This window comes from Parenemella sanctibonifatiensis, from assembly GCF_002250565.1.
Taxonomy (GTDB): Bacteria; Actinomycetota; Actinomycetes; order Propionibacteriales; family Propionibacteriaceae; genus Parenemella; species Parenemella sanctibonifatiensis.
This window is the reverse complement of sequence record NZ_NMVJ01000010.1, coordinates 115344-225853: the sequence shown is the minus strand read 5'-3', so window position 1 is coordinate 225853 and position 110510 is coordinate 115344. Positions and strand designations below refer to the sequence as shown.

Here is a 110510-nt window from a genome sequence, read left to right as displayed (position 1 = left end):
ACGAACTCGACCCGGGTGTCGTTGAGACTGGTGGTCGCCATGATCGCCGGATAGTGCGTGGCGGCGATGTTCTCGTACGGGCTGTAGCTCTTCATGTACGCATACACCTCGGCATCGTGCAGCGGGTCGCCCCATTCCTCCCATTCGCCCACCGTCAGCGGCAGGCTCGGGTCCAGGATCGTCGTGAGCGCGTCCACGAAGGGCACCCCGGCCAACACCACCCGGAATCGCTCCGGCGCGAGGTTGGTGATCGCCCCCATCAGCAGACCACCGGCGCTGCGGCCCTCGGCGGCCAACCGGTCCGCCGCCACCCAGCCGGACTCGACGAGGGCGTTGGCGCAGGCGACGAAGTCGCTGAAGCTGTTCTTCTTACGGTCCAACTTGCCGCCCTCATACCAAGCCCGGCCCAGCTCGCCGCCGCCGCGGACGTGGGCGATGGCGTAGACGACACCGCGGTCCAGCAGCGAGAGCCGACTGGCGGAGAAGTCCGGATCCACCGACACCTCATAGGCGCCGTAGCCGTAGAGGAAGCCCGGGTTGCGGCCGTCCGGGGTCAGATCGGCGCGGGCGACCAGCGAGATCGGGATCTGCGTGCCGTCCTCGGCGGTGGCCCAGAGGCGACGTTCGACGTAGTGGCCGGGGTCGTAGCCGGGCACGGGGGTCTGTCGCAGCACGGTTGACTCGCCGGTGGCCAGGTCGACCTCGCACACGGTCGGCGGCACCACCAGGCTGGTGAGCTCATACCGGATCCGGGTCGCGGCCGGCTCCCGGTTTTCGTCGAGCTCGATGGTGTTGAGTTCGCCGTCGGCGCCGATGTCCCAGGTCGCGTCAGTCCGCCATCCTTCCTCCCCCGCGGGGATGATGCGTACGCCAGCCAGGCCACCGGACCGCAACGTCAGCGCAAGGGCGGAGTCGAAGTGGTCGACGGTGTCGAAACGTTCGCCCGGTTCGGGGACCAGCAGTGTCTCCCAATGCTCCGGGGTGGAGGTGCCCCACGGAGCCCGGGCCAGTTCGAAGCCTTCGTGGCGCAGGTTGTGGACGACCAGTAGCTCGTCGCCGGCGACCTCGAGGCGATACTCGAGGCCGTCGCGGCGTTCGGCCACCATGACCGGCTCGGCGTGCGGGGTGGCCAAGTCGAGCACCCACCACTGCGCGGTGGTGGTGGAACCGGACATCACCGTCAGCCAGCGGCCGTCACGGGAGGTCTGGAAGCCGAGCGAGAAGCGTTCGTCGTCCTCGCGCAGCACCAGCGTGTCGGTGTCGGCGGGCTGTCCGATCGTGTGGCGCCAGATCTGGTTGTGTCGCCAGGCATCGTCGACGCGGGTGTAGAACACCACCGAGGCGTCCTGGCTGAAGGCCAGCCCGTAGCCGACGTTGGTGACGACGTCATCGACGGTCTCACCGGTGGCCGGGTCGGTGACGACGACGTCGAAACGTTCGTCGCCGGCGACGTCAAGGGCGTACGCCAGCCGGCTGTGGTCGACCGAGGTGGCGATGCCGCCGAGGCTGAAGAACGCCTGCCCCTCGGCGAGCGCCGGGCAGTCGAGGATGACCTGTTCGCCGGGCAGCAGTTCGCCGGGCACCAGCTGCGGCAGCTGGTCGGGATCGGTGACCGGCAGCCGGGACATGGTCGGATATTGCTGCCCCTCGGCGGTGCGCGTCAGATACCAGTAGTCGCCGTCCTTGACCGGCACCGACAGGTCGGTCTCCTGGGTGTGCCGCTTGATCTCGGTGAAGATCGCCTCGCGGACCGGCTCCAGATGGGCAGTGACCGCATCGGCGTACGCATTCTCGGCCTCGAGGTGGGCGATCACAACCGGATTGTCCTTGTCGCGCAGCCATTCGTATGGGTCGATGACGGTGTCGCCGTGGTGGCTGCGGGTGGTCTCGCGGCGCTCCGGCCGGGGCGGCTGTACAGGCTGAGGCATGGTGCTCAGGCTAGCCGCCCGACCCTGCGGCGGCTCAGGCCGTGGCGTCCCAAGCCGCCAGCAACTCTGCCTCCACCGAGCCCGGCTCCGGCGGTTGGTTGGTGCGGTTGGCGGTGGGGTTCTGGCCGGTGCCGTCGGGAGTGCTGGTGAAGTGGACCGACTCCTTGTCCCGGATCAGGTGGACCGTCCGGGTGCCGCTGGACCAGGTCCCCCGCATCGCGGTGAACGCGGCGGTGAGGTCAGTCCCGCGATCGACGGTGAGCTGGATCGACTCTGGGCCCAGCTGGATCATCCGGGTGCGGGCCTTGATCGCCTGTTCGATCCCGGGCCCGACCTCGGCCAGCTGCTCCGGCGCCATGATCGAGGCCCGAAAGCGGTGGTCATTGGCGGTGCAGTAAACGGTGATGAGGAGGTCAATGTCGGGCGGGTTCAGCCAGCGCCGGCAGGCGTCGAGCTCGTGGGACTCGAAGTTGACCTCTCCGTCGGCAATCCGGGTCCGTCCCTGGTCGGCGTACGGCAGCACGGCGCGGACCGCAGCGGCAATCTCGGGCGAGGGCGTGGTGGTGAAGTGGCCAGTCTCGGCCGACAGCACCAGGCCGATGCTGTTGCGGGCGCCGATGGCTTCGGTGCCCCGGGCCACGGCCTCCGGATCGGGCAGGGTCACGGTCTTTCCGTCGAGAATGCCGCTCAGCCCCGCCTCACGCAGCGTCAGGAAGGTACGCCCGATCTGGCGCAGGTCTTCGGTGCTGTTGGCCAGGGTCTCGTTGCCGGCGCCGTCGCGGACGACGTAGCGGGTCACGCTCTGGCCCGCGATCGCCGCACTCGCCTCGGCCGCGAATTCGCCGACGTCGTCCACCTCATAGACATAGGTGGTCATCGGGTCGGCGCCGGTGCTCAGGTTGTATTCGACCCAGCGGCCGGTCACGCCGAGCGGCAGCGGCGCGGCGGCCAGCTGCCAATGCAGCTCATCGTTGTCCGGTGCGGTCCCGGTCGCGAGTCCGGCGCGGCCGCCGTCGACCGGCCACGTCATCCGGACCCGCCAGATCTTGAAGCCGTCGGCCTGATCGGCGTACGCCCGATAGTCACCGAGGAAGCGCTTCGCCGTGTCGATCGAGTCGACAGAGACGATCAGCAGGATGCCGTTCTGGGTCCCGAACAGCGTCTCCTTGATCGGTTCGTGGGTCACCTCGGTGACGCCGGGCTGCTCCTGCGCCCACGCGACCACCTCGTTGGACCGATCGAAGATCGAGCACCCTGACGTGAGCAGCGTGACGAGACCAACGACTGCAGCCAGCACCTTGCGCATGGTGTTCCCTTTCCGAGGCGCGATCCCGTGGATCGCGGGACTTCGTCGCTGCGATGCTCCGGGCAGCCGCACCGGTTCCGGGACAACGTAGTCGGTGCGCCCACCGGCAGCCTCAGCCGCGCCGGAAGCCACCTTCGCTGTTGATCACCTCGCCGACGATCCACCGCGCATCATCGGTGGCCAGCCAGGCGATCAGGCGGGCGGGATCATCGGGCTTCCCGACCCGGCCCTGCGGGAACTGAGACCGCACCCAATCCAGGGCCTCCTGCGGTCGGTCACGGGTGTCGTCATCGAGATAACCAGTGTTGACGGGGCCAGGGTTGACCGTGTTGAGGCCGATACCGCGCTCGATCAGCCACGCCGCCACGGACGCTGTCATCCCGGCCAGGGCGGCCTTGGAGGTGGCGTACGCGATCTCGTCGGGCATCGGACCGAGGCCCTGCCCCGAGGTGAACCAGACCGCCCGACCCCCGGGGCGGCCGTCGTGCTGGGCGGCGAAGGCCTGAGTCAGCAGCAGTGTGGACCGCGCGTTGACCTGCCAGTGCCCGTCGAGCATCGCCGGCGTCATCACCGCCAGGTGGCCGTCGCCGCCGCTGCGGGCGTGGTTGCAGACAAGGATGTCGACGTGGCCGACGGCCTCGGTCGCGGCGGCCATCAGGCGGGCCGGCTCGTCGGCGTCGGCCAGGTCACCGGACTCGACGACCACCCGTGCGTCCGAGTGGAGGCGGTCGCGGAGCTCGGCGGTGACCGCGTCCGCATCGTCGGCGCCCCACGGCTGGTCGGCGTCGTGGGCGGGGTAGCCATGGACCACCAGGGATGCGCCGAGGTCGGCCAGCCGCCGTGAGATGGCATGGCCGATGCCACGCCGGCGGCTGACGCCGGTCACCAGGGCGACTCGTCCGGTCAGGGGCAGTTCAGGCATGGGGCCAGTGAAGCACCAGGGTCTGACTCGTGGCCCAAGAGGCAGGTCACAGCAGCTCGGCGTAGACCTCGAGCAGGTCCTCGGCGACCCGCCGCCAAGTGTGGTGTTCGGCCCAGGCCCGGGCCCGCTGTCCCAACCCGCGGCGCCGGGTCTCGTCAGCGAGCAGCGCCGCCACGGTGCCGGCCCACGCCGCCGGGTCGCGGTCGGCGAGCACGATTCCCGCGTCGCCGATTGCTTCGGCCACCCCGCCTGCTCCCTGCCACGCGATCGCAGGAACGCCGCTGGCGGCTGATTCGAGCGCCACCAGCCCGAAGGTCTCCGACCACGACGGCAGCAGGAAGACCGCGGCGCCGCGCATCAGGATGGCGAGTTCTGCTCGGGACTGGGAGCCGGCGAAGGTGACCTGCTGGCGTACGCCCAACGTCTCGGCCAAGGCAGTCAGCTCGGCGGTGTACGCGGCGAAGTCCGCAGAAGCGGCGCCAGCCAACACCAAGTCGGGCCGGGGCTGCGGCAGCAACGCCAATGTCTGCAGAGCCAGATCCGGCGCCTTCAACGGCTGCAGCCTCGCGGCGAACAACAGGTAGGGCGGTCGGTCGGGGCGCTCGCCCGGAGCCAACGGCCGGAAGGCATCGGTGTCGACACCAGGCCGCACCACCCGGAGTCGGTCGGCGGCGACGTCATACCGCGCCCGCACAGTGCTCGCCTCCGCCTCGGAGACGGTGACGACCAGGTCAGACCCGTCGGCCACGGTCCGCTCCCCCACGATCCGGCGTGGTGACTCGGCGGGTTCGCCGGCGGCCAAGCTGCCCGAGCCGGCGGGCGCGGCGACCGAATGGAAGGACTGGACGTGCGGCACCCCCGCGCCCCGCCCCACCGGCAACGCCGCCACCCCGGAGAACCAGTGGTGGGAATGCAGCACATCGGGCCGTTGCCGGTCCACGAAGGCGGCCAGCTGCTCCCGGAACGGCTCGATGGTGTCATCGGTCTCCGCCTTCGTCAGCGGGGTCGGCGGCCCGGCCGGCAGCCGGTGCAGGCGTACGCCCGGTGCCACATCCTCAACGTCCGGCGGGTCGGGCTCAGAGCGGCGCGTCAGCAGATCGACCTCGACGCCGCGCTCGGCCAGGGCGAGAGCCTGATGCACCTCGACCACGTTCATCCCGCCCGCGTCGGCTTGCCCCGGCGAGGCCAGCGGTGAGGTGTGCAAGGAGACGTAGGCAATGCGCAGCCCCGTCGACGGCAAATGGGGGCGCGGCATGCCGCCATGGTAGGGCCTGCACGCCGTCGGTTGGTGCGGTCCCGCGGGTCAGTGCGCGTCGCGTGACGCAGTGTCCGAGGTCCGGCGCATCAGCAGCCAGGCCGCCCCCAGCCACAGCAACCAACCGATGGCCTCGACAGCCCAATCGACGCCGCCGGCATCGGCGATCGACTGCAGGAAGAAGACCCGCAGGCTGTTGAGCGCACCGTGCGTGATGACAGCCGCCCAGACCGACCCGGTACGCCTTCGCAGCGCCAGCAGGAACGGCGCCCAGGAGGCGATCGAGGCCAGATAGGCGAGGCCGGCCTGCCAACCACCACCGGCAGTGACGATCGGCAACGCCGGCAGGTGCCACATCACCCAGGCGAGCGACCCGGCCAGCGCCGCCGTCCAGAACGGCCATGATGCGGTCCGACTGGCCAACCAACCGCGCCACCCGAATTCCTCACCGATCGCGAAGACCGACTGGAGCAGGAGCAGGGGTAGCACGGCGATGGCGGCCGTCAGGATCGGGTCGCTGCCGCGGATCTGCCAGCCGAGCGTCAGCCCGAGCAGGAACTGCAGGGCGGACACCACCGCGACAGCGGCCAGACCCCAGCCCACGCCACGCCAGGACCATCTCAGCGCCAGGGCCGCGGACAGGCGTCCCGGCCGCAGCACGGCCCAGAAGATCAGCGCGATCAGCGTCGGCGTCAGCTGCGCCAGCGGGACGATCACGCCGGCGTACTCGATCGACAGCACGCCCAGCAGCACCGGGCTGGCGACCACGGCGCACAGGGCGGTGGCAGCGAGGACGTAACCGATGACCTCAGGTGGCCGCGCGGATCCGGCGTGGAGATCGACTCGGATGGGTGTGGTGGGATCGGACACGATCGGGCCCCTCTGCTGCGCCTCTACACTGTACAAATTATCTGTACGGTGTACATACTATGCTGGGTGGCGACCGGGGTCAAGAGAGGAGTCAGGCATGAAGCGGGGCCCACGAGGCAATCTTGACGCCGAGCGAATCAAGGCGGCCACCCACCGGCTCCTCACCGACCGCGGCACCCCGGCGGCCGTGTCACTGCGGATGATCGCCGCCGACCTGGGGGTCGCACCGAACGCGCTCTACACCTACTTCCGCGACCTCGGGGAGCTGTGGCACACCCTTGCCGACGAGGCGCTCGGACGCCTGTCGCCACTCGACCTGTTGCCCGCGGACTGCCCCCGCTGCGCCATCCGTACGCTGGCCGACCGCGCCCGCGAGCTGTTCGCCGAGCCCGGCATCATCGCGCTGCTGCACCACCAGCCGGTGCTGGGTCACCACTCCTTCGAGCTGAGCGAGACCCTCATGACCCTGTGCCGGGGCGGTCGGATCGACCCACGCGACGGACACGACCTGATCATGGGCTGGTTCTACGGCAGCGCGGCGCTGGTGGCCGAGGGCTGGGAGGCGGGCACGGACCAGCTCCGTGCACAGTCCGTCGACGCCGACCGGTTTCCCCTCATCCATGGGCGTTCGGACGCCAACATCGGCGCCCAGATCGGCGCCATCCTCGACGGCATCGGCCTCACCTGCCGCTGCCGTGCGCAGGACTGAAGGACTCAGCCGCCGGTGAAGCTGAGCACCATCCCCAAGACGGCGCACACAATGCCGAGGCTCGCAGCGGTGGTCAGCAGTCGGCGGGCCAGCGGTTCCCGGAACCCCTTGGTGAGGCCGACGATCAGCGAGCCGACGAAGGTGATGACAGCCAGCGCGCCGGCGATGACAATGCCCCACAGCAGCGGCGTCATCGCAGGCCTCCCGTCATGGCAAAGGAGACGCCGATGACCGCGCACACGCCGGCCGCCACCGCGGCGACCGTGCCCAAGGTTGCCGACAGGTCGCCGCTGGTGACCAGCGAGACCAAGAAACAGAGGACGGCGACCGCGCCGACCACGGAGATACTGATGGTTTGAATTCGAAGAATCGGTGATGCAGCAGAACCGTTGCTCATGGCTGCAGTCTGGCGGGTCAGGGGCTCAGGCACCACCTTGCGTGCAAAGAGCCCGCTGCCGCTCCCGCGGTCAGCGCATCACCGACTGCGGCTGGTGCCGCATCTCGAAGGGCTGGTACGCCGGTCCGGGGTCGGTGTCGAGTCGGCCGTAGGCATCGACATCCACCCGCTCGCCGTCCATGACGAGCTTGCTGCGCAACGTGCCTTCCTTGACGAAGCCGGCCGCGCGCGCCACGGCACCGGAAGCGGCGTTGTTGACCCGGTGCTCCAGTTCGAGCCGCTCCAGCCCGCCCTCGGTCAGCGCCCACTCCGCGACCGTTGCGGCGGCCCGCCCCATCCAGCCGCGGCCGCGGCAGTAGGCGTGCATCCAGTACCAGAACCAGCCACTGCGGTTGACCGCGTCGACGTCGACGCACACCAGTCCGATGATCCGATTCTCCTCGACCACCGCCCACGGCCACCTGGCCGCGTCGTCCAGCAGCGCACTGACATAGAGCTCGGCATCGTGGAGGCTCCGCACGTCACCCTGCCTGGCCATGTCCCGATCAGATCCGAATGCGGCCAGGACGCCCGGCGCGTCACCCAGCCGCAACGGCCGCAGGTGGACCTCGCCGACGTTGTCCCCCGTCACAGTGGTCTCACTCGTCATTGCGCCCCATGCCCTCCCCTTCGACAGCATCTGAGGTGGACTATAGCCAGCCGATCGCCTCGCTCGGCCTCGCCCCAGCGAGCCCGCTCACGTCGAGTCGCGCACCAAGGCCTCGATCGCCTGCACCGCTTCCTCACGTTGGGCCTGGCTCATCGGGTCCGCCGCCAGCGCCTCGTGCAGCCACAGGCCATCGGCCGCCAGCCGCGCCAAGGTCAGCGCCCTAGTGCGCTCGCCGCCAGCCTGGTCGCCGTCGGGCAACCAGGCCTGATAGATCGGCCGCCACACCGCCTGCGACTCCGGCGTCGGCTCGAGCGCCAGGCGTACGTGGGCACGCTGCGGCGGCTGGGCGCAGGCCCGGACGTACGCCAGCAGCCGCTGCTCGGCGACGTGCTGGTGGATGGCCAGCACCAGGGCTTCACGGGACTCGAAGTGATAGATCACCCCACCCCGGGTGAGGTCGGATTCAGCTGCCACCGCATCGAAGGTGAGCGCGGTCATGCCATCGCGGTCGATGATCCGGATGGCCGCCTCGAGGATCCGGGACCGGTTGCTGGGACGCATGCTGCTCCTGTCAGTGGGCCACTTCGGCGAGGGTGGATTCCGTCCGGGGACCGTGGGCGCGCAGCATCCAGCCCGTGATCGCCGATCCCGCCACCAGCAGCGCGGCGATGCCGAGAGCGATGACGCGATAGCTGAGATCGAAGGCGGCGCCGGCGGCGCGCAACAGGACCGGGTCGCCGGCAGCGACGTGGGCCGCGGCCGCCATGGATTCGGCCGCCTCGGCAGGTGACCCGGCCGGCACAATCACGGTAGCGCTGTAGATCGTGGTCATCAGCGTTCCCACCAGCGCGATCGCGACCAGGCTCCCGAACTCGTAGGACACCTCCTCCAGCGACGAGGCCATGCCGGCGCGCTGGCGCACGACGTTGCCCACGATGGCCGTGGAGGCCACGGCGAAGACCAGACCAACGCCCGCGCCGAGGATCACCAACCCGACCACGAAGGGCCCGATCGAACCGCTGACCGACAGCCCGGCGACCAGCGCGCCCACCGCAGCCAGTGCCATCCCGCCCGAGACCGGGATCCGCAGCCCGGTGACGTGCAGCGCCGCACCGCCGAGCAGAGCGGTGGGCAGTGAACCGATGGCGACCGCCGCCATCAACAACCCCGATTCCAGCGGGGTGAAGCCGGCGACCAGCTGGAACCGCTGGGTGGTGATCAGCTGTACGCCAGCGACGGCAAACATCACCAGCGCGGCGGCCGTGATCCCGGAACTGAACGCCGCGTTGCCGAAGACCGAGAAGTCCAGCAGCGGGTCGTCCAACCGACGCTGCCGGCGTACGAACAACACCGCCCCCGCCACGCACAGCAGCAGTGCCACCGCAACGAGCCACCACGCCGGTTGGGGCTTGGCGATCTCCTTGATCACCAACACCAACCCCACCAGCGCAGCCATCGCCAACACCGAGGAGGACAGGTCCCAGCGGCGGCTCGAGTCCGCGTCGTTCGGCGGCAACACGAAGGGAACGGCGGCCAGCGACAGCAGCACCACCGGCACGTTGACCAAGAAAACCGAACCCCACCAGAAGGCCGACAGCAGCACACCACTGAGCACCGGCCCCAGGGCCATGCCCAGCACCGAGATCGACCCCCACACCGCGATCGCCAGGTTGCGTTCTCGGGCATCAGGGAAGCCGATCCGAATCAGCGCCAACGTGGCCGGCATCATCGCGGCGGCTCCCACGGCCAGCATGGCGCGGGCCGCGATCAACACCGCCGGCGTGGGTGCGAAGGCAGCGACGATCGAGGCGACGCCGAACGTCACCAGACCGATGACGAACATCCGCCGGTGCCCGGCCCGGTCCCCCAGCGTGCCGGCACCGAGCAGCAGCCCGGCCATCACCAGCGGGTAGGCGTTGATGATCCACAGGCTCTCGGTCGGCGACGCACCCAGCTCCTCGGTGAGGGTGGGCAGCGCGGTGTAGAGGATCGAGTTGTCGAGGGTGATGAGCAGCAGCCCCAGGGACACCGCCCCCAGCAGCAGCCAGCGACGGTCGTGCACCACGGCTCCTTCCGACGGGCAAGGGATGAGGAAACTATACTAACAGGTTTGTATAGTAACTAACCCTCCGCCGACCCCGGGTTCCTGCCGAGGATGCCGACCAGCACGACCATCACGACCAGTTCCACCATGGTCTGGGTGACGACCACCAGCGGCACCGACCCGAGCGCGGGCGGCATTGCCAGGGCCAGCGGCAGGACCACCAGCGAGTTGCGGGTGACACCACTGAACACGGCCGCACGCCGCCCTGGGACGTCCAGCTTCACCAGCCGCCCCGCAGCCAACCCCAGGACCGCCATCACCATCGCGAAGACCACGAAGGCCGGCACCGTCCGCAGCACCTCCAGTCGCGCCCCGACCGCGCCGATCTGGGAGGCCACCACGACGGTCAGGGTGGCCATCATCAACGGCACCATCGACACCTGGAGTGCCGATTCCAGCCGGCCTCCCCAGGTGACCCGGGGGATCACCAGCTGCAGCAGCCCCGCGGCCAGCAACGGGACCAGGATCACCACCACGAAGGCCATCAGGAACGGCCCCCACGCGATCGCATCAGCCGCCGCGCCGCCACCCAACAGCCGCAGTTGGAGTGGCAGCAACACCATCTGGGCCAGCATCAGCAACGGCGTCGCAGCCAACAGCCCTTCCCGGTCCCCACCGGCCAACCCGGTGAAGACGATCACGTAGTCGACGCACGGCGCCAACAACACCAGCAGTACGCCGGTGACCAGAGCGACGTCATCGGCCACCAGCCGCGACACGGCGTACGCCACCAGCGGCGCGACGACAAAGTTGAGACCCAGCAGCACCGCCAGGAAGCGGCCGTTGCGCCAGGCTGTGGCGATCCGTGCGAATGGGATGCCGACGAAGGTGACCAGCAACAGCAACGCCAGGGTCGGCGTGATGACAACGGCGGCCGGGCGGGCGACGCTCGGCAGGCCCAGCCCGAGGCCGGCGCCGAGGGCCAGCGCGGTCAGGCACAGGGCGACCTGGTGTCGCTCCATCCACTCCGCCGCACGTTCCATCCGTTGCGCTGCACCCGCCACGCCTCCCATCGTGGCAGCTACTGCTCCTCAGGGCGGCGCAGTTCGATCAGGTGCCGGCCTCGGCCTCAGCCACCAACTCATCGAAGTCGCGCATCTGCTCACCGTGACATGCCGGGGGGCCGGTCGGTCACGAGGACAGCACTCGCCAGGCGTCCATCGAGTCCCGCCCGAACCGCCACGGACGCACGTGCAGCCTTGACGGCAGTTCGTCGGGTAGGCACACCGTGACGGACTCGATCCGGCCGTGGCGGCCGGATCGAGCATGGATCCAGCCCTGTTCGAAGTCCCACAGGTCGTCGCGGCGGCCGTACTGCCGCGGCGCCCCGAAGCGGATGTCGCTGCGCCGCGGCTCGGCGGGCATGCCGTCCAGCAGGGCCGGCAGCGCGCCGCCGGCGCCGTCCAGGTCCACCGCGACCACGACGCCGCCGCGCTCGCGCACCGTCACCCCGGCGATCCCCCGGACGTGGTCGACGAGGGGGTCGTCGGAGCCTCGGCCCAACACGTCGAGGAAGGCGGTGACCTCACCCGAGCGCCACCGGAAGAATCTGCTGGCGATGCTGGTGCCGCGCCGACGCGCAACGAGGTCGATGCGCGGGCCGGGGAGGTCGTCAGGTGCCGACCGGACCAGTACCTCGCCGCCGGGCAACAGGTGCAGGTCGTCGCCGTCGTAGCTGTCCACAGGATCCCCGAGCAGGGCACGCACCTCGTCATGATTCTGGGACCAACCGGTGACATCGGCGAGGTCAGCCGCCGGCAGTTCCAGCCCGAGGATGCGGCCGTCACCGATGTGCAGGCACGCGCCCCGCTCGTGCACCAGGAGCCGCCGCGACGATGCAGAACTGGACATCCATCGCTCGCGACGACCACCCAGCACCGACTCGGCTGCCCGATGGCGGGGCCCAGCCTCGGGCTCGCCCAGCAGCGCGAGCGTCTCGCCGAGCGGCCCGGTCGGCACCGGCGCGGCCGGGGCCGAGGTGAGGTGGAGACCGGCCAGGCCAGCCGGGCCGAACTCGAGCCGAACCCGTGCCGAGCCTGCGGCGTACAGATCCGGCCCGACGGGCTCACCGAGGATGCGTCGAGCCTCGGACCGGTCGCTGCCAAGCCCGAGCCCGCCGATGAGGGCCTCGGGTCGGGGGTGGGCACCCGCCCCCGTCAGGGCGACTGTGGCCGAGACCATGCGCCCATCGGCCATGGTCACCCGGACGGCGTCGGTGAGGGAACGGGCGACCGCGACAGCGGCCGCAGACTCGGGCAGCCCGAGGGCGGCGACGTACCACCACAGCTCCCCTTCCCAGCGACGACCGAGCAAGTGAAACGGCAGCGGATGCCAGCGCCGAGGTCGGAATGACCCTCCCGCAGGCGCGTGGAGCAGCAGGTCCTCGTGATCGCCCCGCCAACACTCCTGCATGAATGGCCACAGCGCTTCGGGATCGGCCATCGCCTGGGCGTACTGGTGAGGCATCAGCGCGAAGAGCGCGTCGGCCGACCCGTGTCCGACCTGGCGATCCACGCCGACCCAGGCAGTGCCGGTGGTGACCTCCACCCCGATGCTGGGACGGGCCACCACCTGGACGAAGACCGGCTCGGCACGCCGACCATCCCTGGGCTGATCGCTGGTGGGGTTCTCGTGTTCGGCCATCACGCCTCGGTGGTACGCGCGGCCAGAATCTGCTCCCGCAGGATGTCGGCGTGGCCGCTGTGCTGGGCAAGTTCCCGCAGGACGTGGAGGTACATCCAGCGCAGCGGCAGTGGGCCGCGGCGATTGCCCGGCATGGTGGCGTCCAGGTCGAGGCCGCGGGCCGCCTCCCTGGACTGGTCGACGGCGTGGGACAGGGCTGCCGTCACCGAGGCGATGGTGTCGTCCGGGGTGAGGTCGAACGACTCCGACGCGTCCTCCGGCAGACCGAGCTCGACCCGATTCGCGCCCGTCAGCGCCTCTTCGAACCACACCCGTTCCACGAAGGCAGCGTGCTTCACCAGCCCCAGCAGCGTCGTCTTCGATGGCACCAGAGATCGCCTGGCCTCGTCCTCGGTGAGACCGTCGAGCACCGACAGCAACATCGTGCGGTGCACCTCGACGAAGGCCGGCAACTGGTCCTCGATCGGATCCCAGAAATGTTCTCCGTCGTAGGGGTCGTGGTGGGCACCACTGTCGTTGTGCATGAGATCCTCCCGCTCCACCGGAGCATGGGACACCCCGAGGTGCCCAGCCTACGGCGTACTGGCTGGTGCGATCCTGCCTACGCTGCCACCGCCCCCGGGACCGGCCGATGCCCGCGGCCGCCACGGTCTGGCGCACGAAGCGGATAGGGTGACTGATTGGTCCGGCGAAAGGGGTATGACCCCTGCGTGAGGGAGCACCCGATGTCAGTCGGCTACGAACTCGACCACGTTCGATCCCGCTGCTGGTGCTGGCAGTTTCGGCGGCTCTCACGGTGCCTTCTGCGACGCCAGCGGACTGTTGGTGTACTTCACTGTCGCCATCTCGATCCTGGGCCTGTGACCCAATGCACCCGTGCCGTGAACGTCTGCTGGCGCGTTAGTCTGGCGCGGTGTCCTCACCCATCACTCCTGACCAGGTGCGGTGCAATCGTGGCGTGAGCCGCTGGTACTGGATCTGCATGGGCATCGTCGCCGTCGTCGGGCTGATCGGCATCGTCGGGTCTGGCGAGCCGGTGCTCGGGGTGTTCGTCCTGCCGCTGACCGGTGCCATCTTTGCCGTGATCCCGCTCTGGCTGCCTCGTCTCACCTTCCATCCCCAGCAGCTGGAGCTGCACACCCGACGACGCACCGTCGCGTACGCCTCCGTCGCCGCGGTGAAGTTCGAGGGTCCGAGCAAGGCCGGCATCTGGGCAGCGCTAGTGGGTCGACAGGGGCGGGCCCTCACGCGGATGAGCATCGACGAATCCCTGATCGCGCCCTCCACCGCGGAGCAATGGGAGGCCCTGAGTCATCTCGTGAGCTTGTCCGCGACCAACAGCCCCTACGGGGGGGTTCGGTGCCGCCCGTCGCCGGTGACACGCTCACCGCGCAGCAGGCTCTGCCGGTCCTCAATGCCCAGGTGCAGTGGTGCCGCGCCGGCAACCGCCCCGGCCACCGCGACGCGCCGATGCGTCAGTTGCTGGACAAGACGATCACACTGCGAGTCCCCGGACCGGGACGATATGCCGCTCCGCAGGGCTGACCCTCGACCCCGCCGGTTCGATACTGGAGCCATGGATCAACCGCGCCGCATCATCCATCCCCATGTAGGGCTCGACGATGCCCGTTTCGGCATGACGCCCGAGGGTCGCGGCAACATCAACGTCCTGTTTCCCGAGCAGGGATTTCTCATCACGGGGTTTCGCAAACGAGTGCCCGAGCGCGCCTACGTAGCGGTGTTCCCGCAGGAGAAGCTGGCGGAGTTCGAGACTTGGCTCGAGGTGTGAGTCCGGCGCCGATCAGGGGCGGCGGAAATCGCGTACGTCGGCGCTGCTGTGAAACCCAGCTGCCCGATAGGTCGCCACTGCGGCAGTGTTGAAGGCAGGCGTTGCCACCAGTGCGCTCGAGCAGCCCATCTCCTGCAGCGCTGCAGCAGCGCCGAGCGTGATGGCCGCTCCGTGGCGCTGGCCGCGGTGCTCACGGTGCACTCCCAACGGTTCGATCAACCCGGGACGCCCCTCCCCTGCGGACCATACCGTCGTCGTCGCAACGCCGACGCCGTGGCGGTCATACCCGATCAGGCATCGCGCCTGCCGATAGGCGTGGCCGGCCGCCATCTCGCGCCACCGATCGACGGTGAAGGACGACCCGGGAAAGGCCGCGGCGTGGATCCTCACCCGTTCCTCGGCCTGGTCAGGCCCGACCTGCTCAACCCGCAAGGCTGTTGGCTCCACCGGCTGGCGCAAGTCGCGCACCAGTGGCGTCCACGGATCGACCAGGGCCCAGCCGCGGTCCTTGAGCATGTGGCGCAGCGCGGGTCCGTACCGGGCCTCGACGATGCCGCGCCCAGCCGGGAGCACGTCACCCAGCTCCCCGGTGAAGTCGTCGACGATACGGCTGGCGACCTGGTCATCGTCAGCGGCGCTCGGCGCGATCGCCATCCGGATCAGCTCGGATTCGTCCAGGAACCCCACCGCAACGATCTCGTCGTCTCGGCACCAGATCCGCAGCGCCGCTGCCAGGCCGGTGGCCCCGAAACGTTGATACCAGCCCAGATCGCCCGGATGCACCTGGACCGGGAGGCCATCACGCTGCCACGACTCCACCGCGTCGATGATGCGCGGCAACTCAGCCACGGTCGGAGTGCTCATCGTGATCATTCCCCCGACCCTAGGCAGTGGGAGCTTGGGCCGCACCCGAACTTCGGGCGTCCACAGGACACCCGCCGACGCACGCCGCGCACAACCGGTGCGTTGCCGCGACAGCGCGGGCGCCGTCATCAACGTCAGCACACACTCCTCACCGGAGTGGCGCCCTCGCCTTCACGCCTGAAGGTAGGCGTCGGCGAACTCGGCGGTGGGCTGGGTAGGTTGGATGACGTCGAGCAGGACTGCATCGGGGCCGACGATCATGAAGTGACGCTGGCCGAAGTCCTCGGTGCGAAGCTCGAGGACCGGAGTCAGGCCGGCTGCCATGAATCGCGCGTGGACGGCATCGACATCGTCCACCTCGAGGTTCAGGATCACCCCTCGCGGCGCCGCACGATGGAGCTCCGGGATGGTCTCGTGGTCGCCGGCGACCAGACCCAGTTCGAAGGAACCCAGACGCAGGCTGACATACCAATCGGAGTCATAGGTGGTCTCGAAGCCGATGAAGTCGCGGTAGAAGGCAGCAGCGGCGGCCACGCCCTGACTCATGAGGACGGGATAGAAGCTGGTGGTGGCCATGGCATCTCCTTACATACAATGTGTACGTAACACGATACATACAGTCCGTACGTAAAGGAAGAGGGATGGCTCGAGCCACCGCGGCCGCCGCCGCACGAACCGCCCAGCAGGTCTTGGCCGCCGCCAGCGAACTCTTCGGCGACCACGGTTACGCCGGGGTGTCCTTGGGCGACGTCGCACGACGAGCCCGCGTGACGCGAGGCGCGGTCTATCACCACTTCGGAGACAAGGCAGGCCTGTTCGGCGCTGTCGCTACCGCGCTCCAGACTCAAGTCGCCGCTGCTGTGGTCAGCGCAGCCGAGGGGGCTGGCGCCGATCCCACCCACCAACTCATCGCTGGGTCGCACGCCTTCCTGGACGCCATCACCACTGGTTCGGCGGCGCGGATCCTGCTGGTCGACGGGCCCGCCGTGATCGGATGGGAACAGTGGCGGCGGTTGGACTCGGAGAACTCGGCAGCCCACCTGCGGGAGGCTCTAGCGGCCGTCGGAGTCAATGAGGAACTGCTGGACGCCACCACCGCGCTGTTGTCGGGAGCCATGAACGAAGCGGCGCTTTGGATTGCCCAAAACCCCACCGAACCGGTTCGGAGTCAAGCCCATCGGGTCCTCGATCAGTTGCTGCAGGCGTTTTTGCCCGATGCCTGAGTCGACCGGCCGTCGATGGTCATCCCTTGGCCGGAGGCTCCCCGCCCAGCCCGAGCTGGCTCGCGTACACCCGGAATCGGCGCTGGGTGACTCGGATGGGCGGATTTGCCGCGAGCGACACGAGCCGCTCGGCGTGGGCATCGACCGTGAAGTTCGGCGCATCCCAGGGGACCAGTGCGAGGTAGGTCACCAGCGCCTCCGCATCGGCGAACTCCATCGTCCCCCGCCAGTCATCCGTGACCTCGACGCGCAGGCCCGCTGCCGCCAGGTCCGTGGCGAAGTGCCGCGAGGTCACCTTCGGATACACCACTGGCTCGTCGAACCAGCTGTGGATCTCCTCGGCGTCACGACCGTCGACCTGCTGCGTCAGGAATCGTCCGCCGGGAGCCAGCACCCTGGCGATCTCGCCGGCATCGATCGCCTCATGTCGCGACATCACGAGGTCAAAGTGACCGTCGGGAAAGGGCATCGGCTCCCCTTGCTCGGCGTCGTACCACGCGACCTGCACACCACGTGCGGCCAGCGTGTCCCGTGCCACTCCGAGGTTGGGTTCCCATCCCTCGGTCGCCACGACCTGCCGGTCATCGGCGTCGATCTGGTCGAGGAGCCGCATCAGCCGTTCACCACCGCCGGTCCCCATGTCGAGGATCCGTCGCGCCTGCGCCATCGCCGAGCGACAGTCCGCCTCGAAGTCCCACCACGGGTCATCCGAGGTCAGCCGATCGCCGAGCCTGGCGAAGTCCCAGCCGACCATCGTCGACCGGGCGTACGCCTCGCGCAGGGTTGCCACCAGGGCCTCGTCAGTCCGCCCGCTCATGTCACTCCCGTGTGTCGCGGTGACCCCCACCCCGACTGTCCGATTCCGCCTGGCCACCAGTTCAATGGAGGCATGCCACACTACATCATCTACTTCAACCAGCAGTGGGTCGGCGACCACCCCGAAGAGTGGTTCCGCGAGCGCGGGCCGCTGGCCAACGGCGTGGTGGCGGAGATCGAGGCAGCCATCAGCGTTGGGACACGTCACCGCAAGCCAAGCAGTGTCACGAGGAGATCCGCGACCTCGTCGGCAGTCCGCTCACCTGAGTCGACCTCCACACGGCATCTGACCAAGCGGCAAAGCTGTCACGGCGATGCTGCACGTCCGCCCAGGTCGGTTCGCCGGCATGCGCGAGGCCGCGATCCCGGTGGGCGACCCGCCACTCGTGCTCCGGCGCATCGCTGATCTCCAGGAACACGAGTCGATACGTGACTCATTGCCCGCCGCCGCAGCATGCCAGGTCTGCCGTGCCTGTTCGCTGTCGTTGACCGCATCCACGAAGACAGTTCGTCCCCCGGTCACGCGATCTTCAGCGGGTGATCGATGCGACCTTCTCGCCCGCAGAGTTGTCGACGCTCACGCAGATCGGCCTCAGTGAATTCCGGATGGGTGAGATCTCGATCGAATGATGCTTCACGCATCGACCTTCCACGGGTCCACCAGTTCTACGCCGGTGTGCCGGAAGTCCTTCACATTGCGCGTAGCGCAGGTTGCTCCGTGCGCCAGGCAGATCGCGGCGATCTGCGCGTCGGCGGTACTGATCGGAGTTCCCGCCTTTTCTCGAGCCACGAGCACGTCGGCGTAACGTTCGGCCGCCACGTCGTCGAACGGCAGCACAGCACGGCCGCCCCGGTACGGCGCGAGCGCAGTGTCGATGCGTCTGGTCAGTTCATCTCTGCGCCGACCATCCGGCAGACGTCGCACACCCGCCAACAGTTCCGCGAGCGTCACGGCCGCAATCGCGACGTCACCCTCCAGGGACGCGAGCCAGTCCACCACGTGTGGCTCAGGCAACGGTCGAAAGATCTCCGAAATCACGTTCGTGTCGAGAATGATCACTCGAAGTCCACCGCCCGTGCGACGTCATCGCGCACAGGCATCGACAGCTCTTCGACTCCGCCGACATCCTGCGCGGCCGCCAGCAGAGCGATGCCGATGTGCGGCCTGCGTGCAGCCTTGGTCAGGATGGCACGAACCTCGGCTTCCATGGACCGACCATGCTCTTTCGCCTGCGCGGCGAGCTGCTGTTTCACGGCATCGTCGAGACCGCGAACGATGATGGATGACATCGGCGACCACCTCCTCTGATATCAATCATGCTAGCATCGTGATGCAACGTTGCCAGAGGCGAGGACCGTCCAGTTTCGACCATCGCCCCGCCCCCTCATGACGAGGCGACCGGGGCGATGCTCGGATCAACGATCGAGAGCGTTGATCACACGTTGAACCGAAACTCCACCGGGTTGCGTCACGGATAGGCCTCTCCGTCGCGTATCGAGAGCATGTAAGTTGGTGAGCATGTGCGCCACCAATCTGTGGGCGATCAACGGCGCAGCCTTCACTTCGGAGTTCCAGCGATTCACTGAGGACAGGCTGGGCATGCCGCCCGTGCAGACCACCATGCGCATAGCCTCCGGTCGAGTCCGAGGCTCGTCCGTGGTGTTCACTCTGACCAGCCGGATGTGTGACTGCGAAAGTCTCATCGGGCGTCGCAACGACGCGCCGGTCCACGGTGAGATCGAAGCCGACGCGTGGCTCGGGTGGTTGCGTGACATGCCGGACCACGTCGCGAACGTCTCGTGTGTCGCTGTGCTCCGAGCCTGGAGCCCCGGGGACGACGATGTGGTGCCCTCCCGAGCTCGAGGCATCGGCATCGGAGAACTCAGCGAAGACGTTCTGCGCGATGTCCGCGACGACAACCTGCTGACGATCGACTACCCGCGGGTGGTCTGAACGCAAACTGCCCGGAGCTTCCGCTACACGTTGAAGCGGAACTCCACCACGTCCCCGTCGGCCATGACGTAGTCCTTGCCTTCGAGGCGTACCTTGCCTGCCGCTTTGGCGGCCTGCTCCGCGCCGGCCGCGACCAGGTCGTCGAAGGAGATGACCTCGGCCTTGATGAAGCCCTTCCCGAAATCGGTGTGGATAACACCGGCGTACGCCGACACAGTCCGCGTTACGGCCTTACCGAGACACTGCTGCGCCGCCGCGCGCAGCAGTGCTCGCCATCAGCAACGCTGGACCGAGCACAGAAGCGCTGAGCTGGGCGTGCTGACAACGCCGTACATCATCGCCGCGACAAGCAGTCCAGATGTCGACGCACCAGCATCCGTGCCCGTGCGAGCGGCATCCGCTGAGGTTCCGCGGCTCGTGCGACGGCGATGCCGTCGAGAACAGCGAGGAGATGAGCCGCCTCGTCTACCGGATCGAGCGTGGGGTACAGATCTGCGATGACAGCCGCGAGATGCTCCTCGGTTCGGGACCACGCCACGGCGAAGGCATCGGCCACGGGCCCGGGCCGCGTCGCCTTCGCCGCGTACCAGAGCCACACGGTGGACGCCGTCGTATCGTCCCCGGTCCCCTCCGGTGGCGGTGACGCGTTCGCCAGGAGCTCGCAGACGGCAACGAATGCCGCGAACGTTCCGTCCTCGACGAGAGCTCGGTGGGCGAGGGCATCAGCGCGTGCCGTGAACTGTTCCGTGACGCGCTCAGACGACGCGACGAGCAGTGCATTCTTCGTCGCGTAATGATGCTGAACCGCGCCGATGGAGAGCCCGGCCTCCGACGCCACCTTGCGCACCGACAACCCATCCAAGCCATCCCGCACGAGGACGCGCACCGCCGCATCCACCACGAGCTGGGCGCCGGCTGCCTGCGCACGTCGAACACGTCGACGATCGCCGCTAGCATTTACCATACGACCGTATTCTAGAGGAGGCCCGTATGAAGCGGTACCGCGTCGGCGCGATGGCCTGGGTGCTCAGCGCACTGGTGATCCCGATTCAGTTGTTCGTGGCGCTGGGCTGGCCAAATCGCTACTCGCTCTCGCGCAACACCATCAGCGATCTCGGTGTGACCACCTGCGGGGAGTACTCCGAATTCGGTCAACAGATACGTCAGGTGTGCTCGCCGGAACACGCGGTCTTCAACATCGGCATGGTCGCTTCCGGGGCTCTGGTCCTGCTCGGCGCGGTTATGCTTCATGGATACTGGGCTCGGCTCGCCGGCCGGGCCGGGACCATCCTGATGGCGATCGCCGGAGCCTCGGTCATCGGCGTCGGCCTTCTCCCCTGGGACGTGTCGCCCGCAGCCCACGACGGCTTCGCCCTGCTTCAAGCCGCCGCGCAGTGGATCGCCATGGCGCTCATCGCCGTCGCCGCCGGGCCGGGCAGATTCCGGAAGGTCACGGCCGCGGTCGTGGTCCTCTCCATCGCAAGCTTCATCATGTTCGTCGCAGCACTGGATGGGTACGAGATGCCTTGGATCGGGCTCGGCGGTGCCGAGCGGCTCTCCTTCGACTCGCTGACGCTCTGGACCGCGCTGACCGGCGTTGCGCTAGTGAGGGCTCACAAGCCGTCCGGTCAGTTGCGGGAGCGGGCCTCTCTGCGACCGGCCGATTGACCCCCATCGAGTTCGAGACCATGATGACCACACCAGCCATTCAGGCTGAGTGACCCAACCTGTCACCTATCCGTGCAGCGGTCCCACTGGTCAGCGAACGAAGGAGTGGCCATCGCCGCGAACTCCTACACGTTGGAGCGGATCTCAACCGGATTTCGTTATGGACAGGCATCCGCCTGTCCGGTCGGACGAGGTGAAATGGAAAGCGTGGCATCCGGATTGGCGAACTCAGCGAAGACGTTCTTCGCGATGTCCGCGACGACAACCTGCTGACGATCGACGACCCGCGGTGGTCTGAACGCAAACTGCCCGGAGCTTCCGCTACACGTTGAAGCGGAACTCCACCCCATTCCGACACCGAGCAATCTCTTCCGCCACTGTCGTTGTGCGGGCCAGCACTGATGAGCCGCGCCTTCGCGCACCGGCGGTCAGACAACGGTGTGAGCGGACTCGTCGCCCTCCGTTCGAGCGCACACCATGAGCAGGTTCCCGTCAGGATCCCGGAACTGGACGAAGGCCACGCTCCCGATGTCGACGACGTCCGAGGCGAGTTCGGCCCCGAGATCGCGCAAATGCGCCACGACTGCGCCGAGGTCGTGGCGAGGGCGACCGGGTCATCGCCGCCGAGGATCTCGACGGTTCGCTCAGCACCGTCCGCCAGCTCGACGAGGACCGAGACGCGCGGGTTCCAGTAATCGGCATCCTGAACGACGACGACCCGGCAGGGATGGTCGTCGGGAAGGACGAGGTGCTCGACGGCGAGCATCGCGAGGTTCTTCGCGCGGCGCAGGCTCTCGGGCAGAGCGGCCCATCTGCGCACAGCTTCCGACGTCTCTGCAGTCAATGCGTCTTCCTCGTCGGATGCCCAGCCCGGCGGACGCTCGGTGGCACCGAGGATCCCGGCGAGCCGCTCCGCGGAGGCGGCCATCCGCTCGCACTCGGGCATGGGGATCTGACCGGCGATCTTGTCGAGGACGTTCTGCTCAGGCCTGCTCACGATGGTTCCTTCCCTCCACGGCCAGCCTAGGCCGGAAGACGTCTGCTGTGAATGGGAGGCTGGTCGATGGCGGACGATCACGCGGTGGTGGGCCGGGTCGGCGATGACCCGGCTGCCCTGGCGAGAGCGATCGTGCGGCACCCTGGCAGCCAGTCCTCGCGAAGCTCTTCGGGGTGCTTGGACAGGCAATAGAAATCCCGTGAGTCTCGGACCCTCGGCGCTGTCGGTGGGGCTAGCTCATCATGAGAATCATCCTGCCCTGATGACGGCCGGCGCAGCGCCCCGGGCTGCACACCCGCGACACGTTCGCACCATCCCCGTTCCTCTGGCGCAGGCATGCCAAGATCGTGATATGGCCGACCTGCTGCACGAAGCCTGCTCCCGACTGGACGTCGCGCCCGCGCGCGCCCTCGTGCAGGGCGGACAGAAGCAGGTACATGTCGTGACACACCCCGACGGCACCGAGAGCGTGCTCAAACTAATCGACCTCGGTATGGCTGCGGACCCGGCGGCGCTCGAGCGCGCTCGGCGCGAGGTCGACCTGCTCAAGAGCGTCAACCACCCCAACGTCGTCGCCGTCAGCTCGGACCTCCAGCTGCTCGGCGACCCGCCCGTGGCGGTGTTCTGGCTCGAGGAGCTTCTCGACGGCACCGACCTGCGCCACGGCGGATCGGGGTGGCCTTCGGAGCATCTTCTCGCGCTGGGACGGGACGTGGCGGCCGGGCTCGGCGCGCTGCACGAGAAAAAAGTCATCCACCGCGACCTCAGCCCTGGCAACGTCCAGCGGCTCGCGTCCGGGAAGTTCGTGGTGATGGACCCGGGCTTCGCGAAGCACACCCTCCGGAGCGGGCTGACCGTGGGCGGCCAACCTGGCACCCGCGGCTTCATGACGCCTGAGCACCTCCAGGCGTACTCCGGCTCTCCCACGGCCGCGTCCGACGTCTTCGGGTGCTGCGCCCTCGTCTACCTCGCGGCCACCGGCTATCCGCCCGTCCCCTACAAGGGCGACGATTTCGAGTACCTCCAGCGCCTGCGGACCGCGCAGCACATACCTCTACAGGACGCGCGCCCGGACCTTCCCGACGGCCTGGTCGCCGTCGTAGAGCGGGGGCTCCACCCCCAGCCAGCACGCCGGTACCGCAACGGCGACGCGCTGCAGCGCGCGTTCGAGGCGGCATGATGGGAGTCTTTCTCGGCGACACGGCCCGCAACACCCTGGTCAGGTGGGCCTCGAGCGCCATACGAGGCGGGTACGCGACCGGCGCATACCTGTCGCCCTTCACCTCCCCGCGGCTAGCCAACGGCTTCAAGCGCTCAGCGCAGAACACGTCCGAACTGATCCGAGAAGCCGGCGGCGAGTTCTGGTTCGACCCCATGACGTATGCGCTGAGCATGCCCCGCGCTGGCGACTTCCGGCACTACGACACATGGGACCTCTGGGGCGGCCCACGAGGCGACGTGTCGTCGCGCCCTGCCATGCGTGATCACATCGACCGGGTCTATGCGATTCAGAGGGAGCTCTCCAGCCCGCTCCTCGCCTCCGCCTTGCTGGTTTCCTACCCCGACACGCCCGCGAGCCAGCGTGCGCTCGAGTTCAGCCAGGAGGCCATGGACGCAGAGCCCGCCGCATGGCTCACCGTTGCCGGCGACCAGCAGTTCTGGGGCGCAGGCGCGGAGCTCGACGCCCACGTCGGTGCGCTAGACCAGTTGGAGCCGGCCGGCTGGTTGCTCGTCGTGACGCGGTCCGACAACGCGATGCCTCCCGGCACTACCGCCGAAGAGGTGTACGGCCTGATGCGCACGACCTTCGCCCTCAGCCAGGATCGCCCTGTGCGCGTCGCATTCGGCGACATCGCGGCGCTGCCCGCCGTGGCTGCCGGAGCGGAGGCGGTCGGGACCGGCTGGGACATCCGCCAGCGCATCTGCGCTTACCAGGACTTCGAGGAGCGCGAAGGCGACCAGAACGGCGGCGGCTGGTACCAGCGCCCGACGCTCGGCGGGCTCATGGGCGGGCTGTCGAACCGCGAGTACTCCGTGCTGTCCTCGGAGAACCAAGCGCTGGCAGCGCGGCTGACACCCGGCTCCATTGGCCCCAAACCGGAACAGGCGTTCCAGCATCACGCCTCGATCCTTACGACGATCGTCGACGAGCTGAACGGATTGAGTGGCCGAGACCGGATCGCCGCCTTGCGACGCCGCTACACGGAGGCTCGTCCGGAGTGGCAGGAAGTGAAGCGAATCACTGGCGCGCCGATCGGACCCGACCGGTGGATCAAGCCATTCCTTGACGGACTCGACTTCTTCGCCGCGTCAGAGGGCTGGAGCTGAGGACGCCGTTGCAGCGTACAGGTGCTCGAAGCCCCAGAGGCGCTTCGCCGGTGCGGGACGCCTCGCACGCGGCCTGACGACCCATCCAGAGGACGAATAGAGCCCCGCTCCGTCTTGAGCGACGCGCTCCGCGGCGCGACGCACTGCCACCGGACCGACATCCCCCAGGAGCACAACGTAGTTATCTGCCCACGAGCGATACGCGCGGCCCTGGAGGACCGCCTTCTGCCAGTCCTTCACCTTCGCTTCCAGGGCGAACACGGATCCTCGCGGAACCAGCACGGGATTCACCCTGTGCGCGCCGCCTGGGGTCTTCTCTATTGCACCCGCGCTCTGAAGACGGTTCAGCACCGGCTCGAGAGCCGCGGGCGACCATCCAACTCGTCGAGCGATCGTCGCCGACGACAGCGCCTGTCCCGGGTGCAGCACCGCCAGCACCGAGCAGTCGGCCTCGGCGAGAAGCGGCTGGATGCCCGCAGCGCCGCGCGCTTGAAGCCAGTCCCGCCCCCCGGCCAGAGCGATGAAGTCAGGCAGGCCCAACGGACTGGGCATCTCGGGTATGAGCAACACCTCGCCAGTGGTGCCGGGGAGCGAAGCCGCGGCAGGTTCAGCGAGGTCGTGCAAGGTTAGCTCGGCCTGGGGTTCGAACCTTCGTCCGCCAAGAGACGAGATCGGAGCCACGACTGTCACATTGTGCACGGCCATGACCTCCCACTTCATTGAATCAAGCTACGTACGGCAGAGCGCTCTGCTTCCACCAATGGCAAGCGTGCGCGTCCGACTCGATCATCCTCAAGACGACAGACATCACATGATCCGCTTGCGGCTTCCACCCGTAATTCAGATGTTCTATGAGTGCCGGAACTCCACCGCGTCCCCGTCAAGTGCCGCGTATGCGGCGCGCATCTCGGCTGTCACGTCAATCCCTGCGTTCTCGATCTGTCTCAGCGTCGGCTGTCGCCCGTGCGTGTGGGCACTGTAACGAGACACTGCTTCGACGTCGTTCGCCCTGACCTCACGCGCGAAGACCAACTCGAAGGTCTGGGCCTCGAAGACGAGGAAGACCGCAGTGTCGAAGTCGAAGCTGCGAAATGGGCTGAACTTGCCAGCCTTGCCAGCAGTCCACCCACCCATCGCCTTGACCTGAATCCTTCGGCCGCCGGGATCGGTGACGTCATGTGACTTCGTTGAGTTCGGCTCGAGTACTCCTCCACGAGCCGCGACAACGACCTGTTCGGCTATGTCTCCCAGAGGCTTGTTGTTAGTGCGCACCAAGCCTCGCTGGCGAAGCTCCACGACTACGCTTGCTTCGACTTGAAGCAGCTCCCGTACGCGGAGCCTCGACACGTCGGGCAGCATTAAGCTACTTCTTCCCGCCGGACGTTAGTCCCGTCCGGAACTCCACCACGTCCCCGTCGGCCATGACGTAGTCCTTGCCTTCGAGGCGTACCTTGCCTGCCGCTTTGGCGGCCTGCTCCGAGCCGGCCGCGACCAGGTCGTCGAAGGAGATGACCTCGGCCTTGATGAACCCCTTCTCGAAGTCGGTGTGGATCACGCCGGCGGCCTGCGGTGCGGTCCAGCCCTTGCGGATGGTCCACGCACGGGATTCCTTCGGACCAGCGGTCAGGTAGGACTGCAGACCCAGCGTTTCGTAGCCAACCCGTGCCAGCACGTCCAGGCCGGGCTCCTCCACGCCGGCGTCGGCGAGGAACTCCGCCGCTTCCTCTGGCTCCATCTCGGCCAGCTCAGCCTCAAACTTCGCGTCCAGGAAGATGGCCTCTGCGGGCGCCACGACCTCCCGCATCCGCTGCTTCAGGTCCTCGTCGGCCAACTCATCGGCGTCACAGTTGAACACGTAGATGAAGGGCTTGGCAGTCAGCAGAAACAGGTCTCGCAGCGGTTCCAAGTCCAAGCCCGCAGCGTGGATGGTGGTGCCCGACTCAAGCACCTCGATCGCCTTCTGCCAGGCCTCCAGCTGGGGCTGCTTGTCCTTCTTGATCCGCGCTTCCTTCTCCAGCCGAGGCAGCGCCTTCTCCAAGGTCTGCAGATCAGCGAGGATCAGCTCGGTCGTGATGGTGGAAATGTCACTGCCGGGATCGACCTTGCCGTCGACATGGATGACGTCGCCGTCCTCGAAGACCCGGGTCACCTGGCAGATCGCGTCCGCCTCCCGGATGTGGGACAGGAACGCGTTGCCCATCCCTTCGCCCTGGCTGGCGCCCTTGACGATGCCGGCGATGTCGACGAAGGACACCGTCGCGGGGATGATCTTCTCCGAGGAGTACAGCTTCGCCAGCACCGGCAGTCGCTCATCCGGTACGCCAACGATCCCCACATTGGGCTCGATGGTCGCGAACGGATAGTTCGCCGCCAAGACTTCATTGCGCGTCAGCGCGTTGAACATCGTCGACTTGCCCGCGTTGGGGAGTCCCACAATTCCGATCGTCAGTGCCACGAGAGCCAACCCTACCGGGGACTGGCCAGATCCGGAGCCTTCACGACTGACCGGGCATCGACCCCGGGTTCAGGCACCCAGCAGGTAGGCCTCCAGCACAGCTGCGAGGTCGGCGAGGTCCTGCACGCCTGCCAACTCCCGTGCCGAGTGCATTCCCAGCAGCGGCACGCCCACGTCAACGGTCTGCAGGCCCAGCCGGGCCGCGGTGATCGGTCCGATGGTGGACCCGCACGGGATGGTGTTGCGGGACACGAAGGCCTGAGTTTCGACTTCGGCTTCCTCGCACGCCTTGTACCAAATCGCCGCGCTGAGCGCGTCGCTGGCGTAGCGCTGGTTGGCGTTGAGCTTGAGCAGCGGCCCCTTGGTCAGCAACGGCTGATTCCACGGGTCGTGCTTCTCGGGATGGTTGGGGTTGATCGCGTGTCCGGCATCAGCCGACACGCAGCTGGACCGCGAGATCATCGCCGGGAACTGGTGGGCCTCCGCCCCGATGCTGTGCCAGATCCGGCGCAGCGCGTCCTCCAGAATCGGACCGGCAGCACCGCTGCGGCTGCCAGACCCGACCTCTTCGTGGTCGAACGCTGCCAATACGACAATGTCGTCGGCATCCTCGGCCGCCAGCAACGCCGTCAGCCCGGCATGGACGCTGGACAGGTTGTCCATCCGGGTCGAGGCGAAGAACTGCTCTTCAGCACCGATCACCGCCGGCGGCTGGGTGTCGTAGGTGAAGATGTCATAGCCCAGCAGCTCGTCCTGGCCGATCTCGGCGGCGTCACACAACATCTCGAGCACGTCGGTCTCAGGGCTGTCCACCGCCAGGATCGGTTGCAGGTGCTGCTGCCGGTCCAGCTGTACGCCCTCGGCCAGCGACCGGTCCAAGTGGATCGCGACGTTGGGGATGCGGGCTATCGGGCCGGTCTTGACCAGTCGGGTCTCCTCTCGGGTCACCAACCGGCCGGCAAAGCCCAGATCGCGATCGGTCCAGGTGTGCACGATCGGGCCGCCATAGACCTCGACACCCGCCTGCTGCCAACCAACCGCTGTGATGTCGGGGTTGGGCTTGAGCTTGAAAGCCGGCGAGTCGGTGTGCGAGCCGATGATCCGGGCACTGGAGTCACCGCCGGCACCTTCGGGGATCCGCCACGCGATGACGGCGCCCTCACGGATGAAGTAGTAGCCGCCGGCGGCGAGCTCGGGCCAATCCGTCAGCTCGTCGAGTCGCTGGAAGCCTGCCTTCGCCAGCCGTTCGCCGACCTCGCGGGCAGCGTGATAGGAGGTCGGCGCAGCCTGGACGAACTGGGCCAAGTCGTCGACATGGGCGCGTGCATCAGCCATGGGGCCATCCAACCACGTCCTTGTCCGGCAGCAGACACACCTGGACCGCGTGATAGAGGTCCGCCTTACCGGGCCGGATCGTCGCGGCCGGCTGATTCTGCGGATCGAGTTCGTGATGCCAAGAGCCGTCCTCGAGGTCACGGTGATGGTCGTCGACGAACTGCCACCATTCCTGGACCTGCGCCGCCACCGGAAGGTCGAGCCCCTCGCGTACGGTGGCGGCCGCGAGCGCCTCGGCGGCGACCCAGTGCAAGCGCTGCCGGATCAGCGGCGTCCCGTCCCAGTCGACGGTGTAGATGAAGCCCGGTCGCCCGTCGACGGCCCAGCCGTCAGCACAGGCACGCTCAAACAATGCCCTCGACGCCTGGACCAGGCCTGGATCGGGCTGCTCGGCGTCGAGACGGTGAGCCAGCTGGAGTAGGAGCCGGGACCATTCAAACCCGTGGCCGGGCGTGGCGCCGTAAGGGTGGAAGGGGTCGTCCTTGCGTTCGGCGTTGTGATCCAGCAGTGGCTGCCACTGGGTGTCGAAATGCTCAACGATGCGGTCATCGTGCGCCAACGCCGCGTCCAGCACAGGCTCGGCGATCCGCTGGCCGTGGTCGAGCCAGCGTCGATCCCCGGTGACCGCGGCAGCAGCCATCAGCGCCTCCAGCATGTGCATGGCGGCGTTGGCTCCTCGATAGGCCACCGGCGTACGCCACTCGCGGTCCCAACGTTCGACCAGGTCACCGTCGGCGAGGAACTTTTCCTCGACTGTGGCCAGTGCCTCATCCAACAGGCCCCGGGCGCCGAAGCCCGCGGTGGTCGCGGTCGCCGCACCGAGGATGACGAAGGCGTGGGCGTAGGCCCACTTGCTGTCGTCGCTGATGCCCTCGGACTCCCCGAGCAGGGTGAACCAGCCGCCGTGCTCGGCGTCGCGGAACGGTCCGCGCAGGCTCGCAAGCCCGTGCTCGACCATCTCGTCGGCGCCCGCGAACCCTTCCAGGTGAGCCAGGGCGTAAACGTGGGTGAGGCGACCGGCAACATACAGCGGCCGGTCATGGCCAGGAGTGGGACGCCCGTGATCATCCAGCCAACCAAAGCCGCCCTGCGGCAGCTTGGCCGCCAAACCGAACTGCCACAACCGCCGCGCCTCCTCCTGGCGCCAATCCGGGCCGACCATCAGCCGATCCCCCGCAGTCGCTTCTCCTCGGACACATCACTGAACAGGTCCTCATCACTGGGCTTGCGCGACGGACGCAGCTCGGCGGCCTCCGGCAACTCGCGCCCGACCAGGGACACCGAAGCGCCGGCATCCTCGAGCAGCTCGGCTGAGGTCAACTCCCGCGGCAGATCCTCCAGCGCCTTCGGCTCCGGGAGATCCTGCCCGCTGCCCTGCATGTCCCGGAAGCTGCGTGCCGTCACCAGCACGCGGGACTCGTAGGACCCAACGAACTGGTTGTAGCTCTTCACCGCAGTCCCCAACGAGCGGCCGACCTTGTCGAGATGGCCACCCATGGTGCCGAGCCGCTTGCACAACTCGGCGCCCAGCTGGGAGATCTCGGCCGCGCGTTCGGCCAACTCAGCCTGACGCCAACTCATCGCCACCGCACGCAGCAGCGGGATCAGGATGGCCGGGGTGGCCAACATCACGTTGCGTTGGTTGGCGTACTGGTGCAGGTCGGGTCGCTGCTCCAGCGCCGCCGCGAGAGCCGCCTCACTGGGCAGGAAGAGCACCACGAACTCGGCCGTCTCGGCCTCCAAGGAGCCGTAGTCCTTGCCCGAAAGCTGGTCGACGTGGGTCTTGAGCAGCTGCCCGTAGCGGCTCAGATGCTCGCGCGCGACGGCCTCGTCGCTCGCCTCGCCGGCCTCGAGCAAGGAGTTGATCGGTGCCTTCGAGTCGACGAAGATCGCGCGCCCCTCCCCCAGCGCGACCCGCATGTCGGGGCGCAGCCGACCGTCGGCGGTTTCGACGGAATGCTGGGTGGTGAAGTGGCAGTGCTCGATCATGCCCGACATCTCGGCGGCCTGCTTGAGCTGCAACTCGCCCCACGAGCCGCGTACCTGCGGCTTGCGCAGGGCATTGCTCAGCGCACGGGTTTCCTTGCGCAGCTGCTCCCCGCTGGTCTGCACCTGAGTGACCTGGCTGCGCAGCTCGGCCGCCATGGCGACGCGCTCCTTCTCCATCTGCTCGAGACGCTCGTTGTACTTGCGCAACGTCTCCTGCATCGGCGCCATCATCTGCTCGGTCGCCTTCAGGCGCTGCTCGGCGGCAGCCTCAGCCTTGACGCTCTGCTGCTCCAAGGTCTGGTCCGAGAGCTCCTTGAACTGGGCCACCAACCGCTCCCGGTCCTCCTTCACCTCGGCCAGTCGCTGCTCGACAGCAGCGGCATGGGTCGTGGCGCGGGTCGCCTCGGACTGCGCCACGACGAGCTCGCGGCGTACCTGCTCGGTCTCGATGCGGGCCTCGGACACCTGACCACGCGCGCGCTCGGTCTCGGCCTGGGCCTGGGACACGGCGGCGCGAGCATCGGCGGCCTCGGCTCGCGAGGCCGCGGCATCGCTGCGCTGCCGGTCCACTTCCTGCGCCATCCGCGCGGTCTCGGCCTGCGCAGTGGCCTGCGTCGCCGCACTGTCCGCACGTCGCAGACGCGCCATCACGACGGCGCCACCGACGCCCCCGATCACCACTCCGACCAGCAGGCCGATCCAAAGGAACTCCATGACTCCCACTGTGGTGCACGGGTCCGACAAAAGGTCGGCGCAACGCCTGCCTGACCCTCGATTGTCCCCCGCTGGCCGCGAAAAACTCAGTTCGTGGGAGGAGTGACGTCGCGTTTCTTGAGATCCTTGCGCAGCTCGGGCGGCAGCGAGAACATCAGCGATTCCTCGGTCAACGTCTCCTCACGTCCCTGCGGGAACCCGCGCTCAGTGAGGTACTCGCGCACGCCCTCGACCAGGTGCTCCGGCACCGAGGCCCCAGAGGTGATGCCGACGTGGTTGACACCCTCCAGCCAAGCCGGATCGATCTCGCTGGCGTTGTCGACCCGGTACGCCGTCTTGGCGCCGGCCTCCAGCGCCACCTCGACCAGGCGTACGGAGTTGGACGAGTTCGCCGACCCGACCACGATCATCAGGTCGCAGCCCTGCGCGATCTGCTTCACGGCGACCTGACGGTTCTGGGTGGCATAGCAGATGTCGTCCGAGGGCGGATCCATCAGCAGTGGGAACTTCTCCCGCAGCCGCCGGACGGTCTCCATCGTCTCGTCAACGCTCAACGTGGTCTGGGACAGCCAGGCCACCTTGGAGGGGTCCTTGACCTCGACGTGCTCCACGTCGGCGGGGCTCTCGACCAGGGTGGTGCGGTCCGGCGCCTCGCCTGCGGTGCCCTCTACCTCTTCGTGGCCGCTGTGACCGACCAGCAGGATCTCGACGTCATCCTTGGCGAACCGCTTCGCCTCGCTGTGGACCTTGGTCACCAGCGGGCAGGTCGCATCAATGGTGCGCAGATTGCGGTCGACGGCCTCCTGGCGTACGGCCGGCGACACTCCGTGGGCGGAGAAGATCACCATCGAGCCCTCGGGCACCTCGTCGAGCTCCTGGACGAAGATCGCGCCGCGTTCGGTGAGGTCTTCCACCACATGTCGGTTGTGGACGATCTCCTTGCGCACATAGATCGGCGCGCCGTAGTGGTCCAGTGCCTTCTCGACTGTCACCACCGCGCGATCGACGCCGGCGCAATATCCTCGCGGGGCCGCAATCGTGACGCTGCGGTCAGGGCGGATGCTCTGGTCAGTCATGCCGCCCAGTCTAGGTGGTGCAAGGATGGCGGGGTGCATGTGAGTGTTGCTGACATCGAACGGGCTCGTGAGCACCTGGCCGGGGTGGTCTCGACCACCCCACTGCTGCCCAACCCGCGGCTGAGTGCTCGCGCCGGCGCCCGGGTCTTCGTCAAGCGGGAGGACCTGCAGCCGGTCCGCAGCTACAAGCTGCGGGGGGCGTACAACTTCATGTCCCAGCTCAGCCCCGAACAACGCGCCGCCGGCGTCGTCACGGCCAGTGCGGGCAATCACGGCCAGGGGGTGGCGTACGCCTGCCGCGAACTCAACATCCATGGCCGGATCTATGTGCCGGCGACCACCCCGTTGCAGAAGCGGGAGCGGATGCGGGCAATCGGTGGTGACCATGTCGAACTGGTGGTGTACGGCGCCAACTACGACGAAGCGGCAGCTGCCGGCGGCGAGGCGACCTCAGCGGGCGCGATCTTCGTGCCGGCCTTCGACCACCCCCGCACCGTCGCCGGGCAGGGAACGGTGGCCCCCGAAATCTGTGACCAGCTCGGCGCGGCTCCCGACGTACTGGTGGTGCCGGTGGGCGGTGGGGGCCTGTTGGCCGGGTGCCTGCTCTGGTTTGCCGAGCACGCCCCCGACACCCGCATCGTCGGCGTGGAACCTGCCGGCGCCGCCAGCCTCGCTGCAGCCCTGGAAGCGGGCCGCCCGGACCCCCTGCCCGATCTGGACAGTTTTGTCGACGGGGCGGCAGTCCGGACCGTCGGCCACCTGCCCTACGACATCATCAGCAGCCATCCGGTGGAGCTGACCCGGGAGCCGGAGGGACAGATCTGCAGCGAGATGCTGGAGATGTATCAGGTCGACGGCATCATCGCCGAACCGGCGGGCGCCCTCGCGGCCTCGGCGGTCGGCCACAGCCTCCAGGTTGAGCCGGACCAGACCGTCGTGGTGCTGGTGTCGGGCGGAAACAACGACGTCTCCCGGTACGCCGAAGTCGTGGAGCGCTCCCTCATCTTCGCCGGCCTCAAGCACTACTTCCTCGTCAGCTTCCCGCAGGAGCCGGGTGCGCTGCGCCGCTTCCTCGACGAGGTGCTGGGGCCCGACGACGACATCGCCCATTTCGAGTACGTCAAGCGTTCCAACCGTGACGAAGGACCTGCCCTGGTCGGCATCGAGATCAGCCGCCCCGAGGATCTGGCCGGCCTGATCGCCCGGATGGACGCCTCCCCGATCCGTTGCGAGAAGATCCTGCCCGACTCGCCGTTCTATCGGATGCTGGTGTGAGCGGGCGCCAAGGGCGTACGCCGCTGTCGGAGCGCGTGGCTCGCAGACTCGAGGGACGCATCGTCGGCGGCGACCATCCCGTCGGCTCCAAGCTGCCCTCAGAAACGGTCCTGGCAGCCGAATACGGCGTGGGCCGCAGTTCGATGCGCGAGGCGATCAGGATCCTCGCCACCGAGGGCTACCTGCGACCCCAGCACGGGCGGGGTGTGTTCGTCATCTCCACCCGGCCCACCGTCGGCGGCGTCGATCTGGCCCTGACTGGCGGCTACACCGTCACGGACCTGTTCGAGGCGCGGATCGCGATCGAGGGGGCTGCGGCTGAGCTCGCCGCCAAGCGTCGGACCGACCACCATTGCGAGTTCCTGGAGTCGATCCTGTCGGCGGCAGCTAACCCGAACACCTCGACCGAGGACTTCATCTCCCTGGACGGGCAATTCCACCACGAGATCGCTCAAGCGAGCGGCAACCCCTTGCTGGTGCGGATCTGGGAGTCGATCGCCGACCAGTTCACCGAGTACTCCAGGAAAGTGATCGGCTTGGAGGGCCGCCGCGAGCGCGCGCACGCCGACCACGTGGCGATCGCCCGGGCGGTGATCGAGGGCGACCGGGATGCCGCTCGGGCGCGGGCCGTGGACCACGTCGTGGCGGTCCAACAGGAGCTCACGCGCCTGCGGCAATGACGACTCACACGACCAGATCGGCCGCCAACACCATCAGCAAGGCCACCACCGACAGCAGCGACTGCGCCAACGTGTAGGTCTTCAGGGTGCCGCGGGTGGACAGTCCGAACAGGCTGCGCAGCATCCAGAAGGCGTTGTCGCTGAACTGGCCACCGAAGGCGCCACCTGCGCCGGCGGCGAGCACCACCAGCACCGGCGACAGCCCCGACGGCTCCACCAGCGGGGCGATGATGCCGATGGCCGTGATGCCGGCGACGGTCTGCCCGCCGAGCGCGGTGCGCATCACCGCGGCCACGAACCACACCACCACCAGCGGCAGGATGGATGTCGCCTCGAACAGGGTCGCCAAGACGTCGCGCATCCCCGTGCCGGCGATGATCTGACCCAGCGCACCCGCCACTGCCGTGACGATCAGGATCGTGCCGCCGGTCTCCAGTGCGCGGTTGACCGCGTCCTCCTGGTCGGCCAGCCCCCGCCGCGCCACGCAGATCACCAACGCAACGAGTGCACCGATCAGTAGGGCCATCACGGGGTCGCCGAGCAGGCCCACGACCGGGCTGGTCCAGCCCAGCATGGGAGCCACGATTCCGAGGATCACCAAGATCAGCGCGGTGGCAATCGGCGCCACGGCCAGCAGCAGCGGTGGCAGATTCTGTTCGGCTTCCTCGTCATCGTCCGGAGCATCGTCAATAAGGTCGTCCTCGTCCTGGGCAACGTTCCACCAGCCCAGCTTTTCGATGATGAAGAGATAGAGGAACGTGCTCAGCACGACCGCCGGGATCGCCAACAGGAAGCCGGGGACGAGCATCGCAGACACCGACAAACCCATCGCGCCGAGGTAGGCAAGCATCGCCGCGCCCGGAATCACCAAAGCGTTGCCGACCGCCAGGCCCATCGCCACTGGGCCAGCCAATGACGCCATCGGTCGATTCGTACGCCGCGCCACCCGCCGGGCGATCGGTGCAACCAGCACGAGCAGCACGTCGAAGTAGATCGACGGGGTGATCGTGGCGAGAGTGAGGCTGAAGGCGTACGGGGAGCCGCGGCGCCCGAAGACGCGCAGGATGGCTTGCACGATGCGCTGGATCGCGCCATAACTCGACATCAGGAAGCCCATCACCACGCCCATCGTGATGAGCAGGCCGACCTCGGCCATCAGGCCGCCGAAGCCCTCATTGAGCCCGGCCACGAGATCAGCGGGCGTGAAACCGGTGACCAATCCGAGATAGATCGCGCCGATCAGCAGCGAAATCGCAGGATTGAGACGAAACCGCACGATGAGCACGGCGATCGCAACGAACGTCACGACGAAGTGAACGATGAGCCACGGTGTTGACACCACTGTCCCCTACTCGGATCGACCACCCGCCCGGTGCGGGTAACTTGTCTGAGGAGTGTACGCCCCGCAACTGCCGTTTTGGCAAGTTTTCTGCGCCGGTGTCGCTACACTCATCAGACCTGTTGCCTCGGAGAGGATCCCCCTGATGAAGATCACCACGATCGAGACCTTCCTGCTGAAGGCACCGCTGGGTTCCGAGCGTTTCTGGTCCTCCCAGGCTGCCTTCCCCGAGCGCACCAGCCTGTTGGTGCGCCTCACCGCCGACAACGGACTGGTCGGTTGGGGCGAGGGTGGCCAGTACGGGCCAGGCGAGCCAGTGCAGACGGCGATCGAATCCGTGCTCGGACCGGTGCTGCTTGCGATGCCCGATGCCTCCCCCGCAGTGGTCTGGGAACGGCTCTACACCCACAGTCGCGACTTCGGGCAGAAGGGCACCTACGTCGAAGCCATCAGCGCCATCGACATTGCCCTGTGGGACCTGCTGGGCCAGGAGCTGGGAGCGCCGGTGTCGACCCTCATCGGCGGCCGGTTCCGGGAGCGGATCCGCGCCTACGGCACCGGCGGCTACTACCGCTTCGAGGAGTTCGACGCAGCACGGGATCTACCGGCCCTGCGGGAGACCGTACGCGAGTACGCCGGCTCGGGCTTCACGATGCTGAAGCTGAAGGTCGGGCTGCTGCCGGTAGCCCAGGATGCTGCGCGGGTGCACGCGGTACGTGAGGAGCTGGGCGACGGGTTCACGCTCATGGTGGATGCCAACCATGCGTACAACGCGGCAAGCGCGATCAGCATGGGACACGCGCTCGAGGAAGCCGACGCCGCCTTCTTCGAGGAGCCCGTCCCGCCGGAGGATCTCAGCGGCTACCAGCGGGTCCGGGCAGCGCTACGTATCCCGATCGCTGGCGGCGAAGCGGAGTTCACCCGGTACGGCTTCCGAGAACTCATCGCCCGGGAGTGCATCGACATCGCCCAACCGGACGTCTGCGTGAGCGGCGGCATCACGGAGGTGCAGCGCATCGCTGCCCTCACCAGCGCGGCCAACCTGCGGCTGATCCCCCACGTGTGGGGTTCGGGCATCGCATTGGCGGCCGGCCTCCATGTGTGTGCCGCGTTGCCGCTGGCACCGCACACCCACGTGCCGATTCCGCTCCAGAACGAACCGGTGATCGAATTCGATCGCACGCTCAATCCGCTCCGCGACGACCTGCTCCTCACTCCGTTCGGCGTCGACGACGAGGGCTGCGTTGCGGTCCCGACCGCCCCGGGGCTCGGGATCGACATCGATCTGGATGTCTTGGAGCGCTATCAGGTCGGCTGAGCCCGCCTTGGTGGTCGCCAGCGAGCCGGCCTAGACCTGGACGCGACTGATCGGCAGGCCCGAATCGGCGCCGAAGTCCAGCCCGGACGGCGGCCGACCGGCGGCGACCAGTTCGGACCCGACAGCGGCAATCATGGCACCGTTGTCGGTGCACAGGCCCGGTCGCGGCCGGCGTACCTGGATGCCAGCCGATGCGGCCCGGTCAGCCATCAACTCCCGCAGTCGTGAGTTGGCAGCGACCCCGCCGCCCAGCACCACCGTGTCCACGCCGTACTCCTGGCAGGCGTCGATCGTCTTGGCGGTGAGGACGTCGCACACAGCTTCCTGGAAGCTGGCTGCCACATCGGCGACCGGGAACTCCTCGCCCTCGAGCTCTCGGGTCTCGACCCAGCGCGCCACCGAGGTCTTGAGGCCGGAGAAGGAGAAGTTGAAGCGGTGCTTGTCCTGGTCCCTGGCCCCGGTCAGACCTCGCGGGAATCGGATGGCGCGGCGGTCCCCCTCGGCAGCGGCTCGGTCGATCACGGGACCGCCCGGATAGGCCAACCCCAGCAGCCGCGCCACCTTGTCGTAGGCCTCCCCCGCGGCGTCGTCGATGGTCGCGCCGAGTTCACGGATGTTGCCGACCCCGCCGTCCATCAGCAGGATCGAGGTGTGGCCACCGGACACCAGCAGCGCCACGCATCGCTCGGGAAGCGGGCCGTGCTCCAGCGCATCGACGGTGACGTGACCGGCAAGATGGTTCACCCCGTACAGCGGCTTGCCGGTCGCCAGCGCCAGCGCCTTCGCTGCGGCCACACCGACCACCAGGGCACCCATCAGCCCGGGCCCGGCCGTGACAGCGATCGCGTCCAGGTCCGTCAACTCGACCTCGGCGGCGGCCAATGCTCGGTCCAGGGTCGGCACCATCGCCTCCAAGTGCGCGCGAGACGCGACTTCGGGGACCACGCCACCGAAGCGGACGTGCTGCTCGACCGAGGATGCGACCTCATTGGCGAGCAACGTACGCCCCCGGACCACGCCGACGCCGGTCTCGTCGCAGGAGGACTCGATCCCCAACACCAAAGGTTCACTCATCATTGCCATCCGGTTCAGACGAAGCAGAAATACCCGATTCGGCAAAGGCCAGATCGGTGAGCGCAAGTCGCATCAACACCGCATCGGCCCCGACGCCGCGGTTGCCGTCAGGCCCACCGCCGCCGTAGTAACCGGCGCGGCGGCCCACCCCGACAAACCCGATCGACTCATAGAGCCCTCGGGCCGCGATGTTGTCCGCCGCTACCTCCAGCAGCATGGTCTCGGCACCGCGTTCACGTGCCCAGGCGATTCCAGCGTCGATCAGTTCCCGGGCCAGGCCCCGACGCCGATGCGTCGGCGCCACCACCACCCGAAACAGTTCGACCTCATCCAGCAGGAGTTGATAGCTGGCCACGGCCTCGACGCGGTGGTTGACCTCGGCCACCAAGACGAACCGGTGGTCCAACTCGGCCTGCCACAGCGCCGCGGTCCAGCGCTGCCCAACCGGAAAAGCGCCCTCCAGCGCAACGATCGCCGCCAGGTCGGCCTGGCTCGCCTGCCGCAGGATCATCGCCGCCTCAACGCCGTCAGGGCAGACTTCCGGCCGGTCGGCACCACCGCGTCCGGAGGTCGCAGATACATCGGCTCGGCTGGCACCTCGGGCAACTCGGTCGCAGCCATCAGCGCCGCGTCCAGATCCGGAGCGACATCGCTGACCGGACCGGGCACCGGATGGAGCCGGGCGCCCGGACCGACCACGGTCAGCGGCGGCAACTCGGCCGCCGCGGACACCTGCGGCTGTGCCTGGCGTACGCCGGCGGCGTAGCTGGCCCAGTAGAGCTCCTTGCGGCGCGCGTCAATGGCCACCACGAAATCCTCGGTGATGCCGGCCGCGACGGCCTGGGCCGCGAGCACGTCCAAACTGCACACGGCCGCCGCAGTGATGCCATTGACGCGCGCCAGGGTCCAAGCCGTGACGATCCCGACCCGCAGGCCGGTGAACGGCCCCGGGCCCATCCCGACCACGATGCGCGCCAGATCGGCAACCGCAAGCTGGTGGCGTTGCAGCAGCTCCCCGATGGCGGGGGCAAGGTCCTCGACCTGCCGCCGCGGGTCCTCGCTGCCCCAACGATCCACCGGTACACCGTCCCGCGCGAGTCCGATGCGGACCCCGGTGGACGTGTCGACCGCCAATGTCCAACTCATCGTCGCTCCCCTGCCCGCATCACAGGCTCTCCACCACTCCGGTGAGCACCTGTCGGCTCCAGCGTTGTCGGGCCGTCGGCGTCGCACCGGCTTCCAGCCACACCGTACGCCCCTCGGCCCCGGTGGGTCGTTCGATCAGCACCTGCAGCACCTGGTCGCTGAGTTCCTCGGCGAGCCCCTCGCCCCACTCAATGACGGTGAGGGAATCGGCCATCGTGTCGACCAGGTCCAGGTCCCACAGTTCGTCGGCCGATCCCAGCCGATACGCATCGACGTGCACCAGCCGGCGTATGCCGCGGGCCAGCGCCTCCGGATCGGTGGCGGCGTGCACCCGGGACAGCACGAAGGTCGGCGAGATCACCGCTTCCACAACGCCCAGGCCGGCGCCGATGCCCTGGCTCAGGGTGGTCTTGCCCGCGCCCAGGTCGCCACTGGCGATCAGCAGGTCGCCGCCACCAGCGACCCGCGCCAGGCGCGCACCCAGCCGGTGCATCGCGTCGGCGTCGGCGATCTGCACCACCACGGGCAGCGCCCGACGCAGGGTGAGGTTCGGCCCGGAACGGGCCACTTCCTCAAAGCCGCGGCGCCGCCAGAACCGCACCACGTGGTCGAATTCGACCCGGGCAACCAATTCCAACGTGGCGGCCCCGGCGCGGGCGGCCGCACGGATCGCTTCGACCACCATCGCCCCGGCGATGCCCTGTCGCTGGAATCGCGGGTGCACCGCGACGCGGGCGATACGGGCGGCGTCGCCTTCGAATGACAACAGCAACGTGCCGGCAGGCTCACCCTCGATCTCGACCAGGATGCCGTGCTGGCCTTGGCCACCCTCAGCCGCCGGCAGCACCGTCGTCCGCAGCGACTCAACGGTTTCGCCGAGTGCTGCGGCCGGTGGATCAACCGGGGGCCGGGCGCCGAAGGCAGCCCGGATCACCTCCAGCATCGCGGGCGCGTCGGAGACCGTCGCGGCCCGGGTAACGGGTGTGGCGCTCCGGTCAGTCACGACCGGGCCGCCTCCCGCTCTTGCCCTGATGTCCGCCCTGGTAGCCCTTGCCCTGACCACGGCCCTTGCCGTGGAAGGGGCGCCGGCCACCACCGGGGCCGCATCGGCGGGGTCCGCCGCGCCGCGGCGGGCGGGGAGCGACGATCGTCTCGTACTCCTCATGGCTGATCGGCTCACCGGCGCCGGCACCGGCGCGCAGCTCGCTCTCCATCCGGGAGTCAGTGCCGCGGATGGTGTCGGCCTTGACCTGAACTTCGGAGAGCATCCGGTCGACCATCTTGCGCTGGTGCGGCAGCACCAGGGTGATGTTGGCGCCGGCGTGTCCGGCGCGGGCAGTACGCCCGGCGCGGTGCAGGTAGTCCTTCGAGTCCCCGGCCGGGTCGACCTGGAGCACCATCTCGACCGAGTCGACGTGGATGCCGCGGGCGGCCACGTCGGTGGCGACGATGACGCCGATCTTGCCCTCGCGGAAGGCGGTCAGGACCCGGTTGCGGGCGCCCTGGCCCATGCCGCCGTGCAGGGCACCGGCCAGCACGCCGACCTCACGCAGCTGCTCGGCGACCCGGTCGGCGGCACGCTGCGTACGGACGAAGACGACGGTGCGGGCACCGTTGTCGGCGAGGCGACGCATCGCCTCGACCTTGTACTGCCCGGGCACCTGGACCAGCCAGTGGCTGAGCGCGGTGACCGGCGAACTGGCCGAGTCGACCGAGTGCTGCACCGGGTCGTTCAGGTAACGCTTGACGAGCTTGTCGACGCCGCGGTCCAAAGTGGCGGAGAAGAGCAGGTGCTGGGCGTTGGCCGGGATGGCGTCGAGGATGGTGGTCATCTCCTCCATGAAGCCCAGGTCAGCCATGTGGTCGGCCTCGTCGATGACGACGCCCTCGACCTGGCCGAGGTCGGCCACGCCCTGCTGCATCAGGTCGATCAACCGACCCGGGGTGGCGACGACGACGTCGACGCCACGCTCAAAAGCACGGCGCTGCGGGGTGTAGCTGAGGCCACCGGCCACGACCACGGTCCGCAGCCGCACCGCACGGGCGGGCCCGGCGAGGGCGTCGTGCACCTGCATGGCGAGCTCGCGGGTGGGGGCAAGGATGACGCCGCGGGGCTTGGTTTGAGAACCGTCCTGGGCGAGGCGGGTCAGCAGCGGCAGGCCGAAGCCGAGCGTCTTGCCCGATCCGGTCCGGGCGCGGCCCAACACGTCGCGGCCGGCCATCGCGTCGGCGATGGTGGCGCGCTGGATCGGGAAGGGGGCGTTGATGCCGTTGCGTGCCAGTTCCTGGACGATCGGTTCCGGTACGCCGAGCTCGGCGAAGGAGCCCTGCGGCAGGTCGGCCTCGGCGACGCTCTGCGGCGCCTCGGTGATGGTGGCGGTCATGTCTTTCTCCTCACGGCCCCGGTCCACGGGGGTGGTGTCAGTCGTGAGGTTCTCGGAATCCGTGGTCTCGGAGCCAAGGAGCGCCTCATGCAACAGGGGCGAGTCACCCTTGGGTGTCTCGCGATGGAACGGACGGCTCGGGGGGCGGTGGGCCTCCCGCGGTTGCCGAACGCGCTTCTTGTACGCGTCCCGGCCGCCGTCCTTCTGGTAGCCGGACTTCTTCTCGAAGCCAGCCTTCTTGTCGTACCTGGTGTTTCCGGAGCGGTCCCGCTGGTCCGAGTCACGCTCGTCGCGGCGATCCCCCCGGGGTGCCCAGTCACGGTTGTCGGACCGCTCGGAACGGTCACGCTTGTCGTTCCAGTCGCGCTTGCCGTAGCCGACGCCGCGTCGGGGACGATCCTCCCGGCCCCGGTCATCCCGAGAACCACGATCGAAGCCACGATCCTCACGGGAGCCACGCTCGTCGCGCGATCCCCACTCGCGACGCGGGCCGCGATCCTGGCTGCGAGGACGGTCCTCGCGATCACCCTCCCAGCCCTTGCGACCACCCCGACGGTCATCGGAGCGGCGGTCGTCACGACCACCGCGGTAGCCGCCCCGGTCCTCCCGGCGCCCCTCGGCGCGGGACTCGTCGTCACGCCACCGGTTCTTCACCTTCGGCTGACCCTCGGAGCGACCCCGGCCACGCGGCTTGTGTCCTCGGTCCTTGCGTTCGGCTGAGGTCCAGCGCCGCTTGGGGGTGCCGTCGGCCTTGCGGCCCTTGGCGCGGCCCGAGCCACCCGTACGGGCGGGCCCCCCGGTTCGGGCAGGATTGATTCGCTGCGAAGACATGTGGGGGCACTCCTGTAAATCTGGGGGAACCAACGAAGCTTAGTTCAGCATCACGCCAAACCACTAATCCCGCACGCATGAGCGGCGCTCGGGGACGGTCGTGCACACATGCCGCGGGCCACCAGCCACGCGGGCCCGCCCTTGGCTCGGGATCGCGTCAAATGATCGTTCCCGCTCCTTCACCGGTTGTTTCCCGTCTCGTTGCCCCCATCTCCCGGGTCGCCACGATGGCTCGGCTAAGGTGAACAACGTGCGGGTTGCCATCATCGCCGAGTCGTTCCTGCCACTGGTGAACGGCGTCACGAATTCGGTGCTGCGTGTTCTGGAGCATCTGGCCGAGAACGGCCACGACGCTCGGGTCATCGCACCCGGAGCCATGGGCAAGTGCCCTGCCGAGGTCTGCGGCTTCCCCGTCACTCGACTCGCCTCGGTCAACATGCCGGGGTACGCCGGCGTACAGATCGCGACCACCCCGTCGTACGCCCTGGAGCGGATCCTCGAGGACTTCCAGCCCGACGTGGTGCACCTGGCCGCGCCGTTCAACGTCGGCTATCGCGGGGCGCTGGCGGTGTCCCGCCTGGAGTTGCCGTCGGTGGCGATCTATCAGACCGAGGTCCCCAGCTACGCAGCCCGGTACGGCGTACCCCACGCTGAGGCGCTGCTGTGGTGGCGGGTCCGACAGGCCCACAACCTGGCGACCATGACCTTGGCTCCGAGTTCCTTTGCCCGCAACCAGCTGATCGAGCAAGGAGTGCAGCGGGTCGGAATCTGGGGCCGCGGCGTCGACTCGGTCCGCTTCCACCCGAGCAAGCGCAGCCAGCAATGGCGCGACCGTGTCGCCCCCCATGGCGAACGGATCATCCTCTACGTGGGCCGACTCGCTCCCGAGAAGCAGGTCGGCGACCTGCAGGTGCTGGCCGATCTGCCGAACACCCGAATTGCGATCGTGGGTAGCGGCCCCTCCCAGGATGAACTCGAGACCTTTCTGCCCGGCGCGGTCTTCCTCGGCCATCAGGGCGGTGAGGACCTCGCCACGGCGTACGCCAGTGCGGACCTGTTCGTGACGCCGGGCGAATTGGAGACCTTCGGACAGACGATCCAGGAAGCAATGGCCAGCGGCCTGCCGGTCATCGCTCCGGCCCGCGGCGGCCCCTTGGACCTGATCAACCCCTCGCGCACCGGGTGGCTCTACTCCCCCGGCGACCTGGCGAGCCTGCGCCGCCACGCCCGTGACCTGCTCGGCGACGAGCGCAAGCGGCAGGCCTTCGGCACGCGAGCTCGCCAGTCGGTGGAGCACCGCACCTGGGACTACATGTGCGACCAGCTGCTGGACTACTACCGCGAGGCGATCGAGACCGCACCGCGACTGTCGGCCGCCTGACGTCGGTCGCATCTCGGGGACGATTCACGGCGCCGAACCTCATCGGGAACACCACCGCGGGAATCGATGCCCTGGCAGCCGCGCTACTGAGTCTGGTTGCTGAGCCGCGCTGTGGCAGGGGCCTGGTCGACCAACCAGGCGACCGTGTCGGGCACCCGGGCGGCGATCTCGTCCGGCGGCCAAGGCCCCGGGTTGCGTGCCGCGGTCATCGCCTGCATCGAGGCAGCGGCCAGCGCCGCCCAGCGGGGTGTCAGGCCGCCGGCCAGCAGGGTCGCCGCCATCCCCGCCAGCGTGTCCCCCGATCCGGCCTGCCCCGTCCACGCCGGCCCCGGCACGGCAAGATCCACCCGACGATCGTCCCCGTCCCCACCGGGACCGGCAACGTACTGGGTGGCGCCCTTGAGGAGCACGGTCGCGCCGGTCCGGTCGACCGCCCGGCGTACGGCGGCGATCGGGTCAGCGGTGACGTCGGTACGCCCGATGTCCAGCAACGCGGCCAGCTCACCGGCATGCGGGGTGAGCAGACAGTTCTCCAGTCCGGAGGCGGGCAGCGACCGCAACGCGTCAGCGTCGAGCACCAGCGGGACGTCCAGTTCGAGCGCGGCCTCGATTCGCTCCCGGGCGTCGGCGCGGTCGCCCCACCCGGAGCCGAGCAGCATCGCCTGCACCCGCCCCGGGCCGATCGTCACCGACGGCATCCGCAGGCTGATCGCCTGGGCCGCCTGCTCGGGACCCAGGAACCGCACCATGCCGGCGCCGGCGTACAGGGCCCCGGTGGTCGCGAGAATGCCTGCCCCCGGATAGCTGCTGGAGCCGGCGTCGATGCCGACCACACCACGGCGGTACTTGTCGTCGAGCGGTCCGGGCACCGGCCAGCGGACGGCCACGTCGTGAGGTTCCACTGCCCGCACCTGAGCCGGCGGCAATCCGAGGTCGAGGTCGACCACTTCCAGACGGCCGCAGGCGCTGGCGGCTGGTTGGGCGAGATGGCACAGCTTCGCGGCACCGAAGGTGACGGTGATCGCGGCCCGGACATGGGGAGCGTCGGCGCTGACCCGGTCGGCGGCCAGCCCCGAGGGCAGGTCGACGGCAACCACCGGCGTACCGATGTCGGACGCCGCGGCGGCCCAGGTCGCGACCGGATCGGGCAGGCCGGGCCGGGCACCGATCCCGAAGACGGCATCAATGGCCAGGTCGATTGACGGCAGCGCCGCGATCGCTTCGGCGGCGTCGATCTCGGTCAGGCCAGCTTCCGTCGCGGCTGCCCAACCCTCGGCATGGACATCGGGGGCAGTACGCCAGCAGGAGACCCGGACGCCGCGCTGCAGCAGCCGTTGGGCCGCCCACAGGCCGTCGCCGCCGTTGTTGCCGGGGCCCACCAGCAGCAGGACTCGCGGCTCCGGACGACCGGCCAGTTCCTGCCAGACCAGCTGCGCCAACGCCTCGGCGGCACGCAGCATCAGGTCTGATGTGCCCCGATCGGGGCCGCCCGGTTCGGCGGCCATCGTGGCCTCCTCGGCGGCCCGGATCTCGGCGACGCTGGCAATGTCACGCATGACTGGTGTCCTCCCCGACCGACGCCCGCTCGCAGACCACCATCGCCACGGCCGCGCCGGCGTCATGGGAGATGGACAGATGGATCGAGTCGATGCCCAGGTCGGCAACCCGCTGCGCCACCCCGCCGGTCACCCGAAACCGGGGCTGACCCGACTCCTCCCGGAGCACCTCACATTCCAACCACCGCAGGCCCGGGGCGCCCAGCGACTTCGCGAGCGCCTCCTTGGCGGCGAATGCGCCTGCCAAGGAGTAGGTCGGTCGTTCCTGCTCGGCCGAGGTGAACAGCCGATCGGCCAGCCCGGGGCGCCGACTCAGCGCAGCCTCGAGCCGGGACACCTGACACAGGTCCACCCCGATGCTGACGATCATGCTGTCACCACGCGTCCATCACATCACACGCACACGTCACTCGACCGTGACCGACTTCGCCAAGTTGCGCGGCTGGTCCACGTCGTGGCCGCGTTGGGTCGCCAACTCGCAGGCGAACAGCTGCAGCGGTACGGTCGCCAGCAGCGGCTGCAGCAGCGTCGACACCCGCGGCAGCTCCAACAGCAGGTCTGCCAGCCCGGCCACACCGGCGTCGTCATGTTCGGCCAACACGATGGTGCGGGCGCCGCGGGCGCGTACCTCGGAGATGTTGGCCAGCACCTTGTCGTGAAGCTGGTCGCGACCCTGCGGCGGCACGATCACGAAGACCGGCACGTCCTGCTCGATCAGCGCGATCGGACCGTGCTTGAGCTCGCCGGCGGCGAACCCCTCAGCATGGATGTAGGCGAGCTCCTTGAGCTTCAGCGCCCCTTCCAGTGCCACCGGATAACCGACGTGGCGACCCAGGAAGAGCACCGAGCGGGCGTCCTTGAGTTCACCGGCAAGTTCCAGCACCGGGGCGGACTGGTCCAACACCTGCTGGATCAACTCCGGCATCCGCTGGAGTTCGGCGACCACGGCCAGGATCTCCTCCTGGTAGCGGGTCTGGCGCACCTGCGCCAGGAACAGCCCCAACAGGTAACAGGCCACCACCTGGGTCAGGAAGCCCTTGGTGGAGGCGACGCCGATCTCGGGACCGGCATGGGTGTAGATGACGCCGTCGGACTCCCGCGGAATCGTCGAACCGTTGGTGTTGCAGATCGCCAGCACCCGGGCTCCCTGTCCCTTGGCATGCCGCAGCGCCTGCAGCGAGTCTGCGGTCTCACCGGACTGGGAGATCACGACAACCAGGCTGTTCGGGCCCACGATCGGGTCGCGGTAGCGAAACTCACTGGCCAGTTCGACCTCGCAGGCAACCCGAGTCCAGTGTTCGATGGCGTACTTCGCGACCAGTCCGGCATAGAACGCCGTGCCGCAGCCGACGATGATGATCTTGTCGAGGCGGCGCAGCTCGTCCTCACCGAAGTGGAGCTCGTCCAGACGTACGCCGGACTCGTCGTGGTGACCACGCAGGCTCTCGGCGACCGCGGCCGGCTGCTCGTGAATCTCCTTGCGCATGAACCAGTCGTAGCCGTCCTTCTCGGCGGCAGCCAGGTCCCAGTCGACGGTGTGGCGGCGGGTCGGCGCCGGCTCACCTTCGGAGTCGTACGCCCGAAAGTCGCTGGCGGTGATCTCGACCAGGCAGTCCTGCTGGATCTCGACGGCCTCACGAGTGTGCTCGAGGAAGGCGGCCACGTCGGAGCCGATGAACATCTCGCCCTTGCCCACCCCCAGCACCAGCGGCGAGTTGCGGCGGGCGGCGTACACCACGCCGGGGCGGTCGGCGACCGCGACCACCAGGCCGAAGGAGCCCTCCAGACGGGCGGTCACCGTACGCAGGGCGTCCAGCGGCTCGGCCCCGCGGGCCAGCTCCTGACCCAGCAGTTGCGCCACCACTTCGGTGTCGGTGTCCGAGGCGAGCGACACCTGCAACTCGGCGGCCAGCGCGGCGTGGTTCTCGATGATGCCGTTGTGGACCACCGCCACCCGGCGTTCGGCGTCGACGTGCGGGTGGGCGTTGCGTTCGCTGGGGGCACCGTGGGTGGCCCACCGGGTGTGCCCGATGCCAGCCTGGTCGCCGGTCACCGAGGGCAGCGGGGACTCCTCGAGCGCGGCCCGCAGGTTGACGAGTTTGCCGACCGCCCGGCGTACCGCCAGCCCCTCCGGCGCCACGGTTGCCACTCCTGCGGAGTCGTAACCACGGTATTCGAGGCGGGCCAAGCCACCCATCACGATCCCGGAAGCATCACGGGGTCCCACATATCCAACGATTCCGCACACGCGGTCAGACTACGGCCTCGCACCATCTCCGACCAGAAAAGACATTAGGGTTGAGCGGTGGCGACGGAGCGGAACGGCGGCCCCTACATTCAACGGTCCCGACAGGACTGGGCCGAACTGGCGGGCAATCTGCCCATCACGGTGGACCAGCCCACCGTGGAAAAGTTGCGTTCCACCGGCGACCCGATCAACCTGCCCGAGGTCGCCGAGGTCTATCTGCCACTGACCGGGCTGCTCAACAAGTACGTCCACCACACCGGCGAACTCTTCGAGGCGACCAACGAGTTCCTGGGGCTGTCGGTGCGACGCACCCCCTTCGTGATCGGTGTCGCGGGGTCGGTCGCGGTCGGCAAGTCGACCACCTCCCGGCTGCTGACGGCGCTGCTGTCGCGTTGGCCCGAGCATCCCAAGGTCGAATTGGTGACCACCGACGGGTTCCTCTTCCCCAATGACGAGCTCAAGCGGCGCGGGCTGATGGAGCGCAAGGGATTCCCAGAGAGCTACGACCGACGCGCTCTGTTGAGCTTCGTCATGGACGTCAAGTCCGGCGCTCCGGTGGTCCGAGCCCCGGTCTATGACCACCTCGGCTATGACATCGTCCCCGGCGCCTTCAACGAGGTACGCCAGCCCGACATCCTGATCGTGGAGGGACTGAACGTCCTGCAGCCGGCCCGACAGCGTGCCGACGGCACCACCGGCCTGGCGCTGAGCGACTTCTTCGACTTCACCGTCTATGTCGACGCCGCCGACGAGGACATCCGGTCCTGGTACATCACACGATTCCTGCACCTGCGCGAGACCGCCTTCCGCGACCCCCGCTCCTACTTCACCCGGTACGGCAGCCTCACCGTACCCGAGGCGATCGAGCGCGCCAGCGAGATCTGGGACACCATCAACGGCCCCAACCTGGAGCTCAACATCCGCCCCACCCGAGGCCGCGCCACCGCGATCCTGCGCAAGTCGGGCGACCACCAGATCGACTGGGTACGGATCCGCAAGGTCTGAGCCGGACGGATCACCTCGCCGGGGCGGCGCCGGACGCTGGCACCTTGACAGACTCCACAAGCTGGACAAGGCTGGAAGCAACCCTATCTGGCGGCTACGGCGCCGCCAACCCCAGGAGCAATGATGCCCAGTCGTCGCACCGTCCTTGCCAGCAGCGCTGCCGCCGCAGGAGGTCTCACGTTGTCCCAGATTGCCCGACCGTCGTGGTCAGCAACGCCCCAGCCGCATCAGGCCGCCGGATCGGTGACCGTCGTCGCCCCGGCTGACTGGAAGTCGTACGCCGATCAGGTCGCCGAGGCCCTCACCGCTGCCGGCGCGAGCGCCACCGTCACCGAGCCCGATGAGGCTGGCTTCGCTGACGGTTGGCAGGACGACCGGATCCTGCTGGGTCACCTCGGCAACAACCTCCACGTGGCGCGCCTCTACGGCCTGTGGCTCAGCGTCGCCGATTCGCTGTGCCCCGGCCCCACCGGCTGGTCGCTGCACTCGGTCGATGCCCCCTTCGGTGGCGACAACACCACGATCGTGGTCGGCGCCTCCACCGAGGAAGGGGTGGCCGCGGGCGTACAGGCGCTGCTGCCGCAGCTGGCCGAGGGCACCCTGCCGTGGATCCATCAGGCCGAACTCGATCCCGAGACCCGGCTCCGGCTGCCCAACGACGGCGTCATCGACTCCGCCTACGAGGCGACCGCGATGGCCGACATCGAGTCACGGATCAGCAAGCTCGACCCCGCGGCGACCGAGGCCAACGCGCGACTGGTGTTGCCGGTGCTCAGCGGTGCCGCGGTCAATCTGAAGTACTTCATGGTCGACCCGAGCCCGGCGTTCGCCCGGTTGGCCGCCCGGGCTCTGCTGGGCTGGACCGAGTTCGTCGAGGCCCACGCCGATGCCGCCGGTGAGTTGTTGTCCTTCGGCGTGAACATGTGGACCTTCGGAGAGGAACTGCTGGGCGGCTGGCGGGTGCTGGCCACCAGCGACGCGGTCAGTGACGCCAACAAGGAACGCATCCACCAGACGCTGATCCACCTCTACAAGCGCAATGCCCTGGACCCCTACCTGCACTCCGCCCCCGATCGCGGCCCACGTTGGAATCACCAGATCTTCCCGGCGTTGTCGCTGGCCGCGGCGGCGCAGTACTTCGAGACCCGCGGCGTACCCGAGGCTGCCGAGTGGCTGCCCATCGCCGCGCGGATCTTCGAGGGCAACACGGCCACCATCAGCCTGGACGAGGGCTCGGACTATCTGATGCACCTGCCGATGGCCTTCATCGACTATGGCCTGCTGGTCGGCCAACGGGACTATCTCAACCGGACCGTCCGCCCCAGCGCAGACCTGCACGTGCTGATGATCGACAACCTCGGCACCATGGCCGGCGGCGGCGACTGCTACCCGTTCGGCTACAGCGGCCCGTTCAGCTGGGGCCACTCCCAAGTGCTGTACGCCGCCAGCTGGCTCTACGCCGACCCCGTCTATCGCCACATGCTGCAGCTGACCCTGGACAGCCCGCTGGAACAGCGGATGAGCGACTTGGACGTACCCTGGCACCGCTACCAGGTGGTCTCGGCCGATGAGCCCGACTTCGACCCCGACCTCTACCCGACCGTCCGGGCCGTCGCCATCGACGAGGGCCTCTACGAGGACACAGTCGCGCAGACACCGACCCCGGTCGCACTGGAGGAGACCTTCCACAAGCTCGCCTTCCGCTCCGGCTACGACGTCGAGGACAGCTGGCTGATCGTCGACGGTTTCGGCACTGGCCGGCACGGCCATCAGGACGCCAACGCGATCCTCAACCTGACCTCGGGTGGCCGACTCTTCCTGACCGAACGTGACTACATCGAGAACGCCCCCGAGTCCCAGTCCGGGGTGCTGGTGGCCAAGGACGGCGTCCACGCCGAACGCGGGCCGCTGGCACGGCTCGACTGGGCCGCCGACGTGGACGGCTTCGCGATCAGCCGCTCGGTGCTGCCGCAATCCAACGGTGTCGACTGGACCCGCACCATCCTCACCACCGAATCCGGCAACTTCCATCTCGTGCTGGACGACCTCGAGGTGCTCGAGGACGGCGAGTTCGTGGTCCGCAACCTGTGGCAGACGCTGGGCACGCCGGCCATCGAGAGCCGTGACTTCACCGCCACCCAGCAGGGTCGCACCATGGCGATCCGCAGTCTGGATGACACCTCACTGCGCAGCTACGACCGACATGGCCACTTCCAGAAGTACTTCAAGGGCGAGACTCCCTATCCGTACGCCGACCAGGAGACGGTGCTCAACCAGGTCCACCCGCGTACGCCACGGGCGGCCGGTGACGTCGTCAGCCTGGCGAATCTCATCACCGTCGGGGCACCGTCGGCACTGACCGGCGCCGAACGTACCGCCGAGAACCGGTTCAGCATCGTCGACGGGGACACCACCTGGGTGGCCGTACGCGGCGCGCTGCAGGCCGGCACCATCCGCGCTGACGGCGCGGTGCACCTGGTCAGCGACGGCCGGGCGCTGTTGGGCGGGGTCACCGACGTCCGGATCGGCGAGCTGGCCCTGACCTTCGACGAACCGGTCCTGCTGACCCTGACCGAGGACACCTGGACGGCGTGGCCGCTGCTGCGGGACCGGGCAGCGTACGACGAGAACGGCACCATCATCCGGCCCGATCCGATCGACCAGGGCCCGGCCCGGTGGACCGCCGGGCACCGGCGTGCCGCGATGCATGAGTTGACCCGACGCAGTTCGGTGCCGGCACCGGCTCCGACGCCGCAGCCCGGCACGGCCGGCTGGGTCAAGCTGGCCGCCGCGACCGGTGAGGTCTGCGCCACGGCCAGCACCGACAGCCTCACCATCGTCGGCATGACGACAGGGGCGGTGACCGCCTTCGACGCGGCCGGCGCGATTGACTGGCAGGTCGACGTCGGCAGCCGGATCAACGAGATCACCGCACAGTCGATCGATGACGAGTTGTGGGTGCTGATCTGCACCGAGGACTTCCAGGTGGTTGCGCTCGACGGCGCCGGCGCCGACCGGTTCCGGACCACGCTGCCCAACGATGCCGCCCGTCGGGAGCGCAAGGGCAACCGCACCGGCGCCACCAATGTCCGGCTGGCGTGGACGAATGGCCGCGACGCCGACCCGGTGATCATGGTCGGTTCGATGTTCCGCTGGATCTATGAGCTGGACCTCACCGGCGCCCAGCAGTGGGAGGATCTCTGCTACTTCTACGGCGTCGACGGCCAGGCCTGGGGTGACCTCGACGGTGACGGCAAGGACGAGGGCGCGATCGCGCTGGAGTACTTCTACGCCACCTTCGTCAAGAACCAGACCGTGACTCGCGGTGGCCGCGAGGGCGGCCCCGGATACAGCCACGTGCGGATCCTGGATCGCGCCGAAGGGCTGCCGCTGACCGTGTACGGCACCAAGCAGAGCGAGGTGCAGGCCTTCGAATACACCCGTCCGGCCGGCACTGCCGGCTGGAATGCCCGACTGAGCGGCGCGATCCTGGCGCTGGAGACCGGCACCTTCCACGAGTCCGTCGGCTCGGAGGTGCTGGCCGGCACGGCCGGCTTCGACGTGGTGTCACTGACGTCGACCGGCGAGCGTCGCTTCACGACCTCGCTGGAGGACCGGGTGCTGCACCTGGCCGGGTTGGGCGATGGTTACCTGGTCGGCCTGGACAACGGGTCGGTGGCCAAGCTCGGCATCGACGGCGCCGTGGTGGACCAGTGGCGGTTCGAGGCGCTGGTGGCCGGTGTCACCGGCGGTGAGAACCCACGGGTCGTGCTGGCCAACGGCGAGGTGCACACGCTGGAGGCCTGAGGTCGCAGGTCAGCGGTGAGCGTGCGTCTCAGAGGCTGAGTCGTTCGCGCACCACCGCGGCCAGGTCCTCGGCGTGCCGTCGGGCCTCGGCGTCGGTGGGCGCCTCGACCATCACGCGGACCAGCGGCTCGGTGCCGGAAGGCCGCAGCAGCACCCGGCCCGTCTCGCTGAGGGCCTCGGCTGCTCCGCGGACGGCCGCGAGCACGCCGGGATCGATGTTGACCCGAGTCTTGTCGACGCCGGGGACGTTGATGAGGACCTGCGGGAGCCGCGTCATCACGCTGGCAAGTTCCTTGAGCGGCGACTTGGTCTGCGCAATCCGCGCCATCAGGTGCAGGCCGGTGAGGACACCGTCGCCGGTGGTCGCGAACTCCGACATCACCACGTGTCCGGACTGCTCACCGCCCAGCGTGTAGCCCTCGGCGTTCATCGCCTCCAACACGTAGCGGTCGCCGACCTTGGTCTGTTCGACACGCAGGCCATGGGCGCGCATCGCCTGGACGAATCCGAGGTTGGACATCACGGTCGCGACCACGGTGTCGCGGACCAGCCGACCGCGTTCCTTCATGCCGAGCGCCAGCACGGCCAGGATCTGGTCGCCGTCGATGAGGTTGCCCTCGTGGTCCACGGCCAGACAACGGTCGGCATCGCCATCGAGGGCGATGCCGAGATCGGCGCGGTTGTCGACGACGGCGCGCTGCAACTCCTCGGGATGGGTGGAGCCGCAGTGTTCGTTGATGTTGAGGCCGTCCGGGGTCGCGTTGATCGGCAACACCTCCGCACCCTGGGCGGAGAAGGCCTCGACGGCGGTCCGGTAGGCCGCACCGTTGGCGGCGTCGACCACGACGCTGATGCCGTTGAGGCTGACGGAGTCGTCACTGTCGCTGCCGAGCGAGCTGACCAGGTGCGCGACGTACTGTTCGACGGCGCCGGGGGCATCGCTGACGCGACCGACCTGGGCGCCCTGCGGGCGATCCCACTCCACGTCGAGTCGGGCTTCGATCGCATCTTCCAGGGCGTCGTCGAGTTTCACGCCGCCCCGGCTGAAGATCTTGATGCCGTTGTCGGGCATCGGGTTGTGGCTGGCCGACAACATCACGGCGAAGTCGGCATCCAAGGCGCCGGTGAGGTACGCCAGCCCAGGAGTCGGCACGATGCCGATCCGGACCACATCCACGCCAGCGCTGGCAAGGCCGGCCACGACGGCCGACTCGAGGAACTCTCCCGAGATCCGCGGGTCGCGTCCCACCAAGGCGGTGGGACGTCCGTCGAGTTGACCGGCCTCGCCAAGCACGTGGGCTGAGGCGACTGCCAAGGCCATCGCCATCTCCGCGGACAGATCCGCAGAGTTGGCGCGCCCTCGGACGCCGTCCGTACCGAACAGACGAGCCATCCTCAGCCCACCCTTCTCAGCGCTTGGAGTACTGCGGCGCCTTACGCGCCTTCTTCAGACCGGCCTTCTTGCGTTCCTTGACACGAGCGTCACGGCTCAGCATGCCAGCCTTCTTCAGGGCAGGACGGCTGGCCTCGGCGTCGATCGCGTTCAGGGCGCGAGCAACACCAAGCCGCAGCGCACCGGCCTGACCGGAAACGCCACCACCGGCGATGCGGGCGATGACGTCGTACGCGCCGGCAACAGCGGCAGTGTCAAAGACCTCGGTCACCAGCTGCTGGTGGATCTTGTTCGGGAAGAAGGTCTCCAGGTCACGACCGTTGATCGTGAACTGGCCGGTGCCGGGCACCAGGCGTACGCGGGCGATGGCCTGCTTGCGGCGGCCCACGGCCTGACCCGGCGCGATGACGGCAGGACGCTCGGACTCCGCGGCCTGACCGGGCTGGCCTTCGCTCTCGGAGCGGTAGGCGATCTCGCGGTCACCCTCGGTGAACGCGGACGTCTCGGTGGTCTCTTCGACGGTGGTGTCGGTCACTTCAACCTCGGCTTCGGTGTTCACTGGGCGACCTGCGTGATCTCGTAGGGCTGGGGCTTCTGCGCGGCGTGCGGGTGCTCGGCACCGTCGTACACCTTCAGCTTGGTGATGAGCTGGCGGCTGAGGCGGTTCTTGGGCAGCATGCCCCAGACGGCGCGCTCAACGGCCTTGCGGGGGTTCTTCTCCAGCAGCTCACCGTACGACACGGACTTGAGGCCGCCCGGACGACCGGAGTGGCGGTAGGCCATCTTGTCGGTGCGCTTGTTGCCGGTGAGGGCAATCTTGGAGGCGTTGATGACGATAACGAAGTCACCGACGTCGATGTGGGGGGCGAAGGTGGGCTTGTGCTTGCCGCGCAGCAAAGTGGCGGCGGTCACGGCGAGGCGACCCAGGACAATGTCCTCGGCATCAATGACATGCCATTCACGGGTGATCTCGCCCTGCTTGGGGCTGTAGGTGGACACGCGATCTTCTCTCGGTCAGGGAATCTCGGTCTGATTCGGGCACTGCAGGTGATCGTCGGGCCGTCTCCGCACAAGGATCGGCGCTCTGCAGCACCCGCTCCTCGCATCACTCCCGGACAAGCCTTGAGCTGCGGACAGACGGAGGGACTCGCGGGTGAGTCCTGACTCCCGTTTGCGATCAGACGCAACAGCGACAGATGCTACGGCACCCAGCCCGAGCGACCAAATCCGGCCCGTGCACCATGGCGATGTGCCGTCTCGGCCGTCGCGGCGGAGCCGCGCATTGAGAACGTCGCGGCGGAGCCGCGCATTGAGGCCAACGTCGCGGCGGAGCCGCGCATTGAGAACGCCAGTCGGTCTCGTTCCGTGACGGCCCGGTTGCTCCGGTGCCCAGCCACCACACAGACCAGTCTCGACCCGACTTTGCCGAGGATGCGGCCGGCATCGGTACGCCATCACATCGCCCACGAACCGGGGACCGGTTCTTCGTCGTGGATGACCAGGCGTGGCGGAAAGAAAACCGGCTGACCAAGGTGAATCTCACCTGGGCGTGCCGGTCTGACAGAATCGAGCCGATGTCCGACCAGCCCGATCCCCTGCCCGCACCCGCGCCCGCGCCGCTGACCATCCGGCCCGGCCACCGCGAGGTGGTGTCCTTCGTACGCCGTAGCCAGCGCCTCAGCCCCTCCCAGGAGAAGGCGTGGACCACCTACGCCGACTGGGTCATTGACGTGCCCCGCGGCGAGGGCGAGGTCTCGGTGGCCGAGGACGCGCACCCGTGGGACCTGGCCGAGATCTTCGGGGCGGACCGGGCCGACCGCCCGTTGGTGGTCGAGATCGGCTCCGGCAACGGCGAGGCGATGGCGGCCATGGCGCTGGCCCGGCCAGAGCTCAACTTTCTCGCTCTGGAGGTCTATCGCCCCCAGCTGGCCAGTGCGCTGGGCCGGTTCGGCCGCGAAGGCGTCAGCAACGTCCGGGTTGCAATGGTCAATGCCGTCGAGGCGCTGCACCGGCTACTGCCGCCCGAGTCACTGGCGCAGGTGTGGACCTTCTTCCCCGACCCGTGGCACAAGAGCCGCCACAACAAACGCCGCCTCATCAGCCCTGACTTCGCCGAACTGGTCGCCAGCCGCCTGCAGCCCGATGGACTGTGGTGGATCGCGACCGACTGGGCCGACTATTCCGAGCAGATCGCGGAGGTGCTCCAACAGGCGCCCTGGTTCATCCCAACCGCGGTGCCCTCGGGCGTCTTGGGGCGACCGGTAACCAAGTATCAGCAACGAGGCATCGACGCCGGCCGATCGATCTACGAGCACGCGGTCCGCAAGCGTGGGTGAGCGCGACATGGCTGGAACCCGACGGCTGCGGATCGACTTGGCCTACGACGGCCGTGACTTCCACGGCTGGGCCGAACAACCGGGCCTGCGCAGCGTCCAGGGCGAGCTTCAATCAGCCCTGGCAACGATCCTGCGGCAACCCAGTCCCCCGGTCACCTGCGCCGGGCGCACCGATGCCGGGGTCCACGCCCGCGGCCAGGTCTGCCACCTCGACCTGCCCGCGGACCTCGACCCGGCACAGCTGAAGCATCGGTTGACCCGGCTCCTCCCCAAGGACATCTCGGTACGCCAGGTGGCCTGGGCGCCGCCCGACTTCGACGCCCGGTTCGCCGCGATCTGGCGTCGCTACGCCTATCGGATCGCCGACGGCCGGGCCTGGGCCGACCCGCTGCTGCGCGGCCACGTCCTCTTCTGGCCCGCCGCACTGTCGGCCGAGGTCATCAATGAGGTGGCTGACGACCTGCTCGGCCTGCATGATTTCGCCGCATTCTGCAAGCGACGCGACGGCGCGACCACGATCCGTACGCTGCTCGACCTGACCGCATCACGCCGCGCGCACGACGGTGTTGTCGAGATCACCGTGCGAGCCGACGCCTTCTGTCATTCGATGGTGCGCTCGCTCACCGGCGCCTTGGTCGACGTGGCCCAAGGTCGACGATCGCGGAGGTGGCTGCACGGTCTACTCTTGCTCGCTCGACGCTCCAGCGACGTACGGGTGCTGCCCGCCCATGGCCTGACCTTGGAACAGGTCGGCTATCCGCCGTCCTCGGAACTGGCCATCCGAAGCCGCCAGGCACGGGCTCGTCGCGAGCGCGCGCCAGGTGGCGGCGTCTGATCCTGGCCCTCAAGTCGGTCAGCCGCGCCCGGCTGCCACGTACGCCTCAGCCAGCTCGCCGGCCATTTGATCACCGCCGTCTCGGCGCCACGAATCCACTTGGGTGCTCCAAGCAGACACCGGTTGGCGACCACTGAGGATATCGGCCTCGAGCCCCTGGAAGGCGCGGTTGTCCCGGTCGAAGTTGCGGTCGAAGGTCTCCGACTGCAGATATACCGCGTCGTTGTTGATCCCCTGCGGGATGATGTCGGCCAAGATTTCGGCCAACTTCTTCCCCGCTTCTGGGCGGCCGGCGACGAAGTTCACCTGGGCGGCCTCGGCGATGTAGTTCAGCCCGAGCTGCCGGTTCTCGGCCCCTTGAGACGTCGGCACCGGTGTGCCGTCCTCCATGTTGTAGTCACTGCCCTCCGCCCCGTAGTGAGTGCTGAGGAACTCCCGGCTGCCGAAGGGCGCGGCCAAGTAGTTGGCAATCCCCAGCAGTGTCTCGACCCGGTCTTCGGCCGACCGGTTGATGGCGGAGCGACCGAAGGAGGGGAAGCTCAGCCACAGCACACCGTCGCCGCCGCCCTCGAAGGTGGGGATCTCCAGCACCCCTGGGTCATACCCCTCTGACAGCGAACCCATGCCGAAGTATGCAGCCCACGCGCTCAGGCTGTCCTGATTGAACGCGCATGTGCCGTTGGCGAACCACTCCTTGGTCTGCGGGTTGATGAACGCGTTGGGGTGCACCAAGCCTTCCTCGACCATGCTTCGCGCCGCATCCAAGGCCTCCTCCTGTTCGGGGACGGTCCACCACGAGGTCATGGTGCCACCGTCCCACCGCCAGAAGTTCGGCACGTTGAGCATGTTGCGGATGTACTGCAGAGGTGCACGGGTGAGGGCGTAGCGGCCAGCGGCCGGATCGTTCATCTCCCGGCACTGGTCGACGAAGGTCTCGAAGGAATCGATCGGTTCGGTGATTCCACGCTTCGCCAGCAAATCCTCGCGTCGATACATCACGCCAGACGACATTGAGCCGCGCGGTGAGGGCAAGCCATAGAGCTTGCCGTTGAAACGTCCGGCCTCCCACATTGCCGAGGGGATGGCGGCCAAGTTCGGATACTGCAGGATCGCGTCACCGGAGAGGTACTCGCTCAAGTCCGCGGCCTGCGACTCGAGGAATTCCGGCATTCGTGCGACCTCGGCGACGAAGAACATGTCACCCAGCTGCTCACCAGCCATGGCTACGGAGAACACTTGGGTGTACTCCGACGCGGGGGTCACACGCACGTCCAGATCAGATCCGACCTCGGCGTTGATCTGCTGCCATGCCGAGTTGCGATCCACCGGCGGCGGCGCCGGCGCAAAGGACTGGGTGTGGATGACGACCGGCTCGCCGTCACCGGGAGGCTCCGGCACCGTCACGAGGGGCTCTGCCGGGTAGCGAAGGTAGGTGTGAGGGATGACACCGTCATCGGTGCCTGGAATGTCCGGGTCAGGAAGACCGCCCAACGGCTGGTAACTCGGCGCCGCGACCTGTTCCCCTTGACCGCCCGCACCTTCTTCGCCGCCAGGGCCGCTACAGGCCGCGCCGCCCAAGGGAAGCGCTACCGCGCCGGCCAGCAAGCTTCGTCGCGTTACTTTCATTCGTCGACCTCCTTGTTCGACATGGCCACACGGCCAGCTATGCCAACGAATACTATCAGCGCCCGCATGACAACGGACGAAACCTCGCCTCGCTAGATTTCACTACTAGTGGTCGGCAGGAGGAAGCATGAGTCACTATTTTGGATCCCCCACGGGCGCGTATGTCATGCGTGAGGTCGCCGCGGAGCTGGCCGGTGAGCGCCGCACGGTTCGTACTGCCAGCGGAGTCTTTTCCGCTGACGGCCTTGACCACGCGACCGCGATACTGCTGCGCACGGTGCCTGCACCGACCAGAGGGACCGTCGTTGATCTTGGCTGCGGCTGGGGGCCCATCGCGCTGCACCTGGCACTGAGCGAACCGGGTGTCGAGGTTGTCGCCGTGGATGTGAACCCACGCGCCCGTGAATTGTGCGCCATCAATGCCGAGCTGTTGGGAGTGGCGGACCGAGTTCGGGTGCTGACCCCCGAGCAGGCCCCCAAGCGCTACGACGAGTTGTGGTCCAACCCACCGATCCGGATCGGCAAACCGGCACTGCACGCACTGCTGCTGGAATGGTTGCCACGGGTCGAGCTGGCTCACTTGGTGGTCGGCAAGAACCTCGGCGCGGACTCGCTGGCTCGCTGGCTGGCTGAGCAGGGCTGGCCATGCGAACGACTGGCCAGCAGCAAGGGATTCCGGGTCTTCGAGGCCCGGCGCGGCACCCCCGCGGAATCCGTTCATACGGCGGAGTAGCCTGAAGGAACAACGACGAGAGGAGTTCGACGATGGGACTTGGCGACAAGATTTCCAACCAGAAGGACAAGTTGGTCGGTCAGGGCAAGGAAGCTTTCGGCAAGGCAACCGATAATGAGGACCTTCAGGCAGAGGGCGCCTCGGAGAAGCTCGGAGCCCAGACCAAGCAGGCCGGCGAAGACGTGAAGGACGCCGGCGGCAAGGCTGCCGACAAGCTCGGCGATGCGGCCAACCGCTTCGACAACTGAGCGGTGAACCGCTGGGCCCCATCCCGCTCGGGATGGGGCCCAGTTCTTGTCCCAGGCGCTACTCGTGGTCAAGCAGCCTCATCCGAACGCGCTCACCCGAACAGGCGCACCACGTAGGTGACCGCCAGGGCCAGCAGGAACAGCACGCCCAGGATGGCCAACACCAATTGCGGCGTACCGATGGCAAGGTCGCCGCGCCGGCGATCCCGGGACAGCAGCACCATGACCACACCGATCACCGGAACGGCAATGATGGTGGTGGCTTGGGCGGTGATGATCAGCTGCAGCGGCACGCCTCCGAAGACCACGGCAACGACGCCACCCAGCACCATCACCGCGGTGATGCAGATCTTCACCGGCACCGAGGACAGGCCACCCTTGTCGAGCCGCAGCACACCGGCCAGCATCGATCCGCCGATGGTCGAGTTGCCCAGCAGCGAGGAGAACGCCGCTGCGAACAGACCGATCGCGAACAAGGTCACGGCCCAGTCCCCGATCGGCTGCAGGATGGTGGCCAACGCCGCCGGCGAGTTCACCTGGGTGCCAGCCGGCCGCAGCACCGCCGCGGCCGCCAAGATGATGACCACGGCCAGTAGCCCCAACACCAGAGTGCCGCTGATGGCATCGCGGCGGGCCAGCTTGTAGTCCTTGGCAGTCCAGCCCTTCTCGCGCACCAGCTGGATCTGGTAGAGAGCCCCGACCACGGAGAAACTCGTCGCCGCCAACCCTACCACCAGCGTGGTGGCGCCGTCCGGAATCCGCGGCACCAGCCCCTTGATGGCCTCGACCGGGTCGGGGCCGGCCACAATCGCGGTCGCAACCAGTGCGATCAGCATGATCAGGATGATCACGACCATGGTCTTCTCCAGCACCGGATAGAACCTGGGCAGCCACACGAAGGCGATCGCAACCACGGTGAACGCGGCCGCCCACGGCCGGGGATCGCCCCCGAACATGATCGTTGCCGCAGCTCCGGAGCCGGCCGAGTTGCCGGCCTGGAAGGAGGTGACCACGAGGAAGGAGCCGACGCCGACGATGAGCGCGACGATGCCGGTCAGCTTCTCGGCGACCGTGGCGAGAACGCTGCGGTCGGTGCTGAGCCCGATGCGTACGCCGATGTCAACGAAGCACAACATCAGAATCGTCGACACGACGGGCACCCACAGCAGTTGGTAGCCGAACTGGGCGCCGATGGAGCTGGCCGTAGTGATGGAACCAGGCCCGAACACGAGGGCGGCGGTGATGAACGCGGGACCGATGGCCGAAAAGATGCCCCGGCGTTGCCGCTGCGGCGCGTCGATGGTGGCAGTCATGCAGGAAGTCTGGCTGCTGCAGCGCCCGCTGTCACTGGCCATCTCAGTTCACGGCAACATTGCTCCGGTTCGACGGCAGGTTTCATGGTGGGATGGGCTGGTGAATGACCAGTCAGCCAGCAACCATCCCGCCGCCGACCACCCGTCCCCGTCGCCGACCCCGGGATGGGCCGCGAGCGTACCGTCGCCCTGACCTTGGTGCTGGCGCTGCTGGCCATGATCGGTCCGTTCACCATCGACACGGTCTTCCCGGCCTTCACCCGGATCGGGCTCCAGTTCGGCGCCGACGAGGTTGCGCTGCAACAGATCACCAGCATCTATCTGGTCAGTTTCGCGGTGATGAGCCTGCTGCACGGGCCGCTGTCGGATGCGGTGGGCCGCAAGCCGGTGATGATCATCGGGATGGTGCTGTACGCCGGCGCCAGCATCGGCTGCGCGCTGGCGCCGAGCCTGACCTGGCTACTGGTCTTCCGCAGTTGCCAGGGCCTGGCCGCGGGTGCCGGTCAGATCGTCAGCCGGGCCGTCATCCGCAACGTCTTCGACGGCTCCGCCGCGCAGCGGTTGATGGCTCAGGTGATGATGATCTTTTCCGTCGCTCCCGCACTCGCTCCGATCGTGGGAGGTTGGCTGCTGGGCCTCGGCTCTTGGCAGGTCATCTTCTGGTGCCTGGCCGGCTATGGGTTGGCCTTGGCAGCGATCGTGATGTTCGGGATGGGCGAATCCCATCCGGTGCAGGCGCGTACGCCGTTGCGGCTCGGCAGCCTGCTGCGCAACACCTGGACCGTCGGGCGTACGCCATCTTTCCTGCTGTTGGCCGGGGTCAGCTCGTCGGGGTTCGCCGGCCAGTTCCTCTACATCGCCTCCGCTCCGATCTTCGTGGTGTCACTGCTGGGCAAGGGTGAGAACGACTTCTGGATCTTCTTCGTGCCCATGATCGGCGGCATGCTGGGCGGCGCGCTGCTCAACTCCCGGCTCGCCGGACGGCTCAGTGAAACCCGGCAAGCATCGATCGGCTACGGCATCGCGTTGGGGGCGGGGCTGGTCAACGTGGCCGTGTCGTTGCTGCCGGGAGCACCGATCCTGCCGTGGGCGGTGCTCGCGCCGGCAGTGTTGGCCTTCGGCAATGCCCTGGCCTTTCCCATCCTGCAGATCGCCCTGCTGGACCAGTTCCCGCGGCAGCGCGGCACCGCCTCCTCGGTGGCGTCCTTCATCACCTTGATGCTCAATGCGGCACTGGCCGGCGTGGTCGCTCCGATCGCCACCACCACCGTGGCGACACTGGCGATCACCAGCATCGGATTCGTCGCCGTGGCCTGCCTGCTGTGGTGGTGGCACTTGCGCCTGAGCGGTCGAGCCGCGCGGCCCTGAGCATTGATCGGCTGGCAGCACTGTCCTGAGCCTTCCCCTGCCGGCGGCGTCCCACCCTGCACGTAGGCCGCGTCTCACCCCGGCGGTCGCGGCTTGAAACCACCGGACTAGAGTGGCGCCTACACCCAACGCAGAAGGAGAATCATGGCTGCTTACGAGCTTCCTGATCTGCCCTACGACTACTCCGCACTTGCGCCGCACATTGCGCCGGAGATCATGGAGCTGCATCACAGCAAGCACCACGCCACCTACGTCAAGGGCGCCAACACCGCTCTTGAAAAGCTCGCCGAGGCGCGCGAGACGGGCGACTTCGGCTCGATCAACCAGCTTGAGAAGGACTTGGCTTTCAACCTCGGTGGCCATGTCAACCACTCGGTGTTCTGGAAGAACATGTCCCCCGAAGGCGGTGGACGTCCCGACGGCGAGCTCGGCGCCGCGATTGATGAATACTTCGGCTCCTTCGAGGGCTTCCAGAAGCAGTTCACCGCGACCGCCAGCGGGGTCCAGGGTTCCGGCTGGGGCATGCTCGTCTGGGACACCCTGGGCAAGCGCCTCAACGTGATGCAGCTGTTCGATCAGCAGGGCAACCTGCCGGCCGCCCAGGTGCCGATCGTCCAGCTGGACATGTGGGAGCACGCGTTCTACCTGCAGTACAAGAACGTCAAGGCTGACTACGTCGAGGCTTGGTGGAATGTCGTGAACTGGGCCGACGCCACCGAGCGCTTCACCACCGCCCGTCAGTTGCCCGAGCTCTTCTGAGCCCGCGCCGACCAGGTCTCCCCGCCCGCGGCCACTGAGGTCGCCGGCCGGTGATCACCTGTTGCCGAAGCCCCGTCACCATTGAGGTGGCGGGGCTTCGTCGTTGTCCGCGACAGTCCAAGGACCGGTGGGCGTACACCTGGGTCCCGGCGGACCGGGTCGTCTCAACCCTCGGCGGCCTGCCGCGCCTCGGCGAACTCCGCGGCTTCGGCGTTGCCGGCCGCACGGCCCCGGCGTGCGGAAGGGACCCCTGCTCGGTTGTCGGTGCTGCCCGATACGATCGAGCAACGCTTCACCACCGCATCTCGGAGGTCCCCGTGGACGACACGCGTACGCCGCTGACCGGACCCGGTTTCCCGGGCGGCACTGGCCTGAGCCGACTCAAGGTCTATGACTGGCCCGCCCCGGACGGCCTGGTGGGGGGCAGCCCCCACCTGCACACGGTCTCGACCGAGGGGTACGTCGTGCTGTCGGGGCAGGGCCGCGTCCAGACGATCACCGCCAACGATGGCTTCGTCGAACACGCCCTGTCCCCGGGCACGGTGCGCTGGTTCTCGCCGGGGACAGTCCACCGGCTGGTCAATGACTCCGGCGATCTCGAACTGATCGTCGTCATGTCCAACGCCGGGCTGCCCGAACACGGCGACGCCGTGCTCACCTTCCCCGCCGAGCACCTCGTCAGCCGGGAGGCCTATCAGGCCGCTGCCGCGCTTCCCGAGGGCGATCAGGCCACTCGTGAGGCCGCCGCGCGGGCTCGCCGCGACCTGGCGCTCGAGGGGTACGCCGAGATCCGCGAGGGTGGCGACGAGGCGTACGCCGCCTTCCTGAGCGCTGCCGCCGCACTCGTCGCCGACCGCACCGAGGAATGGGCCGGTCTCATCGATGCCGGGCCTGCCGCCCAAGTTGCCGACTCGCGTGCCCAGCTGGCCGCGCTGGCCGCCGGCGACGCCGACGCCCTCACCGGCGGCTGGGTCCGTTCCCTCGACCCCACCTCCGCGCTGGGCATGTGTGGCCACCTGACCACCTGGGATCTGATCCCACGTGGCTGACCAGGGCCGCCGCTCGAGCGCGTACGCCAGCGCACCACCTCGGCGTAGGCCACGAGGGGATGCGCCACGACCGGCAACGAAAGAGGTAGCCATGCAGCCGGTGACCGAGCTCGGGGCCGACACTCTGCGGGACTACTACGAGACGTTCGCCCGCGTCGAGACCGGCACGTCTCCGATCTATTCAGCGTGGGCCCAGGGGGTCGCCGAGGACGATGAGCTCCTCGCACTCCTGCTCGACCTGCCGGGCCCCAAGCGGCAAGCCGACCTCCTCTTCGCCGCGGCGCGACATCTCGGCGCGGGTGGGGGCAGCTACGCCGATCTGCGGGCCTGGCTGCTGGAGCACTGGGCCGACACCCGCGAGCTCATGCTCGCTCGCTCCACCCAAACGAACGAGGCGGGCCGGTGCGCAACGCTGCTGCCCACACTGGCGCAGCATCCCGGCCCGCTCGCCCTGATCGAGGTCGGCGCCTCGGCTGGCCTCTGCCTGTATCCCGACCGGTACAGCTACCAGTACGCCGTCACCGACGGGTCGGACCCGAACGCGCGTACGGCCACCCCGACATCGGCCAGCCACGAGTGGACGATCCGGCTCGACCCGCCGAGCGGACCGAGCGAGGTCATCCTCGACTGCGAACTGGCCAACGCTGCGGTGCCCGACCGCATCCCTGAAGTCGCGTGGCGTGCCGGCATCGACCTCAACCCGCTCGACATCACCGATCCTGACCAGCGGGCGTGGCTGCGTTCGCTGGTCTGGCCCGAACACGAGACCCGCCGGCGGCGGCTGCTCGCGGCCTCCTCGATCGCCGCGGCCGATCCGCCACGACTGGTCCGAGGCGACCTGCTCGACACCGTTGAGTCCTTGCTCGACGAGGTGCCCGCCGGGACCCAGCCGGTCGTCTTCCACAGCGCTGTCCTCGCCTATGTCGACTCCGATGCGCGGGCCCGATTCGCGTCGCTGATGCAATCACGCGAGGACCTGGTGTGGATCAGCAACGAGGGCGCAGGCGTATTGCCGCAGACTCGCGGGCAGCTCGAGGCCCTGGGGGTGGATGCCGGCGGCCGCTTCGTCCTCGCTGTGAACGGCGTACCCCAAGCTCTCACCGGACCCCACGGCCAGACGTACGAGGGCCTCCCGACGCTCGGCCCTTCCGCGGGCGGTTAGCGTCACACCGAGGTACGCCGACCGACGGCAACTGCCAGCCACGCCGGCGGCCCACGCAGCCCCGGGTGCCGACGACAGTCAGGGGACCAGGACCGGTCAGCCCAACGCAGCCGCGAAGAACGCCAGCAGCTTGGGCCAGCCATCGGCCCGCGCCTCAGCATTCCCGGACCCAGTGCCCCCGAGTTCAGTGAGCGCCTCCGGATCGAGGTCCTCACCCACCGGCGGCCCCACGCCCAGGTGGCCCGCGTCGACGTACGCGAGCAGCTCGACCGTGCCGCCGTTCGCGTTGATCCGTTCCTCGATCTGCTGCGCCATCGGGCAGGAGGGCCACAGCGAGTCCTGTTGGCCGCACATGAGCAGGACCGGACCGGTGATCTGTTCGACCGGGATCACCGCCTCGGGATGGTCGGCGACATTCTCCAGACCGGTGCGGTAGAGCTCATAGACGTCCGGGCCGCGAGCCTCGCCGTAGGGCAAATACGGCACCGGTTCACCGCCACGGGACCAAGATGAGTCCAGGCCAAAGATCATCTCCCACGGCTCGCGCTGGTTGATGCCGGACCAGACCACGCTCGAGGGCACCAACGCGGCAACCGCCGCGATGTCGGGATCGCCGCTGGCCAACAGCAGCGCGGCCTCGGATCCCTTCGACGTGCCAATCACGCCGACCCGCTGCGGATCCACCTCCGACTGGGCACGCAGCCAGGCGACAGCCTGATCGAACAGCTCCAGCTCGACCAGCTCCAGGTGCTTGGGCTGATGGTCAGCAGCTCCGAAATAGGACAGCACCAACACGCTGTGCCCGGCCTCGTGGAGCGACCGTCCCATCGCATCTGCCTGCGCCCCGAGGCCACCCTCCGATCCGCCGAGCACGAGCACCGCTGGCGACCTGGGCCCGCCCGGATACCAGTTCCCGACGAGCCCATCGTCCTCGATGCGCTCCCCCGCCGGCCCGGGATCAGCCACCTCCATCTCCGGAGCCCACGGCTTCACGATGACAGCAACGAGGCCTGCCACGATGAGGGCCGCAACGACCCCCAGGCAGCCGATCCCCACTGGCTTCCATCGACGGCGCTTGACCCCAGACTCTTCCATGAGCATCACCCTATCCATAAGAGGGTCCCGCCGTCCCGAGTTCCGTCTCGCCCGCGGCCCCCCACGCCGAATTTTCCGTCGGTGCCGGGTGATGAACTGTCCTCATCGGACACTCAGGAGCCCAGATGACCACCGACAACGCCGTCCCCGACGCTCATCAATCCGCCACCACCGGCGTACCGAACACCAGTCAGGACTTTGCCCGTCTGCCCGATCGACCGGACTCCTCCGAAGGTCCCGGCCACACCGGCGCCGAGATCGCAGCGCTCGCGGAGAAGCTGGTCGCCCTCGCCACCACCTTAGCGACGAAGGAGGCGGACCTCATGGACCTCATCGCCAAGTTCGACGAGGCCAACGGCGAGGCGCATTTCGACGGGGTCGCCTCCACTGCCCACTGGCTGTCCTGGCAGTGCGGCTATTCCGGCGGCACCGCCCGCGAACATGTACGCGTCGCCAAGGCGCTGCGCCGGATGCCGCGCACTCGCGAACTCTTCGGCCAGGGCGCCCTCTCGTACGCCAAGGTGCGCGAGCTCACCCGTCTCGTCGATGAGGTCCAGGAAGCCGAGCTGGCTGACTTTGCCCGCTACACGACCGCGTCCCAGCTCGCCCGGACCGTACGCGCCCACCGACTTCCGTCCGGCAGCCGCCTGCCCCAGGAACTCCGACGCGAACTCCACTGGCAGACCACTCCCAACGACATGGATCGCCTCGTCGTCACCCTGCCCCGCGAGGAGGCCGCGCTGCTGAAGACCGCCATGGAGACCGCACTGCAGCAGCTCCTCCGGGACCAATCCGCCGACTCCGGCGAGTCGACGGACGCACCCGCCTCGACCGACCTCGCCAACTCGACAGCCGAGTCCGCCGAGCCCGGAGTCGAAGCTTCCCTGCGCACAGGGGAGAACTCTGCCCAGCGTGTACGCCCCGACGACGTCCTGCCGGGCACTGACGAGGATCTGGGTTCCCAACCAAGTCCGCAGCAGGGCGACAGCACGCCAGGCGAGACCGCCAAGCGGTCGCCCCGCGTCACCGACGACGACCGGGTCCAAGCTCTCCTCGACATCGCCACCATCTACCTCGACGGCGCATCCCGGCGCCCGGCCGACGACCACACCGTCGTTACCGTCCACGTCGCCGCGGAACAGCTCGATCCCGCGTAGCCGAGGTGCCCTAAACGCACTCACCTGTGATCGTGCGCATTTGCGCGGTTACAGCCTATCAAGCGGCCTCTGAGCGAACGCTCTATCCAAGCGACGAACGTCCGCACTCTGCAACTCAGGTTGACAGGTGCGTGTTTGCAACGTAGGTTGACAGTATGGAGTCTTCACAGGTCGCCGAGGTCGCGGCGGACACCACCGATCCGAGGGCGGGGCTGCGGGCGGTCGCGTCCTTGCGGGTGCTTGCGGACACGTTGGAGTTGCGGCAGGTCGAGGCGGCGCTGCGGTCGGGGATGACGTGGCAGGAGATCGCCGATGCGCTTGGGGTGAGCCGTCAGGCCGCGCACAAGAAACATTCCAAGAGGGTCGATCCCTCGATCCCGATTGCCAGGAGGAAGTCATGAGTAAGTTCGTTCAGGCCGCGCAGACGAGTCAGGTGCTGTCCTTGACGGCTTTGGAAGAGGCGTCGCGGCAGGGGCTCCGGGAGGCGGACATCGAGCATCTCTTCCTTGCGCTCGTGTTGTCGGATCAGGTCGCAGGACGCGTGCTCCGGGAGATGGGTATCGGCATCGATGATGCGCGCCGGGCGGTGCGCGAGCAGCATGACGCGCAGCTGGCGTCCCTGGGCGTTCGGGCGGTGCTGCCCGATCCCGGACGGATCGTGTTTCACGAGACTGATGGGTACGAGTTGAAGCAGCGCGCCGCTGACCTAATCGGGCGTGCGGGCGGGAAGAGTCGGGACGGCAGCGCGGCGGCGGTGCTCCGTGAACTACTGGCGGAGCCCAGCGGTCTGATCGCGGATATTCTGCACCGACTCGATGCGACGCCGCAGGAAGTCTTGGAACGCCTCGACCGGGGCGTCGCAGGTGGTGTGGTGACAGTGCCTGAGCCGAGTGTGTCGAGGGGCAGGACTACCGGCACGCAGGAGACATTCGTCCCCGCCCCAGTCGCACAGGTCAGGGACTTCCTTGCCGATCCTTTGCGCGTGCCCGAGTGGGAGGTCAGCGTCGGCTCGATCGAACTCTCGGGCCAGGAGACGCGCCCGGGCACGGTATGGGAAGGCCGAGCGCCCGAGGCGCGCCCTGACGGGAAGCCCTTGAAGATGAAGCCGCTTTTCCGTCGTCGCCGGGTCGAACTCGTCACTGCTGAGCGGCCCCACCGGGTGGCGTGGAGCTTCGAGTATCCGGATGCGCCGCAGAGTCGCCCGATCCTCACCGAGTTCACGCTTGCGCCGACGACCGGTGGCACGCAGGTCACCATCACCACCTCGTGGGCCAGGCGCACAGGTTGGCGGCGCCTGGTCGGTGTGCCGTTGCGTCCGTTGCAGAAACTTATGGTTTGGCTTCACCTGTTCCAGACCGGCAGCGCCATCAGTCGGGCGTTCCGCTAACGCGCACCGAAGACGATCACGAAAGACACGATGAACGCCTCTGAATCTCCGATTGACGATATCGACGACGCGAAGTCGGGCAGTTCTGCGGTCCCGTTCCGCGAAGGTATCGCGCTGTTGTGGTCGTACTCGCGTCCGCATCTGCGTACCCTCATCATCGGCGTGCTGCTGGGGTTGTTCGCGACGGCGATCACGCTTGCGACACCGATGGTCACCAAGTGGGTGCTCGACTCGCTCGGCACCGATCTCTCCCTCGCCGGTCCGGTCACAGTCCTGGTGCTGATCCTGATCGTCGGCATCATTGCGAACCTCGCCCAGAGCGTGCTGCTGGGCAGGCTCTCAGAGCGCATCGTGCTGGATGCTCGCCGTGGCCTGGTCAGCCGGTTCTTCCTCGCGAAGCTGGAACAGATTCAGCGCTTCCGGACCGGCGAACTCGTCACCCGCGTCACCAGCGACACGCTGCTGTTGCGGGAGGCGACGACGAACAGTCTCGTGCAACTCATCAACGGCTTGGTGTCTCTGGTCGGAACCATTGTGTTGATGGCGATCCTCGACTGGCCTCTCCTGTTGACCACGCTCCTCGCGCTGGTCGTGGTCGGCGCTTTGTTCGGTGTGCTCGTCCCGCAGATCGGTAAAGCCGATAAGCGCGCACAGGACGCCATCGGAGACCTCGGTGCGACCTTGGAGGGCGGTGTGCGAGCCCTGCGTACGGTGAAATCCAGCCGCGCCGAGCATCGCGAGATCGCACGAGTGAACATAAAAGCCGAAGAATCTGCCCGGCACGCTATCCGTTCGGTCTGGTTCTCGGCGCTGGCGTGGACGGTCGCTGGTGGCGGGATGCAGCTGGCGATCATCGTCATCCTCGGCCTCGGCGCAGGACGCGTCGCGCTCGGCGAGCTTGCCGTGTCCACTCTCGTCGCGTTCCTGCTCTACGCCTTCAACATCGTTGACCCGATCACCGCACTGGCCGGGGCCTTCGCCACCCTCCAGAGCGGCCTCGCCGCCGCCGCACGCATCCGCGAGACTGAACACCTCGAACTCGAAGACACCCACGCTCGCCCCGCAGATGCATCTGCCCACCTGAGCAACCCCGATGCCCCGGTCCTCGCGCTCCGTGCGGTCACCGCAGGCTACGCCGACGCAGAAACCCCCGCACTGCGCGACGTAACTCTCGCCATCCCGCGCAAGGGGCACGTCGCACTCGTCGGCCCGTCCGGTGCAGGAAAGACCACTGTCTTCTCGCTGCTACTGCGCTTCATCGACCCCACCTCAGGGCGACTCGAACTGAACGGCGTCCCCTACGACCGGTTGAGCATTGATGATGTCAGGTCCGGCATCGCCTACGTCGAACAGGAAACCCCCGTGATCCCCGGCACCGTTCGTGACAACGTGCTTTTCCGCGCTCCTGACGCCACCGACGACGAAGCATGGGAAGCGCTGGCGTCGGTGCGCCTGGATCATAAGATTCGATCCCTGAGTGGTGGGCTGGACGCGGACGTTGCCGAGACCAGTCTCTCTGGTGGGGAGCGTCAACGCCTCGCTGTCGCACGAGCCCTGGTGCGCCGCCCGATTGTACTGCTGCTGGACGAGGCAACCGCGCAGCTCGACGCCACTACCGAAGCGGCCATCCAAAATGTCATCGCCACCGCTTCGCGAGAGGGCACGGTCGTCACTATCGCACACCGCCTGTCCACTGTGCTCGACGCGGACCAGATCATCGTCCTAGAAGACGGCGGTGTCCGGGACGCCGGAACCCACCGCGAACTCCTCGCCCGCGACTCCCTCTACCAAGAGTTCATCACCGCGCTACGCATCCACACGGACGTCGATCTCGCCCCGATCGAAGGGTAGGAACGGTCGGAGGACATCACTCGGAATACGCGCCAGGGAGGGGTCACAGGCGCACGCACCGAAGAGTGTGGCTCATAGCCCGATCCCACGTTCAGGTTGCGAACCTGGGCCTTGACGCGACAACGGTTCGGGCGAAGAGAGTTGCCGTTGACGCTGTTCGGCCTGCTGTAGTGCACGCTCTCGCTCCACACGTCTTGTTTCGATGGTCTGGGCGGCTTCGTTCACCGACATACCGCGCAGTTCCTCACTCTCGGCACGAAGGAGCGCCGCACGTGTGCGGGCGTCACGGGCGTTGCGGTGCGGGTTAAGGGCGCGCATTCCGTGTTGGCGGGCACGCGCGTTCTCTGCCCCATATTTGCGGGCCAAGAGCGTCAGGCGCTCGTTGCGGTGACGCTCACCGGTTGTGGCTCGTTCGGTTCGAGCGGCTTCGACAGCCTGGTCAGCGTCGCTCACACGAGGATCGGCCTCCGCTTTCCTCCCCGCGACCTGCGCAGCCCATTCGGGTAGCGCTCCGGGCGTCCGTGGCGGTTCAGCATCCCACGCATCTCGAAGGTGTGCTCGGCTGGTTGCTGCTTGTTCGCGCGCGGCGCGGAGCTCATGGCGAGCTTTACGCCGTCCAAGCCGCCCGGCCCTCGCGAGGCGCGTGTTCGCGGCCCCTTCTGCTTCAACGCTGGCGAGGTATGCCGCGCCGTCTTGTTCCGCTTGCTCAACGAGAGGTGCGGCAACCTTGACACGCACCCGTGCGGCCTCTTCCTCAGCCCGGCGGAGCACGGCGGTGCTCTCATCGCTCTCAGCTCGATGCCTGGCATGTTGGGCGTCGAGCCGGTTCGCGGTCTGCTCCCACCGTTCCGCCGCCTGTTCTGCACGTTCGGCTTCCTGATCGAGTCGGGCGAGTTCTTCGGTGACGCGCTGAATCGGGCCGTTCTTGACGATGCCCCGCACGGCTTCGACGGCCTGGGTAGTGGCGTGGTCGAGGCCCCGGTCTGACGGGTCGCGTTCCATCGCCTCTATGAACTGCACTTTGGCATCGGCCAGATCGCCCGCGACGACGTGGAGCCGGTTGTGTTCGCGTCCTCGGGTCATGCCGACATAGATGCCTGCCGCGTTCGTCGCCTCAGTCAGCATCGTGTGCGAGGTGTTCACGGTTGCGCCTTGGACGCCGTACGCGGTTGCCACGTAGGACAGGTGAGCATGCTCAGCGACATACTCAGGCGGCAGGGCGACGGTACGAAGGTTCTTGCGCCCGCTGGGAGCTTCATGGGCGTAGACGGTGCCATCCTCAGCGACGTGCTGGACGATCCACTGCTGCCGGTTCGCCACACCCAACCCGGTGTCGTTCTTCCGCGTCTGGATCAGATCACCCCGTCCGATAGGCAGCTCGTCGCTCCCGGTCGACGTGATCGTGTCATCGACCTCACCACGGTCAACTCGCGCCGCGCGGATGCGCTCGTTCAACGCAGCTGCCCCATCATTCGATGCGACCGTGATCGCCTCACCCACGCTCGCGTGGTCCGTGATGTGGTCGCGGGCGTGCTCCTCATCGGCGTGCAGCGTCACGAGCCCCAGTGCGGAGAGCTGGTCGAACACGTCGCCGGGGTTCTCGCGGTCGCGCATCGTCAACGTGAGTGACGCGTACTCGGCGTCGGCGAAGCGGTGCAGTTCGGTCATGTCATAGGTGCGGCCTCTGATCTGTGTGGCCATGTCGAGCACCCCGCCACGACCCACCGCCGGGAGCTGGGCGCGGTCTCCGACGAGTGCAACGGTCGCGCCTGCATCTTGGGTGATGGTGAGGAGAGCGTGGGCGGTGTCCTGGTCGAGCATCCCGGCCTCATCCACAATCACCCGCTCACCCCGCGACAGCACCGCATCTCGCGCGGGGCCGGTGTAGGTGCGCCCGGTATCTGGGTCGGTGTCGCCAGGGTGTAGGCGTGTCCATACGCCGTCGCGGTTCCAGCGCCATCCGTGCGCGTGCACCAGCGCCGCAACACTCGTGGCCGGGACGCCGAGTTCTTCGTGCGCGACCTGCGCCGCGCGCAGCGTCGGCGCAACCACCCGCGCCGCCCGCCCGTGCTCAGCGGCGACGTCGATAGCAGTGCGGAGCATCGTCGTCTTGCCGCTACCCGCTGCGCCCTCCACGATCACCAACGGGTCAGAGGATGCAACTGCCGCAGCAGCCATCGTCTGCCCGTCGTCCAGCCCCGCCCCGTGTGCGGCTCTGGTCACGTCGGGGTGCTTCGGTTCTTGCTCTGGTGTGGCGGCGGTGAGGCGGTCGCGGAGCGCGGTTTCGGCGGCGACCACGGTGAGGCTGGTCAGGTGCGCGACATGCTCCGGCGTTGCGGCCTCCGGCGGGAGCACGGAGAAGCAATCCGCGACCGCAAGCTCGGTCGCCAGAGTCATGAACTCCCGCAACTCGGCAGGGGCTGCTTGCACGCCTGCTTCGGTGGTGATCCTTGTGACGTGTTCCTGGATCGTGTGCCGTGTCCACGCCGAGGCACTCGCCGCACTCCGGTCGAGCGCCCGCGACGCAACCTCCTGCACGGATAGAGTTGAGGGTGTGCCGCGATCACCGCGGTACCCAACGCACGGATCACCCCCTGCTGCTTGAACAATGCCGCCGTGTCCAGTGCTCTCCACTTCCCGGCGGCGAAGATGCGCGTGCCGATCTGCATGTGAACATGCCGGTGCGGATCACCCGCCCGCGAGGTCTTATGCCGGATACCGACGACCTGCATGTGTTCGATGGGCACAATCTCGCGGGCATCACGCGGACCCGCCCTGGTGACCGAGTGCTGACCCAGCCACCGGCGAATCTCAGCCAGTGCGTCCTGCTGCGCTTGGTCGAGGGCATCGGAGACCTCGGGATGCAGGGCGGCGGCCACCGACAAGCTCTTGGGGGCGTTGATCGTCATTTCGGCGAACAACGGCGACCCATTCGTCCCCTCGGCCGCCGCGCGTGGGGTGCCCATCGATTCGCCCGTTTCGGGGTTGATCCAGTCCACCCAACCCTCATACTCGTCCGCCGACAGGGAACGGGTGGCGGTAACCTCGCCGCGAGAGTCGAGTACCGCGTATTCGGCTACGGCGTCGTCAGCGCCGAGGTAGTACTCGTCGGCGCGAGAACGATCGGCCTCCACATACCGGCGCGCGGCAGCACCGCTACCGCGAAACAGGATCACCCCGCCCTTCATCTCGGCCTCCCTCATGAGTCGTCTCATGAGGGAGGTGCGCACCACGCCCCGCCGTGGCATCCGTGCATAGCTTCTTGACGGTAGAGCGGGGTTGCGCGAGCCAGTTACATACGGGTTATCATGTATATATGAGACGTTCGGTTGAGGACGCGGAGAGAACGCGTCTGTCGCTGTGTGAGGCGGCGTTGATGGCCTTCGAAGAGAAGGGGTGGCGGGGGGCAACGTTCGAGGCGATCTCAGAACGGGCGGGTGTGACCCGCGGCGCGCTGCACCATCACTTCCGCGACAAGGCCACGCTCCTGAGCGATGCGCTCGCGTGGGGATGGGGCGAGTACGCCGACCGCGTGTTCCCTGCAGACCCCGCCCAGGACGTATCCACTGGACTGTCGAGCCTGCTCTCGGAGTACATGCGCCTGCTGAGCGTCGATCCGCTGTTCCGAGCGCTGGCGTTCTCCACGGTGCTGGTCGCACCCCAAGCGTTCGACGATGCATCGGAGAAAGCTGCGGGGCTCGATGACTGGCACGTCCGGCTGACCGAGTTGATCGCTACCGATACCTCAGCGACGAGCACGCTGCCGCCTGCGCAGATTGCGGGCCTCGTGCTTGTCCTGCTTCAAGGACTCACCGTCACTGCGGTGACCCGACCACAAGACCTTCCACAACCCTCACACCGTGAAAGCGCGGTCGCCGCGCTGGTTCGGGGGTTGCTCTCCTAGAAAGACCATTCGTTCTACATGACAACTCCACACACCGCCCCCGCCGGGGGCACGACTCCAACGCGCGCACTGATCGTGTCGTCAGCGGCACTGTTCACCGACATGCTCGTCCACGGTCTCGCCGTTCCGGTGCTGCCGCTCCTGCCGTCCGTCGTGGCGGCCGGGCCAGAAGCCACCGGCATCCTCTTTTCCTCATACGCAGCGGCAATGATCGTCGCGACACTGTTCGCCGGGCGCATCGTCGACCGGTACGGACCACGCACACCGCTCCTCATCGGCCTCGTCGGGCTCGCGGCAGCGACGCTGCTGTTCGCCACCGGAGGCCCCTACTGGCTGCTACTGGTCGCTCGCCTCGCCCAAGGGATCGCAGGCGGCATGTCCTGGGTCGCTGCACTCTCGCTGATCGCTGCCACCACACCGATGGAAAAACGCGGCCAGTCGATGGGCATCGCACTGTCGACCATCACTCTCGGCGTGCTCATCGGCCCGCCGCTGGCCGGGTTCCTGGTCGAGCACTTCGGCACGGCATCCCCGTTCCTGTTCGCCGCCGCCGTCGCCCTCGCAGACGGCGTGCTGCGGATCGTGTTCGTGAAAGACTCACCCCGGGTCACCGATGACACCGCCGGGCCACTCGCGGTGCTCAAAGTACCGGGGTCGTTCTCGATCGTTCTCGCCGTCGCTGTCGGCGCGGCGGTGCTCTCCGGCATCGAACCCGTCTTGCCCGTGCACCTCGGCGCAAGCGCGCTCACGGTCGGGTTGTTGTTCGGTCTCGCAGCGCTCGCCTCGATCATCGCGAACCCTGTTGTTGGCCGTCTCGTGACGACCACATCCCCGCGGATGCTCGTCGGTGCCGGGGTCGCCGCGGTCACTGCGGCGCTCGTGGTGACCGGGTTCGCGACCGAACTGTGGCAGACCTGCATCGGGATGATTCTCCTTGGAGTCTCCTCGGCACTGCTGCTCGCCCCAGCCACAACGCTCATCAGTGAACAGGGCTACAAGTCGAACCCGCCCACACTTGGCGGCTCGTTCGCGCTGTACAACCTCGCCTATGCCGCAGGGCTCGCAGGCGGGCCGCTCCTGACCGGCATCAGCACTGGGCAATGGGGCTTCACCACAGCGATGGTGATCACCGCTGTGGTGCTCGCAGTGATCGGAGGTGCTTCGCTCATGCGTCTCCCACGAGTAGCCCGACAAGCCGAATAGTCACGTTCCCCGGTGATCGGGCGGAACCAACGTGGGCAGCTCACCCACAGACGATTCCGCCCGATCACGGGATCGCGTGCCCGCACCGAGAGGTGACAAAACAGCGCGCCTGCCGACAAACGGCAGGCGCGGGGCGAGCCGATGCGCGCCCTGATCTGGGTGTCAGTGGCGCACCTCCCTTGTGGGAGGCGTCACCGTGGACGAACACACCTCACCCGCCAGCGACGATGCTGCGGCCCCGCATGGCTCGACCAGCGGCGGTTTCGAGAGCCCGGAAGGTCTACGCGCTCTGCTAATCCGGCTCGACAAGTCCGGCCCGGGGGCATGGCGGGGTGATCGTGAAGCGGCTGAGCTGATGCGGTTCACGGCGGTGAAGTATCAGGGTTGGCACGCAAGTACAGACTGGATGCCTGGGCGGTCGCTTCGGCGGCATTCGAGGTGATGCTCGCCCCGTCCACACGGAACGCGGCAAACCCGTGGGCGGTGGTCACTCACGCGGTGCGGATCACCTGTCTCGCCGAGGCTCGGGCCGCGGGAATGCTGACCTCGACCAGCAAAGTGCGCCACACATCCAGGATCGCAGGGTTCCATGATGCGATCCGGTTCGCCGAGCGCGAGCAGCTGGCCGACTACCACCCCGCATTCGCCGTCGATCCCACGACCGATGACAACGACGATGAGGCTGACGACACCGACCGCATCCGTGTCACCACGGCACTTTCGGACACCGTGGGGTTGTTCGTCTCGACGGGCTGGGATGTCGCGCTCGTTGTGGCGTGTGTTGAGCATGTCGCTTACCGGCTTGCTGATCTGCCGTCTCGTGCTCGCGCCGTCGAGGTACTGCGCCGTGACCGCGCCACCCCTGAGCGGCTGGGCATCCCACCAAGATCATGGACAGCACTGGTGCGGATCGTCCTCGGAAACCCTGACCGCAAGCACGCAGGCTCCCCGACCGGCGAAGGCATTCTGCTGCGCCTCCTCGACGGAGAACCTCTTGACTCGCTGCGCTGCGACACTGGCTTGTTGGCTGCGATCTGGGCAGCCAATCCGAGTAAGTCAGATTCATCCTGAGTTGCAACGGCGCGCGGGCGGGGCGTCGTACCTGTCAGTATGAGCACCTCGACCACCTTCACCACCTCGACGGACGCCACCGTCGCACCATCACTGTTTTCTGTGGGTTCAACGCTCGGCGAGCGCCTGGCTGAGACTTCCCGTCGCGCACAGGGATTCACCACCGTCATAGATGACCCCGCTGTGCTGGCCGAGTTGCGCGGGCTCTGCACAGCACCCAGGCCCCTGGAACTGCCGATCTCTCAGAACCGTGATGGCCCCGCACCTTGAACCGTCATCAGTCGAGGGCGGGGCCGTCCGTGCTCCATGGCTGCGGTTCATGCGCGCCAGACGAACTCGACCCGACGTTCGAGCACTGCGGCACGGTGCGCGTCGCGGCGCACATGGAACGCCTCGGTGCTCTCATTGCGGCGCTTGGGCACAGCGGTCATCATGTCCGCCGGATGCGCGTGCACGAGCACCGCTTGCAGGATCAGACTCGCCGCTTGGTACTGCCACATCGGAGTACGCCCCTCCCATTCCGCCGCAACCGTGGTCATATCGATGCGCGGGCCGACGTGCTGCTCGGGCATCGTCGCCGCGTACTCGCGGCGGGGCGCGTCGATGCGCTCCGCGTTCCTCGCGCGTTGCCGCACCCACATGGCCTTGTCGATCAGCCCGTCATAGTAGTCATCATCGAGCCGCGCCAGTCGCTCTCGGTCGGCGTCGAGCGTCGCCGTCAGCCCAACCCGCGCCGCGAGACCCGAATCACTGGATTGGCGACTGCTGGGGTGAAGGGTGATCTGCGCGAACGTCGCGAGCACTGCTTCTTCCACAAGCCTCTCGATTTCAGCGGAGCGAATCGACCGCGTACACCCACCAGGTGTCGGCTGAATGCACTGATACACGCCGCCCCGGTGAATCATCGACGTTCCACACAAAGAGCAGCGAATCAGCCCTGAGAACGGATACATCCGCACGGCAGCACCGCTGCCCGGCTCATGGAAGTTCCGCGCCTCCTTCCTCGCGTCGAGCACATCGGAGACCTGCTGCCAAGTGTCCTCGTCCACCAGCGCAGGCCACGCCGCCTGCACATGCATCTTCGACGTTCTCGCGCGACTCCCGTCAGGGAGCACGGGCCGGTACTCACGTACTCCCTTGTTCGAGGGATTACGCAGCACCATCTTGAGCGTACGGTCTGACCACATGCAGCCGTGCGTGGTGAGGATGCCGCGCTCGTTCCATTCCTTCCGAATCCGATACAACGACTCACCAGCCAACACCCGCTGGTACCTCTCGACCACCAGTGGCCCGGTCACCGGGTCGACCATGAGCACGCCGTTCTCGGCGCGGTATCCGAACGGTACCCGGCCGCCGTGCCACGCGCCCTCGACAGCCTGCTGCTTCGCCGCCCGAGCGACACGGCGAGCGGTGTCGGCAGATGACTTGTTCGCCATCGCGACCAGCACCCTGGCCATCGCCACATCAGAATCCGTATCCAACCGCAGCGAGCCCGTCACAGAGCGGACGGTGAACCCGCCGAGCACCTTCGCGTCGATAAGGTCTTCCAAGTCGCGCGGGTCGCGCACCGCTCGGTCGAGGTCGTAGGCGATCATCACCTGCGCATCACCAGAGTCGAGGTGCTTCAGCATGGCGCGGAACTGAGGGCGGATCACTCGCCGCACCCGCTCACCAAACGGCAGCGTGATTGTGCGCTGCTTGAAGGCCGACGTGTCGTTTTCACGGAACACCGCCGCGACTTCCCACCCGTGCGCAGCGGCGTAGGCGCGGCAATCGGCCTCCTGCCGATCCACACCCCGCTCGGTACCCTCGGGGTCGTCACTGATCCTGACGTACACCACCGCCCTCAACGGCTCGGTGCTCCGTTGTTCCTGCTGTTCGTGGCCCATGCTCCGGCCCACCTTCCTACTCGTGTGAGAGGTAGGTGCGTTTACAGAACCTCGGCTACGCCAGCACGACCACCACCCACCAGGGTGATGCCGGCTCGGGGAGCAACTCCACGTCGGCCATCCCCTCCTCCGTCAGGGTCGCCGCCGCCAAGGACGATGCGACCGCCAGCACGACGGATGGCACGTCGGCCATCCCCTCCTCAGGCACAAGCACGACCGAAAGCGAGGCAGACGGCGCAGCGGAGAACGGCGCCACCACCGACACCGTCATCGACAACGATGAGGAGGCCTCCGCGCCAACCGACCCGGACCTCCTCGCACCAGGCGTTCCCGCGGGAACGCCATCAGCCTCACCTGAGCTCGTCGAGGAACTCCGCCGCAATGTCTGCCACATCCCCGGCAGCGGTCCGATCACCGCCGCCACGGCCCAACGCCTGGCCTGCACCGCGACGCTGCAAGGGATCCTCCATGACAATCGCGGCAATGCGCTGGCACTGGGGCGTTCCCGCCGACTCGCGAGCCCGGGACAGCGCCGCGCGTTGGCCGCCCGCGACCACCACACCTGCCAGTTCCCCGGCTGCCAGCAGCACTATCGGCTCGACGCGCACCACATCACTCCGTGGGCGTTGGGCGGCAAGACCGATCTCGACAACCTCGTCCTGCTCTGCCGGCGTCACCACACGCTCATCCACGAGGCAGGCATCACCATCACTGCCAGCGCGGCACCCGTCCCTGGTCATCGCTTCCGTTTTCGTCGCGCCAACGGCGCCCCCATCGAACCGATTGCCCTCAGCGCCAGCCGCGAGTACGCCTGGGCGCAGGAACTCAGCGCAGTGATCCCTCCCGCCGACGCAAACGTAGGATCCATCGGCCCCATCGACGTTCGCACCGTCGGTCAGGGCGAGGGATTCAATCTCCACGAGTGTGTCCGGGTGCTGTTCGAACTCACCATCACTGACCCGACCGACGGCGACGAGTCAGATCCCTCGTCGTCAGCCTGCTCGAACGATTCATCCGCCACGCAGGACGCCCTGCCCGCGGCTTGATGTGCGCGCCAAGCGGGGCTCACCGGTCCCGGAGGTGGCCTCACCGCTGGGGTCGGCCGGGACCCGAACCACGGGAGCACCGGCTCGGACGCAGTCTCGCCCACCCCCCCTGCGCCACCGAGAGCGCGAGCAGGGAGGAACCTGCCTCAGGCGTGGCCCAGCCACATGCCGCCGGCGGAACCACGGGGCGGCGCCTCAGCCCCGGCCGAAGATCTCCGCCGCCAACTCGTCGGAACGTTGCTGGCCAGCGATGTCGCTCATGCCGCCGGTGATGAGCACCTCGTCGGCGCCGGTGTAGCTCAGCAGTTCCTGCACACCTGCAGCGACCTCGTCCGGCGTACCGGCGAGGGCGGCGTCGAGGTGCTCCTGGGTGCGGGTGCGTTCGCGGTCGGTCGCGCGGGCCACCTTCGCCGCTACTTCGTCAGCGGACTCCAACGGGCTGAACTCGCCGCGCGTGCTCGACTGTGCCAGCGACCACGCCTCGGGCAGCACCAGCCGCTCTGCGTCGTCGGCTGAGTCGGCCACGGCCACGTCGGCAGAGACGATCACATACGGCTCCGGCCACCACGGCGAGGGCTGGAAGTCTCGCCGGTACGCCGCCAGCCCCGGGTGGCTGTCGCCCTCGCGATGCACGACCGACGGACCGCCGACAACCACCGCCAGCCCCAACTCGGCGGCTGTGACCAACCCTTGCCCGGTCGCCAGCACGAACAACGGCGTCGCAGCGTCGTTCCGCGGTCGCGCCGTGAAGGGTGCCGTCCCGTTGAGGAATGCCATCAACTCGCGCAGGTCCTCGCCAAATCGCAGTGCTGCGCCACGTTCGCTGCGCAGTGCCTCGCGGACAGCCGGGGTGAAGCCCACCGAACGCCCGAGCCCGAGATCGATCCTGCCCGGGTGCAACGCCTCCAGGGTCGCGGCCTGTTCAGCGACGATCAACGGGGCGTGGTTGGGCAGCATGACGCCGCCGCTGCCGATACGAATCTTCTGGGTTTCGGCAGCGATCGCTGCCATCAGCACCGTTGGTGTGGCACCGACGATGCCCGGTACGCCATGGTGCTCGGCGACCCAGAAGCGCTTGAACCCCAGGCCCTCGACCCGTCGCGCCCGGTCGATCACGCCCCGCAACACGTCGGTCTGGTCGACACCTGCGAGTGCGTTGGCACGGTCGAGGACGGACACCGGAACATCGCGAAAGCTCATACCCCGGCAACGCACCTGCACACGCAACTATGCCCAGGCTCCCAACCACGGACTGGTTCACCCCACAGCCGCAGCGGCCCCCTCCCTCGGGCGAGCGCGCTGACGTACGCCCCAAGCCACCACCGACGGCGCCGCTCACTCGCTCGCCGAGTCGGTTCGCTCGCCGCGTGGCTGCACCTCATCCTCGCGAGCCTTGTAGACCCCGTCGGGCACGGGGCGGCCCGTCAGGGTCGCGCGCCAGACAGCGGCAGCGACGAAGGGTCGCAGCGCCGCCTCGACCACCGGCCCCGTCCAGGGCCGTTCCGGTTCCACCCGGGTGAGCGGCTCGAAGTCGACCTTGCCAGGCTCGTTGTCGAGCCTGCGAGCGCAGACCTCGCGTCGGGTGCCGTCGTGGGTGACCCACAGCCAGGTGTGGCCGACGCTCCACCAGGGCCGTTCCGGTTGACGTACCCGGGCGGCATGCACCATCACCACGTCGAATCCCAGCTCGGTCAGCAGCATCGCCAGCGCGCCGTTGTAGCGGCGGGCATTGCCCCGCCCGTTCCGAAACGCCCGTGGCGAGGTCTCCCACAGGTGCCACGCCGAGTAGTGGCCGAACTTGCGCGCCACCAGGCGCTGGGCGTACGCGACCAGCTCCCAGCCGCTCAGGCCGCTGCTGCGGCAGTTGCTCACCGCCTCGGCCAATGTGTCGACCCCTTCGGGATAGTGGCGCACCGGCTTGGGCGCCAACAGTCGCGGCACGCCGAAGAACACCACCGCAGCGCCCAGGACGCTGCCAGCGCCGATGCCGCCCCACTTCTTCGTCCCCATCAGTGCCTCCCCAACAAGCTCTTCACCGCACGCCGGTTCTTCGACAACCCCTCGCGGATCGCGTCGCCGGTGTGAGCCTGGTAGGGCCCCTCCCGACGCAGCCGCTCATGCAGCTCGAGCATCAACCGCACGCTGCGCGACCAGGGATAGCGCTCCGCTTGTGCTCGGGCCGCCGCCCGCAACGACGGCCCCAGCCGCGGAATGATGTTCGCTTCGATGGTGTCGGCCAACGCAATCGGGTCCGGGTCAGCCTGGGCGCCGCTCTCGGGCGTCACCAGCTCGCTGCCGCCGCCCCGGTTGGCGGTCACCACCGGCGTGCCGCAGGCCTGCGCCTCCAACACCGACAGTCCGAAGGTCTCCGCCGGGCACACCGACAGCGACACATCAGCTGCGGCGTACCGGCGCGCCACCTCGTCGCGGCCATTGACGTAGCCGTGGAAGGTCACCGGCCCACCTTCGGCAAGGTCCCGCAGTTCCTGCTCATCGGGGCCAGTGCCATACACATCCATCTGCACCGGTACGCCGCGGCGGTGCAGCTCCAGCATCGTCCGGATCGCCAGGTCCGGGCTCTTCTCCCGCGACAGGCGGCCCACGTACGCCGCGCGCAGGATGCCGTCGTCAACCGGAGTCCCGACCCGCGGGTGGAAGGTCTCGAGATCGACGCCCAGCGGCACCCGAGCCAGCCGGGCTCCGGTGTTGATGAACTCCGCCGCCGCATAGTCCGAGGTCACCACCACCGCGTCGAACTCGGTCGCCAGCCGGCGGTTGAGGGCGCCGACCGCGGCCTCCACACCGAACTGGCGTCGTAGGAACATCGACAACATGTCGGAGAGCCGCTCGTGGCTGAACAGCACCGAGCCGATCCCCCGTTTGCGGGCCCACCTCGCGACCTGCGACAGCGTCCACTTGTCCGACACCTCGACGCTGGTCGGCTGGAACTGGTCCAACATCGACAGCGCCCGCCACGGCTGGGCGATCATCCGATAGGAGTGCCCGAACAGGTGGGGGGAGGCAACCTCGACCACCGTGCCACTGTCGGTCTCGGAAATCCGGTCGTGCTCACCGGGGATCACCAGCATCCGCTCGACGCCCTCGCGGACATAGCCCGCGCCCAAGCTGTCGATGGCCTGCCGCATCCCACCGGACGTGGGGCCAACGAAGTTGGCGAGCTGGGCGATGCGCAGTCCCATGGGGTCCCTTCGATGACGACTGCCCTCAGCCTACCCACGGGCGAGCCAGCCACCCCCAACGAGACGAGCGGCACGGGCCCGGGGCGTACGCCGACCGCACCCGGCAGCGGGTCTCGGCCAGCGACCGGAAACAGCATTCGGGCCGCCCACCGAAGCGGTGAGCGGCCCGAATGGTAGACAGCTGAGGATCAGGCCTCGTCGGAGCCCTTGGCCTCGTCGGCGTCAGCCTCGTCGGTCTCATCGGAGACTGTCTGGGCATCGGCGCCGCCGGCCGGCTCGAAGCCAGCAGCCTGAGCGGCCTCGGCATCGGCGAACCAGACCTCGGCAACGGTGTTGTCGTACCAGGTCGAGCCGGGCACGTGGTACTTCATCGAGTCCTCGTTGCCCTTGATGTCGAAGCCCTCCGGCGGGTTCTCGCCCCGGTAGGAGTCCTCGCCGTACGGGGCGTCGGCCGCGGTGTCGACCTCGGTCTCCTCAGCCTCGGCCTTGGCCTCCTCGGCTGCGGCAGCCTTGGCGGCGGACTTCTTCGGCTTCACGGCCTGCTTGTTCTTGCGGGCAGCGAGCTTCTCCTTGGCCGCACGCGACTCCTCGACGGTCTCGTCGATGATCTCGAGCAGCGCCATCGGAGCGTTGTCGCCCTTGCGCGGGCCGATCTTGGTGATGCGCAGGTAGCCACCGTCACGGTCGCTGAGCGAGGGGGCGATCTCGTCGAAGAGCTCGGCGACGATCGTCTTGTCGGTGATGGTCCGCAGCACCAGGCGACGCGAGTGCAGGTCGCCCTTCTTGGCCTTGGTGATCAGCTTCTCCGCGAGCGGGCGGACACGTCGAGCACGGGTCTCGGTCGTGGTAATGGCCCGATGCTCGAAGAGCTGGCTGGCGAGGTTGGCCAGGATGATGCGTTCGTGAGCCGGGCTGCCTCCCAGCCGCGGTCCCTTGGTAGGTGTCGGCATTGCTTGTTCTCCAGTGTTCTACGCCGAGGTCTCCCCCAGCGGCATCGGGTCAGTACTGCTCGGTCTCGGCGAAGTCGGCGTCATCGTCGTCGTAACCGACGGCGGTGGTGGGATCAAAGCCGGGGGCGGAGTCCTTGAGGGACAGCCCCATCTCGGTGAGCTTGGCCTTGACCTCATCGATCGACTTCGAACCGAAGTTGCGGATGTCGAGCAGGTCCTGCTCGCTGCGCGACACGAGCTCGGACACCGTGTGGATGCCCTCGCGCTTGAGGCAGTTGTACGACCGCACGGTCAGGTTGAGGTCCTCGACCGGGAGGGCGAGGTCAGCGGCGAGCTGCTCGTCGACAGGCGACGGGCCGATCTCGATGCCCTCGGCCTCGAGGTTAAGCTCGCGGCCGAGGCCGAAGAGCTCCACGAGGGTGTGGGATGCCGACGCCACCGCGTCACGAGGGGTGGTGCTCGGCTTGGTCTCGACGTCCAGGATCAGCTTGTCGAAGTCCGTACGCTGCTCGACACGCGTCGCCTCGACCTTCAGGGCGACGGTGAGGACCGGCGAGTAGATCGAGTCGACGAAGATTCGACCGATCTCGGCGTCGGGGTTCTTGTTCTGGGCGGCGGACACGTAGCCACGGCCACGCTCCACGATCAGTTCCATCTCCAGCCGACCGTTGTCGTTCAGCGTGGCGATGTGCAGATCCGGGGTGTGCACCTCGACACCGGCCGGCGGCGCGATGTCGGCGGCGGTGACGGGGCCAGCACCTGCCTTGCGCAGGTACATCGTGACGGGCTCGTCCTCCTCGGAGGACAGCACCAGACCCTTGAGGTTCATGACGATGTCGGCGACATCCTCCACGACGCCCTCCAAGGTGGAGAACTCGTGGGGGTTGCCCTCGATCTTGATGCTGGTGACAGCGGCACCAGGGATCGAGGACAGCAGCGCGCGACGCAGCGAGTTGCCCAGGGTGTGGCCGAAGCCGGGCTCCAGGGGCTCGAGAACGAATCGCGAACGGTGCTCGTCAACGACCTCTTCGGAGAGAGTGGGGCGCTGGGCAATGAGCATGGGGGGTTCCTTTCCGTACCGGTGAGCAGAACTCCAGTGAAGGGCCCGAAGGCCTCAGGTCACTTGGAGTAGAGCTCGACGATCAGTTGCTCCTGGACGTCGATCACGATCTGCTCGCGGACCGGCAGGCTGTGGACGAGGATCCGACCCTTGTTGGGACGGGAGTCGAGCCACGCAGGCACGGTGTCGGCGTCGTGAGTCTCACGCGCAACCACCAGCGGGTGGAGGTTGAGCGACTTCTCGCGGACGTCGATGATGTCGTGAGGGGTCACCCGGTAGGAGGGGATGTTCACCTTCTGGCCGTTGACCAGGAAGTGACCGTGCACCACCAGCTGGCGGGCCTGGCGGCGGGTGTTGGCGAAGCCGGCGCGGTAGATCACGTTGTCCAGCCGGGACTCCAGGATCTGCAGCAACTGGTCACCGGTCTTGCCGGGGTGACGGTTGGCCTCGACGTAGTAGCGGCGGAACTGCTTCTCGAGCACGCCGTAAGCGAAACGCGCCTTCTGCTTCTCGCGCAGCTGCAGCGAGTACTCGGAGTCCTTGGTACGGCCGCGGCCGTGGACACCCGGGGGGTAGGGGCGGCGCTCAAAAGCCTGGTCGTTGCCGACGAGGTCAGTCCCGAGACGACGGGACTTCTTGGTCATGGGGCCGGTGTAACGGGCCATCGTGTATCAGTCCTCTTCTTGGTTCGTGTCGGGGTCTCAGACGCGCCGGCGCTTCGGCGGGCGGCAGCCGTTGTGGGGAACGGGGGTGACATCGGCGATCGCGCCGACCTCCAGGCCCACCGCGCCCAGCGAACGGATGGCGGTCTCACGGCCGGAGCCGGGACCCTTGACGAACACATCGACCCGCTTCATGCCGTGCTCCATGGCGCGACGGCCGGCGGCCTCGGCAGCCATCTGAGCCGCGAACGGAGTGGACTTGCGGGAGCCCTTGAAGCCGACGGTGCCGGCCGAGGCCCACGCAATCACAGCGCCAGTGGGATCGGTGATGGTGATGATGGTGTTGTTGAAGGTGCTCTTGATGTGAGCCTGACCCGAAACAACGTTCTTCTTTTCCTTGCGACGGACCTTGGTCCGGGTCGCGCGTCCTGCAGTAGCCATAAAGTCTGTTCTCCTCGCTCAACCGCCGCTGTCAGCGGACCTTCTTCTTGCCAGCAACCGCCTTGCGCTTGCCCTTGCGGGTGCGCGCGTTCGTCCGGGTCCGCTGCCCGCGTACGGGCAGGCCCATGCGGTGACGACGGCCCTGGTAGTTGCCGATCTCGACCTTGCGGCGGATATCAGCGGCCACCTCACGGCGGAGGTCACCTTCTACCTGGTAGTTGGCCTCGATGTGGTCACGAAGCGCGACCAGCTGGTCATCGTTGAGCTCGTGGACGCGCAGGTCACCGCTGATCCCGGTGGCCTCGAGGGTCTCCAGCGCACGGGTACGTCCGACGCCGAAGATGTAGGTGAGTGCGACCTCAAGGCGCTTGTCGCGCGGCAGGTCAACACCAATGAGGCGTGCCATGTGGCATTCCTTTCGGATGTCGGTCCCCGGTGCTCACCGGATTCAGGACCGCGAAGGTGTCTGCGTGCGGCTTCCCCATCGCCTGTGACCTACCGAGACACTGCCAATTCGGACAGTGACCAGCGTGTCAGTGGGGCCCCAGCCTTCGTCCGGGGGTGACACCGCGAAAGCTGATGAATCAGCGGAAATGCGGTGGTGCCGTCACGTTGGAATCTATTCAGTTGTCACGGGCGTACGCCCGGTGGGACCTGCTCAGCCCTGGCGCTGCTTGTGCCGCGGGTTGTCACAGATCACCATGACGCGACCGTGCCGGCGAATCACCTTGCACTTGTCGCACATCTTCTTGACGCTCGGCTGAACCTTCATCGAGCAACTTTCTCGTCGTGGTGGACTGGGAACTGGTCAGCGGTGCCGGTAAACGATCCGACCACGGGTCAGGTCATAGGGAGAAAGCTCCACCACCACCCGGTCCGAGGGCAGGATGCGGATGTAGTGCTGCCGCATCTTGCCACTGATCGTGGCGAGCACCTTGTGACCGTTGTCCAACTCAACGCGAAACATCGCGTTGGGCAGGTTCTCGACCACGGTGCCCTCAAGTTCGAGGGCTCCTTCTTTCTTCGCCATTCTCCGGTTTCAACCTTCCCCAGGCACGACCCGGACGCGGAGCGACCACGGTGGTCTGGAACGATTGTAGGAACGTGGGCACCGGCACACAGGTGACCAAGGAGTGAGTCTACGCGAGCAGCGCCAACATCCCAAATTGGCCCCGACCGGGCCTGCTGCGCACCTGAGAAGACGTGCACCTCAGAAGACGAACAGCACCAGCATCAGCAGCACCACGATCAGCGCCACCGCACCGCCGACGGCGACGCCGGCGTACATCACCAGTTTGTTGCTGGGCTGGGCCGCCTCGGTGAGCTCGCCGGGTTTGCCGGCGGACTGTTCCACGATCGCTGGCTGGTCGTAGGTCTGCTTGGCCGGCAGTTTGGACACCACCGGCACCAATTCACCCAGATTGGAGGCGGCGTACAACCGCTCCAACCCCTGCTGATACTCGTCATGGCTGAGCTCGCCGCGCCCGAATGCCTCGTTGAGTCGGGAGTTGAGATCGTTGCGCTCCTCCTCGCTCACCGGCTGGTCCGCCTGACTGCGGTACTTCGATGAGATCGGGAGGTTGTCGCTCATACGCTGAAGTCTACTCACCCGCTCCGCAGCCGGTGCGTGTCATTCGGCGACGACGACCGGCAGCCGGTCCGCCAGCTCGAGCGGCTGGTCCCGGACCCCGTCGGCGAAGTCGATCAGAACCTCGTGGCGCACCAGCACCTCATGGCTGATGGTGTGCAATTCCACCGTGAAGCCCTCACCTGCTGCGGTGGCGGCTGGCGGCGTGATGAGCGGTTCGAGCTGCTCGCTCAGGTCCGCCCGGGCACCCTTGCCAACGTTCTCCCGCCAGGGGATGTCGGTCACCGAGGCAATCCGGTGCTGCAGCGTACGCAGGTGCCAGGTGGTGTCGAGGAAGTCCTGCGCGATGGTGACGGCCAGCGCCTCGTCCAGCGCGGGCGGCTTGCCGGCGCTTCGGTCCAGGAAGATCTCGGAGAAGCCCGCCGGGTTGCCGGTCAGGTGCACCGCGCCGACTCCGGGCTGCCACCCCAGGTACGCCCGCCACGGCTCGCGGTCGCGGCGCGCCTCAACGATGCGCCACCCGGCCAGGTAGGTCGTGGTCAACTCGTGAAGGGTGGTGTCGGCGTGCTCGACCTCGTCGGCATCCACAGCCAGGCCCGCCGAACGCAGATCTGCGACCAGGGCATCCCGCTCGGAGCTCAGATCCGGACCTGGTTCGCGCCGTTCCTGCTGCAGTTCGGGCTGACCGTTGCAGCCGGCCAGCACGGCTGGTCCGCCGACCAGCAACGCCGCCCCGCCCACCAGCAGCGAGCGACGCGGAAAGCCCCCGGCGCCGGCCATCAGTCCGCCAACGGTCCGAACGGCACGCCGGCAGCGGTCAGCTCGGCCTCGCCGCCGTCCTCGGCGGTGAGCACCCAAGTGCCGTGTTTGGTGACAGTCATGGTGTGTTCCCAGTGGGCGGCCCGGGAACCGTCGATGGTCACGATGGTCCAGTCGTCATCGAGGGTGGCGTTGGCCGGATCGCCTGCCACGACGATCGGTTCCACGGCCAGGCACAGCCCTTCCACGATCTTCGGGCCACGGCCCGGTCGGCCCTGGTTGGGGACGTCAGGCACTTGGTGCATCGCCGATCCGATGCCGTGCCCGACGAAATCGGACACGATCCCCCACTGGGGCGAATCCGCCCGCACGCTGGCCTCCACTGCTGCGGAGATGTCGGTGACCCGACCGCCGAGCTTGGCGGCGGCGATGCCGGCCCACATCCCTTGGCGGGTGGCTTCGCTGAGAGCGTGGTCGGCCGGGCTGGGGTCCCCCACCGTGACGGTGACCGCCGAATCGCCGTGCCAGCCCTCCACGATCGCGCCGCAGTCGATGGAGACGATGTCACCGGCGGCCAACACTTGCTCGCCGGGGATGCCGTGGACGACCTGTTCGTTGACCGAGATGCAGGTCACGCCAGGGAACGGGGTGCCGTACTCGGCACCGTAGTTGAGGAAGGACGGGGTGGCCCCGGCCGAGGCGATGACGCCAGCCGCGATCTCGTCCAGTTCACCGGTCGAGATCCCCGGGCGTACCTCGGCAACAGTTGCCTTGAGGGCACGAGCGACCACCAGACCGGCCTTGCGCATCAGCTTGACCTGGTCCGGGGTCTTGATCTCCACACCCCGCCCGAACATCAGCCGCGTGCCTCCAGCTTGGCCTCCAACGCGGCAGCGATTCGCTGACCGACCTCGTCGACCTGACCCAGACCGTCGACCGCGACGACCAGGTCACGTCCGGCGTACACGTCCAGCAGCGGCTGGGTCTGCTCGGCGTACACCTTGAGGCGGGTGCGGATGGTCTCCTCGTTGTCGTCACTGCGGCCCTGTTCCTGGGCACGCTTGGCGAGCCGGGCCACGAGCTCCTCCTCGTCGGCCTCCAGCACCACGACGGCGTCGATGCCCTCGTCGCCGGCGAGCCGGTCCAGTGCCTCGACCTGGGCCAACGTACGCGGGTAGCCATCCAGCAGCCAGCCGTTGCTGGTGTCGGGCTCACCGAGCCGGTCGGCGACGATGGCCGTGGTGATCTCGTCGCTGACGTAGCCGCCGGCGTCCATGATCCGCTTGACTTCCAGCCCCAGCGGGGTGCCCTGGGAGACGTTGGCGCGGAACATGTCACCGGTCGAGATCGCCGGAATGCCGTAGCGCTGCGCGATGCCGGTGGCCTGGGTGCCCTTGCCCGCTCCGGGCGGGCCCATGATCAGGAGGCGGACGACCTTATCAGGCTGGCTCATCGGAGGAATCCTTCATAGTTGCGTTGCTGGAGCTTGGACTGGATCTGCTTGACGGTGTCCAGACCGACACCCACGATGATCAGCAGCGAGGTGCCGCCGAAGGGGAAGTTCTGGTTGGCGTCGAGCAGGATGAACGCCGCCGACGGCAGCAGCGCGATCAACCCCAGATAGAGGGACCCGGGGAAGGTCAGCCGCGACAGGACGTGGGCGAGGTAGTTCTGGGTGGCGCGTCCGGCGCGGACGCCGGGGATGAAGCCGCCGTACTTCTTCATGTTGTCGGCGACCTCTTCGGGGTTGAACGTGATCGCGACGTAGAAGTAGGCGAAGCCGACGATCAGCAGGAAGAGCGTCAGCATGTAGATGGGATGCTCGCCGGTGACGAAGTTGGTCTGGATCCAGGTCGACACCTCGCCCTCGGGGACGAACTGCGAATACAGGATCGGCAGATAGATCACCGAGCTGGCGAAGATGACCGGGATGACGCCGGCCTGGTTGACCTTGAGCGGGATGTAGGTGGTGGAGCCGCCCAGCAGGCGACGGCCGACCATCCGCTTGGCGTACTGCACCGGGATCCGGCGCTGGGCCTGTTCGACGAAGACCACAGCCGCCATGACGATCAGACCGACCACCAGCACCAGCAGGAAGGACACCCAGCCCTTGGCCTCCTTGATGCCCCACAGGCCGGCCGGGAAGCCGGCGGCGATCTGGGTGAAGATCAGGATCGACATGCCGTTGCCGACGCCGCGGTCGGTGATGAGCTCACCCATCCACATGATGATCGAAGTGCCGGCGGTCATCGTCAGCACCATCACGACGGTCGGGAAGATCGCGTCGCTGTAGACGACCGGGGTGGTGCAGCCCTGGAAGAGCTGCCCGCGGACCGCCAGCGTCGAGAAGGCGGTCGCGTTGAGGACTGCCAGCACCAGCGTGAGGTAACGGGTGTACTGGGTGATCTTCGCCTGGCCGGACTGGCCCTCCTTCTTGAGGGCCTCCAGCCGCGGGATCACGACGGTGAGCAACTGCAGGATGATGCTCGCGGTGATGTAGGGCATGATGCCCAGCGCGAAGATCGCCAGCTGCAGGATCGCACCTCCGGAGAAGAGGTTGATCATCGAGTACAGGCCAGCAGTCTGCCCCTGCGCCACCTCGACCTGACACTGGTTGATGCCTTGGATGCTGACGTTCGGCACCGGGATCACTGACCCGATCCGGAACAGCACCAAGATCATCAAGGTGAACAGGATCTTCTGGCGCAAGTCCGGCGTTCGGAACGCCTTGGCAAAAGTGCCGAGCACTGCCTGCCCTCTCGTCTCTCCGTACACTCTCGCGGGCACGCGCGAGCAGTCCCCGCAACCGGGGACCGTCGCAGACTACCAACCAATCGCCGATTCCCCACATCCGTACGCACTGGGCGGGCAGCCAGGGTGCGCTGGGGTGCCCTGAGTCGGGGTCCTGCCCTCAGTCGGCGGGCTGCGCGTGGACGTCGTCGACGTCCACGTTGAGCTGCTCGATGAGTTCGTCGCCCTCCGCCGTGCGCTCCGAATGCACGAAGCCCATGACGATGTAGAGGATGATCGCGCAGATCACCGGCGCGCCGACGGCGATCGCCTGGGCCTCGCTCGGGAAGGTCTCCTTCAGCCAGCCGGCCAGCGGGAACTTCAGCAGGGCGAAGACGACCACACCCAACGCCCACGAGCTGATCGCCGCGATCGGGCCGCTGTTGCGGAACCACGGCAGCATGCCCAGCAGCATCGGGATGGCGATCGGGCCGACCAGGCCGCCGAACCAGGTGATGATCAGCCCGATGACGCCGCCGAAGTTGTCGGCGAAGACCGCGATCACCATCGAGATCAGGATGAAGCTGAACACCGAGATCCGGCCCGCCCGCAGCTCCGCCTGCTCGGTGAGCTTGCCGGCACCGCGCCGCAGCACCGGCAGGATGTCACGGGTCACGACCGCCGAGATGGCGCCGGCATCCGAGCCGGTCATCGCCATGGTGTGGGCGAACATGCCCGCCAGCACCAGACCGACGAGGCCGGCCGGCAGCAGTTCCTGGGCCAGCAGGGCGTATGACTGATCGGTGTCGACGAGCTCAGGGAAGATCAGCGGCGCGGCCCACATCGGGAAGAACATCACGAGCGGCCACACGATGTAGAGACCCATCGACAGCAGTGCCGACTTGCGGGCGGTGCTGCCGGTGGGCGAGGCGATGAAGCGCTGCGCCAGGTTCCAGGTGCCGCCGTTGTAGCTGAGCGTGTTGATGATCAGGTAGACCATCACGAAGCCCACGGTGTACGGCTCGTTGAACAGCTGGGAGCGGTCCTCGGGCAGTTGTCCCCACATCGTCCAGATGGTCGAGAAGCCATCCAGGCGACCCATCACCGCCACCGCGAGCACGATCGCGGCGATGAACTGGATCACGAACTGGCTGAAGTCGGTCAGCGCGTCAGCCCACAGCCCGCCCAGGGTGCTGTAGATCAACGTGACGCCACCGGTGATGAGGATGCCCCAGATCAGCGGTACGCCAGCGAAGACGTAGAGCAGCAGGGCAGTCGCGGCCCACTTGGCGCCGACGTCGAAGACCTTCAGCGCGGTGCCGCTCCACGCCAGGATCTGCTGGGTGGGCACGTTGTAGCGCACCTTCAGGTATTCCAGCGGCGAGATGATGCCCAGCCGCTGCCGCAGCCGGGGCCAGCGTGGCGCAAACAGCCAAGCGCCGATCGCCATGGCGAAGGCAATGCCGAGCGCCCACCAGATGTAGAGGACAAAGCCCTTCTCGTACGCGATCGCGGCATAACCGACGAACACGGCCGAGCTGTAACCCGACATGTGGTGCGAGATGCCTGACAACCACCAGGGCATCTTGCCGCCGGCGGTGAAGAAGTCGGCCGCGTTCTTGACCCGCGACTTCGCCCACAGACCGATGCCTGCCATCAGGACGAAGTAGACCGCCACGACGACCCAGTCCAGTATCCCCATTGCTCCCTGCCCAATCTCTTCGGATCCGGCCGCCTCGGACCAAGATCACTCGCGCTGGCGAGTGGACCAATACCAGCGCCCCATGACTCCGCTGTCAAGGTCGCCACGCGTACGCTGAAACCATGCGTCGAGGCTTGGTGTTGCTCGTGGTGGCGGGGTTGATCCTGTCGGGCTGCAGCCTGTTCGGTCCGGTCCGGGTAGGGACCCGACTCGCGAACTGGAGCGAGCAGAACATTGGCGAGCTCGGCGAGCCACGGCCCCGGCAACTCCTGATCGTGGATGACGCGGCCTGGCAACAGTGGCTGGCCGAGCAGCCCCCGGAGATCCGTGAAAGTGCCCCGGATCCTGACTTCAGCACCGCGGTCGTGGTGGCCGGCAGCTATCCCCGCTGCTTCGACGTCAGTGAGGTTTGGGACGACGGCGATGGCGTGCTTCGGTTTGACACCTGGATCCCTCGCGACAAGCGCACCGTCAGCTGCGCCTGGTCGCCGGTGGAGCTGGAGATCTGGCAGGTGGCGTTGGCTGAGCTCGGGGTGGAGCGCGGCGAAGTCCGGCTGGCCTGAGCGGGCGCGCCCAGGCCCTGCACAGCCGCACCGGTGAACCCACCAGCGACAGACCCGCCAGCAACGACGAACGGGCCCCGCAGACCGAAGTCTGCGGGGCCCGCTGCGTGGTGTCCGGCTCAGTTCGTCGTGGTGACGGAACCGCCGGCCTTCTCGATCTTCTCCTTGGCCGCAGCCGAGGCCTTGTCGACGGTCAGCTGGACCGCAACAGTCAGCTCACCCTCGGCCAGCACCTTGACGGGGTGACCGTCGCGCACTGCGCCCGCGGCCACGAGCTCAGCAACGCCGACCTCGCCACCCTTGGGGAACAGCTCGCCGATCTTGCCGACGTTGATGGCCTGGTACTCGACGCGGAACGGGTTCTTGAAGCCGCGAAGCTTCGGCACCCGCATGTGCATCGGCATCGAGCCACCTTCGAAGTTCTCGGGCACGTTCTTGCGTGCGCCGGTGCCCTTCGTACCGCGACCAGCGGTCTTGCCCTTGGAGCCTTCACCGCGACCCACGCGGGTCTTGGCCTTCTTGGCGCCGGGGGCCGGGCTCAGGTTGTGAAGCTTGAGCATCAGTCCACCTCCTCGACCGTCACCAGGTGGTTAACGGTCGTGATCATGCCCTTGACCTCGGGGGTCAGCTCACGGACGACGGAGTCGCCGATCCGCTTGATCCCCAAGGTGCGGAGCGTGTCCTTCTGGTTCTGCTTGCCGCCGATGACGGACTTGACCTGCGTCACCTTGATCTTGCTCATGCGCTGACCGCCTCATCGGTCTGGCCGCGCTTGGCGCGCAGCAGCGCGGCGGGGGCAACGTCCTCGACCCGCTTGCTGCGGCGGGAGGCGACCTCCTCCGGCTCCTCGAGCATCTTCAGCGCCGTCTCGGTGGCGTGCACAACGTTGATCACATTGGGCGAGCCGAGGGACTTCGCGAGGATGTCGCTGATGCCGGCGCACTCGAGCACCGCGCGGACGGCACCACCGGCGATGACGCCGGTACCGGGGGACGCCGGACGCAGCATGACCACGCCGGCCGCCTTCTCACCCTGGACGGGGTGCGGGATGGTGCCCTGGATCCGCGGGACGCGGAAGAATGCCTTTTTGGCCTCCTCCACACCCTTGGCGATCGCCGCGGGCACCTCCTTGGCCTTGCCGTAGCCAATGCCGACGGTGCCGTCGCCATCGCCGACCACGACCAGAGCGGTGAAGCTGAAGCGCCGACCACCCTTGACCACCTTGGCGACGCGGTTGATCTTCACCACGCGCTCAAGGAACATGCTCTTTTCCTGCGCCTGGCCACGACGATCGTCACGACCGCGACGCTCACCACCTGCGCGATTGCCGCGCTGGGTTCCACTCATCGCTGTATCTCCGTATCTTTCGTCGTGCTCAGAAACCGAGGCCGGACTCGCGGGCGCCCTCAGCGAGCGCAGCAATCCGTCCGTGGTACTTGTGGCCGGCGCGGTCGAAGACGACCTGCTCGACACCAGCAGCCTTGGCACGCTCGGCGACGAGTTCGCCAACCTTGCGGGCCTTGGCCGACTTGTCGGCGTCGCTGCTGCGCAGATCGGCATCCATGGTGGAGGCCGCTGCCAGCGTGACGCCGCGGGTGTCGTCGATCACCTGGGCCAGGATGTGGCGCGCCGAACGCGTCACGACCAGGCGGGGGCGCTCCGGCTGACCGAAGATGCCCTTGCGTACGCGGACCTGACGACGCAGCCGCGCCTTGGTCTTCGCCGCGGTCTTCTTGCCGTGGGACAGTGCAATACCCATGATCACTTACCAGCCTTTCCGACCTTGCGGCGCACGTTCTCGCCGGCGTATCGGACACCCTTGCCCTTGTACGGCTCGGGCTTGCGAATCTTGCGGATGTTGGCCGCGACCTCGCCGACCGCCTGCTTGTCGATGCCGAGCACCGCAAACTTGGTCGGGCCCTCGACGGTGAAAGTGATGCCCTCGGGGGCATTCACCACGACGGGGTGCGAGAAGCCAAGGTTGAACTCCAGCTGAGCCGGGCCCTTGGACAGGACGCGGTAGCCGACGCCGACGATCTCGAGCTTCTTCTCGTAGCCCTCGGTGACACCGATGACCATGTTGTTGACCAAGGTCCGGGTCAGGCCGTGCAGCGCCTTGTTGTCGCGCTCCTCATCGGGACGCTCGATCGTGACCGAACCGTCCTCCTTGGCGATGGTGAGCGGGGTCGGGACGGTATGGCTCAGCTGACCCTTGGGGCCCTTCACCTGGACGTCCTGGCCGTTCACGGTCACCTCAACACCCGAGGGAATCGCGATCGGCAACTTTCCGATTCGTGACATGTCAGTCTCCTCTCGTGTGTCGGGGTCACCAGACGTAGGCGAGGACTTCCCCACCCACGCTCTTGGAATTGGCATCCCGGTCGGTCAGCAGACCCTGGGACGTGGAAATGATCGCAATGCCGAGGCCGCCGAGGACCTTGGGCAGAGCGTTGGACTTGGCGTACACGCGAAGACCTGGCTTGGAGATGCGGCGCACGCCAGCGATGGAACGCTCGCGGTGATCGCCGTACTTCAGGGTGATGGTCAGCTTCTTGCCGACCTCGCCCTCGCCGGGCTCGGCCACCTCGTAGGAGGCGATGTAGCCCTCCTGGTGGAGGATCTCAGCAATACCAACCTTGATCTTGCTGCTCGGCATCGTGGTGCTGTCGAGGAATGCCCGATTGGCGTTGCGCAGACGCGTCAGCATGTCTGCGATGGGATCAGTCATCGTCATTGGCTCAAAGCCTCTTTCTCACAGCGGTTTCCCTCAGGACCTGCTGCGTCAGAATCTGGACTGGAAGTGGTGGGATCACCAGGAGGACTTGATGACGCCGGGCAGCTGACCGGCATGGGCGAGGTCGCGCAGGCAAACCCGGCACAGGCCGAACTTGCGGAACACAGCCTTGGGACGGCCGCACTTGTTGCAGCGCGTGTAACCACGCACGGCGAACTTCGGCTTGCGGGACTGCTTGACCTTCAGAGCTGTCTTGGCCATGGCTTGATCCTCACTTCTTCTTCCGAGCGAAGGCCGGACCCTTGGCCTTCTTCTTGGCCGGCTTGACGTCGGCGCTGGCAAACGGGAAGCCCAGGTGCTTCAGCAGCGCCCGGCCCTGGTCATCGTTGGTGGCAGTGGTCACGAAGGTGATGTCCATGCCGCGCACCCGGTCGATCTTGTCGGGGTCGATCTCGTGGAACATGACCTGCTCGGTGAGACCGAAGGTGTAGTTGCCGTTGCCGTCGAACTGACGGGGAGACAGACCGCGGAAGTCACGGATACGGGGCAGCGCCAGGCTCAGCAGCCGGTCGGCGAACTCCCACATCCGGTTGCCCCGCAGGGTCACGTGGCAGCCAATGGCTTGGCCCTCACGCAGCTTGAACTGGGCGATGGACTTGCGCGACTTGGTCACCTGAGGCTTCTGGCCGGTGATGGCAGTCATGTCCTTGATGGCGCCGTCGATGACCTTGGAGTCACGCGCGGCGTCACCGACGCCCATGTTGACGACGATCTTGGTCAGGCCAGGGATCTGCATCGCGTTGGCGATGCTGAACTCCTCGCGCAGGGCCGGCGCGATCTCCTCGCGGTACTTCTGCTTGAGACGGGGAATCTCCACGGTGGTGGTGGCCTCAGTCATCAGATCTCCTCCCCGGTCTTCCGGGCGATGCGCACACTGCGGAAGGCGCTGTACTCGGTGCCGTCGGCGCGCCGCTTCTGGACCTCGCGACGCTCGTAGCCGACGCGGGTCAGCACGTCGTTGCCGTCGCTGTCCTTGACCAGCAGCTGCACGTTCGAGACGTGGATCGGGGCCTCACGGGACACGATGCCGCTCTGCTGGTTGGGCTGCTGCTGGTTCTGGCTGATGTGACGCTTGACGATGTTGACGCCCTCGACCGTCACGCGCTCGGAGTGCGGGTCAACGGCGATGATCTCGCCGACGGAGCCCTTGTCCTTGCCCGCGATGACCTTGACGCGGTCACCCTTCTTCACATGCAGGGTCATTCAGATCACCTCCGGGGCGAGCGACACGATGCGCATGAACTTCTTCTCGCGCAGCTCACGGCCCACGGGGCCGAAGATGCGGGTGCCGCGGGGCTCACCGTTGGTGTTGAGGATCACCGCGGCGTTCTCGTCGAAACGAATGTAGGAACCGTCGTTACGACGGCTGCCCTTCACGGAACGAACGATGACGGCCTTGACGACCTCACCCTTCTTGACGTTGCCGCCGGGGATCGCATCCTTGACCGTGGCCACGATGGTGTCACCGATGCCGGCGTAGCGACGCTTCGAGCCACCGAGCACACGGATGCAGAGGATTTCCTTTGCTCCCGTGTTGTCGGCGACCTTCAGTCGCGTCTCCTGCTGGATCATTCACTACTCCTGATTGTCGTACCGGTTCCCCCGACGCGATCGCGATGGTGACAGCCACAGCGCACGCCACGGGCCTGGTGAACGAACATTTGGGTCGTCGCCCGGAGAAGGTCCCCACTCGTTTCCGAGCAGGCTCAGCCCCAAGGCAACCGTGCAAGCATACAACAACGCCTGCTGCGGCCCCAATCGTGGACAAACCGGGCGTTGGCGACCGGTCCTGGTCACCAGGCGTACGCCCAGCACCCGCTTCCGGGTGGCCGGTCAGGCCTGGACCGCGCCCGGGAGCCCGTCCTCGACCACGAAGGTGGCCCGATTGATGATGTCCGATCCGGGGGATGACACCGTCGGGACGACGCGGAACTCATTGGTCAGGCTGTCCGGGCGTACCGTGACCCGGCTGTAGCCGCGCTGGAAGTTGTAGTACTTCAGGTGAGGATTGGCCTGGAGCAGCCGCTCCCCCACCGGCGAGCTCGGGGCTCCGTCGCCGTTGCTGCTGATGGATGTGCCGATGAACTCCGAGCCGACCACCTCGGCGGTGTCGGGATGTTCGTAGTCGGTGAGCAGGTCACCGACGTAGTTGCAGTGCTTGTCCCCGGTGATGACCACCAAGTTGCCGACCTCACGTTCGCGGGCCTCCTGCAGGATCAGGTTGCGCTCGTAGGCGTAGTAGTCCCACGAACCGCTGAACTTGTCGACGGCCGGATCGGGGTCCTGGTCCATCTCGATCATCGCCTGCTGGTTGCCGATGATCTGCCACTGCGCCTGGGAGGACGAGAAGCCGCTGACCAGCCAGTCGCGCTGGGCGTGACCCAAGTTGGTCGAGATCGGATCCAGGCGCTGGTCGAGTGTCGTCATGCTGCGGAAGGTGTGCGAGTCGAGCAGCGTGAAGTCCGCCAACGCTCCGTACTGCAGCTTGCGATAGATCTGGATGTCCGGACCGTCAGGACGCTGCCCTGCTCGCAACGGCAGGTTTTCGTACATGGCCTGGAAGGCGTCCGCTCGCCGCTGGAGGTCTGCCTCGGTCGTGTCGTTGGTGCCCTTCCAGTTGTTGAAGACCTCGTGGTCGTCGAAGGTGAACGCCCACGGGTGGGCGGCATGGGCGGCCTGCAGGTGACGATCCAACTTGTAGACCGAGTACTGCAGTCGGTAGCGAGCCAGGTCCAGACACGGGGTCTTGAACCAGTCCGGCATCGCGCCACCGTCGTGGAACTGCGGGTCCGCCAAATAGGACTTTTCGTAGATGTAGTCGCCCAGGTGGATGACCAGATCGAGATCCTCCTGCGCAAGATGCTCGTACGCGGTGTAGTGACCACCTTCGTAGCTCTGGCAGGAGGCGAAGGCGAAGCGGATGTCGTTGAGCCGGGTCCCGGCCGCTGGTGCGGTGCGGGTCCTGCCCACCGGGGAGGTGTGACCTGCAGCCTGGAATCGGTAGTAGTAGACCCGATCCGGGCGCAAGCCCGTCACCTCAGGATGGACCGAATGAGCCAGCTCCGGGCTGGCCAACACCGTGCCAGCGCGCACCACGGCTCGGAAGCGCTCGTCCTCGGCGACCTGGTAGCGCACCGGCACCCGGCGCAGCCCCATCCCACCGCCGGCATCAGCCGCCAACGGATCCACCGCCAGCCGGGTCCACAACACCATCCCGTCCGGAGTCGGATCGCCCGAGGCCACACCCAAGGTGAACGGATTGTCCGGCAGCGGCGCCGCCCACGCATCGGTGGTGGGCAAGGCGCCGGTGCCGAGCAGCACCGCGGCCGCGCCAGCTCCGGTCAGGCCAAGAAAGAGACGTCGTGACGGCAGCAGGCCAGTTCGGGCCATGATTCACACTCCGGGGGTAGAGGTGATCAGGACACTACCGCCGGCTCCGACCCACCGCTCACGGGGCCCTCAGCCCCAGTTGGCTGCGTCCGTCAGGCAGAACGGATGCCCGGCAGGGTCCAGGAGCACCAACCAGCTCTCCCCCGGCTGCTCCGCGGGGCGAGTCGCCCCCAGATCGACGCATGCGGCCGCCGCCGCCTCGATGTCAGCCACCGCCAGATCGAGGTGGAACTGCTTGTGGCCGTCATCAGGCCAGCTCGGCGGCTGGTGATCGGGAACCACTCCAATGCCCAAGGCATGGCTCGGGCCAGCGAGCATCGCGTAGTACTCGTCCTGATGAACGATCGGCCAGCCCAGCACGCCGGCATAGAAGGTGGCCAGCTCGCCGGCATCCTTGGCGTCCAGCGTGATCATCGCCAGCGAGGCGATGCCCGCCGGGTTGTCCTGCTGCGACGAGTCGGTGGCGGTGTTCTGCTCTGTTGTGTCAGTCATGACTGCCATGCTGGTGCCATGCCCGGCAGCTCCGATAGGACGAATGCGACAGCGCCTCACCTGCTCGGTCATGTCTTGCGGCCGGATGAGTTCGCTCACCACGCCAGCTACGACCACGCGCTGCCGGCGCCCGAGCTGCGCCACTGGGTTGACCGGTACTGGTCGGTGCAATGGCAGCTGCCACCCGGCACCGGCTTCACCGCCACCACCATCGACGACCCGTCACTGCACCTGAGCCGGGAACGCGGCAGCATATCTCGCTGCGACCAGCCCGGCGCCGGACACTGGCTGACCGGGCCCCGGCCCCGCGACGGCTTCGAGGCGACTCTCAGTGGGACCGGAGCCGTGCTGGCGGTGAAGTTCGCCATCGGCGCGGCACCACTGTTCGCTCCCACGCTGCAGCCGGACCAGTTGTGTGGCGCCACAGCTCCAGCCGATGCGCATTTCCCCGGGCTCGCCCAGGAGTGGGCCGACATCCCCGACGGCGCGACGAATGCCGCACCCCAGCTGGATGCCTGGCTGTCGGCTCGGACCCCTGGCCCCGACGTCGGCTACGAGCGGCTCCGCGCGGTCCTGCAGGCGATGACCGACCAGCAGATCACCCGGCTGCCACAGCTCGCGGAAGCCCAGGGCTGCACGGTGCGTACGCTGCAACGACAGTTTCGGCGGTACGCCGGCGTCAGCCCGAAGTGGATGCTGATCCGGGCCCGGGTCACAGAAGCCATCGCCGCGCTCGATCGGAGCGAGCCCCATCAGGAACCGGTGATGGCTGACCTGGCCCACCAACTGGGCTGGTCGGACCAGACACACTTCATCCGCGACTTCCGCGCCGTCACGGGACAGACGCCGTACGCGTACCTGGTGGCGGCCCGGAAACACAAGAGCGGGCCACACCCGAAGGTGTGACCCGCTCCATGCGGTGGTGTGTGAGAGGCGCTGTCGTGTCAGACGACGTGCCGCGTCAGATCACTTGGCGCGCTCGCGCACCTCGACCAGACGCCAACGCTTGGTCGCGGACAGACGACGGGTCTCCATGATTCGGACCCGGTCGCCGATGCCGGCCTCGTTGTTCTCGTCGTGGGCCTTGAGGCGCACGGTGGTGCTCATGATCTTGCCGTAGAGCGGGTGGCGCTTGCGGTCCTCGATCGCCACAACGATGGTCTTGTCCATCTTGTCGCTCACGACGATCCCGGAACGCACCTTGCGGAAGGTGCGCTCCTCGGCGCCCTGCTCCTCCGGCGTGGTGGTGGTGTCGGCGGTGGTCTCGCTCATCAGTTCTCCTCATCCTCGGCGCCCGGCTCGGCAATGATGCCGAGGTGGCGCTCCTGGAGCACGGTGTAGACCCGGGCGATGTCCTTGCGGACCTCGCGGAGCCGGGCACTGTTCTCGAGCTGACCGGTGGCCGCCTGGAAGCGGAGGCCGAACAGCTCCTCCTTCAGCTCGCTGACCTTGTCATTCAGGTCGGCGCGACTGAGGCTGCGCAGGTCTGCGGCCTTGATGTCCGTCTTGGCCATGGTCACTCCCCTTCCCGCTTGATCACGCGGGCCTTCATCGGCAGCTTGTGGATCGCGAGGCGCAGAGCTTCCTTCGCGACCTCATCGGTCACGCCGGACAGCTCAAACATCACACGTCCGGGCTTCACATTGGCGATCCACCACTCCGGCGAGCCCTTGCCCGAACCCATGCGGGACTCGGCAGGGTGCTTGGTCATCGGGCGGTCCGGGTAGATGTTGATCCAGACCTTGCCGCCACGCTTGATGTGACGAGTCATCGCAATACGCGCGGACTCGATCTGGCGGTTGGTGACGTACGAGCCCTCCAGGGCCTGGATGCCGTAGTCACCGAACGCCAGTTGGGTGCCGCCCTTGGCCGCGCCGCCCCGCTTGGGGTGGTGCTGCTTGCGGTACTTCACTCGACGAGGGATCAGCATGTCAGTTACCTGCACTCTCGGAAGCGGCGCTCGCCTCGGCCTGAGGAGCCTCGGAGCGCTCGGAACGGGAATCCCCGCCACGATCGTTGCGACGACGGCCACCGCGCTCGGGGCGGTCGCCCCGACCCGGTCGACGGTCGCCACGGCCCGGACGCTGACGGCCACCGGCCGCCTGACGGGCAGCCTTCTGCGCCGCGCGCTCGGCACGGGTGCCGGAGACGTCGCCCTTGTAGATCCACACCTTCACGCCGATACGACCGAAGGTGGTACGGGCCTCATAGAAGCCGTAGTCGATGTCCGCACGCAGCGTGTGCAGCGGCACCCGACCCTCACGGTAGAACTCGGACCGGCTCATCTCAGCACCGCCGAGACGGCCGGAGCACTGGATCTTGATGCCCTTGGCGCCACCGCGCATGGCGGACTGCTGCGCCTTGCGCATCGCACGACGGAAGGCCACGCGAGCGCTGAGCTGCTCGGCCACACCCTGGGCAACCAGCTGGGCGTCGGTCTCGGGGTTCTTGACCTCGAGGATGTTGAGCTGGACCTGCTTGCCGGTAAGCTTCTCCAGCGCACCGCGCACCCGCTCCGCCTCGGCGCCGTTACGGCCAATGACGATGCCAGGGCGAGCGGCATGCAGGAAGATGGTGACCCGCTCGGAGCGACGCTCGATCTCGATCGAGGAGATGCCGGCGCGATCCAGGTTGGTGATGAGGTATTCGCGAATCTTCACGTCCTCGGACACGAAGTCGGCGTACTGCTTCTCCGCATACCAACGGGTCTGGTGGTCGGTGGTGATCCCGAGGCGGAAACCTACGGGGTTGATCTTCTGACCCATGCTCAGGCCTCCTTCTCGTTCGCTCGGGGCTCCACCACAACGGTGATGTGGCTGCCGCGCTTGAGGATCCGGCTGGCCGAGCCCTTGGCCCGGGGACGGATCCGGCGCATTGTCATGCCCTCGTCGACGAAAGCCTGCGAGATGTACAGGTCGTCGGCGCGGAGCTGCTCACTGGACTCGGCGTTGGCCACCGCGGAGGCGACGACCTTGTAGACCGGCTCGCTGGCGGCCTGGGGCGCATACTTCAGTGCGTCCAGGGCTTCGGCGACGTCCATGCCACGGACGGTGTCGATGACTCGACGGACCTTGGTGGCGGACATCCGGACGTGGCGCGCGATGGCGTACGAGCCGGGACGCTCACCCAGGAGGGCGGCGCGGCGGCTGGGACGCTGCTTGCTGTCGGTGCTCATGAATTCAATTCCTCTCGGCGCGCTCAGCGGCGACGGGCCTTGCGGTCGTCCTTGATGTGACCCTTGAAGGTCCGGGTCGGGGCGAACTCGCCGAGCTTGTGGCCGATCATCGCCTCGGAGACGAAGACCGGGACATGCTTGCGGCCGTCGTGAACCGCGATGGTGTGACCGAGCATCTCGGGCACGATCATCGACCGGCGCGACCAGGTCTTGATGACGTTCTTGGTGCCCTTCTCGTTCTGAGCCTCGACCTTCTTGGTGAGGTGCTCGTCAACGAAGGGACCCTTCTTCAGACTGCGTGGCATCTTCTCAGGCTCCTGATCAGCGCTTCTTGCCGGACTTGCGACGGCGGACGATGAGGCGGTTGCTCGCCTTGTTCTTGGACCGGGTCCGGCCCTCGGGCTTGCCCCAGGGGCTGACCGGGTGACGGCCGCCGGAGGTCTTGCCCTCGCCACCACCGTGCGGGTGGTCGACCGGGTTCATCACAACACCGCGGACGGTCGGGCGCTTGCCCTTCCAGCGGTTACGGCCGGCCTTGCCCCAGCTGATGTTGGCCTGCTCGGCGTTGCCGACGGCCCCGATGGTGGCGCGGCAGCGGATGTCGACCATGCGCATTTCGCCCGAAGGCATACGCAGCGTGGCCATCGCACCCTCACGGGCGACGAGCTGGATGGAGGCGCCGGCCGAACGGCCGAGCTTGGCGCCGCCACCGGGCCGCAGCTCCACCGCGTGCACCGTGGTGCCGACGGGGATGTTGCGCAGCGGCAGGTTGTTGCCGGGCTTGATGTCAGCGGACTCGCCGGCCTCGACGCGGTGGCCCTGGTTCAGACCGTTCGGCGCCACGATGTAGCGCTTCTCGCCGTCGGCGTAGTGCAGCAGCGCGATACGAGCGGTGCGGTTCGGGTCGTACTCGATGTGAGCGACCTTGGCCGGGACACCGTCCTTGTCGTAACGACGGAAGTCGATGAGACGGTACGCCTGCTTGTGGCCGCCACCGATGTGGCGGGTGGTGATTCGGCCCGAGTTGTTGCGGCCGCCGGTCTTCGACTGCGAACGCAGCAGCGACTTCTCCGGCGTCGACCGAGTCACCTCGGCGAAATCGGCCACCGAGGAGCCGCGGCGACCGGGAGTGGTCGGCTTGTACTTGCGGATTGCCATGGGTGTGGTCCTTGTCTGTCGCTGCTCAGTTGCCCGAGCCGAAGAGGTCGATGCGGTCGCCCTCGGCCAGGGTCACGATGGCGCGCTTGCTGTCGGCACGCTTGCCCCAGCCGTTGCGCGTACGACGACGCTTGCCCGAACGGTTGATCGTGTTGACCGCAGTCACCTTGACGTCAAAAACGTTCTCGACCGCGATCTTGATCTCAGTCTTGTTGGCGCTCGGCTTCACGAGGAAGGTGTACTTGTTCTCGTCGAGCAGGCCGTAGCTCTTCTCGCTGACGACCGGCGCGATCAGAATGTCGCGGTGGTCGCGGATCTTGGTCTCGCTCACTTGGACTCCTCCTCGGCCTCGGCCTCGGTCTCGGTGGCGACGGCCTTGGCGGACTTCCCGCTGGTCGGACCAGCCAGAAAGGCCTCGAGAGCAGCCGACGTGAAGACCACATCGTCGCTGTTGAGGACGTCGTAGGCGTTGAGCTGGTCGGCGAGCAGCACGTGGACATGGGCCACGTTGCGCAGGCTCAGCCAAGCCAGGTCTTCGTTGCGGGCCAGCACGACCAGCACGCGGGTCGACTCGATCGCGGCCAGGTTGGTCAGGGCTTCCTTGGTGGAAGGCGCCTCACCGGAGACCAGCTGCTCGATCACGTGGACGTGACCCTCGCGGGCCCGGTCCGACAGCGAGCCACGCAGAGCGGCGGCCACCATCTTCTTGGGGGTGCGCTGGTCATAGGAACGCGGGGTGGGGCCGTGCACGATGCCGCCACCGGTCCACTGCGGGGACCGACGCGAACCGTGCCGAGCGCGGCCGGTGCCCTTCTGGCGCCACGGCTTGGCGCCGGTGCCGCTGACCTCACCACGACCCTTGGTGTCGTGGGTGCCCTGGCGAGCGGCGGCCTGCTGGGCCACCACGACCTGGTGGATCAGCGGGACGCTGGTCTGGGCGTCAAAAATCTCGGCGGGCAGGTCAACCTTCTTGCCCTTGGCGCCGATTACCTCAACAGAAGTCATCAGGCATCACCCTTCTGTGCCTTCTTGGCCGCGGAGCGGAGCACGACCAGCGAACCCTTGGCGCCCGGGATGGCTCCCTTGACCAGGATCAGGCCACGCTCGGCGTCGACCGAGTGGATGGACAGGTTCTGCACGGTGACGCGGTCGACACCCATGCGACCGGCCATCTTCAGACCCTTGAACACGCGGCCCGGGGTTGACGCGCCACCGATGGAACCGGGAGCGCGGTGCTTGCGGTGGGTACCGTGCCCGGCGCCCAGACCACGGAACCCGTGGCGCTTCATGACACCGGCGGTGCCCTTGCCCTTGCTGATGCCCGTCACGTCAACGATCTCGCCGGCGGCGAAGGTGTCAACGGTCAGCTCCTGGCCGACCTCGTAGTTGTCGGCATCGGCGGTGCGCAGCTCCACGAGGTGCTTGCGCGGGGTCACACCGGCCTTGTCGAAGTGACCGGCGGCCGGCTTGGTGACCTTGGCGGCCTTCACGGCACCGAAGCCGAGCTGAACGGCCGCGTAGCCGTCCTTCTCAGCGGTGCGCACCTGCGTCACGACACAGGGGCCGGCCTGGACGACCGTGACCGGCACGATCTTGTTGTTCTCGTCCCACACCTGGGTCATGCCGAGCTTGCTGCCCAGCAGACCCTTGAGGGTCCGTTCATTCGTCGTAGTGCTCATCGTCAGCTCAGACCTCACGGAAGCTTGATCTCGATGTCCACACCGGCCGGGAGGTCGAGGCGCATCAGCGAGTCGACCGTCTTGGGGGTGGGATCCAGGATGTCGATCAGCCGCTTGTGCGTACGCATCTCGAAGTGCTCGCGGCTGTCCTTGTACTTGTGGGGCGAACGGATCACGCAGAACACGTTCTTCTCGGTCGGCAGCGGCACCGGGCCAGCCACCTTCGCTCCCGTACGCTCGACCGTGTCGACGATCTTGCGCGCGGAGGAGTCGATGACCTCATGGTCATAGGCGCGGAGCCTGATGCGGATCTTTTGTCCCGCCACAGTTCGTCCTTCTTCTCGTCATCTGGTGTCCGGCGCTGGGTCCGGGCTGGTCAGTGGCCCCACTGTTGTGGATGCCCCCTCCGACCCACGCACTCGGGCGTGTCGCGCCAGTCACGACCACAGAATCCCCATCAGAATGGGAATCTGAAGTCTGGCGCGGCACCCGGTCCGCACACCCGCCAGCCCCAGGTGGACCGGCCAAGCATGCATCACGCGAGGTCTCAGGTTCGGTGCAATCAACCGCCAGCACTCGCATCTCTCAATACGTGGCTGACCGCCGAGCACACCCCAGCGACCCCTGTCGGAGCAACCCGTCGATTCTGTCAGATCCGAACGACGAATCCAAATCGAGGTCAGACGCCCTGCCACACGACGTCGAAGGGGCGGTTTCCGCGTACGGCGGCGAGGATGCCGGCGTCCACGAAGGCCTTGGCCGAGCGGGCTGCGTCGACTGCCGAAGCGCCTCGAGCCAGTTCAGCAGTGACGGCAGCGGCGACGGTGCAACCGGCGCCGTGGATGGCGTCCTCCCCCACCTTCGGGGACTGCAGCACCTCGACGACGTCGCCGTCGACGAAGACGTCCACCGCATCGGGGCCGGCCAGGCGTACGCCGCCCTTGGCCAGCACCGCTGCACCGCTGATCTCATTGATCTTCTTGGCAGCCGCGATCAGTCCGTCCAGATCCGTCACCGTCATCCCGGACAGCGCCTCGGTCTCGAAGTGGTTCGGAGTGACCACCGTCGACAACGGCAGGATCGCCTCCCGCAGCGCGTCATCGGTGGCCTGCAGGGTGGGCGACTCCTGACCCTTGCACAACAGCACTGGGTCCAACACGATGTTGCGCACCGACGAGGCCAGCTCGCCCTGCAACGCGTCGGCGACGACCTCGATGGTCGCCGGTGTCCCGAGCATGCCGATCTTGACGGTGTCCACCGTGTAGTTGGACAGCGTCGCCTCGATCTGGTCGGCGATCACCTGCGGATCCACCGGCACGAAGCGGTGCGCCCAGTCGTTGTTCGGGTCGACCGAGACCAGGCAAGTGATGGCGGCAGCGCCGAAGACGTCGTAGGAGTGGAAGGTCTTCAAGTCCACAGCTGCGCCGGCACCACCAGAGGCCTCGTTACCGGCAATGGTGAGGGCGACTCCGGCGGGGGTGTCGCGACGGCGCTGGACAAGGAACGGCTGTGTCATGGTCGCAGACGCTACCACCGTGACGGGACGCCCCGCACCGTTCTCAGACTGCCGAATCGTTGCCCGACGCGGCCCCTCGGATGGCCCCGCTCTCAGCCCTGCAGGGAGTCGCTGAAACGCTGCAGCCGACGCAGGCTGGAGTCGCGGCCCAGGATCTCCATCGACTCGAACAGCGGCGGCGAGATGCGGCGGCCGGTGATGCCCACCCGCAGCGGAGTGAAGGCAAACCGGGCCTTGATGCCCATCCCCTCCACCAGCTTCTCTCGCAACACCGCCTCGATGGCCTCGTGCGTCCAGGTCTCCAACCCCTCCAGGGCTGTGATGCCGGCGCTGAGGACCTCGGCTGCGTTCTCCTTGAGCTGCTTGAGGGCTTCGTCATCCGGCTCGACCTCGTCATCACCCCAGAACAGGAAGCCGAGCATCGGCTCGACCTCGCTGAGCAGTTGGATCCGCTCCTGCACCAGCGGAGCCGCCTGGCGTACGCGGTCGCGCTGCTCATCCGTGGCGGCCTCCAGGTCGCCGTGGGTCAGCATGTAATCGACCATCACCTCGGTCAGCTCGTCGGTGGAGAGCTGGCGGATGTAGTGGCCGTTGAGCCAGTTGAGCTTGTCGAGGTCGAAGACGGGTCCGACGGTGTTGACCTTGGCCCAGTCGAATGAGGCCACGAACTCGTCGAAGGAGGCAACCTCCTCGTTTTCGCGCACCGGCGGATAGCCGATCAACTGCAGGAAGTTGCGCAGCGCATCCGGCAGGTAGCCCTGCTCGATGAACCACGTCAGCCGGGCCGCCGGGTTCTTGCGCTTGGAGATCTTGGACCGGTCGGTGTTGCGCAGCAGCGGCATGTGGGCGAACCGCGGCGCCTCCCAGCCGAGCCACTGATAGAGCAGCAGGTGCTTGGGGGTGGACGAGATCCACTCCTCACCGCGCGCGACATGCGTGATGCCCATCAGATGGTCATCGACCACCACAGCCATGTGATAGGTCGGGAACCCATCGGCTTTGAGAATCACCTGGTCGTCAGGGCGCGGCGCCGAGACCCGGCCCCGGACCAGGTCATCGAAGAACAGCGACACGTCACCGGGCACGTACATCCGCACCACCGGCGTCTCGCTGAAGCCGGGCAACTCGGCGCGTTCCTCGCGGGTCTTGCCGTAGCACAGCCGGTCGTAGCCGGTCGGCTGCTTGGTCTTCTGCTGCACCTCACGCATCTGGGCGAGCCGCTCGCTGGAGCACCAGCAGTAGTAGGCGTGACCGGCCTCGATCAGCTGCTCGACGTACGGGCGGTAGGTCTCCAACCGCTCCGACTGGCGGTAGGGGGCGTACGGACCGCCCTTGTCGGGCCCCTCGTCCCATTCCAGGCCGAGCCAGGTCAGGGTGTCGTAGACCTGCTGCTCGCTGGTGGCGTCGTAGCGGGCGCGGTCGGTGTCCTCGATCCGCAGCACGAACTGGCCGCCCGTCTTGCGGGCATAGGCGAGGTTGAACAGGGACATGTACGCGGTGCCGACGTGCGGGTCGCCAGTCGGCGACGGCGCCACGCGCAGGCGGGCAGGAGTCTCGGTCATGATGGCCTCCACCCTAGTGGTTCGGCGGAGCGGGCACACTTGCCTCCATGGATCTTGCAGCACTCGTACGCCGGCTTCCCAAGGCCGAACTCCACCTTCACCTGGAGGGCACCCTCGAACCCGATCTGAAGCTGGCGTTGGCCCAGCGCAATGGCATCGACATCGGTCAGTCGACCGTTGAGGAGGTGCGCGCGACCTACCAGTTCGATTCGTTGGCCAGCTTCCTGGCTGTCTACTACCCCGCGATGGAGGTGCTGCAGACCGAACAGGACTTCTACGACCTGGCAATGGCCTATCTGCGTAGGGCGGTGGCTGATGGCGTACGTCGCGCCGAGATGTTCTTCGACCCGCAGGCCCACACCAGCCGAGGCGTTCCCTTCTCCACCGTGATCGAGGGCTACTCCCGGGCCGTGGCCGAGGCCAACCTCGCTGGCGTCGATGGCCAGCCGATCTCGGCCGCACTGATCATGTGCTTCCTGCGCGACCACAGCGCCGAGTCCGCGGCCGAGACGCTCACCGCCGCGATCCCCTACCAGGACCGGATCCTGGGCGTGGGTCTGGACTCGGACGAACGGGACCAGCCGCCGGCCAAGTTTGCGGAGACCTTCGCCAAGGCACGCGAGCTGGGCTTCAAGCTCACCATGCACTGCGACATCGACCAACCCGGCAGCATCGACAACATCCGCCAGGTGCTCGAAATGATCAAGGTTGACCGGATTGATCATGGTACGAACATCGTCGAGGATGCCGCCCTGGTCGAGTTGGTACGGGACCGGGGCCTGGGCCTCACCTGCTGCCCGATCTCCAACTCGTTCGTCACCGACGACATGAAGGCCACCGAGATCGTCGACCTGCTGGGGCGAGGCGTCCGCGTCTGCCTCAACTCCGACGACCCGGCCTACTTCGGTGGCTACGTCGCCGACAACTATCTGGCGTTGGCGCAGCAAGCGGATCTGGGGCCCGAGGAGATGGCCCAGCTGGCCCGCAAGTCCATCGAGGCCAGCTGGCTCGGCGACGCCGAGAAGGCGGCCCTGCTCAGCGAGATCGACGAGGTCATGCAGGCCTGAGTCGACGACGGGCATACGCGCTGGAGAAAGTAGGCTGGCCACATGGCTCACGTCTGGATCAACCTGCCGCAGGACGATGACGGCTACCCACCCTTCACCGAGGAGCAGTTGCACACCACCCCCGTTGGGCCGAACCTGCACCGCGTGGAGGCCACACCGGCCTTTGCCTACGGCATCGCCGTCGGCGATGTGCTCAGGACCCAGTCGGTCGAGGACGACTCCGAGTGGGTCACCGAGGTCGCGGAGCAGGGCAACCACTGGTGCTCGCGGATCGTGCCGCTCAATGGCACCGAGACCCAGCGCATCGTTGACCTGATGGCCTCGATGGGGGGCACGGCGGTCGGCACCACCTATGGTCTGGTGACCGTTGACTTCGAGGCCGGAGTCGACTCCAAGCACGTGCTGGCCGAGTTGCAAGCCGGACGCGAAGCCGGTGACTGGGACTACGACCTGGGCGTGAAACCAACCTGAGGGAGTGCCCGCCGTTGCCGCCAACGGAGGGGTACGCTGGTTTCCAGCCTCGATCAGCACCATCGGGCCCTCATCCCCCATCACGTCCATC

At 67.5% G+C, this 110510-nt stretch carries 118 protein-coding genes and 2 pseudogenes (1 of these 120 only partly in view); 34 read left to right on the top strand and 86 right to left on the bottom strand.

Features of this window, described 5'->3' with window-relative positions; all coding sequences use genetic code 11:
* The 5 genes from CGZ91_RS12885 to CGZ91_RS12865 form a co-directional block, all read right to left on the bottom strand.
* A protein-coding gene (locus CGZ91_RS12885; protein WP_094455734.1) for a S9 family peptidase crosses the window boundary here: on the bottom strand, window positions 1-1928 show its 5' portion. 223 nt of this gene lie to the left of the window's left edge; only the first 1928 of its 2151 coding nucleotides appear in the window; its start codon is at window positions 1926-1928; its stop codon lies off the left edge, out of view.
* 34 nt (window positions 1929-1962) lie between these two features.
* A complete protein-coding gene (locus tag CGZ91_RS12880) occupies window positions 1963-3234 on the bottom strand; it encodes a hypothetical protein (protein WP_144276907.1) in 1272 nt (423 codons plus the stop codon).
* A 112-nt stretch (window positions 3235-3346) separates the two neighbouring features.
* On the bottom strand, window positions 3347-4156 hold the full coding sequence (locus CGZ91_RS12875; RefSeq protein WP_094455730.1) for an SDR family oxidoreductase: 810 nt from the start codon (window positions 4154-4156) through the stop codon (window positions 3347-3349).
* Between the two features lie 46 nt (window positions 4157-4202).
* Window positions 4203-5411, bottom strand: coding sequence for a glycosyltransferase (locus CGZ91_RS12870; protein WP_094455728.1), 1209 nt, complete (start codon window positions 5409-5411; stop codon window positions 4203-4205).
* 48 nt (window positions 5412-5459) lie between these two features.
* Window positions 5460-6281 carry a type II CAAX endopeptidase family protein gene (locus CGZ91_RS12865; RefSeq protein WP_179229363.1) on the bottom strand — a complete coding sequence of 274 codons (822 nt, stop codon included), beginning with the start codon at window positions 6279-6281 and terminating at the stop codon, window positions 5460-5462.
* 97 nt (window positions 6282-6378) lie between these two features.
* Between CGZ91_RS12865 and CGZ91_RS12860 the strand changes: the two genes are divergently transcribed.
* Window positions 6379-6990, top strand: a complete 612-nt coding sequence (locus CGZ91_RS12860; protein WP_179229362.1) for a TetR/AcrR family transcriptional regulator — start codon at window positions 6379-6381, stop codon at window positions 6988-6990.
* Between the two features lie 5 nt (window positions 6991-6995).
* Here CGZ91_RS12860 and CGZ91_RS12855 read toward each other — a convergent pair whose 3' ends face one another.
* The 8 genes from CGZ91_RS12855 to CGZ91_RS12825 all read right to left on the bottom strand — a co-directional run bounded on the left by CGZ91_RS12855 (window position 6996) and on the right by CGZ91_RS12825 (window position 13307).
* Entirely contained in the window at window positions 6996-7184 is a 189-nt protein-coding gene (locus CGZ91_RS12855; RefSeq protein ID WP_094450869.1) for a hypothetical protein, read from the bottom strand.
* Window positions 7181-7387 (bottom strand): hypothetical protein, encoded by a 207-nt coding sequence (locus CGZ91_RS14115; protein ID WP_144276906.1) that lies wholly within the window; start codon window positions 7385-7387, stop codon window positions 7181-7183. The genes CGZ91_RS12855 and CGZ91_RS14115 overlap by 4 nt, the downstream gene beginning before the upstream one ends.
* A gap of 70 nt (window positions 7388-7457) precedes the next feature.
* Window positions 7458-8036, bottom strand: a complete 579-nt coding sequence (locus CGZ91_RS12850) for a GNAT family N-acetyltransferase (RefSeq protein WP_094455724.1) — start codon at window positions 8034-8036, stop codon at window positions 7458-7460.
* An 87-nt stretch (window positions 8037-8123) separates the two neighbouring features.
* On the bottom strand, window positions 8124-8597 hold the full coding sequence (locus tag CGZ91_RS12845) for a TetR/AcrR family transcriptional regulator (protein ID WP_094455722.1): 474 nt from the start codon (window positions 8595-8597) through the stop codon (window positions 8124-8126).
* Between the two features lie 10 nt (window positions 8598-8607).
* Entirely contained in the window at window positions 8608-10098 is a 1491-nt protein-coding gene (locus CGZ91_RS12840) for an MFS transporter (protein WP_229116619.1), read from the bottom strand.
* Window positions 10099-10157: 59 nt separating this feature from the next.
* A complete protein-coding gene (locus CGZ91_RS12835) occupies window positions 10158-11144 on the bottom strand; it encodes an arsenic resistance protein (RefSeq protein ID WP_229116618.1) in 987 nt (328 codons plus the stop codon).
* A gap of 127 nt (window positions 11145-11271) precedes the next feature.
* On the bottom strand, window positions 11272-12783 hold the full coding sequence (locus CGZ91_RS14390) for a hypothetical protein (protein WP_094455718.1): 1512 nt from the start codon (window positions 12781-12783) through the stop codon (window positions 11272-11274).
* Window positions 12783-13307 (bottom strand): DinB family protein, encoded by a 525-nt coding sequence (locus CGZ91_RS12825; RefSeq protein ID WP_094455716.1) that lies wholly within the window; start codon window positions 13305-13307, stop codon window positions 12783-12785. Before CGZ91_RS12825 ends, CGZ91_RS14390 begins: the two co-directional genes overlap by 1 nt.
* Window positions 13308-14142: 835 nt before the next feature.
* On the opposite strand from CGZ91_RS12825, the gene CGZ91_RS14105 reads away from it, so the two are divergent.
* Window positions 14143-14328: a hypothetical protein gene (locus CGZ91_RS14105; protein ID WP_144276905.1), complete on the top strand. Its 186-nt coding sequence runs from the start codon at window positions 14143-14145 to the stop codon at window positions 14326-14328.
* A gap of 31 nt (window positions 14329-14359) precedes the next feature.
* Window positions 14360-14572 (top strand): hypothetical protein, encoded by a 213-nt coding sequence (locus CGZ91_RS14100; protein WP_144276904.1) that lies wholly within the window; start codon window positions 14360-14362, stop codon window positions 14570-14572.
* 12 nt (window positions 14573-14584) lie between these two features.
* Here CGZ91_RS14100 and CGZ91_RS12815 read toward each other — a convergent pair whose 3' ends face one another.
* Window positions 14585-15436: a GNAT family N-acetyltransferase gene (locus CGZ91_RS12815; RefSeq protein ID WP_094455712.1), complete on the bottom strand. Its 852-nt coding sequence runs from the start codon at window positions 15434-15436 to the stop codon at window positions 14585-14587.
* Between the two features lie 171 nt (window positions 15437-15607).
* Complete coding sequence (locus CGZ91_RS12810) at window positions 15608-16012, bottom strand: VOC family protein (protein WP_094455710.1); 405 nt, start codon at window positions 16010-16012, stop codon at window positions 15608-15610.
* A 65-nt stretch (window positions 16013-16077) separates the two neighbouring features.
* On the opposite strand from CGZ91_RS12810, the gene CGZ91_RS12805 reads away from it, so the two are divergent.
* Entirely contained in the window at window positions 16078-16659 is a 582-nt protein-coding gene (locus tag CGZ91_RS12805) for a TetR/AcrR family transcriptional regulator (RefSeq protein ID WP_094455708.1), read from the top strand.
* Window positions 16660-16678: 19 nt separating this feature from the next.
* Here the strand turns inward: CGZ91_RS12805 and CGZ91_RS12800 are convergent, their stop codons facing one another.
* From CGZ91_RS12800 to CGZ91_RS12785, 3 genes are all read right to left on the bottom strand, one after another.
* Window positions 16679-17476: a class I SAM-dependent methyltransferase gene (locus CGZ91_RS12800; protein ID WP_094455706.1), complete on the bottom strand. Its 798-nt coding sequence runs from the start codon at window positions 17474-17476 to the stop codon at window positions 16679-16681.
* A 633-nt stretch (window positions 17477-18109) separates the two neighbouring features.
* A complete protein-coding gene (locus tag CGZ91_RS12790) occupies window positions 18110-18535 on the bottom strand; it encodes a type II toxin-antitoxin system VapC family toxin (RefSeq protein ID WP_094455702.1) in 426 nt (141 codons plus the stop codon).
* The gene (locus CGZ91_RS12785; RefSeq protein ID WP_094455700.1) at window positions 18532-18765 is read right to left on the bottom strand and encodes a FitA-like ribbon-helix-helix domain-containing protein; all 234 of its coding nucleotides are present in this window, start codon (window positions 18763-18765) and stop codon (window positions 18532-18534) included. Before CGZ91_RS12785 ends, CGZ91_RS12790 begins: the two co-directional genes overlap by 4 nt.
* A gap of 229 nt (window positions 18766-18994) precedes the next feature.
* On the opposite strand from CGZ91_RS12785, the gene CGZ91_RS12780 reads away from it, so the two are divergent.
* Window positions 18995-19429, top strand: a complete 435-nt coding sequence (locus tag CGZ91_RS12780; protein ID WP_094455796.1) for a hypothetical protein — start codon at window positions 18995-18997, stop codon at window positions 19427-19429.
* Between the two features lie 23 nt (window positions 19430-19452).
* Here CGZ91_RS12780 and CGZ91_RS12775 read toward each other — a convergent pair.
* Together CGZ91_RS12775 and CGZ91_RS12770 are read right to left on the bottom strand one after the other, a co-directional pair.
* A pseudogene (locus CGZ91_RS12775) lies at window positions 19453-19647 on the bottom strand (DUF933 domain-containing protein); the annotation flags it as partial.
* A gap of 116 nt (window positions 19648-19763) precedes the next feature.
* Window positions 19764-20393, bottom strand: a complete 630-nt coding sequence (locus CGZ91_RS12770; protein ID WP_094455698.1) for a TetR/AcrR family transcriptional regulator — start codon at window positions 20391-20393, stop codon at window positions 19764-19766.
* A 26-nt stretch (window positions 20394-20419) separates the two neighbouring features.
* On the opposite strand from CGZ91_RS12770, the gene CGZ91_RS12765 reads away from it, so the two are divergent.
* From CGZ91_RS12765 to CGZ91_RS12755, 3 genes are all read left to right on the top strand, one after another.
* A complete protein-coding gene (locus tag CGZ91_RS12765; RefSeq protein WP_094455696.1) occupies window positions 20420-21097 on the top strand; it encodes a DUF998 domain-containing protein in 678 nt (225 codons plus the stop codon).
* 1349 nt (window positions 21098-22446) lie between these two features.
* Entirely contained in the window at window positions 22447-23274 is an 828-nt protein-coding gene (locus CGZ91_RS12760) for a serine/threonine-protein kinase (RefSeq protein ID WP_179229361.1), read from the top strand.
* Entirely contained in the window at window positions 23274-24422 is a 1149-nt protein-coding gene (locus CGZ91_RS12755; protein ID WP_144276902.1) for a hypothetical protein, read from the top strand. Before CGZ91_RS12760 ends, CGZ91_RS12755 begins: the two co-directional genes overlap by 1 nt.
* Here CGZ91_RS12755 and CGZ91_RS12750 read toward each other — a convergent pair.
* The 7 genes from CGZ91_RS12750 to CGZ91_RS12720 form a co-directional block, all read right to left on the bottom strand.
* On the bottom strand, window positions 24405-25142 hold the full coding sequence (locus CGZ91_RS12750; protein WP_094455690.1) for a MarR family transcriptional regulator: 738 nt from the start codon (window positions 25140-25142) through the stop codon (window positions 24405-24407). The genes CGZ91_RS12755 and CGZ91_RS12750 overlap by 18 nt on opposite strands.
* 129 nt (window positions 25143-25271) lie before the next feature.
* Window positions 25272-25781, bottom strand: coding sequence for a hypothetical protein (locus CGZ91_RS12745; protein ID WP_094455688.1), 510 nt, complete (start codon window positions 25779-25781; stop codon window positions 25272-25274).
* Window positions 25782-25785: 4 nt separating this feature from the next.
* Window positions 25786-26877: a redox-regulated ATPase YchF gene (gene ychF, locus CGZ91_RS12740; protein WP_094455686.1), complete on the bottom strand. Its 1092-nt coding sequence runs from the start codon at window positions 26875-26877 to the stop codon at window positions 25786-25788.
* Between the two features lie 69 nt (window positions 26878-26946).
* A complete protein-coding gene (locus tag CGZ91_RS12735) occupies window positions 26947-28212 on the bottom strand; it encodes a M18 family aminopeptidase (protein WP_094455684.1) in 1266 nt (421 codons plus the stop codon).
* Window positions 28205-29374, bottom strand: a complete 1170-nt coding sequence (locus CGZ91_RS12730; RefSeq protein ID WP_094455682.1) for an AGE family epimerase/isomerase — start codon at window positions 29372-29374, stop codon at window positions 28205-28207. The genes CGZ91_RS12735 and CGZ91_RS12730 overlap by 8 nt, the downstream gene beginning before the upstream one ends.
* On the bottom strand, window positions 29374-30915 hold the full coding sequence (gene rmuC, locus CGZ91_RS12725) for a DNA recombination protein RmuC (protein WP_094455680.1): 1542 nt from the start codon (window positions 30913-30915) through the stop codon (window positions 29374-29376). The genes CGZ91_RS12730 and rmuC overlap by 1 nt, the downstream gene beginning before the upstream one ends.
* An 86-nt stretch (window positions 30916-31001) precedes the next feature.
* Window positions 31002-31991, bottom strand: a complete 990-nt coding sequence (locus CGZ91_RS12720; protein ID WP_094455677.1) for a 4-hydroxy-3-methylbut-2-enyl diphosphate reductase — start codon at window positions 31989-31991, stop codon at window positions 31002-31004.
* A 39-nt stretch (window positions 31992-32030) separates the two neighbouring features.
* Between CGZ91_RS12720 and ilvA the strand changes: the two genes are divergently transcribed.
* Window positions 32031-33266 (top strand): threonine ammonia-lyase IlvA, encoded by a 1236-nt coding sequence (gene ilvA, locus CGZ91_RS12715; RefSeq protein ID WP_094455794.1) that lies wholly within the window; start codon window positions 32031-32033, stop codon window positions 33264-33266.
* Window positions 33263-33946 carry a FadR/GntR family transcriptional regulator gene (locus CGZ91_RS12710; protein WP_179229360.1) on the top strand — a complete coding sequence of 228 codons (684 nt, stop codon included), beginning with the start codon at window positions 33263-33265 and terminating at the stop codon, window positions 33944-33946. Before ilvA ends, CGZ91_RS12710 begins: the two co-directional genes overlap by 4 nt.
* Before the next feature lie 4 nt (window positions 33947-33950).
* Here the strand turns inward: CGZ91_RS12710 and CGZ91_RS12705 are convergent, their stop codons facing one another.
* The gene (locus CGZ91_RS12705; RefSeq protein ID WP_179229359.1) at window positions 33951-35285 is read right to left on the bottom strand and encodes a GntP family permease; all 1335 of its coding nucleotides are present in this window, start codon (window positions 35283-35285) and stop codon (window positions 33951-33953) included.
* A gap of 145 nt (window positions 35286-35430) precedes the next feature.
* On the opposite strand from CGZ91_RS12705, the gene CGZ91_RS12700 reads away from it, so the two are divergent.
* Window positions 35431-36603: a mandelate racemase/muconate lactonizing enzyme family protein gene (locus CGZ91_RS12700; RefSeq protein ID WP_094455671.1), complete on the top strand. Its 1173-nt coding sequence runs from the start codon at window positions 35431-35433 to the stop codon at window positions 36601-36603.
* A 30-nt stretch (window positions 36604-36633) separates the two neighbouring features.
* Here CGZ91_RS12700 and tsaD read toward each other — a convergent pair whose 3' ends face one another.
* From tsaD to CGZ91_RS12675, 5 genes are read right to left on the bottom strand one after another with little or no spacing between them, the layout of a single operon-like run.
* Entirely contained in the window at window positions 36634-37677 is a 1044-nt protein-coding gene (gene tsaD / locus CGZ91_RS12695; protein ID WP_179229358.1) for a tRNA (adenosine(37)-N6)-threonylcarbamoyltransferase complex transferase subunit TsaD, read from the bottom strand.
* Window positions 37670-38188 (bottom strand): GNAT family N-acetyltransferase, encoded by a 519-nt coding sequence (locus tag CGZ91_RS12690; protein ID WP_094455667.1) that lies wholly within the window; start codon window positions 38186-38188, stop codon window positions 37670-37672. Before CGZ91_RS12690 ends, tsaD begins: the two co-directional genes overlap by 8 nt.
* On the bottom strand, window positions 38185-38823 hold the full coding sequence (gene tsaB / locus CGZ91_RS12685) for a tRNA (adenosine(37)-N6)-threonylcarbamoyltransferase complex dimerization subunit type 1 TsaB (RefSeq protein WP_094455665.1): 639 nt from the start codon (window positions 38821-38823) through the stop codon (window positions 38185-38187). Before tsaB ends, CGZ91_RS12690 begins: the two co-directional genes overlap by 4 nt.
* Window positions 38824-38842: 19 nt before the next feature.
* Entirely contained in the window at window positions 38843-39826 is a 984-nt protein-coding gene (gene tsaE / locus CGZ91_RS12680) for a tRNA (adenosine(37)-N6)-threonylcarbamoyltransferase complex ATPase subunit type 1 TsaE (RefSeq protein ID WP_179229357.1), read from the bottom strand.
* Complete coding sequence (locus tag CGZ91_RS12675) at window positions 39819-42038, bottom strand: DEAD/DEAH box helicase (RefSeq protein ID WP_094455661.1); 2220 nt, start codon at window positions 42036-42038, stop codon at window positions 39819-39821. Before CGZ91_RS12675 ends, tsaE begins: the two co-directional genes overlap by 8 nt.
* A 250-nt stretch (window positions 42039-42288) precedes the next feature.
* Between CGZ91_RS12675 and CGZ91_RS12670 the strand changes: the two genes are divergently transcribed.
* The gene (locus CGZ91_RS12670) at window positions 42289-43419 is read left to right on the top strand and encodes a glycosyltransferase family 4 protein (protein ID WP_094455659.1); all 1131 of its coding nucleotides are present in this window, start codon (window positions 42289-42291) and stop codon (window positions 43417-43419) included.
* Window positions 43420-43502: 83 nt separating this feature from the next.
* Here CGZ91_RS12670 and CGZ91_RS12665 read toward each other — a convergent pair whose 3' ends face one another.
* From CGZ91_RS12665 to glmS, 3 genes are read right to left on the bottom strand one after another with little or no spacing between them, the layout of a single operon-like run.
* Window positions 43503-44975, bottom strand: a complete 1473-nt coding sequence (locus CGZ91_RS12665) for an NAD(P)H-hydrate epimerase (protein WP_179229356.1) — start codon at window positions 44973-44975, stop codon at window positions 43503-43505.
* Complete coding sequence (locus CGZ91_RS12660) at window positions 44968-45345, bottom strand: holo-ACP synthase (protein WP_094455655.1); 378 nt, start codon at window positions 45343-45345, stop codon at window positions 44968-44970. Before CGZ91_RS12660 ends, CGZ91_RS12665 begins: the two co-directional genes overlap by 8 nt.
* Before the next feature lie 36 nt (window positions 45346-45381).
* Entirely contained in the window at window positions 45382-47223 is a 1842-nt protein-coding gene (gene glmS, locus CGZ91_RS12655) for a glutamine--fructose-6-phosphate transaminase (isomerizing) (protein WP_094455653.1), read from the bottom strand.
* A gap of 57 nt (window positions 47224-47280) precedes the next feature.
* Here glmS and coaA point away from each other — a divergent pair, with 57 nt between their 5' ends.
* Together coaA and CGZ91_RS12645 are read left to right on the top strand one after the other, a co-directional pair.
* Window positions 47281-48228: a type I pantothenate kinase gene (coaA, locus tag CGZ91_RS12650; protein ID WP_094455651.1), complete on the top strand. Its 948-nt coding sequence runs from the start codon at window positions 47281-47283 to the stop codon at window positions 48226-48228.
* Window positions 48229-48351: 123 nt separating this feature from the next.
* The gene (locus CGZ91_RS12645) at window positions 48352-52035 is read left to right on the top strand and encodes a hypothetical protein (RefSeq protein WP_094455649.1); all 3684 of its coding nucleotides are present in this window, start codon (window positions 48352-48354) and stop codon (window positions 52033-52035) included.
* 28 nt (window positions 52036-52063) lie between these two features.
* On the opposite strand, the gene glmM is transcribed toward CGZ91_RS12645, so the two are convergent.
* From glmM to rplM, 3 genes are read right to left on the bottom strand one after another with little or no spacing between them, the layout of a single operon-like run.
* The gene (gene glmM, locus CGZ91_RS12640) at window positions 52064-53428 is read right to left on the bottom strand and encodes a phosphoglucosamine mutase (protein WP_094455647.1); all 1365 of its coding nucleotides are present in this window, start codon (window positions 53426-53428) and stop codon (window positions 52064-52066) included.
* Between the two features lie 16 nt (window positions 53429-53444).
* Window positions 53445-53963: a 30S ribosomal protein S9 gene (gene rpsI, locus CGZ91_RS12635; protein ID WP_094455792.1), complete on the bottom strand. Its 519-nt coding sequence runs from the start codon at window positions 53961-53963 to the stop codon at window positions 53445-53447.
* 20 nt (window positions 53964-53983) lie between these two features.
* Window positions 53984-54427 (bottom strand): 50S ribosomal protein L13, encoded by a 444-nt coding sequence (gene rplM / locus CGZ91_RS12630; protein ID WP_094455645.1) that lies wholly within the window; start codon window positions 54425-54427, stop codon window positions 53984-53986.
* 575 nt (window positions 54428-55002) lie between these two features.
* On the opposite strand from rplM, the gene trmB reads away from it, so the two are divergent.
* Together trmB and truA are read left to right on the top strand one after the other, a co-directional pair.
* Entirely contained in the window at window positions 55003-55764 is a 762-nt protein-coding gene (gene trmB / locus CGZ91_RS12625; protein WP_094455790.1) for a tRNA (guanosine(46)-N7)-methyltransferase TrmB, read from the top strand.
* A gap of 7 nt (window positions 55765-55771) precedes the next feature.
* Window positions 55772-56599, top strand: coding sequence for a tRNA pseudouridine(38-40) synthase TruA (gene truA, locus CGZ91_RS12620; RefSeq protein WP_094455788.1), 828 nt, complete (start codon window positions 55772-55774; stop codon window positions 56597-56599).
* 18 nt (window positions 56600-56617) lie between these two features.
* On the opposite strand, the gene CGZ91_RS12615 is transcribed toward truA, so the two are convergent.
* On the bottom strand, window positions 56618-57997 hold the full coding sequence (locus CGZ91_RS12615) for an extracellular solute-binding protein (protein WP_144276901.1): 1380 nt from the start codon (window positions 57995-57997) through the stop codon (window positions 56618-56620).
* A gap of 355 nt (window positions 57998-58352) precedes the next feature.
* Between CGZ91_RS12615 and CGZ91_RS12605 the strand changes: the two genes are divergently transcribed.
* Both CGZ91_RS12605 and CGZ91_RS12600 read left to right on the top strand, forming a co-directional pair.
* Window positions 58353-58958, top strand: coding sequence for a class I SAM-dependent methyltransferase (locus tag CGZ91_RS12605; RefSeq protein ID WP_094455639.1), 606 nt, complete (start codon window positions 58353-58355; stop codon window positions 58956-58958).
* Between the two features lie 32 nt (window positions 58959-58990).
* Complete coding sequence (locus CGZ91_RS12600) at window positions 58991-59206, top strand: CsbD family protein (protein WP_094455637.1); 216 nt, start codon at window positions 58991-58993, stop codon at window positions 59204-59206.
* Between the two features lie 92 nt (window positions 59207-59298).
* On the opposite strand, the gene CGZ91_RS12595 is transcribed toward CGZ91_RS12600, so the two are convergent.
* Window positions 59299-60519 carry an Nramp family divalent metal transporter gene (locus CGZ91_RS12595; RefSeq protein WP_179229355.1) on the bottom strand — a complete coding sequence of 407 codons (1221 nt, stop codon included), beginning with the start codon at window positions 60517-60519 and terminating at the stop codon, window positions 59299-59301.
* 165 nt (window positions 60520-60684) lie between these two features.
* Between CGZ91_RS12595 and CGZ91_RS12590 the strand changes: the two genes are divergently transcribed.
* From CGZ91_RS12590 to CGZ91_RS12575, 4 genes are all read left to right on the top strand, one after another.
* Window positions 60685-61887 (top strand): multidrug effflux MFS transporter, encoded by a 1203-nt coding sequence (locus CGZ91_RS12590; RefSeq protein ID WP_094455633.1) that lies wholly within the window; start codon window positions 60685-60687, stop codon window positions 61885-61887.
* A gap of 144 nt (window positions 61888-62031) precedes the next feature.
* Complete coding sequence (locus CGZ91_RS12585; protein ID WP_094455631.1) at window positions 62032-62646, top strand: superoxide dismutase; 615 nt, start codon at window positions 62032-62034, stop codon at window positions 62644-62646.
* A 317-nt stretch (window positions 62647-62963) separates the two neighbouring features.
* Window positions 62964-63695 (top strand): cupin domain-containing protein, encoded by a 732-nt coding sequence (locus CGZ91_RS12580; protein ID WP_229116616.1) that lies wholly within the window; start codon window positions 62964-62966, stop codon window positions 63693-63695.
* 91 nt (window positions 63696-63786) lie between these two features.
* Window positions 63787-64857 (top strand): DUF2332 domain-containing protein, encoded by a 1071-nt coding sequence (locus tag CGZ91_RS12575; protein WP_094455629.1) that lies wholly within the window; start codon window positions 63787-63789, stop codon window positions 64855-64857.
* Window positions 64858-64953: 96 nt separating this feature from the next.
* On the opposite strand, the gene CGZ91_RS12570 is transcribed toward CGZ91_RS12575, so the two are convergent.
* Window positions 64954-65952: an acyl-CoA thioester hydrolase/BAAT C-terminal domain-containing protein gene (locus CGZ91_RS12570; RefSeq protein ID WP_179229354.1), complete on the bottom strand. Its 999-nt coding sequence runs from the start codon at window positions 65950-65952 to the stop codon at window positions 64954-64956.
* A gap of 125 nt (window positions 65953-66077) precedes the next feature.
* On the opposite strand from CGZ91_RS12570, the gene CGZ91_RS12565 reads away from it, so the two are divergent.
* The 4 genes from CGZ91_RS12565 (at window position 66078) to CGZ91_RS12550 (ending at window position 70347) form a co-directional block, all read left to right on the top strand.
* Window positions 66078-67109 carry a DUF222 domain-containing protein gene (locus tag CGZ91_RS12565; RefSeq protein WP_094455625.1) on the top strand — a complete coding sequence of 344 codons (1032 nt, stop codon included), beginning with the start codon at window positions 66078-66080 and terminating at the stop codon, window positions 67107-67109.
* Window positions 67110-67264: 155 nt separating this feature from the next.
* Window positions 67265-67510 (top strand): hypothetical protein, encoded by a 246-nt coding sequence (locus tag CGZ91_RS12560; RefSeq protein ID WP_094455623.1) that lies wholly within the window; start codon window positions 67265-67267, stop codon window positions 67508-67510.
* Window positions 67507-68496, top strand: a complete 990-nt coding sequence (locus CGZ91_RS12555) for an SRPBCC family protein (protein ID WP_094455621.1) — start codon at window positions 67507-67509, stop codon at window positions 68494-68496. Before CGZ91_RS12560 ends, CGZ91_RS12555 begins: the two co-directional genes overlap by 4 nt.
* 30 nt (window positions 68497-68526) lie before the next feature.
* Window positions 68527-70347 (top strand): ABC transporter ATP-binding protein, encoded by a 1821-nt coding sequence (locus tag CGZ91_RS12550; protein WP_094455619.1) that lies wholly within the window; start codon window positions 68527-68529, stop codon window positions 70345-70347.
* A 72-nt stretch (window positions 70348-70419) separates the two neighbouring features.
* Here the strand turns inward: CGZ91_RS12550 and CGZ91_RS12545 are convergent, their stop codons facing one another.
* Window positions 70420-72744, bottom strand: a complete 2325-nt coding sequence (locus CGZ91_RS12545) for an AAA family ATPase (protein WP_229116615.1) — start codon at window positions 72742-72744, stop codon at window positions 70420-70422.
* The gene (locus CGZ91_RS14710; RefSeq protein ID WP_229116614.1) at window positions 72741-73550 is read right to left on the bottom strand and encodes a relaxase domain-containing protein; all 810 of its coding nucleotides are present in this window, start codon (window positions 73548-73550) and stop codon (window positions 72741-72743) included. The genes CGZ91_RS12545 and CGZ91_RS14710 overlap by 4 nt, the downstream gene beginning before the upstream one ends.
* A 173-nt stretch (window positions 73551-73723) precedes the next feature.
* On the opposite strand from CGZ91_RS14710, the gene CGZ91_RS12540 reads away from it, so the two are divergent.
* The 3 genes from CGZ91_RS12540 to CGZ91_RS12530 all read left to right on the top strand — a co-directional run bounded on the left by CGZ91_RS12540 (window position 73724) and on the right by CGZ91_RS12530 (window position 76525).
* Complete coding sequence (locus CGZ91_RS12540; protein WP_229116613.1) at window positions 73724-74251, top strand: TetR/AcrR family transcriptional regulator; 528 nt, start codon at window positions 73724-73726, stop codon at window positions 74249-74251.
* A gap of 18 nt (window positions 74252-74269) precedes the next feature.
* A complete protein-coding gene (locus CGZ91_RS12535; protein WP_094455615.1) occupies window positions 74270-75454 on the top strand; it encodes an MFS transporter in 1185 nt (394 codons plus the stop codon).
* Window positions 75455-75838: 384 nt separating this feature from the next.
* Entirely contained in the window at window positions 75839-76525 is a 687-nt protein-coding gene (locus tag CGZ91_RS12530) for a hypothetical protein (protein WP_229116612.1), read from the top strand.
* 317 nt (window positions 76526-76842) lie between these two features.
* On the opposite strand, the gene CGZ91_RS12525 is transcribed toward CGZ91_RS12530, so the two are convergent.
* Window positions 76843-78414, bottom strand: a complete 1572-nt coding sequence (locus CGZ91_RS12525) for a recombinase family protein (protein ID WP_094455613.1) — start codon at window positions 78412-78414, stop codon at window positions 76843-76845.
* 35 nt (window positions 78415-78449) lie between these two features.
* On the opposite strand from CGZ91_RS12525, the gene CGZ91_RS12520 reads away from it, so the two are divergent.
* On the top strand, window positions 78450-79460 hold the full coding sequence (locus tag CGZ91_RS12520; RefSeq protein WP_094455611.1) for an HNH endonuclease: 1011 nt from the start codon (window positions 78450-78452) through the stop codon (window positions 79458-79460).
* Window positions 79461-79655: 195 nt separating this feature from the next.
* Here CGZ91_RS12520 and CGZ91_RS12515 read toward each other — a convergent pair whose 3' ends face one another.
* From CGZ91_RS12515 to CGZ91_RS12440, 16 genes and pseudogenes are all read right to left on the bottom strand, one after another.
* Complete coding sequence (locus tag CGZ91_RS12515; protein ID WP_094455609.1) at window positions 79656-80660, bottom strand: MsnO8 family LLM class oxidoreductase; 1005 nt, start codon at window positions 80658-80660, stop codon at window positions 79656-79658.
* A gap of 135 nt (window positions 80661-80795) precedes the next feature.
* Complete coding sequence (locus tag CGZ91_RS12510) at window positions 80796-81470, bottom strand: hypothetical protein (protein WP_094455607.1); 675 nt, start codon at window positions 81468-81470, stop codon at window positions 80796-80798.
* Window positions 81470-82660, bottom strand: a complete 1191-nt coding sequence (locus CGZ91_RS12505) for a glycosyltransferase (RefSeq protein WP_094455605.1) — start codon at window positions 82658-82660, stop codon at window positions 81470-81472. Before CGZ91_RS12505 ends, CGZ91_RS12510 begins: the two co-directional genes overlap by 1 nt.
* Before the next feature lie 269 nt (window positions 82661-82929).
* Window positions 82930-83610, bottom strand: a pseudogene (gene rplQ, locus CGZ91_RS15065) (50S ribosomal protein L17, sunset domain variant); the annotation flags it as partial.
* Between the two features lie 49 nt (window positions 83611-83659).
* A complete protein-coding gene (locus CGZ91_RS12495; RefSeq protein WP_094450811.1) occupies window positions 83660-84670 on the bottom strand; it encodes a DNA-directed RNA polymerase subunit alpha in 1011 nt (336 codons plus the stop codon).
* 59 nt (window positions 84671-84729) lie between these two features.
* Window positions 84730-85335, bottom strand: a complete 606-nt coding sequence (gene rpsD, locus CGZ91_RS12490) for a 30S ribosomal protein S4 (protein ID WP_094450810.1) — start codon at window positions 85333-85335, stop codon at window positions 84730-84732.
* Window positions 85336-85371: 36 nt separating this feature from the next.
* Entirely contained in the window at window positions 85372-85773 is a 402-nt protein-coding gene (gene rpsK, locus CGZ91_RS12485) for a 30S ribosomal protein S11 (protein WP_094450809.1), read from the bottom strand.
* Between the two features lie 31 nt (window positions 85774-85804).
* Window positions 85805-86179 (bottom strand): 30S ribosomal protein S13, encoded by a 375-nt coding sequence (gene rpsM, locus CGZ91_RS12480; RefSeq protein ID WP_094450808.1) that lies wholly within the window; start codon window positions 86177-86179, stop codon window positions 85805-85807.
* A gap of 252 nt (window positions 86180-86431) precedes the next feature.
* Window positions 86432-86545 carry a 50S ribosomal protein L36 gene (gene rpmJ / locus CGZ91_RS12475; protein ID WP_094450807.1) on the bottom strand — a complete coding sequence of 38 codons (114 nt, stop codon included), beginning with the start codon at window positions 86543-86545 and terminating at the stop codon, window positions 86432-86434.
* 36 nt (window positions 86546-86581) lie between these two features.
* Window positions 86582-86803 carry a translation initiation factor IF-1 gene (infA, locus tag CGZ91_RS12470; RefSeq protein ID WP_094450806.1) on the bottom strand — a complete coding sequence of 74 codons (222 nt, stop codon included), beginning with the start codon at window positions 86801-86803 and terminating at the stop codon, window positions 86582-86584.
* Between the two features lie 180 nt (window positions 86804-86983).
* Complete coding sequence (locus CGZ91_RS12465) at window positions 86984-87364, bottom strand: DUF1707 SHOCT-like domain-containing protein (RefSeq protein ID WP_094450805.1); 381 nt, start codon at window positions 87362-87364, stop codon at window positions 86984-86986.
* A gap of 39 nt (window positions 87365-87403) precedes the next feature.
* On the bottom strand, window positions 87404-88141 hold the full coding sequence (locus tag CGZ91_RS12460) for a hypothetical protein (RefSeq protein WP_094455603.1): 738 nt from the start codon (window positions 88139-88141) through the stop codon (window positions 87404-87406).
* Window positions 88141-88977: a type I methionyl aminopeptidase gene (map, locus tag CGZ91_RS12455; RefSeq protein ID WP_094455601.1), complete on the bottom strand. Its 837-nt coding sequence runs from the start codon at window positions 88975-88977 to the stop codon at window positions 88141-88143. Before map ends, CGZ91_RS12460 begins: the two co-directional genes overlap by 1 nt.
* Window positions 88977-89573: an adenylate kinase gene (locus CGZ91_RS12450; protein ID WP_094455599.1), complete on the bottom strand. Its 597-nt coding sequence runs from the start codon at window positions 89571-89573 to the stop codon at window positions 88977-88979. Before CGZ91_RS12450 ends, map begins: the two co-directional genes overlap by 1 nt.
* On the bottom strand, window positions 89570-90868 hold the full coding sequence (gene secY, locus CGZ91_RS12445; protein ID WP_094450801.1) for a preprotein translocase subunit SecY: 1299 nt from the start codon (window positions 90866-90868) through the stop codon (window positions 89570-89572). Before secY ends, CGZ91_RS12450 begins: the two co-directional genes overlap by 4 nt.
* Before the next feature lie 163 nt (window positions 90869-91031).
* On the bottom strand, window positions 91032-92552 hold the full coding sequence (locus tag CGZ91_RS12440; RefSeq protein WP_094455597.1) for a sodium:solute symporter family protein: 1521 nt from the start codon (window positions 92550-92552) through the stop codon (window positions 91032-91034).
* 122 nt (window positions 92553-92674) lie between these two features.
* Between CGZ91_RS12440 and CGZ91_RS12435 the strand changes: the two genes are divergently transcribed.
* Entirely contained in the window at window positions 92675-93115 is a 441-nt protein-coding gene (locus CGZ91_RS12435) for a hypothetical protein (protein WP_094455595.1), read from the top strand.
* A gap of 119 nt (window positions 93116-93234) precedes the next feature.
* On the opposite strand, the gene rplO is transcribed toward CGZ91_RS12435, so the two are convergent.
* The 12 genes from rplO to CGZ91_RS12375 form a co-directional block, all read right to left on the bottom strand.
* Complete coding sequence (gene rplO / locus CGZ91_RS12430) at window positions 93235-93675, bottom strand: 50S ribosomal protein L15 (RefSeq protein WP_094450799.1); 441 nt, start codon at window positions 93673-93675, stop codon at window positions 93235-93237.
* Window positions 93675-93857, bottom strand: a complete 183-nt coding sequence (gene rpmD, locus CGZ91_RS12425; RefSeq protein ID WP_094450798.1) for a 50S ribosomal protein L30 — start codon at window positions 93855-93857, stop codon at window positions 93675-93677. The genes rplO and rpmD overlap by 1 nt, the downstream gene beginning before the upstream one ends.
* The gene (rpsE, locus tag CGZ91_RS12420; RefSeq protein ID WP_094450797.1) at window positions 93854-94462 is read right to left on the bottom strand and encodes a 30S ribosomal protein S5; all 609 of its coding nucleotides are present in this window, start codon (window positions 94460-94462) and stop codon (window positions 93854-93856) included. The genes rpmD and rpsE overlap by 4 nt, the downstream gene beginning before the upstream one ends.
* 28 nt (window positions 94463-94490) lie before the next feature.
* Entirely contained in the window at window positions 94491-94874 is a 384-nt protein-coding gene (gene rplR / locus CGZ91_RS12415; protein ID WP_094455593.1) for a 50S ribosomal protein L18, read from the bottom strand.
* A 2-nt stretch (window positions 94875-94876) separates the two neighbouring features.
* Window positions 94877-95416 carry a 50S ribosomal protein L6 gene (gene rplF / locus CGZ91_RS12410; RefSeq protein WP_094450795.1) on the bottom strand — a complete coding sequence of 180 codons (540 nt, stop codon included), beginning with the start codon at window positions 95414-95416 and terminating at the stop codon, window positions 94877-94879.
* Between the two features lie 25 nt (window positions 95417-95441).
* Complete coding sequence (rpsH, locus tag CGZ91_RS12405; RefSeq protein WP_094450794.1) at window positions 95442-95849, bottom strand: 30S ribosomal protein S8; 408 nt, start codon at window positions 95847-95849, stop codon at window positions 95442-95444.
* Between the two features lie 75 nt (window positions 95850-95924).
* Complete coding sequence (locus CGZ91_RS12400) at window positions 95925-96110, bottom strand: type Z 30S ribosomal protein S14 (protein WP_094450793.1); 186 nt, start codon at window positions 96108-96110, stop codon at window positions 95925-95927.
* Window positions 96111-96120: 10 nt separating this feature from the next.
* Window positions 96121-96747, bottom strand: a complete 627-nt coding sequence (gene rplE / locus CGZ91_RS12395; RefSeq protein WP_094450792.1) for a 50S ribosomal protein L5 — start codon at window positions 96745-96747, stop codon at window positions 96121-96123.
* Window positions 96747-97112 carry a 50S ribosomal protein L24 gene (rplX, locus tag CGZ91_RS12390; RefSeq protein ID WP_094455591.1) on the bottom strand — a complete coding sequence of 122 codons (366 nt, stop codon included), beginning with the start codon at window positions 97110-97112 and terminating at the stop codon, window positions 96747-96749. The genes rplE and rplX overlap by 1 nt, the downstream gene beginning before the upstream one ends.
* Window positions 97113-97481: a 50S ribosomal protein L14 gene (gene rplN, locus CGZ91_RS12385; RefSeq protein ID WP_094450790.1), complete on the bottom strand. Its 369-nt coding sequence runs from the start codon at window positions 97479-97481 to the stop codon at window positions 97113-97115.
* Window positions 97482-97742: 261 nt separating this feature from the next.
* Window positions 97743-99299 carry an alkaline phosphatase D family protein gene (locus tag CGZ91_RS12380; RefSeq protein WP_094455589.1) on the bottom strand — a complete coding sequence of 519 codons (1557 nt, stop codon included), beginning with the start codon at window positions 99297-99299 and terminating at the stop codon, window positions 97743-97745.
* A 69-nt stretch (window positions 99300-99368) separates the two neighbouring features.
* Window positions 99369-99791 (bottom strand): VOC family protein, encoded by a 423-nt coding sequence (locus tag CGZ91_RS12375; RefSeq protein ID WP_229116611.1) that lies wholly within the window; start codon window positions 99789-99791, stop codon window positions 99369-99371.
* A gap of 18 nt (window positions 99792-99809) precedes the next feature.
* Here CGZ91_RS12375 and CGZ91_RS12370 point away from each other — a divergent pair, with 18 nt between their 5' ends.
* On the top strand, window positions 99810-100697 hold the full coding sequence (locus tag CGZ91_RS12370; protein ID WP_094455585.1) for an AraC family transcriptional regulator: 888 nt from the start codon (window positions 99810-99812) through the stop codon (window positions 100695-100697).
* A 60-nt stretch (window positions 100698-100757) separates the two neighbouring features.
* Here CGZ91_RS12370 and rpsQ read toward each other — a convergent pair whose 3' ends face one another.
* The 13 genes from rpsQ to gltX form a co-directional block, all read right to left on the bottom strand.
* Window positions 100758-101063, bottom strand: a complete 306-nt coding sequence (rpsQ, locus tag CGZ91_RS12365) for a 30S ribosomal protein S17 (RefSeq protein WP_094450787.1) — start codon at window positions 101061-101063, stop codon at window positions 100758-100760.
* On the bottom strand, window positions 101063-101305 hold the full coding sequence (gene rpmC, locus CGZ91_RS12360) for a 50S ribosomal protein L29 (RefSeq protein ID WP_094450786.1): 243 nt from the start codon (window positions 101303-101305) through the stop codon (window positions 101063-101065). The genes rpsQ and rpmC overlap by 1 nt, the downstream gene beginning before the upstream one ends.
* A 2-nt stretch (window positions 101306-101307) precedes the next feature.
* On the bottom strand, window positions 101308-101721 hold the full coding sequence (gene rplP / locus CGZ91_RS12355; protein WP_094450785.1) for a 50S ribosomal protein L16: 414 nt from the start codon (window positions 101719-101721) through the stop codon (window positions 101308-101310).
* A gap of 1 nt (window position 101722) precedes the next feature.
* Window positions 101723-102556 (bottom strand): 30S ribosomal protein S3, encoded by an 834-nt coding sequence (rpsC, locus tag CGZ91_RS12350; protein ID WP_094450784.1) that lies wholly within the window; start codon window positions 102554-102556, stop codon window positions 101723-101725.
* Between the two features lie 2 nt (window positions 102557-102558).
* Complete coding sequence (gene rplV, locus CGZ91_RS12345) at window positions 102559-102966, bottom strand: 50S ribosomal protein L22 (RefSeq protein WP_094455583.1); 408 nt, start codon at window positions 102964-102966, stop codon at window positions 102559-102561.
* Window positions 102967-102989: 23 nt separating this feature from the next.
* Complete coding sequence (rpsS, locus tag CGZ91_RS12340; RefSeq protein WP_094450782.1) at window positions 102990-103271, bottom strand: 30S ribosomal protein S19; 282 nt, start codon at window positions 103269-103271, stop codon at window positions 102990-102992.
* 16 nt (window positions 103272-103287) lie between these two features.
* On the bottom strand, window positions 103288-104124 hold the full coding sequence (gene rplB / locus CGZ91_RS12335; RefSeq protein ID WP_094450781.1) for a 50S ribosomal protein L2: 837 nt from the start codon (window positions 104122-104124) through the stop codon (window positions 103288-103290).
* A gap of 25 nt (window positions 104125-104149) precedes the next feature.
* Entirely contained in the window at window positions 104150-104455 is a 306-nt protein-coding gene (gene rplW / locus CGZ91_RS12330; RefSeq protein WP_094450780.1) for a 50S ribosomal protein L23, read from the bottom strand.
* Window positions 104452-105129 (bottom strand): 50S ribosomal protein L4, encoded by a 678-nt coding sequence (gene rplD / locus CGZ91_RS12325; RefSeq protein ID WP_094455581.1) that lies wholly within the window; start codon window positions 105127-105129, stop codon window positions 104452-104454. Before rplD ends, rplW begins: the two co-directional genes overlap by 4 nt.
* The gene (rplC, locus tag CGZ91_RS12320) at window positions 105129-105803 is read right to left on the bottom strand and encodes a 50S ribosomal protein L3 (RefSeq protein WP_094450778.1); all 675 of its coding nucleotides are present in this window, start codon (window positions 105801-105803) and stop codon (window positions 105129-105131) included. The genes rplD and rplC overlap by 1 nt, the downstream gene beginning before the upstream one ends.
* Window positions 105804-105817: 14 nt before the next feature.
* Window positions 105818-106129: a 30S ribosomal protein S10 gene (gene rpsJ / locus CGZ91_RS12315; RefSeq protein ID WP_094450777.1), complete on the bottom strand. Its 312-nt coding sequence runs from the start codon at window positions 106127-106129 to the stop codon at window positions 105818-105820.
* A gap of 353 nt (window positions 106130-106482) precedes the next feature.
* On the bottom strand, window positions 106483-107319 hold the full coding sequence (locus CGZ91_RS12310) for a PfkB family carbohydrate kinase (protein ID WP_094450776.1): 837 nt from the start codon (window positions 107317-107319) through the stop codon (window positions 106483-106485).
* Window positions 107320-107411: 92 nt separating this feature from the next.
* A complete protein-coding gene (gene gltX / locus CGZ91_RS12305) occupies window positions 107412-108809 on the bottom strand; it encodes a glutamate--tRNA ligase (RefSeq protein WP_229116626.1) in 1398 nt (465 codons plus the stop codon).
* Between the two features lie 119 nt (window positions 108810-108928).
* On the opposite strand from gltX, the gene add reads away from it, so the two are divergent.
* Both add and CGZ91_RS12295 read left to right on the top strand, forming a co-directional pair.
* Entirely contained in the window at window positions 108929-109948 is a 1020-nt protein-coding gene (gene add, locus CGZ91_RS12300) for an adenosine deaminase (RefSeq protein WP_094455579.1), read from the top strand.
* A 42-nt stretch (window positions 109949-109990) separates the two neighbouring features.
* Window positions 109991-110419, top strand: coding sequence for a DUF4265 domain-containing protein (locus tag CGZ91_RS12295; protein WP_094455577.1), 429 nt, complete (start codon window positions 109991-109993; stop codon window positions 110417-110419).
* Window positions 110420-110510 lie beyond the last annotated feature (91 nt).

Coding starts and splice junctions, on each gene's coding strand:
- CGZ91_RS12745 (WP_094455688.1), bottom strand. CDS start 25,781: ATGCTGCCCGACGTGTCGAGGCTCCGCGTACGGGAGCTGCTTCAAGTC.
- tsaB (WP_094455665.1), bottom strand. CDS start 38,823: ATGAGTTGGACATTGGCGGTCGACACGTCCACCGGGGTCCGCATCGGA.
- CGZ91_RS12505 (WP_094455605.1), bottom strand. CDS start 82,660: ATGGGACTGCGCATCGCCCAGCTCGCCAACTTCGTTGGCCCCACGTCC.
- truA (WP_094455788.1), top strand. CDS start 55,772: ATGGCTGGAACCCGACGGCTGCGGATCGACTTGGCCTACGACGGCCGT.
- rplX (WP_094455591.1), bottom strand. CDS start 97,112: ATGACCCTGCATGTGAAGAAGGGTGACCGCGTCAAGGTCATCGCGGGC.
- CGZ91_RS12645 (WP_094455649.1), top strand. CDS start 48,352: ATGCCCAGTCGTCGCACCGTCCTTGCCAGCAGCGCTGCCGCCGCAGGA.
- CGZ91_RS12575 (WP_094455629.1), top strand. CDS start 63,787: ATGCAGCCGGTGACCGAGCTCGGGGCCGACACTCTGCGGGACTACTAC.
- infA (WP_094450806.1), bottom strand. CDS start 86,803: ATGGCGAAGAAAGAAGGAGCCCTCGAACTTGAGGGCACCGTGGTCGAG.
- CGZ91_RS12780 (WP_094455796.1), top strand. CDS start 18,995: ATGTGCGCCACCAATCTGTGGGCGATCAACGGCGCAGCCTTCACTTCG.
- rpsM (WP_094450808.1), bottom strand. CDS start 86,179: ATGGCACGCCTCATTGGTGTTGACCTGCCGCGCGACAAGCGCCTTGAG.
- CGZ91_RS12440 (WP_094455597.1), bottom strand. CDS start 92,552: ATGGGGATACTGGACTGGGTCGTCGTGGCGGTCTACTTCGTCCTGATG.
- CGZ91_RS12735 (WP_094455684.1), bottom strand. CDS start 28,212: ATGGCTGATGCACGCGCCCATGTCGACGACTTGGCCCAGTTCGTCCAG.
- CGZ91_RS14710 (WP_229116614.1), bottom strand. CDS start 73,550: ATGAGGGAGGCCGAGATGAAGGGCGGGGTGATCCTGTTTCGCGGTAGC.
- CGZ91_RS12510 (WP_094455607.1), bottom strand. CDS start 81,470: ATGGGGACGAAGAAGTGGGGCGGCATCGGCGCTGGCAGCGTCCTGGGC.
- rpsS (WP_094450782.1), bottom strand. CDS start 103,271: ATGCCACGCAGTCTGAAGAAGGGTCCCTTCGTTGACGAGCACCTCACC.
- add (WP_094455579.1), top strand. CDS start 108,929: ATGGATCTTGCAGCACTCGTACGCCGGCTTCCCAAGGCCGAACTCCAC.
- CGZ91_RS12565 (WP_094455625.1), top strand. CDS start 66,078: ATGACCACCGACAACGCCGTCCCCGACGCTCATCAATCCGCCACCACC.
- CGZ91_RS12380 (WP_094455589.1), bottom strand. CDS start 99,299: ATGGCCCGAACTGGCCTGCTGCCGTCACGACGTCTCTTTCTTGGCCTG.
- CGZ91_RS12550 (WP_094455619.1), top strand. CDS start 68,527: ATGAACGCCTCTGAATCTCCGATTGACGATATCGACGACGCGAAGTCG.
- rpsC (WP_094450784.1), bottom strand. CDS start 102,556: ATGGGTCAGAAGATCAACCCCGTAGGTTTCCGCCTCGGGATCACCACC.
- rplD (WP_094455581.1), bottom strand. CDS start 105,129: ATGACTTCTGTTGAGGTAATCGGCGCCAAGGGCAAGAAGGTTGACCTG.
- CGZ91_RS12560 (WP_094455623.1), top strand. CDS start 67,265: ATGGAGTCTTCACAGGTCGCCGAGGTCGCGGCGGACACCACCGATCCG.
- CGZ91_RS12800 (WP_094455706.1), bottom strand. CDS start 17,476: ATGAGCGGGCGGACTGACGAGGCCCTGGTGGCAACCCTGCGCGAGGCG.
- CGZ91_RS12855 (WP_094450869.1), bottom strand. CDS start 7,184: ATGACGCCGCTGCTGTGGGGCATTGTCATCGCCGGCGCGCTGGCTGTC.
- CGZ91_RS12700 (WP_094455671.1), top strand. CDS start 35,431: ATGAAGATCACCACGATCGAGACCTTCCTGCTGAAGGCACCGCTGGGT.
- rplC (WP_094450778.1), bottom strand. CDS start 105,803: ATGAGCACTACGACGAATGAACGGACCCTCAAGGGTCTGCTGGGCAGC.
- rpsD (WP_094450810.1), bottom strand. CDS start 85,335: ATGGCCCGTTACACCGGCCCCATGACCAAGAAGTCCCGTCGTCTCGGG.
- CGZ91_RS12665 (WP_179229356.1), bottom strand. CDS start 44,975: ATGCGTGACATTGCCAGCGTCGCCGAGATCCGGGCCGCCGAGGAGGCC.
- rpsK (WP_094450809.1), bottom strand. CDS start 85,773: ATGGCTACTGCAGGACGCGCGACCCGGACCAAGGTCCGTCGCAAGGAA.
- CGZ91_RS12570 (WP_179229354.1), bottom strand. CDS start 65,952: ATGGAAGAGTCTGGGGTCAAGCGCCGTCGATGGAAGCCAGTGGGGATC.
- CGZ91_RS12295 (WP_094455577.1), top strand. CDS start 109,991: ATGGCTCACGTCTGGATCAACCTGCCGCAGGACGATGACGGCTACCCA.
- CGZ91_RS12675 (WP_094455661.1), bottom strand. CDS start 42,038: ATGTCTTCGCAGCGAATCAATCCTGCCCGAACCGGGGGGCCCGCCCGT.
- rmuC (WP_094455680.1), bottom strand. CDS start 30,915: ATGGAGTTCCTTTGGATCGGCCTGCTGGTCGGAGTGGTGATCGGGGGC.
- CGZ91_RS12730 (WP_094455682.1), bottom strand. CDS start 29,374: ATGGTCGGCCCGGATTGGCGCCAGGAGGAGGCGCGGCGGTTGTGGCAG.
- CGZ91_RS12450 (WP_094455599.1), bottom strand. CDS start 89,573: ATGAGCCAGCCTGATAAGGTCGTCCGCCTCCTGATCATGGGCCCGCCC.
- map (WP_094455601.1), bottom strand. CDS start 88,977: ATGTTCGGGCGGGGTGTGGAGATCAAGACCCCGGACCAGGTCAAGCTG.
- CGZ91_RS14390 (WP_094455718.1), bottom strand. CDS start 12,783: ATGGCCGAACACGAGAACCCCACCAGCGATCAGCCCAGGGATGGTCGG.
- rplR (WP_094455593.1), bottom strand. CDS start 94,874: ATGGGTATTGCACTGTCCCACGGCAAGAAGACCGCGGCGAAGACCAAG.
- CGZ91_RS12760 (WP_179229361.1), top strand. CDS start 22,447: ATGGCCGACCTGCTGCACGAAGCCTGCTCCCGACTGGACGTCGCGCCC.
- CGZ91_RS12860 (WP_179229362.1), top strand. CDS start 6,379: ATGAAGCGGGGCCCACGAGGCAATCTTGACGCCGAGCGAATCAAGGCG.
- CGZ91_RS12660 (WP_094455655.1), bottom strand. CDS start 45,345: ATGATCGTCAGCATCGGGGTGGACCTGTGTCAGGTGTCCCGGCTCGAG.
- rplP (WP_094450785.1), bottom strand. CDS start 101,721: ATGCTGATCCCTCGTCGAGTGAAGTACCGCAAGCAGCACCACCCCAAG.
- CGZ91_RS12595 (WP_179229355.1), bottom strand. CDS start 60,519: ATGACTGCCACCATCGACGCGCCGCAGCGGCAACGCCGGGGCATCTTT.
- CGZ91_RS12785 (WP_094455700.1), bottom strand. CDS start 18,765: ATGTCATCCATCATCGTTCGCGGTCTCGACGATGCCGTGAAACAGCAG.
- CGZ91_RS12765 (WP_094455696.1), top strand. CDS start 20,420: ATGAAGCGGTACCGCGTCGGCGCGATGGCCTGGGTGCTCAGCGCACTG.
- CGZ91_RS12755 (WP_144276902.1), top strand. CDS start 23,274: ATGGGAGTCTTTCTCGGCGACACGGCCCGCAACACCCTGGTCAGGTGG.
- rpmD (WP_094450798.1), bottom strand. CDS start 93,857: ATGAGCAAGATCAAGGTGACGCAGGTCAAGTCCGTCATCGGCGGCAAG.
- rpmJ (WP_094450807.1), bottom strand. CDS start 86,545: ATGAAGGTTCAGCCGAGCGTCAAGAAGATGTGCGACAAGTGCAAGGTG.
- CGZ91_RS12600 (WP_094455637.1), top strand. CDS start 58,991: ATGGGACTTGGCGACAAGATTTCCAACCAGAAGGACAAGTTGGTCGGT.
- CGZ91_RS12810 (WP_094455710.1), bottom strand. CDS start 16,012: ATGGCCACCACCAGCTTCTATCCCGTCCTCATGAGTCAGGGCGTGGCC.
- CGZ91_RS12555 (WP_094455621.1), top strand. CDS start 67,507: ATGAGTAAGTTCGTTCAGGCCGCGCAGACGAGTCAGGTGCTGTCCTTG.
- CGZ91_RS12400 (WP_094450793.1), bottom strand. CDS start 96,110: ATGGCCAAGACAGCTCTGAAGGTCAAGCAGTCCCGCAAGCCGAAGTTC.
- CGZ91_RS12535 (WP_094455615.1), top strand. CDS start 74,270: ATGACAACTCCACACACCGCCCCCGCCGGGGGCACGACTCCAACGCGC.
- rplV (WP_094455583.1), bottom strand. CDS start 102,966: ATGAGCACCGACAGCAAGCAGCGTCCCAGCCGCCGCGCCGCCCTCCTG.
- CGZ91_RS12540 (WP_229116613.1), top strand. CDS start 73,724: ATGGCCTTCGAAGAGAAGGGGTGGCGGGGGGCAACGTTCGAGGCGATC.
- tsaD (WP_179229358.1), bottom strand. CDS start 37,677: ATGAGTGAACCTTTGGTGTTGGGGATCGAGTCCTCCTGCGACGAGACC.
- CGZ91_RS12370 (WP_094455585.1), top strand. CDS start 99,810: ATGCCCGGCAGCTCCGATAGGACGAATGCGACAGCGCCTCACCTGCTC.
- CGZ91_RS12850 (WP_094455724.1), bottom strand. CDS start 8,036: ATGACGAGTGAGACCACTGTGACGGGGGACAACGTCGGCGAGGTCCAC.
- rplE (WP_094450792.1), bottom strand. CDS start 96,747: ATGACTGAGGCCACCACCACCGTGGAGATTCCCCGTCTCAAGCAGAAG.
- CGZ91_RS12875 (WP_094455730.1), bottom strand. CDS start 4,156: ATGCCTGAACTGCCCCTGACCGGACGAGTCGCCCTGGTGACCGGCGTC.
- CGZ91_RS12435 (WP_094455595.1), top strand. CDS start 92,675: ATGCGTCGAGGCTTGGTGTTGCTCGTGGTGGCGGGGTTGATCCTGTCG.
- CGZ91_RS12590 (WP_094455633.1), top strand. CDS start 60,685: ATGGGCCGCGAGCGTACCGTCGCCCTGACCTTGGTGCTGGCGCTGCTG.
- CGZ91_RS12525 (WP_094455613.1), bottom strand. CDS start 78,414: ATGGGCCACGAACAGCAGGAACAACGGAGCACCGAGCCGTTGAGGGCG.
- CGZ91_RS12515 (WP_094455609.1), bottom strand. CDS start 80,660: ATGAGCTTTCGCGATGTTCCGGTGTCCGTCCTCGACCGTGCCAACGCA.
- CGZ91_RS12495 (WP_094450811.1), bottom strand. CDS start 84,670: ATGCTCATTGCCCAGCGCCCCACTCTCTCCGAAGAGGTCGTTGACGAG.
- trmB (WP_094455790.1), top strand. CDS start 55,003: ATGTCCGACCAGCCCGATCCCCTGCCCGCACCCGCGCCCGCGCCGCTG.
- rplF (WP_094450795.1), bottom strand. CDS start 95,416: ATGTCACGAATCGGAAAGTTGCCGATCGCGATTCCCTCGGGTGTTGAG.
- CGZ91_RS12825 (WP_094455716.1), bottom strand. CDS start 13,307: ATGCACAACGACAGTGGTGCCCACCACGACCCCTACGACGGAGAACAT.
- CGZ91_RS12605 (WP_094455639.1), top strand. CDS start 58,353: ATGAGTCACTATTTTGGATCCCCCACGGGCGCGTATGTCATGCGTGAG.
- CGZ91_RS12585 (WP_094455631.1), top strand. CDS start 62,032: ATGGCTGCTTACGAGCTTCCTGATCTGCCCTACGACTACTCCGCACTT.
- rplO (WP_094450799.1), bottom strand. CDS start 93,675: ATGCTCAAGCTTCACAACCTGAGCCCGGCCCCCGGCGCCAAGAAGGCC.
- CGZ91_RS12845 (WP_094455722.1), bottom strand. CDS start 8,597: ATGCGTCCCAGCAACCGGTCCCGGATCCTCGAGGCGGCCATCCGGATC.
- rpsQ (WP_094450787.1), bottom strand. CDS start 101,063: ATGAGCGAGACCACCGCCGACACCACCACCACGCCGGAGGAGCAGGGC.
- CGZ91_RS12690 (WP_094455667.1), bottom strand. CDS start 38,188: ATGATCCTGCGGCAGGCGAGCCAGGCCGACCTGGCGGCGATCGTTGCG.
- CGZ91_RS12815 (WP_094455712.1), bottom strand. CDS start 15,436: ATGAGCACTCCGACCGTGGCTGAGTTGCCGCGCATCATCGACGCGGTG.
- rpsH (WP_094450794.1), bottom strand. CDS start 95,849: ATGACGATGACTGATCCCATCGCAGACATGCTGACGCGTCTGCGCAAC.
- CGZ91_RS12460 (WP_094455603.1), bottom strand. CDS start 88,141: ATGGCCGGCGCCGGGGGCTTTCCGCGTCGCTCGCTGCTGGTGGGCGGG.
- CGZ91_RS12880 (WP_144276907.1), bottom strand. CDS start 3,234: ATGCGCAAGGTGCTGGCTGCAGTCGTTGGTCTCGTCACGCTGCTCACG.
- rplB (WP_094450781.1), bottom strand. CDS start 104,124: ATGGCAATCCGCAAGTACAAGCCGACCACTCCCGGTCGCCGCGGCTCC.
- CGZ91_RS12805 (WP_094455708.1), top strand. CDS start 16,078: ATGGCTCGAGCCACCGCGGCCGCCGCCGCACGAACCGCCCAGCAGGTC.
- gltX (WP_229116626.1), bottom strand. CDS start 108,809: ATGTCCCTGTTCAACCTCGCCTATGCCCGCAAGACGGGCGGCCAGTTC.
- rpmC (WP_094450786.1), bottom strand. CDS start 101,305: ATGGCCAAGACGGACATCAAGGCCGCAGACCTGCGCAGCCTCAGTCGC.
- CGZ91_RS14100 (WP_144276904.1), top strand. CDS start 14,360: ATGGATCAACCGCGCCGCATCATCCATCCCCATGTAGGGCTCGACGAT.
- CGZ91_RS12310 (WP_094450776.1), bottom strand. CDS start 107,319: ATGACACAGCCGTTCCTTGTCCAGCGCCGTCGCGACACCCCCGCCGGA.
- CGZ91_RS12750 (WP_094455690.1), bottom strand. CDS start 25,142: ATGAAGTGGGAGGTCATGGCCGTGCACAATGTGACAGTCGTGGCTCCG.
- CGZ91_RS12870 (WP_094455728.1), bottom strand. CDS start 5,411: ATGCCGCGCCCCCATTTGCCGTCGACGGGGCTGCGCATTGCCTACGTC.
- rplN (WP_094450790.1), bottom strand. CDS start 97,481: ATGATCCAGCAGGAGACGCGACTGAAGGTCGCCGACAACACGGGAGCA.
- CGZ91_RS12465 (WP_094450805.1), bottom strand. CDS start 87,364: ATGAGCGACAACCTCCCGATCTCATCGAAGTACCGCAGTCAGGCGGAC.
- CGZ91_RS12375 (WP_229116611.1), bottom strand. CDS start 99,791: ATGACTGACACAACAGAGCAGAACACCGCCACCGACTCGTCGCAGCAG.
- CGZ91_RS12770 (WP_094455698.1), bottom strand. CDS start 20,393: ATGGTAAATGCTAGCGGCGATCGTCGACGTGTTCGACGTGCGCAGGCA.
- CGZ91_RS12720 (WP_094455677.1), bottom strand. CDS start 31,991: ATGACTGACCAGAGCATCCGCCCTGACCGCAGCGTCACGATTGCGGCC.
- CGZ91_RS12545 (WP_229116615.1), bottom strand. CDS start 72,744: ATGACTCTGGCGACCGAGCTTGCGGTCGCGGATTGCTTCTCCGTGCTC.
- glmM (WP_094455647.1), bottom strand. CDS start 53,428: ATGGCTCGTCTGTTCGGTACGGACGGCGTCCGAGGGCGCGCCAACTCT.
- rpsE (WP_094450797.1), bottom strand. CDS start 94,462: ATGAGTGGAACCCAGCGCGGCAATCGCGCAGGTGGTGAGCGTCGCGGT.
- CGZ91_RS14115 (WP_144276906.1), bottom strand. CDS start 7,387: ATGAGCAACGGTTCTGCTGCATCACCGATTCTTCGAATTCAAACCATC.